Genomic DNA, 92667 nt, shown 5'->3' with positions numbered 1-92667 from the left:
TGCATGTGTTAGGCCTGCCGCCAGCGTTCAATCTGAGCCATGATCAAACTCTTCAGTTCAATACTGCTTGGGTTTTGAGAAAACCCTAAACTTGGCTCAGCAATCGCAAATAAACTCTCGAATTCACGAGTGTTACTTGTGATGCTGATAATCAGTCGACTATCAGTCTTACCTCACAAGCACCCACACGAATTGCTTGATTCAGTTGTTAAAGAACAGTTGGTTAAGCTTTTCGTCTCAACCGAGGCCGCGCATTCTACATCAGCCCTTCTATCTGTCAAGCTGTTTTTCGAATTTGTTTCCGGAGAAACTTCTTTCTACTCAACCACTTGCGCCTTCGATCTGAACTTCTTCTCTCCAGCGGGAGGCGCATTCTACAGCGTTCAAAACCGCTGTCAACACCTCTTTTCTACCGCTTTCGATCCATTCGACCGAACCACCAACAGGACTAAACCACCGCCCTGTCGACCGGTGTGCATTCTACACGCCAGATCCAGCTTTGCAAGCCCTTCATTCAACTTAACTTATTGATTAACAAGAAGTTTTTGAAGCGCTTCATCGCTGAAGTGGCGCGCATTCTACATGAGCACGACGAGCTGTAAACCCCTGACGTGCAAATAATTACGTAAATCGAATCAACTACTCAGCCGACTATATATAGAGGCTCAGAGAATCCCTGCCTCGCGTAACTCGGCAATCTGCGCTTCACTCATTCCGAGTAAACTCTGCAGCAGGCTATCGGTGTGCTGGCCCAGCAGTGGCGGAGCCGAACGATAGGCCACTGGCGTAGCGGATAGGCGCAGCGGACTGGCGACCTGCGGAGTAGAACTCCCCAGCGCATTGGGCAGATCGAGACGCAACCCTCGCGCCTGAACCTGAGGGTCGGCGAACACCTGCTGCAGATCATTGATCGGCCCACAGGGTACGCCGGCCTTTTCCAGCAGCTCGATCCACTGCGCCGTGGTCTTGAATACCGTGGTCTGGCGCAACAACGGGATCAACTCGGCACGATGGGCAACCCGGGCCCTGTTAGTGACAAAGCGCGGGTCATCGGCAAGGTTCGCAATACCCGCCACTTCGCAGAACTTACGGAACTGACCATCGTTACCCACCGCAAGGATGAAGTTGCCATCGGCACTGGGGAAATCCTGGTAAGGCACGATGTTGGGATGGGCGTTGCCCAGACGCTTCGGTGATACACCTGTCGTCAGGTAGTTCATGGCTTGGTTGGCCAGACAGGCGACCTGCACATCCAGCAACGCCACATCTATATGCTGACCTATACCCGATTGCTCACGTTGATTGAGCGCGGCCAGCACACCCACAGTCGCGTAGAGACCGGTGAGGATATCGGTCAGCGCCACGCCGACCTTCATCGGTCCGGCACCCTCTTCATCTTCCGGCCGCCCGGTCAGACTCATCAGACCACCAAGCCCCTGGATCATGAAGTCATAACCCGCGCGCTTGGCATAGGGCCCGGTCTGGCCGAAGCCGGTGATGGAGCAGTAGATCAGCCTTGGGTTGATCGCCTTCAGCGACTCGTAGTCGAGCCCATAAGCCGCCAGGCCGCCGACCTTGAAATTCTCCAGCAGCACATCGCACTGCGCGACCAGCTCACGCACCAGGCGCTGACCTTCGGGCTGAGTGAAATCGAGAGTCAGCGACTGTTTGTTGCGATTGGCACTTTGAAAGTAGGCCGCCTCACGCGAATCGTTACCCTCGGCATCCTTTATATAGGGAGGCCCCCAATGCCGGGTGTCATCACCCGAGCCTGGTCGCTCGACCTTTATCACCTCGGCCCCCAGGTCACCCAGGATCTGCCCGCACCAAGGGCCGGCCAGTACGCGGGACAGATCAAGCACGCGGATATGGGAAAGGGCGCCAGACATGGAGATTCTCCGCAGGGTGCGCCACGCGCACCATGGATCGTAAGAAAGGCGTGCCCCCTTAGAAGAAGGCCTGGATGCCGGTCTGAGCGCGACCGAGGATCAGTGCATGCACATCGTGCGTGCCTTCATAGGTGTTAACCACTTCCAGGTTAACCAGGTGGCGGGCGATGCCGAACTCGTCGCTGATGCCGTTACCACCGAGCATATCGCGCGCCATGCGGGCGATGTCCAGCGCCTTGCCGCAGCTGTTGCGCTTCATGATCGAGGTGATTTCCACCGCAGCAGTGCCTTCGTCCTTCATTCGTCCGAGGCGCAGGCAGCCTTGTAGAGCCAAGGTGATTTCGGTCTGCATGTCGGCCAGCTTCTTCTGGATCAGCTGATTAGCCGCCAGCGGGCGACCGAACTGATTGCGATCGAGCACGTACTGGCGCGCGGTGTGCCAGCAGAATTCGGCAGCGCCCAGCGCGCCCCAACTGATGCCATAGCGCGCAGAGTTCAGGCAGGTGAACGGGCCGCGCAGGCCTCGCACATCCGGAAAGGCGTTCTCTTCAGGGCAGAACACGTTGTCCATGACGATCTCGCCAGTGATCGAGGCGCGCAGGCCGACCTTGCCGTGAATCGCCGGAGCGGAGAGGCCTTCCCAGCCTTTTTCCAAGACGAAGCCGCGAATCTCATCAGCATCATCCTTGGCCCAAACCACGAAGACATCGGCGATCGGGCTATTGGTGATCCACATCTTGCTGCCAGTCAGGCGGTAGCCGCCGTCGACCTTCTTGGCGCGGGTCACCATGGAGCCCGGATCGGAACCATGGTTCGGCTCGGTCAGACCGAAGCAACCGATGTATTCGCCACTGGCCAGCTTGGGCAGGTACTTCTGCTTGGTCGCCTCGCTACCGAACTCATTGATCGGCACCATCACCAGCGACGACTGCACACTCATCATCGAGCGGTAACCAGAGTCGATGCGCTCCACTTCTCGCGCGATCAGGCCGTAGCACACGTAATTCAGGCCACTGCCGCCGTAGGCTTCGGGGATGGTCGCTCCCAGCAAGCCGGTTTCGCCCATCTCACGGAAAATCTTCGGATCGGTCTGCTCATGACGGAAGGCTTCCAGCACACGGGGCGCCAACTTGTCATCGGCGAACTGCTGGGCGCTGTCGCGCACCATGCGCTCTTCTTCGGTCAATTGCTGATCCAGCAGCAGCGGGTCGATCCAGTTGAAGCTTGCCTTGGCCATTACGAGAAACCTCGAAGCAGGGTGTGAGCGGTCGATCCAGCCGACCCGGAATGTCATTGATCCTAGGCCGGCTTCAGGCAATGGACAAACGCAGATTTTGCACAGACCTGTGCTTTTTCCTCACTTCGAGCTAGCTTAACAAGCCATAAATACCGCTCATGAGTGAGGCTTTTGCATCAATGCGTCGCAAGATCCCCAGCACCGCCGCCCTGGTCGCCTTCGAGTCGGCCGCTCGTCACCAGAGCTTCACCAAGGCGGCCGATGAGCTCAACCTCACGCAGAGTGCGATTTGCCGGCAAATCGGCGGACTGGAGAGCTTTCTCAGTGTGGAACTGTTCCGTCGCTCGCGACGCGGTGTGGTCCTGACCGAAGCGGGCGTCGCCTACAGCCGCAAGGTGGCAGCGCAGCTCGATGCCGTGGAGCGCGACACCCTGGCGCTGATGGGCAACCAGGGCACGACCAGCATCGAGCTGGCGGTGGTGCCGACCTTTGGCACCCAGTGGCTGCTCCCGCGCCTGCGTACCTTTCAGCGCTTGCACCCGGAAGTGACAGTACACCTGACCAACCGTACCCGGCCCTTCCTGTTCGCCGACACCCACTTCGATGCAGCCATCTATTACGGTGATGCCGAGTGGTCAGGTACCGAGGCCCACTTTCTGATGCACGAACACCTGCTGCCGGTTTGCAGCCCCGCATTGCTGAGCGATACCCCAGCGACAGTCGAACGCATCGCCGCGCTACCCCTGCTGCAGCAGACCACCCGCCCCTATGCGTGGCGCCAGTGGTTCGCCGCCCAAGGCATCAGCGTGGCTCGCGACATGACCGGCCCAAGACTGGAACTGTTCTCCATGCTGGCGCAGGCCGCTCAGCATGAAATGGGTATTGCACTGATCCCACCCTTCCTGATCCAGCGCGAACTGGAAGAGGGTAGTCTGGTGATTGCCTTCGACCGCGCCGTACCAAACAACGACCGCGCCTATTACCTGATGGTGCCAGAGCGCAAGGCCGAGTCTGCTGCACTGAAGGCCTTTCGAGACTGGCTTCTGGCCCAGGCCGCCGCCTATCGAGACGCATGATCATCGCCAGAGCACGATCTCTTTAAGCTCAAGGTAAATAGATACGCCCAAAATCAGAACACGTAGCAAGAAAACAGTCACGCTACAAAAATTTTCCAGGAAAAGTGCATAAAAACCACTACTTTCGGGCTATAGCACTATTTTGAACAGATCGTTCGTTACTCTCCACACGCCTCCCGATTCGACCAGCGGTCATCCTGTGCGTGACTGCCTATATCGCCCTACAAGCTGCGCGGAACCTGCTGCCAGCCTTAACCTACGCGGGCTGCGGACAGTATAAAAATCCCTCATAGACCCATTACTTGTAGTAATGCATTTTTTTTACTCCATAACTTCTTGTAAGGGTTTGCGTTCGATTGCACAATCGCCGCGCTCGCCACTTACGGCGGGTTATGTGCTGATCCCCAATCGCCGGCGCGCCAGCGCAGTGCCCCGGTTCACAAAAAAGATCACGCAGGAGATTAGAAGTGCACATCGGTGTTCCTCTCGAAACCCATGCCGGGGAGACGCGGGTTGCCGCGACCCCAGAGACCATCAAGAAGCTGGTCGGCCAAGGTCATCAGGTGACCGTCCAGGCCGGCGCGGGCATCAGCGCCAGCATTCCAGACAGCGCTTACGAGGCTGCTGGCGGGACCATTGGCAACGACTCTGCCGCGTTTGGCGCAGACCTCGTGCTGAAGGTGGTCGCACCAACCGACGCCGAGCTTGCTCATATGAGAGCCGGTGCAGTGTTGGTTGGCATGCTCAACCCGTTCTGCAACGAGACCATCGCACGCATGAACGCTCGCGGCGTCACCGCCTTCGCCCTGGAGGCCGCACCGCGCACCTCTCGTGCGCAAAGCCTGGACGTACTGAGTTCGCAGGCCAATATCGCCGGCTACAAGGCCGTGCTGCTGGCAGCCCATCACTATCCACGCTTCATGCCGATGCTGATGACTGCTGCCGGTACCGTTAAGGCCGCGCGTATTTTGATTCTCGGTGCCGGTGTTGCCGGTCTGCAGGCCATCGCCACGGCCAAGCGCCTGGGCGCGGTGATCGAGGCCTCCGACGTGCGCCCGGCAGTCAAAGAGCAGATCGAATCGCTCGGCGCCAAGTTCGTCGACGTCCCCTTCGAGACCGACGAGGAACGTGAGTGCGCGCAAGGCGTGGGCGGCTATGCCCGGCCGATGCCGCAGTCCTGGATGGAGCGTCAGGCCAAGGCCGTGCACGAACGCGCCAAGCAGGCCGATATCGTCATTACCACTGCACTGATTCCGGGCCGCAAAGCGCCGACGCTACTCCATGAGAGCACAGTGGCCGAAATGAAGCCCGGCTCCGTGGTCATCGACCTGGCCGCCGTACAGGGCGGCAACTGCCCGCTGACCGAAGCCGACAAGGTGGTGGTCAAGCATGGCGTGACCCTCGTCGGCCACACCAACCTGGCTGCACTGGTGCCGGCAGACGCCTCCGCCCTGTACGCACGCAACCTGCTGGACTTCCTCAAGCTCGTGATCGACAAGGAAGGCCAGTTCCAGCTCAACCTCGAAGACGACATCGTCGCGGCCTGCCTGATGTGCAATGCCGGCGAAGTCGTGCGCAAGAACGGCTAAGGAGTAGGGACATGGATCTGATTTCCGACGGCATCTACAACCTGATCATCTTCGTGCTGGCCATCTATGTCGGCTACCACGTGGTGTGGAACGTCACCCCGGCCCTGCACACCCCGCTGATGGCCGTGACCAACGCCATTTCCGCCATCGTGATCGTCGGCGCCATGCTGGCCGCCGCACTCACCGTCACCCCACTGGGCAAGACCATGGGCACCCTGGCCGTGGCACTGGCCGCAGTCAACGTATTTGGCGGCTTCCTGGTCACCCGACGCATGCTGGAAATGTTCAAGAAGAAAGCGCCCAAGGCGCCTGTGGAGAAACACTGACCATGAGCATGAACCTGATCACTGTTCTCTACCTCGTCGCCTCGGTGTGCTTCATCCAGGCGCTCAAGGGCCTATCGCACCCGACCACGTCGCGGCGCGGCAACCTGTTCGGCATGATCGGCATGGCCATCGCCGTGCTGACCACCGTCGGCCTGATCTACAAACTCGGCAGCGAGCTGGCCGTTCAGGGCCTGGGCTTCGTCATCGTCGGCCTGCTGGTCGGCGGCAGTGTCGGCACCATCATGGCCAAGCGCGTCGAGATGACCAAGATGCCGGAACTGGTCGCCTTCATGCACAGCATGATCGGCCTGGCGGCTGTGTTCATCGCCATTGCCGCTGTCGTCGAGCCTCAGTCGTTGGGCATCGTCGCCGCGCTGGGTGATGCGATTCCATCCGGTAACCGCCTGGAGCTGTTCCTCGGCGCCGCCATCGGTGCCATCACCTTCTCCGGTTCGGTGATCGCCTTCGGCAAGCTGTCTGGCAAGTACAAGTTCCGCCTGTTCCAGGGCGCGCCTGTCGTGTTCAAGGGGCAACACCTGGTCAACCTGGTGATCGGCCTGGCGATTCTCGGCCTGGGCCTGTATTACACCTTCACCGGCGACATCACCGCCTTCGCTGTGCTGGTGGCCCTTGCCTTCGTTATTGGCGTGCTGATCATCATCCCGATCGGCGGCGCCGACATGCCGGTGGTGGTGTCGATGCTCAACTCGTACTCGGGTTGGGCGGCTGCCGGTATCGGCTTCTCGCTGAACAACTCGATGCTGATCGTCGCAGGGTCCCTGGTCGGTTCTTCGGGCGCCATCCTCTCGTACATCATGTGCAAGGCGATGAACCGTTCGTTCTTCAACGTCATCCTCGGTGGCTTCGGTGCCGATGCTGATGCCGGTGCTGCTGGCGGCAGCCAGGAACAGCGCAGCGTCAAATCGGGCTCTTCCGACGACGCCGCCTTCCTGCTGACCAACGCCGACACCGTGGTCATCGTGCCCGGCTACGGCCTGGCCGTGGCCCGCGCCCAGCACGCACTGATGGAACTGGCCGAGAAACTGACCCACCGTGGCGTGACTGTTAAGTACGCGATCCACCCGGTCGCCGGCCGTATGCCGGGCCACATGAACGTGCTGCTGGCCGAAGCCGAAGTACCGTACGAACAGGTGTTCGAGATGGAGGACATCAACTCCGAGTTCGGCCAGACCGACGTGGTGCTGGTGCTCGGCGCCAACGACGTGGTCAACCCGGCCGCGAAGAACGATCCGAAGTCGCCGATCGCCGGCATGCCGATCCTCGAGGCTTACAAAGCCAAGACCGTGATCGTCAACAAGCGCTCGATGGCCAGCGGCTACGCCGGCCTGGATAACGAACTGTTCTACATGGACAAGACCATGATGGTCTTCGGCGATGCCAAGAAGGTCATCGAAGACATGGTCAAGGCCGTCGAATAAGCCCTGACCAGTCAGACAGGAAACCCGGCCATGTGCCGGGTTTCTCATTTCCGGCGCCAGGAAAAAATTGATATTCAGGTCAACAAGCACAACAGACCAATTGGAAACTGTACTGCTTGAAAGACCAGCATTAATGGGTTGCACCCAGTTGAAAATCTCGCAAATCAAGGTTGCACCCAGTCTTTTCACTTATGACCAATACAGTTTCATCGATTCCTGACCGAACAGTTACAAAGCAACCTATCTAATAGCACAACAATTTCATCCAGCTGTGACTATTGGGCCCCGACTGCGCTCGGGATAATTTGCCCATCGATAGCACACATACCCCGCCACAAGCGGAAGGATGACCACCATGGAACGTACCCTCAGTTCCGCCCAGCTTCAGACTCACAGCGTTGCCAGCGACAAATCGGCCTGGCCGCTCCGCGTGATCGCCACCCTCAGCCTGTGGCAGCGCCGCATCGTCAGTCGTCGTCAACTGGCTCGACTGGATGCCCGCCTGCTGGCCGACGCCGGTATCACCGAGAATCAGCGTTACGTCGAACTGCAGAAGCCGTTCTGGCGCTGACACCCTGCTTTGCTCCATCCCCAAGTTGGGATCTTCTGAGAGCTCCACCGTCTCTGCTGCGGTGGGGCTTTCGTTTTTTCTGCAACAGTCATCACCCGTAAGAGCGGTACAGTTGCCATAAGGCCTTCACTGCTCCCGCACAATTACCTTCGTTTGTATCTGCTCGCCTGAGCACGCGTGCGAGATCATGAGCTGCCCCCTTGTCTCCCGACAGGAGAACGCCATGGATCGCATTCACCGCCCCCTTTCGCAGCCTGAGCACAGTACCGCCCCGCACTGGCTGAGCCTCTATTCGCGGCTACGTCACTGGCAACGCAACCGACGCACCCGCCAACAGCTCGCCCTGCTCAACGATCAGCAATTGGCCGACGCCGGCATCAGCAGCGTTCAGCGCGAAGAAGAACTGGCCAAACCCTTCTGGCGCTGAGCCAGCAATGGAGCCACAGGGGCCATTGGGCTAAGATTTGCGGGTGCGCAGAACAGCGACCCACCTATCGGAGTTATCCCAATGCACCTGAAGCAATCTCTCATTGCCGCCCTGCTCTCGGTCGGCCTGGCAGGCAGCGCCTGCGCCAGCAGCCTGGTCGCGACCACCGACACTCTGGGCGGCGCCCTGGCCGGCACCGTCGAGGTCACCTCGGACGCGACCAGCTCGTTGCGCGACATGAAACAGCTGCGCGCGGCCCGCGACGATGCCGCCAGCTTCGTTGCCAGCGACGGCGCCATTCGCAGCGCCCGACTCGAAGCGGCCCTGCTGCAGATTCGCAGTCACGCCGTGGAATTGGCGGCGGCTGACGACCTGACCCTGGCCCAGGCCATTCTCAGCCTGTGAAAACTTTGCACACGTCTGGCCAATGACGCGTAGCTGACCGTCAGCGCTGCGCCCCGTAAACTTCGCCCACCTGCCCGGCAGCGGGGAACCGCGCCGGCCTGCCTACGTCAAATCGTCCGTTCTGCCGTTCTCGGAGTGTCTTACCCATGCGTCGTTCATTCGTCATAGCCGTCACCGCCTGCGCCCTGTTCAGCGGTATCGCCCAGGCGCAAACCGTGGTTGCCACCAGCAACATCGTGGTGCGTTCCCTGGATCGCAGCATCAACTTTACCTCCGACACCACCACCTCGATTCGCGACATGAAAGCCGTGGTACAGGCCCGTGACGACGCCGCCAGCTTCGTCGCCAGCGCCGGTGAAATTCGCGGCGCACAATTGGAAGCTGCGCTGCAGACCATTCGCCAGCAACTGCCCGAAGCACAGAGCGCCAGCGACCTGCAACTGGCCGAAGCCATTCTCGCCCTGTGACCCATCTGCTCGCCTGGTGTTGTGGCGCGCTGCTGGCATGCGCCGCAGGCGTCGCCCAGGCGCAGTTGCGCCTGGCGCTGGACGACAGCGCCCTCGACGCTGAGCAACGCCAGGCCAGCCAGTCACTGCTGGATGAAGCAATGGCTGCCTTGCCGCCACGCTTCATCGAGCAACTGGACCGTGAAGTCAGGGTCAGCTGGCGTGCCGGACTGCCCTCGGAGGTCTACGGCCAGGTCGGGCGCTTCAGCGGTATCGAGCTTAACGCCGAGCTGCTGCCGAAACTGGTCGATGGCTCGGCGGCACGTAACCAGACCGGTCGCCCGCACGGCACCCAGCGCCAGGAACTGCTGGCCACTTTGCTGCATGAACTGACCCACCTCTACGACCGTGCACGCCTGTGGCCTGCGGCCGAGCGCCGCCACATCAACCGCTGCCGCCAGCAGGCCCGCTCGCTGGGCCTGGTCGGGCTGCCGGAGGATTGCCGTGGCCAGAGCGAACGGCGCTTCACTCTCAGCGATGATCCACGCCTGCTCGACCTGGCCGGCTGGCAGCAACGAGTCGGCCAGCGTGGCGCGCGCGACCTGGACAACGGTCAGGTCGCCCGCAGCCCGGACAGCTACGAGCTGACCAACGCGCTGGAGTTCGTCGCGGTCAACCTCGAATACTTTCTGCTCGACCCCAGCTACGCCTGTCGCCGCCCCTCGCTGGCGCGCCATTTCCGCGAGCACTTCGACTGGGCGCCGCCCAGCGAACACTGCAGCAACGACTATGCCTACCTCAATGCCGGGCGCGACTTTGCCCTGCAGCCGCTGGGCCGGCTCGACCCCAAGCGCGTATACGAGGTCGACTACCTGCTCGCCGAGGCCAACGATGCCTGGATGAGCCGCTGGGGTCACAGCATGCTGCGCCTGGTGGTCTGCGCACCAGGCCGACCGCGCGGGCCGGACTGCCGTCTGGATCTCGACCATCACCTGGTGCTGTCCTATCGCGCCTTCGTCGGCGATGTGCAGCTCTCGAGCTGGGATGGCCTGACCGGCGTCTACCCCTCACGTCTGTTCGTCCTGCCGCTGGAACAGGTGATCGATGAATACACCAAGGTCGAGCTGCGCAGCCTGGCCTCGGTGCCGCTGCGCCTGTCGCGCGATGAGCTCGAACAGTTGGTAGTCCGCGCCGCCGAACAGCACTGGAGCTATGACGGCGACTACTACTTCGTCTCCAACAACTGCGCGGTGGAAACCCTCAAGCTGCTGCGCAGCGGTACCGGCAACCCGCGCCTGCATGCACTGGACAGCATCCTGCCCAACGGCCTGCTGGAGCTGATGAATGCTCGCGGCCTGGCCGACACCAGCGTGCTCGACGACCCGCGTGAAGCACTGCGCCTGGGCTATCGCTTCGACTCCTTCCGCGAACGTTACCAGGCCATGTTCGCCGTGCTGCGCCAGCGCCTGCCGATCCAGCACGACAGCGTCGAGGCCTGGCTGGAACAGCCTGCAGCGGCGCGCAGCCAATGGTTCGCTAAGGCCGACCTGCGCGCCAGCGCCGCCCTCTTGCTGCTGGAGCAAGCCGCGCTGCGCCGGCAACTGCTGCTGGCCCAGGACGAACTCAAACGCCGCTACCTCACCGGCCGTGCTGCTGGTGACCCGAGCCTGAACAAGGCCGGTGCCGCGCTTGAACAGATCCTGGCCAACAGCGGCTTTCTCAGCCGTCCGGCGGAGCTGCTCGAAGGCGGCTACGGCTTGCCGCAGCAGCAGGAATGGGAGCGTCTCGAGGCCAGCAGCCGTGAGCGTCAGCAGCAACTGCGCCAGCTCAGCGACGAGCTCGATGGCGAAGTGCGCAACCTGCTGCAACCCGAGCGCATGGCTGAACTGGAGGCTAATGAGGCCAATCTGGTTGCCCTCGGAGAGCATCTGCGGGTCTTGCACAAGGCCAGTGGCGGGCTGGAGCTGCCGTAAGGCACATCCTGGCGCAGACCGGAATTGACCGTAGCGCGAGGGTGAGCAGGCATGTCGCAATACAAGCCTGGCCTCGCTCTGCCTTTGCGCCCGCCCTGGTTCTTAGCGCTTGCAGTGTGCTGGCGGCAGCACGTCCTGCGCTGCCTGATTGGTCATGATCTGCAGCTCATTGACGTTGCGCGCGGTGAACACCTTGCCCCCGGTCGCCGCCGCCAGGCAATTCCCGGCACCGGTGCCGAGAATATCGACCACGTTGATCTTCAAGTGCGGTTTGCTGCGCGCCAAGGCCTGGGCTATCGCACAGGGATCCTGGTTGCAACTCTCCTCGCCATCGGACACCACCAGCATCACCGACTCGCGGTTGACCCCATCGAGCATCTGTCCGGCCTTGGCGATGCCATCGGCCAGAGGCGTGCCTTGTACCGGTGTCACGGTGCGCAGGCGTGACAGCAGATCTGCTCGTTGGCCAGGACCGAAGTAGCCGACGCTGCGGGCGCCCGGACAGCTCTCCACCAGCACCAGTCCGGCGTTGGCATCACTGGGCAACTGTTGCACCACGCCAATAGTCGCCTCGCGCGCCGTGGTGATGCGCTTGGGTTCACGGAATACATGGCCCATCGTGTTCGGGGCATTGGTTCCAAGCAGCAGCTGCGTGGCGATATTGGCAACCCCTTGCACCATCGTTGCCTGTTCGATTTCCTTGGGTGTGGCCAGCATGCTGATATCCATGGAACCGGAAGCATCAAAGACAATGACCATCTCCGGCGCCAACTCCTTCGGACGCTCATCGGGGCAAAGGTTCTTGGCATTAGTGATCAACTGCTCCTTGCAGTTCTTCGCCAAGTTCTGCTCGACCTGCTCGCGCAGGGCGGCGTTGTCCTTGAGCAACGGCTCTTCGCGCTGCATCTTCTGCAGGGCCGAACAGTCTCGGGCGATGCCATCGATACGTTTTTTCAGCAGCTCGGCAGGATCCGGCTTGGGCTCGGGTTTTGGTTCAGGCTTGGGCTCGGGAATCGGCGGTGGCAGCGGAATTTCCGGCTCGGGTTCGAGCTCCTCGACCACCGGATCCTCTTCCACTGGCTCCTGCTCGGATGGAACCTCCTCAGGCACGGCCGGCTCTTCGGCCACCGGAGACTCGACCGGCACAGGCGGGGTTTCCGGCTCACGACAGAACAGCCACCACCAGAGCGCCGCCAGTAGGGCCAGCAACAGCAGGGCAAGCAGCAGCCACAACCACCAGCGCCGCTTGCGTGGCACCTCGCTGACCAAGGCTGCTGCACCTGGCGGTAACGCACCAGCTTGCGCGGTAACAGGCGTGATCGGTGGCGCTGGGGGTTGGCCACCGCCCCAGAAGGTCACCAGCGGCTGGCCATTGAGCGAATACAGGGTCGAGGTGTCGGGATAACGGGCCGCTTCACGCAACAGAGCCGCCTGGCGTACACCATCGCCACCCTGCGCATCGAGCTGGCTGGCCAGTTGTTCGATAGAAGCCAGTCGCTCGTCGAGCAGGTGGCGCACCTGCGCCGCCTCCTTCTCATCCAACTGGCTGAACGGTACCGGCTGGCCGCCAAGATCCGAATACCATTCGACGATATCACCCTCGGCCTGCTTCGGCTTGGCGTACAGGGTCGCCGTGCTCGGCGGCAGGTGCCGGCGCAGGATCTGCGTGAGTTCGCCATGACCGGCCAGGGCATCTGCCGCGCTACGGGTTTGGGAGGACAGGCGGGAGATTCGCTTCATGGCGGTCAGCTTCCTGCTTAGGTAGTCAGGGAAAAGCCTGCTGGCGGAACGACCGGCATGCAGGTGTAACGGCAATGATCAACGCAGGCCAAGATCGCTTTCCAGGCTGGAAACCTTGCTACGCAGCTTCTGCAGCTCAACCTGTTTCTGCAGCACGGCCGGATTCTCCTGCTGGTTGATATTTTTCAGGTCGTTCTCCAGCGCAGCAATTTCTGCCTCGATGCGCCGGTTGCCCTTGGCCTTATTCTTGAGTTCACCAAGCAGGGCGTTCAGCGACTTGTTCAAGGAGGCGTACTGCGCCTGCTGGGTCGCCAGATCCTTGCCGACCGACGCTTTCTCCTGCTCGATAGCGGCATAGACATCACGGAACAACTGGTTGGTTTTCTGCTCGTCGAGCAGGATCTTTTCCTTCTCCTCGACACGCTGGGCGTAGACGCCCTGGGTCTTGCAACCGAATTTGGTGGCGAACCCGGCATCGGCATTACGTGGGTCGCATTCCTGCGAACTGACGGCACAACCGGCGAGCATGGCGACGCCAGCCAGTAGGACAAAAGAACGAAGTGGATGCATGGACGTATTCCTTGGAGCCTGATTAGGCTGTCGCTACAGAGTGTGCCGCGCACACCGAAAAGATCGGTAAAGGTGCGCATAGCGCACCCTACCTGTCATGTTGACCGAGAGTTTCCCGGAGTCTGTTCAGGTCGCGAACAGACTCTTAACCGAGCCGGATCGAAGAACGCTGCTGGTACAGCTGGTCGATTTCCGACTCCAGTTGCGCGATCTGCTTCTGCATCTTGCCGATCTCCGCATCCAAGGTATCGGTACGGGCACCATTGTTGCGCTCGGCGGCGGCAACCTTGGTCCACTCCTGCTGCTTGGAGCGTACGTCGGCTAGGGATTTCTTCAGGTAGGCGGTGTTGGCATCGATCTCGGCGATCTGCTTCTGCGCCTGGGCGCTCTGCACCTTGTTGGCGGCGATGTCTTGCTTGATCTGCTCGATCTTGCGCTTGTCATCGGCGATCACGCTACGCGCGGTATCGCTGAGCATCTGCAGCTCCTGGTTGTCCTTGCGCACGTCGGCGATGGTCGCATCCAGACGGTCTTCCGCGTTGGCATACTGGCTGCGCTGGTTATCCAGATAGTAGTTGGCGCCCATGCCCACGCCACAGCCAGCCAGACCGGCAGCGACCATGCACTGAGCCTTCTTGCTCGGGTTACCCAGCTGGCAGGCGAGCATGCCGACCACCGCGCCACCGGCACAGGCTTGCCAACCCGACTTGCTGAAGAACTGCGCCGAACTGCTGTTGGCCAGCCGTGGGTCGACCGGCGCCTGATTGGCAGCCGGCGTCGTGCCGGTGGTCTGACAGCCAGTCAATACGAGAGCGAGACCCAGAACGACCCATTTCATCCGCTGATCCAACAACGCTACTGCTTTCATGTCCATGCCCTTCGCTTAAATGGATTTACAGGATTCCAGCCACTGACTGCGCGCCACTTTGCCGCTTTTCATGTAGCTATTCAGATTCTTCCAGTGGGTGTCGAGGTAACTGCGCAGGTTGCTTTTGCTGCGCGCCGCCATTTGTTGAGCCACCACACTGACTTGCGGCTCGACGGTGGCCGAGGTGTAGTTGAGCGCACCACTGACCACCGTGTCGGCATAGTAGTTGAGCATGAAGTCGAGCACCTTGCGATGACCTTCGAGCTGCTCTTTGCGTGCATCGCAGCGGCTCATCTGGTCATCTTCACCTGCTCCACAACTACGCTTGTAGTTGCCTTCCAGAGTATCGAGGAACATGCCGTCGTCCTTGAGCTTGGTGCAGAGGAAAGCACCCAATTGCAGTTCGGAGCGGATCGCCTGGTCGCGTTGCTCGTCACGTGCCTGGGTGTTGGCACGCAGATCGCCACGCAGCTTTTCCAGTTGCTGCTTGAGCGCGTCATCCTGCACGCCGCTGGCGATGCTGGCGATTTCCGCGACCGGATCCTTGTTGTCCTTGCTGCCTGTGGCCTTGCTCGCTGCCGGAGTACCGAGTTTCTTCCAGTCCTGCTCGACCTGCTTGATGCGCTCGCGCGAGGTCAACACCGGCGCCACCAGGGCCAGGCGCACACCGCCGGTCTTGAGCTTGTTCTGCTCGCCAGCGCTGGCGTAGTAAGGCTGTTCCTGACGCAATGCGGTGCGCAGCTCAGCCTGCGGCGTCAGGTAGTTACCGCCACGCACGATATAGCCGCCAGCCTGGCCGTGCTGGCGATCGAGCTTGTTCAGGCGGAAGGGTTCGAAGAGCATCTCATCGACGTTGCCCAGAACATCATGCAGGCCCAGCGGATTTGGCTTGAGCAAACCGGTCAGTTGCAGCTTGCCATTGGCCGACTGCGCACCAGCGAACCACGCATAAGCACCGAGCCCACCATCCGGCGTGGGGAAACGAATATCGCGAAACTCGGACTGGGAAACGGCCATGCCGCCACGTGCGGCAAACTCCCACTCGGCCTCGGTCGGCAGGCGCAGGAAGCCCGCTGCGCCATCCTCCTTGGGCAGCTTGGCAGCGGCATTCTTACGTAGCCACAGGCTGTATTTGTCGGCAAAGGCAGTGGCGTCGAACCAGCTGACGCCGACCTGCGGCAGGCGCAGCTTGGTCGAAGGCGTCGGGCAGGTATCGTTCATCACGGCCTGGTATTGCAGCTCGCTCAACTCGTACTTGGCCAGCAGGTAATAGCGCCCCGGTTCCGGTTTCTGCACCGTGAAACTACCGGCGATATAGCTGGGGCGGGCCTGCTCGATGTAGCCCCACTCGTCGCTGTCCTGACCGAGGGTCACGCCATAGTCACCCATCGGGCTGGCGACTGGAACCTGTACCTTACGCAGCACCAACGAACCCTCGCACGGCATCGGCAGGATCACGTCATCGGCCAGCGGTTTGGGGTTGTAGTACTTCTCCTCCCAAGCAGCCTGGGCCGGCAGACTGCCCAGCGCCAGCAACGTCGCCGCTGCCAGCAAGGCCTGCTCAGAGGTCACGCAGGCTTTCAGCCGGTTGAATATGGATCGCACGAAACCCTCCTACAGCCGCCACGACGATGGCGATCAGCAATGCACTGGCGAAGGCCAGCAAAATATGAATGTTTTCCAACTTGCAGACGAAGCCGTCGTCGGCCAGGTTGGCGCCCAGCGCCGTATTGAATACATGGCTGCCGACCAGGTAGGCAGCGTAGCCCAAAGCAAAAGCCAAACAGGTGAGCAGCGCCGCCTGAACCATCACGTAGGCGCCAGCAGCCGAACGCTGAAAACCAAGCAGACGCAACAGCGCCAGATCCTTGCGCTTGCGGTCGATATTGGCGAGAAAGGCCCCGGCCAGCGAGGCCACGCAACCGATCACCGCGGTCCAGGCGATCACCGCGAAAATCAGGCCGAGCACATGGCTGATGGCCTTGACCGACTCGATCTCACGCGCCCGCGTGCTGCTCTCTATGCGCTCGCCATCAAGCCAACTGGCAATGCTGGCCACATCATCCAGGCCCCGGGCGTAGATGCGCGCACGGGCATAGCGCTCGCGCACCGGCGCCACCTCGCCGGTGAGGAAGCCGAACATCGGCACGGCATAACCATCGCGAAAATTTTCCATCGCCACCAGCAGATCAAGGTGCACCAGCACCGCCGGCCGGGTAAAGGCGCTGTTCTCCAGCACCCCACCCACGGTCACCGTCAGTTCGCCACGCTCGTTACTGCCATCGAGCTTGCGCAGCACCAGCAGACGCAACGTATCGCCGACCTGCACGCCGAGTCGGCTCGCCGCACTGGCGCTGAGCAGTACCTGCTCCAACGTCGCGGGCGACGGCAAAGCGGCGATCAACGGATCGCCACTGGCTGTCGGGATGACTTCGGCATTAGCGACAAAATGCTGACTGTCGCGCTGCAGGTCGGCCTGGGTGTTCAGCGAACGGGTCAGCGGGATGACGAAGCCTACGCCGGGCTGGGCACGCAAACGCTCGAACCAGCCGCCGGCCAAGTCATAGTTGCCGAGCATGCGCACTTCGAGGTTGCGCGGGTCGCTGAGCAGCTCATCATTGAGCTGCGAGACCACGCCATGCTTGAGGCCAAACAACAGCAGCAGGGGCGCGATCACCGCCACCAGCGAGGCGACGATGCACAGCGACACCTTGCGGTCGTGCCACAGGTCACGCGCTGCCAATTCGATCAGCAAACGCAGACGGGGGCGAGTCTCAGGCCGCGTCATGGAACACCGTGCCGTCGGCGCTGGCATCGACGGCGCTACCCTGCAGCGTGCCGACGATGTTGCGGATCGCACAATCGCGCACCAGATCCCAGTCGTGGGTAACCAACAACGCGGCGATCTGGAAACGCTGGACGATTTCGATGATCAGCTCGAACAAGCGTTGCGCCTGCAGAGGATCGAGCGCTGCGGTCGGCTCGTCGGCCAGCAGCAGGTCGGGCTCATGGGCGATCGCGCGGACGAAAGATACGCGCTGGCGCTCGCCGATCGACAGTTGCGCCGGCAGCTTGCCCAGCAAGGGTTGCAGGCACAGACGAGAGATGGCCTCGTCGACCAACTCGCTCTTGCCAGGTAGACCGAGCATGCGCCGGGGCAACTCGATATTCTGCCGCACACTGAGAAACGGCAGCAGACCGCCACTCTGCAACACGAAGCCCAAACGCTGAGCGCGAATATCAGCCAATTGCGCCTGGCGGTCATCGCGCAGCAGCGCGGCAACATCCAGCCCATCGGCATCTCCCAGACGGAACTGGCCGAGCCCATCGGGACGCAGGATCAGACCAATCATTTCCAGCAGCGTGCTCTTGCCACAACCGCTGGCGCCGGTGATTGCCGCCACCTCGCCACGGCCAAGAATCAGGCGCGGCAAGACGATCTGGTAGTCGCTACCCCGGCGAATGCGCATGTCCTCGATATGCAACATGACCCAAGTCCTAAGGCAAAGCCTCCAGCGGCACCGGGTAAACGTGCTCGCGTGGGTCACTGCCCGGCGCCAGGGATACCCAGCGGTCGGCATCGGCGTTGTAGCGTTGGTAGTACTTGAGCTTGGTGTTCAGGCGCCGAATGAATTTCTCCTGCTCAAGCCCTTCCATGCCTTTCCAGGTTTCCTCGTCGAGGCTGAGCACCTCGCTGAGATAAGGCAGGCCATCAAGGTATTCAGCCATCAGGCCCATGTCGGCGACCTTGATGGTCTTGTCCTTGAGCTGGTTGGGATCCTTGCCCATGGTCGCGGCCACCGAACGCAGGCGCTCGAACATGTCGCTGGGCGAGATCAGGCCTTCGTTAGCAGCATCGGCGATCTGCTTGACCACATCGCTAAGGTCGCTGAGCTGACTCTTGGTCATCAGCACACGCACGTCGGTAGTGGGTACATCCTGACGCACGAAGTCACGGTCACTGATCCACGCCTGAAACACCGGCGGCGCACTGGCACCGGTCTTTTCGCCGAGGTAGGCCAGGCGCATGGCGTGTCCGAGCAGCTCGGCATCCTCGGCCAGGGCGGTATCGCCACCTTTGCCGGATTTCGCCTTGGCGTACTCCGCATCGGCCCCCAGCGCGCTACCGGCCGCCATGTCGCCGCGATAGGCCGCCTTGACCTGTGCAGTGATGGCATCGCCAAGGCTGTCGACCATCTTGCCGAAGCTCTCGACGTTGCCGGCATCCACCGGGTAGTACAGCGGCTTATTGAGGAAAGCGTTGGTCGACAAATCCGTGTACTGCGCCTCGGCCGAGGCATGGTTCTTCGAACCGCTCGGGGTCTTCAGGTGCAGGCTGTAGATCGCCACGCCACGGTACTTGGCCTCCAGGCGCACCTGCTCGGCGTTGAGGCCAGTGGACGACAGCTTGCTGTCACCATCGACTGCGCCCGCATCGGTAACCAGTACGATGTAGCGTGCACCGAACTCATTCCACTTGACCTGATCCAGCGCCTGCATCACGCCGGCGTAGGTGTCTTCGTCGTAACTGCTGCTGGACGCAGTAGCCGGTTTGAGCTCGGCGACCTTGGCCAGGAAGTCTTTACCGTCCTTGACCGTGCTCGGGTCGACGTACATCTTGCTGACGTATTCAAGCTTGGGCACTTCCTTGGTGCTGGAGCGGTAGGCGACTAAACCGAACTTGACCTGATCCAGCAGGTTTTCCTGCTCGACGTGGTCGTAGATACGCTTTACCGCCTCACGGGTACGGTCGATGTACGGCCCCATGGAAATGGTCGAGTCGATGACGAACACCACGGCGGCGCTGAACCCCTTGAGCGTATTGGCATCGGCCTTGGCGTTTTTGTCCGCGCTCTGCTTGTCGGCCGACTCCGCCTCACTCACCGAAGCGACGTTGAGCAGGCGCACCTGGAAACCCTTCTCGGTGAAGGTTTCCTCTGCTTCCAGCACCGGCAACAGATAGAAGTTCTTCGCCAGATCCACCGCGTAATCCGGCTCGCGGGCAACCACAGCCGGATCACGGCCCTTGGCCTTCATGTTGGCCAGAATCGGCTTGAGCAGTGGCGCCGGGTCGTCCTTGGCGAAGAGCTGTTCGAGGCTGTCCTTGTCACGGAAGAACAGCAGCGGATCACGACCAGCCGGGTTGGTCAGGGCCAGGGTCATCTGCATCTTCCACGGTACGGCGCAGTCGCCCTTGATCCAGCCGACGGTCTTGCCATAGCTGTCAGGGCCGACCTTCAGCCACTCGGCGTTGCCGGCCTGCTCACGCTGGTATACGTAAAAGCGGGTGAATGCTGGCTGCATCTTACCGCCACTAGCGCCAGCACTATCGCCAAGCTGGCAGGTCGGCGTGGTCAGCACGCGCTGGTAGAGGGTCTTCTTGCCTTCCTGCAGCAGCGGTTTGTCTGCCGCCATCAGTGGCGCTGCTGCGCTCAGCAGCAGGCCGGCAAACAACAGCTTGGCGCCTGGGGCGGTGAGCATGGTCATTTCTTCAGCTCCTCCAGCCGCTGGCTGGCATCCTGATTGTCCGGATCGTTGTTCACAGCAATCTCGTACCAATACATCGCGGTTTCAGCGTCAGCCGCCTCGATGCAACCACCGCTGGAGTAATGCGCCGGGTCGTACTCGCGGGCATAGGCATAGGCAATGGCGGCATCGCCCGACTGCGCCTTGTGCGCATACAGACGCTGCACCACGCCACAGCGCTTGGCATCCTTGGCAACGGCAATCACCTCCAGCACCTGTTCGCTGGATGGATTGGACTTCAGGCAGGCCTGGATGAAAGATAAATCCTCCCTGGCATCAGACAGGGCTTGCGCACTGCACCCGGCCATCGCCCCTACCACTGGAGCCGGCGTGTCGCTTGGGGTGATATCGGTCGACGGCGCACGCAGCAGGAACCACCAGGCCGCAACTGCCAGGGCCAGGATGAGCAGTACGGTGACCAAGATCAGTGGCAGCTTGCTGCCTTTCTTTGCCACCGGGATCTGAGGTGGTGGAGCAGACGGCGCTTCGACAACCAAGGGCTCGGACACGGGTGCTGAAATCACCTCAGACGCAGGCGCAGGTGGCTCGGGCAGTACTTCTGGAACAACCGGTACGATGTCCTGCTCGGGCTCGGCCTTGCGCTCAACCTTCTTCTCGTCATGCGTCGAGTTGCCCGCGGCCTTGGAGGACAGAATGGTGCCAAGGATGCGCAGCACCCCTTTGTCGCTGCCGTCCTCGTTACGCAGTTGCAGCATGTAGGCCATCTGAGGATCAAGCATCAGTGGGTCGATCAGCCAGGGGCCGACCTCGCCACTGAGTTTTTCATCGACCAGATGCAAGCCACCGAGCGCGTGCCAGGATGGGCTCGTATCCCATTCGCCGTTTTCACCGAGGTAGCGGCCATCCTGATTGCGCTGCACGGTCAGTTCGAGGGCGTCACTCCCCTCCTGCCAACCATGTACGGTCAGCTCTCCATGACCCGGTTGGCCGCTCTGCGCAGCCTTCAGTTCGATTCTCAGCATGACTTATTCCGTCCGATCCGCATGCAGAGTGGCGAGCACCTTGCCCAGCGCCTCGTTCTGCTCCGGTGTGATTTCTCGGCCGGCACTGTGACCGGCATTGTCTTCAGCGATCTTGGCCAACGCCACCAGCCAGTCGCCGACATAGTTGCGCGTGTGTTCCAGGGGTTGCGCCGGCAGTTCCGGCAACTTGCCGGGGAAGATAACCGGCGGCGCCTGGAATAGCTTGGCGCCACGCTCGATGCGGCTGTCGGGACGCTGCTCCTGCGGTGACTCGATGAACCCTAGCCAGCCGATGAAATCGCCCAGCACGGTTTTCGCGGTGAGTACCTGGCGTCCGGCCAGTTGCTCGCGCTTGGTACCAATCTGCTCGGTACTGACGATGGCCTGCAGCAGGCGTGTTTGCAGGTCGAGGCGACTGGCGCCGGTGATGAGCTCATCAACCAGAGCCTCGACCGCAGGTTTGGAGAACCCCAGATAGGTCATCAGGCGCATGTCTTCAGGCAGGTGGCGCAGGTGGCTTATCCACTCACGCAGTACGGCCTGGGCGAAACGTGCATCGCTACCACTGGAGCGCAGCGGTAAGGCATTGCTCGACGAGAGAGGTGCCGACTCATTGTCGCCGAACAGATCAAAACCATCGTCGTGACCCAGGTCATCCCCCAGGTTGAGCGCCCCCCCGCTGACAACACCGCTGCCTCCACTATCGCTCACCAAAGCAGTAGCTTCTTCATCATCGGCGCGCAGGTATAGACCCCGAACCAGATCGTCTGGCAATTGCATTCTCTGCAACAGTTCACCCAGCAGAATGCGCCGCGGCCAGACCGCGTCGAAGATCTGCTTGGCGATCTTGCGCTTCTTCTCCAGCTCGCCAGCGCCTTCTGCCTGATACCAATGGCCAAGCCGGTTTTCCAGCAGATGTAATACATCATCGAGCTGTTCACGAATACGCCCCAGCTTGACCTCGCACAGCGCCACGCCACGCAGGTACTGGCTGATACGGCCCATGCCGCCATCGTTCAGCTCCAGCATCGCGTCCCAGGCCAGCTGCGGCTGGTTGATGTGTCGCTGTACAGTTTCGTCCTCGACAAAGGTGCTGCGCATCAGCCCCAGCGAATCCTGGGCAGCGGCGTTGATACCGATCTCTTCACCCGCCTGCACGTCGAGGAAGGTCACCTTCATGCGCGGTTTGCGCACCAGGAAGGTGTTAGCGAAGGGCTGACCGGCCGTCCACTCCTGCAGCCAGGTGTACTGGCCGAAGCGTTCGAGCATGGTCATCTTCATCATGCCGCCGCTACCCCAACCGAGGCGCAGCAGGTCTTCGCCCTTGTCCAAGTCGCTACCAATGCGCATGTCGAACATGGTGATGGCCCACAGCAGGCCCGGCTTACGCAGAGCACGCTCTTCGGGCTTGGCGCCCTGGGTCTTGTCGATCCAGCGGGTCAGTACCGGACCGACAGCGGTGACGTCGGACTGCTTGTTCGATGGCGTACAGACGATCAGCACGTTCATTTCCTGGCTGTCGGTGTAGCGCTCGAACAAATAGGCAACCTTGCCGCGCAGGATCAGTTGCGCCACCGGGCTGGCTTCGTCGCTGCTCACCGCGCGACGCACGTCATCCAACGACTCGACCGACAAGCGGCCGCGATAGCCGGGAAAATCGAGCAGGTCGACCTGCTCGAACAGCGGCTCGCTAGTAGGCTCAACCAACGGGAACACCAACTCGACGGTGAGTGCCGCTAGTTGCGCCAGGGACAGCTCGACCGACGCACGCAGCTCGCCGTCGATGAATGGGCGCACGCCGATGCGCTTGTCGCTGTCCTTGCCCAAGCGCTCGAGCATGTCGACGTTCATGATGCTGTCGGCCTGCGACAGGCCCTTGTCGGTCTGCCGCACCAGGGCATCGAGCGGAGCGAATACGCGATCGGCGTTACCCAAGCTGCCCAGGGTTCTGGCGAAGCTCTGGTAGGCCTCGCTCAACTCGTTGATCTCACCCCAGAAGATCGAGAACAGCCGGGTGCGATCCTCCACCGCCAGCCAGGGCGCCAGCTCCACGGCCACGGGCCAGTAGTACCCAGCCAGACCACTCAGCGACGCCGGGAAACTGCCTTGCAGGTAGTCCCACAGGGCCACCACGTCGTCCTCGCTGACTCCGGGCACCGGCTTGAGCTGGCGGCGCTGGCCGAGTTCCTTGAGCAGTTGGCGGATGGCCGCTTCGTCGAAGCGATAGGACACCTTCTCGGTGTTGAAATCGTTGAAAAAGGAGTTGGCCAGCACCTTGGCCACTTCCACTTCGCCGAACAGCTTCAGCTCCAGCGGGAAATCGTCCGGGCCGGGGCGCGCAGTACGGCTGAAACGGGTGACCAGGCCGGTGGCCTCTTTGCCTCCACCCGGCGGATTGACATGGGTGAGGAAGTCCAGACGACTGCCACCGAAATCAGTCTCCAGCTTGCCGTTGGCACCGGCAGCCAGGGTCGAGATCAGGTACGACTTGCCGGCCTGGGACAGACCGAAGAAACCCACGGTCATCGGCAGGCCGGAAACGCCGCCCAGGCGTCGGGCGGTATTGCGCACGCGACGCAGGCTGAGGATCAGGTCGTCCGCTTCGTTATCCAGGCGTGGCGCGCTGCGGCGCACGTCGCCGATCCAGCGGATCGCCTCGCCGGCACCGGTATGAATGGCGGCCCAGTGTCGGGTCAGTTGCTCAGGCGAGTTACTCATTTGCGAAACACACTCCCGCTGTCGAGCCAATATTGGGATTCACCCAGCCCGGCGTCGGACAGGGTGTTGAGGCGCAGGCGAATGTGCGAGCGGCTGACCGAACCACTGTTGGATTCGGCACCAAGAAATTCGAAGCTCTCGCTGCCTTCAGCCGGATTGCGCGAAGGCTTGATGCCCAGGCGCACCTTGAGCACCAGCCCCTGGGAAGCGACCTGCTCGCGCAGCTTCTGGTTCTCGATGCTGAGGATGTACAGCGGCGCTGCCGACCAGCGTTCGTTGGCCAGTTGGCGGAAGCCCAGGCGCATGGTGCCGCGCATATCGAAGGTCAACTCGGGCAGCTCGTACTCGGGGTCGTCGAGATCGATATCGCGGAAGTAGACGTTACCGTCCTTGATCACGTTGTTATTGTCGATCAGACCGAGGAACTTCAACGTCGAGTAGGGTTTGAACGCCGCCGAACGGAAGAAGAAGTTGGGCAGCCGCAGGCTGCGGCTGAGCAGACAGAGCATGGCGCCGACTGCAGCCGTGGTCTTCGGGTCCTCGATACGGTCGAGCTTGTTGAACGGGTACCAGCCACCGGTGCGGTACTGGTTGAGCGGCAGGATGCGTCCCGGCGGCAACGGCAGCAGCTTGCGAAACAGCGCCTGCACACCGGGCAGACGCGACGGACGCCCAGTGAGCAGGAGCACATCGCAGGGGTAGCTGTGGACAACTTCGCACAGCGCCTGAATGGTCTTGCCGATGTTCATGCGATCGCCGATGAACGCCTCGTGAATGCGCCGCAGACTGACGTTGAGCGTTGTCGCCAGCAAATCGAACGGCTCGCTGCCGTTACCCAGTTGGCGGCGTACGGCACTGCTGAAATAGTCAAGCACATCGTCGGTGGGGCGCTCGTCGCCAAGCAGTTCGCCGAAAGTGCCTCTGACCAGGGTGCCGGCATCCAGCGGGTCATATTGTTCGTAGGCCTTGAGCAAGCGCAGACCGATAGGGCTGAACAACTGCAGAGTCAGTTGCTGGCGCAGCACGGCGTCCTGCACGGCCAGCGGCTCGCTGCCAATCAGCTTGGACAGCAGCGCATCAGGGTTGTCGACACCCGCATCACGCAGCGCCGAGCCCAATGCCGGTAGGACGAACTGGCGGATCACGTCGAGCAGGATGTCGTCACCGGCGACCTTGAAACCATCGCGAAAACGCTGCGAGGGGGTGATATAGACGTTGCTACCCACGCCATCATCGAGCCGATATTCGGTGATCACCAGGTCGGTGGTGCCACCACCGATATCGATCGAAGCGATGGTCAGACGATCCTTGTGCGGCTGATCCGGACGCGCCATGGTGGCAAAGAACTCCTCCGGACGACCGGCGAAGTTATTCTGCGTTTCGTTGAACAGGTAGACGACCTGGCCGCAGGTGGCCTCGTCCCACTGCACATGCACTTCCGGTAGGAATGGCCAAGCGGTCTCGCGGCTCTTGGCGTCCTTGATATTGATCGGATCGTCCTCAGGGTGCCAGCCAAGGCTCTTCCACACCAGGCCGATGGCCTGCTCCATGCACTTGGCGAAGATTTCGCGCTCGGGCTTGGGCATCGACGGCGGCACGGTGAGGATGATCGAGCGCAAGTGGCGCGGCACGCGCGAATGGCTCATGCGCAGACGCTGCGACGGGCTGTTTATCTGCATCAATGCCTGGCCGAGCACTTCGCAGAGCATGAAGGTCATCAACGAGCTGCGCGAATAGTGCGGGTGGAACACCGGCATGCGTTCGTCGAAGGGCAGGCTGTAGAGCGCCTGACCTTTCTCGTTGATCAACCCGGCGACTGGCGCAGCAGTGGCGTGCGGCTCGCTTTCGGATTTGACGTAGGCGCAGTTGAAGCGCCAGCCCGGCTCATAGTTGTCCTCGTCCCACAGGTAACGCTTCGGGCTGGACAGGCCGGTCGAGCCTTCGGTTCCACGCCGACGACTGGCCAGACGTCCGGCCTCGCGACCAATGCGGGCGATGGTCGGCCACTGGAAGGCCTCGCGACGGCCACTTTGCACCGAAAAGTGATCCTTGCCGAATACCGCCTGAGCGAACTCGATACGGCTTTCGAAAGGTTCTGGATAAACGTGCTCGGGCTGGGTCAGGTCACGCAGTTCCAGCTCATAGCGCTTGCTCAGGCCATCGTTCTCCTGCGGGTGATCCTCGATCAGGATGCCGCAGGTGCGCGAGTTGCCGACATCGAGCACCATGTCCACCGGAATCGCCTTGTGCAGGTCGCTATCGCGGTTGGACACCACCTTGAGCTCCGGCACCGGCAACGCCGTACCGAGCAGGTGCAGCACGTTGAGGTAGTGCGCCTGGTGATAGAGCTCCTGACACTCGTGCTCGATGTCATCGAACTGCATGCGTATCGGCGGCAGTTGCGCCTGCTCGGTGAACACTTCGCGTAGCCAGCCATCGACCCAGGCCAGGTCGAGGAACCAGCCCATCTCGTCGGCCTGATGTGCCAGGGCAAATGCCGCGCCGGCTCGCACATCATCACTGGTCGGCGCCAGATAGGCGGTATCGCTGCGGCTGGCGAATACTTTGGTATCGAAGGCCAGGGTCACCCGGTGAGTATGACCATCTGGATCCTCACCCTCCTTGAGCTCGATGATACGCATACGCGCCCAGTTCGACGGGCCATCGTCGAAACGCCGAGGTGGGCTGAAGCGAAAGAATGGCAAGGGTAGCCAGAGCCCTTTGAGCAGACGCACCGACTGGTCGACCGCTACGCTGTAGGCCGGGCTCACAGGACTGCCCGGGGCTGCCGGATGGAAAAAGCTGTTGCTGCGTTCATCGAACATCAGCCGCGCCAACGGGCCATCGTTGCGCTGGCGCACGAACTCGCCAGGTAGTTCGCGGCGCAGTTCAAGGGTCACGGCGAAATCCAGGAACTGGACACCGCTGCCCATGATCAGGGTGATCTTATCTTCGTAGTCGGTCTTTTCTGGAAACATGATGCGTTTTTCCGCCCTGTTCTCGGGTCGTGGCAGGCCGTTGGAACTGCCTGGAATTTCAAGGGCCTGTTACTCGACGCCCTGCCTCATGGACATGGGGAATTGCTTGTTCTCATAACTACCCGTGCAGTCAGCAGCGCTACGGCTATCCGGGCTGCACACGACTTCCGGCAGCTTGTAGCTGCTGCCATCGTTGCAGGCAGCCTGCCCCTGGTTGTTGATCGCCAGCTTGCCGCCCTGCATCGCGGCATTCACCGCACCCGAGCACTCGACACCATCACCACGTCGCACCTTGACCTGCCCCTTGCCATCCTTGAAGTCATAGTCGAGTTGCATGGGCTTGCCGGTCTGCGCATCCTGAATACCGGCACCCGCTTTCCAGTTACCGTTGAGGAACTCAGTGGAGCCGGTTTCCAGTGCCTGCGGGGGAATGCTCAGGTCTTGTGGTACGTCCCGACCCGGCGGTTGCTTGCGAGGTTCCTGCTGCTCCTGTGGCGGGTCGGCTGGTGGCTCCTCAGCGGCTGCATCTTCAGGCGCGGACGGCGGCGGTTCTTCGCCCGGTGCATCGAGCTCGTCGTGTGCAGCAGCGCCCTCCTCCTGCTCGGCAGCGGGAGACTCTTGTCCGTCCGGCAGTTGACCATCGATAGCAGCACCCGACCCGGCGCCATCGACCGACCCACCACGACCGAACACGCCGATATCACGCTCATACACCGGCAATCCCGGCAGATCGATGCGATCGAGGCCGAGTGGCAACTCGACCGTTGGCGCACAGGCGCGCAGCAAGAACAACAGCAACAGCAGGAGCAGTGGCAGGAGCAACAGCCACAGCCAGCGCCACCAACGCGACTTCTTCACCACCTCAACCGGCACGGCGGCGGCCAGCGGGGGCGGCGCGAGCGGTGCTACTGGCGCAGCGCTGGGCACAGGCGGACGCAGACACAACAGCGGGTCGTGATCATAGGTTCCCGCGTGATCGGTGAACCCCCAGAAGGTGATGACGGGCTTGCCATCGACCAGGTAGACATGGTCGCTGTCGGGAAAGTGAATGGTTTTTTCCAGCAGGCGACCGAATATCTGCTTTTCCCGGTTCTGCGCGTCAGCACGCATGCTTTCGCTGGTAGCACCCAGTTTGGCGTGCATCACCTCAAGCTGAGCATAGGCATTCGCGCGCTCCTCAACCGTGGCCGCCGACCAGGGGATCACGTCGCCCTCTGCAGGCGCGTACCAATCGATGCGGTCACCGGTTTCGTTGGGCTGCGGAATGGCTAGGCAACTGGAGGCTTCGCGCCCCATCTTCAGGCGAATGGCCTCGCGCAGTTGCAGCGCGGCGCTGTACACCGGCTGACCATCGACACCCAGCGCCTTGAATTCCTGAAGGTTACCCGTGCGGAGCAATGCGCCTGACATGTGCGGTCATCCTTTCCCTGGCCATCTGAAAATAGAAATTACGGCACAATCATTCCAAATGACGTTGGAAGATCGCGTCAGTCAGCAAGGCTAAAAAGCCTTTTGTATTCAAACGTTAGCTGTACTTAATTTTTCGAAATGTGACATAGACATCGCTTCATGGGAATGCTTTTCGGCGCAAAAATCAATCTGCGATTAACTCTGAATCGATCCCTTATGCGTTTATGTTGAGCTACCTAATCTATCTCTTCTTGCCACTCTTCCGGCAATTGCGGATCGACCGTCAACCAGGACAGCCGGCTGCTCACCCAGATATGCCGATCCGCCGGGGCTTGCTCCGGCTTGTCCAGCGTGGCGACGGTTACATCCAGCGTATCCGGGCTGAGCGAAGTGAGCAGCGCCAGATGTGCACCGCAGTCCGCACAGAAATAGCGTGTACAGCTGGCTGATGAGGCGAACGCCTTCGGCGTGCCGCGCAGCCAGTGAAATGCCTGGCGCGGTACCGTGGCCCAGGTAGTGAGAATGCCGCCACTGCTGCGCCGGCAGACCGAGCAATGGCAGTGCGCGATATCCGTCAGCGGCGCATTGATCCGATAGCGCAGTGCACCACACTGGCAGCCGCCCTGATGTTCGACCTTCATCTTGCCTCCGCCTTGCATTGCCCCGCGCCGCTGACCAAGATGGGCGCTCACCACCACCGGGGGTTCCCGTGATAGACCTGTTGCTGGCCTTGTGGCCGCTGTTCGCCATGATAGTCGCCGGCTACTGGCTGCGCCTGCGCGAGTTCCCCAGCGAGGCTTTCTGGCCGGGTGCCGAGCGCCTCAATTACTTCATTCTGTTCCCTGCCCTGCTGTTCTCCAGCCTGGCCCGTGCGCCGCTGAACAATCCGGCCTTGCCGCGTCTGGCATTGGCGGTGCTGCTCGGCCTGGGCATCGCCTGGCTGGCGCTGCTGCTGGTGCGGCGCCTGCGTGGCTGGCCGGCGGGGCGTTTTGGCGCCTTCACTCAGGGCATCCTGCGCTTCAACACCTACCTGGGCCTGGCCGCGGTCGGCAGCCTGTTCGGTCAGGAGGGGCTGACCCTCGCCGCACTGATGCTGGCCCTGATGGTGCCGACGGTGAACGTGCTGTCGGTGTGGTCGCTGACCGCCGAACGTGGCGTCAGCGCGCGCAGCCTGCTGCTGCCGATCATCAAGAACCCACTGATCCTCGCCTGCGTCGGCGGAGCGCTGTTCAACCTCACGGGTATCGGCCTGCCGGGTGGCAGCGACCGTCTACTCAACCTGCTGGCTGCTGCTAGCCTGCCGCTGGGCCTGCTCTGTGTGGGTGCCGCACTCAAGCCAGAGCAACTGGGCGGAGAAATCCCGGCGTTGACCTGGAACAGCGCCCTGCGCCTGCTGGCGATGCCGCTGCTGGCCTGGTGCGTGGCCTGGGCACTGGCCCTGCCGGCCATGGAGAGCGCAGTGCTGGTGCTGTTCTTTGCTCTGCCCACCGCCCCCACGGCCTATGTGCTGACTCGCCAACTTGGCGGCGACAGCCAGTTGATGGCCGGCATAATCACCCTGCAGACGTTGCTGGCAGCAGGAAGTCTGGTGGCGATCATGATGATGCTGGCGTGAACGGCTACTGCGCGTAACTCTCGATCAGCCGCTGATACTCTCCGCGTACCTTGAGCGCCTCGAGCCCACGATTGAAGCGCTCGATCAACTCGGTAGCACGCGGGTGCTGCCGCGAGACGATGAAGTGCAGCGTACTGCTCTGAAACGGCACCCGTGACCGGTGAAACTGCGCCAGTTCAGCGCCAGCACTGTGCAAAGCACTGCCCCCCAGGTTACGGTCGGCAATGAACAGGTCGTCACGTTCGAGCAGCAGCAGCCGTGCGCATTCCTGCAGACCCAGTGGAGAATGACGGCGCAGCACACCCTGCTCGACCATTTGCTGGATCGCCGCCGGTGGCTGCCAGCCCAGCGGATAGCAGAGTCGCCGGCCGATCATGGCGGGCAGATCATCGAGCTCGATGTGATCACCGGCCCGGCTGAAGATGTATGGTTCGGCCACATAAATGGGCGCCGAGTAGAGAAACTCCGCCTCGCGCTCGGCAGAACGGATGTAGGGAAAGGTGGCGTTGTACTCAACGCGCTTGGCTTTCAGGTAACCGCGGTTCCAGGGCAGCCAGTCGAGCGTGATCGCCGTGCCCTGCTCGGCCAATGCCGCACGCACCACCTGGGTAAGCATGCCTTGGCCGGGCAATGCCTTACCGGTGAACGGTGCGTAGTCGTCGCCGGTAGCCAGGTGCAGCACCTCCGCTCGCACCGATGCGCACAACAGCAGGCCCAGCAGAGCCGCCCCCCAGAATCCCACCATCAATCTCCAATAACTGGCGTGCATGCGCCTTACTAACCCTGATCATTGACTCTCGCTGTCGCAAGCCAGGCTGTCCAGTGCAACCCGGTTATAGGGCGACAATTCATCAGGTTCTCTTGATACGGAACAAGAGGCATTGCAAGACTACGACTATCCTTGCTGCACCACGAACCGACTGCGACACGCCGATGAATGACACCAGCGCCAACGACCAGCCCGATGTTTTCCCCTACCTGCAGCTGATGCATCAACATGCCGGCTCAGACCTGTTCTTCAGCGTCGGCGCGCCGCCGCACATGAAGGTCGAAGGGCATAGCCAGCCCGTCGGCCAGCGCATCATGAAGGCCGGTGAGGTGCAGCAGCTGGCCTATCAACTGATGACGCAGAAGCAGATCGCCGAGTTCGAACGCGACCTGGAGATGAACCTGGCCGTCGGCCTGCAGGGCGCCGGGCGTTATCGGGTCAACGTCTATTACCAGCGCGGCGAAGTGGCCATGGTGGTGCGCCTGATCAAGAGCGAGATCCCCAGCTTCGAGGCACTTGGCCTGCCCAGGCTGCTGGAGAAACTGGCCATGCAGGACCGCGGGCTGATCCTGGTCACCGGCGCGGCCGGCTCGGGCAAGTCCACCACGCTGGCGGCGATGCTGGATTTCCGCAATCGCCACAAGAGCGGGCATATCGTCTGCATCGAAGACCCTATCGAGTTTCTCCACAGCCATCAGCGCTCGATCATCGACCAGCGTGAAGTCGGCCTCGACACCCACAGTTTCGACGACGCGCTGCGCAACGTGCTGCGTGAGGCGCCGGACGTGATCATGCTTGGCGAAATCCGCGACGCCGCCACCATGCAGCATGCCCTGCACTACGCCGAAACCGGCCACCTGTGCGTCGCCACGCTGCACGCCACCAGCAGCAGCCACGCCATCGAACGTATCGCCCGCTTCTTCCCCGACGACGCTCGCAAGCAGGTACTGGCCGACGTCGCGCACAACCTGCTCGCGGTGGTCGGCCAGCGCCTGGTGCCCGGCATCGAACAGAAGCGCGTGGCGGCGGTGGAGCTGATGTTGGGCACGCCCTATATCCGCGACCTGATCCAGCGAGATGAACTGGAGGAGCTGCGCGAGGCCACTGCGCGGGCTTCCGAACAGGGCCTGCAGACCTTCGATCAACACCTGTTCGCCCTGCTCGAAGCCGGACGCATCACCCTGGCCGAAGCGCTCAAGTTCGCCGACTCGCGTACCGACCTCAGCCTCAAGTTCAAACTCGAGCGCGGTTTCTCCGCCGACGATGCCGAACTCAAGGTGCTGCGCGACGGTTGACTGGCTTTCTGAATGATTTCGGCCGATGCTCATCTATACAGGCCGAAACCATAACGTCTAATCGGCCGTCTTTCAGGGGGCCGATTTATGCTGACCCTGCTGCATTTGCTGTCAGCCATTGCCCTGTTGGTCTGGGGCACACACATCGTACGTACCGGCATACTGCGCGTGTTTGGTTCACAACTGCGCAAGGTGCTCAGCCACAACATCAGTCGTCGGCCGCTGGCGTTCGTCGCCGGCATCGGCGTCACGGCGCTGGTGCAGAGCAGTAACGCCACCGCGCTGCTGGTCACCTCCTTCGTCGCTCAGGGCCTGATGGCACTTGCACCGGGGCTGGCGATCATGCTCGGTGCCGACGTCGGCACCGCGCTGATGGCTCGCGTGCTGACCCTCGACCTGAGCTGGCTCAGCCCGCTGCTGATCTTCCTCGGGGTGATCTTCTTTCTCTCGCGACGGCAGACCCGAGCAGGACAACTCGGCCGCGTGGCCATAGGCCTCGGGCTGATGCTGCTGGCGTTGGAGTTGATCGTTGCCGCCGCCACGCCGATCACCGAGGCACGTGGCATTCGCGTGCTGTTCGCCTCGTTGACCGGCGATCTGCTGCTCGATGCTCTGGTCGGCGCGATGTTCGCCCTGCTCACCTATTCCAGCCTGGCAGCGGTGCTGCTCACCGCGACCCTGGCTGGCGCCGGGCTGATCAGCCTGCCGGTGGCCATTGGGCTGGTGATTGGCGCCAATATCGGCAGCGGCCTGCTGGCCTTTCTTACCAGTAGCCTGCAGAACCCGGCCGGGCGCCGCGTGGCGCTGGGCAGCCTGATCTACAAGCTGATCGGGCTGTTGCTGGTACTGCCCGTGCTGCAACCACTGGCCGATTGGCTGGACAGCCTGAACTGGCGCCCGGCGGAGCTGGTGATCTTTTTCCACCTGCTCTACAACAGCCTGCGCGCGGTGCTGATGTTGCCCAGCGTCGGGCTGATGGCGCGCTTCTGCAACTGGCTGCTGCCGGACCGAGCCGACGATAGCGGCATCGCCCGACCACGCCACCTCGACCCAACGGCGTTGGCCACGCCGAGCCTGGCGCTGGCCAATGCCGTACGTGAAACCCTGCGCGTGGGCGACAAGATCGAAGCCATGCTCAGCCGCCTGCTACCGGTGCTGGAGCAGAACCAGCCAGCACTGAACAAGGAGCTGCGCAGCCTCAATGACGATGTCGCCATTCTGTGCCGGGCGATCAAGCTGTACCTCGCACAAATCCCCCGTGAGGACCTAAGCGAGTACGAAAGCCGGCGCTGGGCAGAGATTCTCGAGCTGGCAGTCAACCTCGAGCAGGCTGGCGATCTGATCGAGCGCATGCTCGGCAAGATCCAGAACGAGAAGACCGCGCAACGCCGGGCCTTCTCCCCAAAGGGGCTGGAGGAGCTCACCAGCCTGCACGGACAACTGATGGCCAACCTGCGCCTGGGCCTGAACGTGTTCCTCAGCGCCGACCACGCCAGCGCCAGCCAGCTGCTGCGCGAGAAGCGCCGCTTCCGCGCGCAGGAGCGACGCCTGGCCCACGCCCATATCGGCCGTCTGCAACGCCAGGTGGTGCAGAGCATCGAAACCAGCTCCCTGCACCTGGAGCTGATCGCCGACATGAAGCGGCTCAACTCGCTGTTCTGCGCCAGCGCCTACGTGGTGCTCGAGGGCGGCGAAACCGGCGCCCTCAAGCTCGAAGGCGGCGAGTGACTCAGTCGGCGCCGGTCACACGCTCGGGCTCGGCCGGCTCGACGCCGCGCCAGGCGTACCAGGCGAAGAACAGCGCCATCAGCAGGTAGCCGTGAACGAAGTCTGGCGCGGCGTACCAAGCCAGCTTCGGCGCGTGCATCAGGCCAACGAAGGCCATGGCCGCCGCCACCAGGGCGAAGGTGGTGGCCTGGCGGAACTGGCGATCGATCACCGCTACGCACATCGCGCCCAGCAGGATGGCGCTGAACATGGCGCCCTGCCCCAGCGCGCCGATGGCGCTGGAAATGCCCTCGACCACTTCGGGTGCGCCACGGTTGAAGCGCGTCGCCAGGTAGTTGGCGAAGTAAGGCAGCATTGCCAGCGCCACTGCCGGGTAGTAACGGGCGTGGTTGCTGTTGAACGCGGTGGCGATCATCGACATGCCGACGAACACCAGGATCGGCGCCACCACCGATACCGGAATCAGCGCGGCGATGAAGGCGATCAGACCGAACATGGTCGCCAAGCCGTACACCGCGCCATTGAGCAGGCTGTAACCACGCCCGGCGCCCATCCACTTCGAACCCACTGTGGCGATGTACACGGTGGTCGGGAACACGCCGCCGAACAGCGCTCCGAGCGAGGTGCCGAGTCCGTCTACCGCCTGACACTCGCGCACGCTGTAGCTGTCACCGGCGGCGCTCATGGCCTCGACGTTGTTCATGGTCTCGATGGCGTTGTACAGGGTGATCGGCAAAATTACCGTCATCAGCGCCAGCAGAGTGGTGAACAGCAGGCCCAGGCCTTCGTACCAGGCCAGGTTGGGCAGCAGCGGGTAGAAACCCAGGTGGGTGAAGGCATCGCTGAACTTGCCGCCGTCAGCCGCGCCGATCAGGTAGGCCAGCGCGGTGCCGACGACGATGGCGAACAGCGAGGCAGGGAGGCGGAACGGCATGCTCACCCGCGCCACCAGGCCGACGATGGTGATGGCCAGCACCAGCAGGCCGATCACCGGAATTTCCAGAGTCTTGAACAGCATTTCCCCGGCGATGAAGGTCAGTGCCACCCCGGCCACCGCGCCGAGCATGGCCGCACGCGGCAGATGACGCTGCACCCAGTTGCCGATCAGGCTGATGGCGGCCTCGATCAGGCCACTGATGAAGCACGCGGCCACGGCCACCTTCCAGGCCAGCTCGGCATCGCCGGTGAGGTTCTTCGCCGGCAACAGCACGCCGAACAGGAAGACGAACATCACCGGCGTGCTGATGCCATAGGACAGCGCCGTCACGTCGGCACGGTTCTCCTTGCGCGCCAGTCGCGCGGCACTAAAGGCGTAGTAGAAGTTGCCGGCCATCACCGCCACCGCCGCGCCCGGCAACACCTGACCGAACACGATCTCGGCGGGAAAGCCCATGCCCAGCATGCTGATGGCGATGATCACGAAGTTGGCAATGTTGTTCTGGAATAGGGCGAAAAAGGCGTCGGTGTCTTCCTTCTTGTACCAGGGATAGTGCACGCGTGGCGTCGACATGACTGGCTGAGTCCTTGTTGTCTGAATGGTCAGGTCGGCGAGTCTAGCAACCCGTCGCCAGGGCATAAACGAACAAGGCAGCCGAAGCTGCCTTGTTTCGATCTCAGCCGCGCTCTACGCGGGCTTGGCGACCATACGGCGGCGCTGCAGCAGCACCACCAGGCCGAACAGCAGGAAGCCCGGAATCCACATCAGTTCCTTGATCCAGCGGTCGGTCGGTGCCCGCACGCTGAGGATCTGCTGATCGAACTCGAGGCCTGCATCGGCTGCGATGCTGCCGAAGGTGACGCTGTCCACCAGCACTTTGTCGCCCTCCTCGTAGAGGTTCAGGCCGAGCTTCTCCAGGCGCGCCTGGCCCGAAGCACCGTCCGGCACCGGCAGCAGCACGGTGAACTCACGCGAGTCGCCCACGGCGTTCTCGCCGAGAATGCGCAGGCGCAGCGAGCTACCGTCCTCCACCCCATCGAGCGCTTGCGCCAGCTCAGCCGGCGGCACTTCCTGATAAGGATCGTGCAGCATGTCCATCCAGAAGCCGGGGCGGAACAGGGTGAACGCCACCAGCAGCAGCAACACGCTCTCGTATAGGCGGCTGCGCACCAGGAAGAAACCCTGGGTGCCGGCAGCGAATATCAGCATGGCGATGGTCGCCACGATGAAGATGATCACGCCATGCCAGAAGTCGACATCGATCAGCAGCAGGTCGGTGTTGAAGATGAACAGGAACGGCAGCGCAGCGGTACGCAGGCTGTAGAAGAACGCCACGATACCGGTCTTGATCGGGTCGCCCTTGGACACCGCAGCGGCAGCGAACGAGGCCAACCCCACCGGCGGAGTCACGTCGGCCATGATGCCGAAGTAGAAGACGAACAGGTGCACCGCGATCAGCGGCACGATCAAGCCGTTCTGCTGCCCCAGCGCCACCACCACCGGCGCCAGCAGGCTGGACACCACGATGTAGTTGGCGGTGGTCGGCAGGCCCATGCCGAGGATCAGGCTGAACACCGCAACCAGGACCAGCATCAGCAGCAGGTTGCCCATCGACAGCAGCTCGACCAGATCGGCCAACACCAGGCCAACACCCGTCTGCGAAACCGCACCGACGATGACACCGGCCGCCGCGGTGGCGATACCGATGCCGATCATGTTGCGGGCGCCGGCGATCAGGCCTTCACGCAGGTCGATCACGCCATCGATGAAACGGCCATGGTCATGACTGCCATCGCGACGCATCCAGCTCAGCAGCGGGCGCTGGGTGAGCAGGATGATGATCAGCATCACGCTGCCCCAGAAGGCCGACAGGCCGGGGGACAGGCGCTCGATCATCAGGCACCAGACCAGCACCACCACCGGCAGCAGGAAGTGCAGGCCCGAGAGCAGCACGGCGCGGGTCTGCGGCAGCTCTTCCAGCGGTGCGTTGGGGTCTTCCGGCGGCAGTACCGGCACACTGGCGGCGACTTTCAGCAGCGCCAGGTAGACCACCGCGAGCAGAACGCCGATCACCGGCAGGGCATATTCGCCGAGCGCCGGCTTGAGCCAGCCGAGGCCGTAGTAGACCGCCAGCGAAAGGCCACTGATCAGCGCTGCACCGAAGGCGAAGCCGGTCAGGCGACGCAGCCAGGGCTTGGGCTGATGGCCGCCAATGGGTTGCAGGCCGAGCTTGAGCGCCTCGAGGTGGACGATGTAGAGCAGCGCGATGTAGGAAATCGCGGCAGGCAGGAAGGCATGCTTGATGATCTCGACATAGGGCATGCCGATGTATTCGACCATCAGGAAGGCCGCAGCCCCCATTACCGGCGGCATGATCTGGCCGTTGACCGAGGAGGCCACTTCGACCGCGCCGGCCTTCTCCGAGGAGAAGCCGGTGCGCTTCATCATCGGAATGGTGAAGGTGCCGGTGGTCACCACGTTGGCAATCGACGAGCCGGAGATCATCCCGGTCAGGCCGGAAGCCAGCACCGCTGCCTTGGCCGGGCCACCACGGAAGTGGCCGAGCAGGCTGAACGCCAGCTGGATGAAGTAATGGCCAGCGCCGGCTCGCTCAAGCAACGCGCCGAACAATACGAAGAGGAACACGAAGCTGGTGGATACGCCCAGGGCTATACCGAACACGCCCTCGGTGGTAATCCACTGGTGGTTGGCCAGCGCGTTGAAGCTGACCCCGCGATGCGCCAGCAGGCCAGGCATATAGGGGCCGGCCAGACTGTAGACGAGAAACACCAGGGCGATGATCGCCAGGGGTGGGCCAAGCGCACGGCGCGTGGCTTCCAGCAGCAGTGGGATACCGATGCAGGCAGTGACCAGGTCGCCCGTGGTCAGGCTGCCAGGGCGCATCGCCAGCTGCTGGTAGAAGATAAACAGATAGGCGGCACTGGCAGCGGCGACCAGGCCAAGGGCGATATCCAGCAGCGGCACGCGATCACGTGGCGACCTCTTGAATGCCGGATAGGCGAGGAAAGCCAGCAGCAAGGCGAACGCCAGGTGAATGGCGCGGGTCTGGGTATCGTTGAGTACACCAACGCCGAAGATGAACGGCAGTGGCGAGGCGATCCACAACTGGAACAGCGACCAGAGCAGGGCCAGGCCGGCGATCACCTTGGCCATCAGGCCTGCGGGCGAACGCGCGCCGACATCCTGGGCGATCAGTTCCTCGGTGGAAAGTTGCTTGTCATGCATGGGGCGAACCTGCATTTGAGTAATCGAAAACGGCAAAACCCGCAGACCGGAGTCTACGGGTTTGCTTGACACTAGAAGCGAATCGGGCGACGCGCATGCTGCGCATCAACCACGGGCTCCGGCGGATCGACCGGCAGAGCTCGAGGCTTACAGCCAGCCGCGCTCTTTGTAGTAGCGCTCGGCGCCTTCGTGCAGCGGAGCAGTCAGGCCGACCTTGATCATGTCCTCTTCCTTCAGGTCAGCGAAGGCCGGGTGCAGACGCTTGAAGCGATCGATGTTGTCGAACACCGACTTGACCAGCTGGTAGACCACTTCCGGGTCAGCCTTGGCGCTGGTGGACAGCACGGCCTTGCCGCCGATGGACGGAGTCGGCTGATCGTTGCCCTTGTACAGACCGCCAGGGATGTCGGCCTTGGTGTAGTAGGTCTTCTCGGCCAGCAGCTTGTCGATCTCGGCGCCGGTCACCGGAACCAGAACGGCGTCGGTGGTGGTGGTGGCTTCCTGGATCGCGCCGTTGGGATGACCGACGAAGTAGGTCATGGCGTCGATGTTGTTGTCGCCCAGAGCACTGGCCTGTTCAGCCGGCTTCAGCTCGGCAGCCAGGGCAAAGGCGGAGCGATCCCAGCCTTTGACAGCCATGATCTCTTCCAGGGTGTCACGCTGACCGGAACCCGGGTTGCCGACGTTGACGCGCTTGCCTTTAAGATCATCGAAGCTGGCGATGTTGGCGCTACGACGGGCGAGGACGGTGAACACTTCGCTCTGCAGCGAGAACACCGCGCGGATGTCGCTCATTGCACCTTCGGCTTCGAACGGCGCAGCGCCGTTAAGGGCCTTGAACTGGTGGTCAGACTGCATGATGCCGAAGTTGAATTCGCCGCTGCGAATGCCATTGACGTTGGCCACACCGCCGCCACTGGCTGGCGCGTTGCACTTAATACCGTGCTCAGCCGAGCCACGGTTGAGGAAGCGGCAGATGGACTGGCCGGCAACGTAATAGACGCCTGTCTGGCCGCCGGTGCCGATGGTGACGAATTTCTCTTCGGCCTGTGCCATGCCACTCAGGGCAGTACCCGCGAGCGCGGCGGACAGGACCCATGCCAAGGATTTGCCTTTCATGGGATATCTCCTTTTTTCTGTTGTTTTGAGCGAGCGTGCCTTGTGAGCGACGTCCGGGTGGGAAGTCTAACCGCTTGCGGCGAATATGCACGCCTTGTTGGTCAATCGGTCGTAACCGCTTATGTGAGGCGCGGGCTATCGCCCTGCCCCGCGCGCTGTGCCAGAAGCCCCTGATCCAGGCCAACCTGCCGCTGCAGCAACTGCTGCGTCAGCATGCCGAAACGCTGCTCGCCCGCTTGCCGAGCGCAAGCCTAAGCGCGCGGGTTATCGGCCAAATCGGCGAGCAACTCGCGCATGGTGAGCCCGATCATGCCGAACTGGCCCGTACGCTAAACCTGAGCGAACGCACCCTGCAGCGAAGGTTGGCCGAAGAGGGCTGTAGCTACCAGCAACTGCTGGCCGACACACGCCGCCAACTGGCCGAGCAACACCTGCGCGACGGCCGCCTGCCAGCGACGGAAATCGCCTTGCTGCTGGGCTACCCCGAGCCCAGTGTGTTCTTCCGTGCCTTCCGCCAATGGACCGGCCTGACGCCTGGCGAGTACCGCACCCAGCACGCCGCTGGCTGAGTCGCAGGCTCGTTCGCCAACACGGCTATCCGCGGGCCATATGGCTCCATCATGGCCAGGCCGTCCGCGCCGCGAACAGCCTGCCACGGTATCAGCACATCACCTGCGTCGATGATGACTATGCCTGCGCCTGGCGTGCGCAGCCTGAACCGGAGAGGTTAGAGTAGCTGGCCACGCAACGAGGAGACTCCCTATGAGCCGACTGGCCTCCATCAAGCTCTCCACCCTCGACTTGGCACCGATTCGCGACGATGGTGATGCCGCTCAAGCCCTGCACAATTCGCTGGCGCTGGCCCGCCATGTCGAGAGTCTCGGCTTCGAAAGATTCTGGGTGGCCGAACACCACAACATGGACGGCATCGCCAGCTCCGCTACCTCCGTGCTGCTCGGCTACCTGGCCGCCGGCACCTCGAAGATCCGTCTTGGTTCCGGCGGGGTGATGCTGCCCAACCATGCGCCGCTGGTGATCGCCGAACAGTTCGGCACCCTGGCCACGCTCTACCCTGGGCGGATCGAGCTGGGCCTGGGCCGCGCGCCCGGCGCCGATCAGTACACCGCCCATGCCCTGCGCCGTAGCCGTGATGGCAGCGCCGACGACTTCCCCAATGACGTCGAAGAACTACAGGCCTACCTCGGCCCACGCCAGGAAGGACAGCGGGTGATCGCCATGCCTGGTGCAGGGACCAATGTGCCGATCTGGTTGCTCGGTTCCAGCCTGTTCAGCGCTCAATTGGCCGGCATGAAAGGCTTGCCTTACGCCTTCGCCTCGCACTTCGCACCGCGCTACATGCATGAGGCAGTGCGCACCTACCGTAACCACTTCCGCCCTTCGGCAGTGCTGGACAAGCCTTACGTGATGCTCGGCGTGCCGCTGCTGGCAGCCGATAGCGACGAGCAGGCACAGTACCTGGCCACCTCCGCGTTCCAGCGCATCCTTGCGCTGATCCGTGGCCAGAGCATGGTGCAGCGCAAGCCGGTGCCAAACATGGACGGCCTATGGCTGCCGCACGAGCGCCAGGCCGTCGGTGAGTTCTTCGGCCTGGCCGCCATCGGCGGGCCGCAGACCGTCCGCCAACGCCTGGAACAGTTGCTGGAGCAAACCGAAGCGGACGAACTGATCTTCACCTGCGACATGTACGACTTCGCCGACCGCCTGCACGCCTTCGATATCCTCGCCGAGCTGCAGAACAGTTGAGGGCGAACTTTGTGTGCGTTACCGCCCTCTGAATCAGAACAGGCCGCCAGACCGGTGGCCCCGTTCATACGATGGGAGACGCACATGAAGAAGACAGCTTCAGCCCACTGGCAAGGTGGTATCAAGGACGGCAAAGGCACCATCTCCACTGAAAGTGGTGCCCTCAAGGAATCGCCTTATGGCTTCAACACCCGCTTCGAGGACAAGCCAGGCACCAATCCCGAAGAGCTGATCGGCGCCGCTCATGCAGGCTGCTTTTCCATGGCACTGTCCAAAGAGCTGGGTGACGCTGGCATGACTGCCGAGAGCATCGACACCAAGGCGCAAGTGACCCTGGAGAAGGGGGAAGGCGGCTTCGAAATCAGTACCGTGCACCTGACGCTGCGCGCGAAAATTCCAGGTGCAGATCGCGCTGCCTTCGAGAAAGCGGTGGAAGCGGCCAAGACCGGCTGCCCAGTCTCCAAGGTACTGAAGGCCACGATCACCCTAGAAGGCATACTCGAAGCCTGACCTCGCAGCGGCGGCGCACCCGATCATCAGCGGCGTGCGCCGTGCGCAACAGCCCTGGCCTAGATGGCTGTCCCACAACGCATGACCTCACCCCGCGCCAGTACATTGCGCTGCTCGTCATACAGCCAGGCCTGCGCCTTCATCAGCTGTTGGCGTGCCTCGACGCGGTAGCGCTGGCCGGCCGCAAAGTCGTCGTAACGCAGGCGAATCTCGCAGGTCATGCGCAATGGCTCGCTCTGCATACCTATCGAGCCACCGCTACGCACCTCGAACTGAAAGCGCGTTTCCAGCTCATGCTTGCCGGGCGTCACCTGGAAGTAGCGGCCATCCGGCCAGCGCTTGCCGTCCAGGCGGTCGGCCATCAGCAAGGTATCGGCGCTGGAATACAGTTCGACCCAGGCCTGCTGCGGGTCCGGTTTGGGCAGCGGAGAAGCACAGGCCCCGAGCATCATCATGGCGGGAGCGAGAAACAGGGCGCGCATGGCGACCTCCACGGTAGGGTTCAAGCACCAGCCTACATCGGAAGGCAGGCAAAACCGAGGCGAAACGGACGTATTCGAACCAGTGGGGCTGGAGACAACCCCTGCGATCAGCTAGCGTGACGACATGCCCAACGCCTTCCCTAAAGACCTGCTGCGCCGCTACGCGGTTCCCCTGCTCGCCCTGCTGCTGGGCGGCTGCTCGACCCTCGATTACTACGCCCATCTTGGCCAGGGCCAATGGCACTTGCTGCAGGCGCGCCAGCCAGTCGAACGGCTGCTAAGCAACCCTGCGACAGACCCCGACCTGGCCAGGCGCCTGACGCTGAGCCAGCAGGCGCGGGACTTTGCCAGCGCGCAGCTGCAACTGCCCGAGAACCGCAGCTATCGCCTGTACGCCAACCTAGAGCGTCCCTTCGTGGTGTGGAATGTCTTCGCCACGCCGGAGTTTTCCCTCGACCCCGAGCTGCATTGCTTCCCCATCGCCGGTTGCGTCGCCTACCGCGGCTACTACCAGCAGGGTCGCGCCCGCGGTGCTGCCGCGCTACTGCGCCAAGAGGGCCTGGACACCTACATAGGCGGCGTCGAGGCCTACTCCACCCTGGGCTGGTTCGATGACCCACTGCTCAACACCATGCTGCGCTGGAGCGACGAACGCTTCATCGCGGTGATATTCCACGAGTTGGCGCACCAGCAGTACTACCTGCCGGGCGATACGGCCTTCAACGAGTCCTTCGCCACCTTCGTCGAGCGCGAAGGGCTGCGTCAGTGGCACGCCAGCCGCGGGGAGACGCCGGCCGCCACTGACGACCGTCAGCGCCAGCAGTTCATCGAGCTGGTGCTGGTCAGCCGCGAACGCCTGCAACAGCTCTACGCCAGCGACCTGCCGGAGTCAGACATGCGCATCGCCAAACAGGCCGAGTTCGAGCGCCTGCGCCGCGACTACCGCGCATTGCGCCAGCGCGAATGGGGCGGCCAGGGTCGCTATGACACCTGGATAGAAAGCCCGTTGAACAACGCCAAGCTGCTGCCCTTTGGCCTCTACGATCAATGGGTGCCGGCTTTCGCGACACTGTTCGCCCAGGAAGACCGAGACTGGCGCGCGTTTTATGCCGCAGTGGCAGCACTCGGTCGGTTGCCGCAGGCAGATCGTCGGGCCGCGTTGCAGAGCCTGATGCATGACGACTAGAACTGATTGGCACATTGCCAGTCCAACCTACTCAGGTTTTCGCCCAACACCGGAGGTACAAGCGATGCAACGACTGATTCCCGCCCTGGCCCTGATGCTCCTTACTGGCGGTGCGCTGGCCGCGCCCAAGCCCTGCGAAGAACTCAAGCAGGAAATCGAAGTGAAGATTCAGGCCAACAACGTGCCCAGCTACACCCTGGAAATCGTGCCCAACGCCGAAGTTCAGGATCAGAGCATGGTCGTCGGCAGCTGCGACGGCGGCACCAAGAAGATCGTCTATCAGCGCAACGGCTGATACACCCCTGTAGGAGCGAGCTTGCTCGCGCAGCTTTCGCTTTCATTCGCGAGCAGAGCTCGCTCCTACAGTTTCAGCAGATGAAGGCCTGGCGCATTTCTTCCAGCGTCTCGAAGTGAAAGTCCGGCGCCTCGCCGAGCAACTCCTCACGACTACCGAATCCGTAACCGACCGCCACCGCCTGCAAGCCATTGCTGCGCGCGCCGATCAGGTCATGCTTGCGGTCGCCGATCATCAGCGTCGAGCCGGGCGCCAGTCGTTCCGACTCCAACAGATGTGCCAGCAGCTCCACCTTGTTGGTGCGGGTGCCATCCAGCTCACTGCCATAGATGCGCGTGAAGTAGCGATCGAAGCCGAAGTGCCGGGCTATTTCCTCGGCGAACACCGTCGGTTTGCTGGTCGCGATATACAGCGTGCGGCCCTGCGCCACCAGAGCCTCGAGCAGCGTCTCTACGCCATCGAACACACGATTCTCGTACAGCCCGGTCACCCGGAAGCGCTCGCGGTAGTGATTGACCGCCTGCCAGCCGGTGGCCTCATCCAGCGCGTAGGTGGCCATGAAGCACTGCAACAAGGGCGGGCCGATGAAATGCTCCAGCGCGGTCAGGTCCGGCTCGTCGATACCCAGCTTGGCCAACGCGTACTGCACCGAACGGGTGATGCCCTCACGCGGGTCGGTCAGGGTGCCGTCGAGGTCGAAGAGAATGGTGGAGTGATGCATGGCGGGCGCCTATTCGCAGCTGGAACGGTGGCGAAGGATACCCGCCTTCAGCGCCCACTTCACGCTCAGGCATGCACCCGATAACCCCAGCGCAGCCCCAGCCGAGTGAACGGCCAGAGCAGCGCCAGCTGCAGCAAAGCGAACAGCCCCAGCAACACGAGGCTACCCGCGAAACCGAACCAAAGCGCTGCCAGCACCAGGATCATGCCCAGCATCCCGCTGCAGAACCACAAGGCAAAGGTAATCAGACAGGCCAGCGCCAGCCGACCACCCTTGAACCCCAGCATCTGCGACGGCAACACCGAACGTGCGGCGAAGAAGGCGACCAGCAGGGACAAGCCGGCGCTGACCAGCCCGCTCAACCCCGCCCAGCCGTCGAGCACCTCATTTGCCATACCGCCCATCGACAGGCGTGTCACCAGTGCATTCAACTGTAGGTTGACCACCACCATGCCCAACGCAAAACACCAGGCCAGCGTGGTCGCCGACACCGGCAAGGCAGCCTCTGCCGGCCTGGCCTGGTGGCGAAACAGATGCAGCACCAGCCACAACGTCAACAACGCCTCCACGGTAAAACGCAACAGACCGACCAGCCACCACAACCCAACACTGAGCAGGCCGCCAGCGCCGTAATGATCGAAATGCTCGTAAAGCCCCATGTGCAGGTAGCTCAGGACATACCCCAGCGCCCAGGACACCAGGAACCAGGCCACGCCATAGGCCAACATAAGCGACGCGGATTGCGGGTAGTCCGCCAGGCCGTTGCGCTCCAGATAGGCCAACGTCAACCAGTAAGCGGCCAACGCCGACAGCAGCAGGTGACTCAGCCAGAACGACACCGATTGACGCAACAAACTGACGTAGTCGACCTCATCGATCCGCCCCCAAGTAATCAATGTGATGACAATGCCGATCACCCCGACCGCCAAGGCAACGCAAGCCACGTGGCGCGGCAATGCCGGCCACTCGCCCGGACTGGAATTCACTGCCGCAGCCGGCAAAGGTTCGAAGGGATTAGCTTGGCTCATGAGGTACTCCCTGTCGAGGTCTGAATCCATCGAAACGCGAGAGTACCGCCCCTCCCAGCAGGACAATAGCTCGAGATGGCAGAACTGTGCGGTATGGCCAGACAACGGTCAGCACCTACAAGGCATGCCCATACCCATTTTTCTACGACGGACAAATCGTCTTTTAAAAATCAATGAGTTGCCGGATGACGAAAAAAAGGGTCAAGCACCACCGAATCCCGCCATACCTTGAGCGATGCAAGTTTGCCGGCTATCGTGCCTACCTCACTGCCGAATAGGCAGCTCCCGGCGGGCTGTTCGCTTCGCTCCTGAACCCGCCCTACCGTTCGTGTCGATGTTTGGCGTCAGGCCTGTAGCCTGGGTGGAGCGAAGCGATCCCCGCGGCAGCGTTTCCCGAGTTTTGCGGTGCTTAACCCAGGCTACTCATCCGGGCGGCTGCAAAGCGCTCAGTCCAGCAAACTACGAAACATCACATGGCAATCCACCAACCCATGCCGGGCGTGGCGGTAGGCCTTGGGCAAGGTGCCGACTATCGCGAAGCCATGTTTCTGCCACAGCGCCACCGCGACCTCGTTGGTGGCCACCACGCTGTTGAACTGCATGGCGCTGAAACCCAGCTCACGTGCCACGTCCAGCGAATGAGCGCAGAGCCGGCTGGCGATGCCGCGGCCACGGGCGGCCGGGGCGGTCATATAGCCGCAGTTGCATACGTGGTCACCCGGCCCAGCTGCATTAGCCTTGATGTAGTAGGTACCGAGAACCTGCCCGCCCTGCTCGGCAACGAAGGTCGCGCGGGGCAGTTCAACCCAAGTTTTCCAGGCTGTTTCGCGATCCATGTTCGGGTCGAAGGCGTAGGTTTCCTGCGCCTGCACCACGTCACGGATGATCGCCCAGACCTGGTCGAAATCGGCTGCCTCGATGGGCCGGATGATCAGTTCATCGCTCACTGGTCGTAGCCTTCAGCCAGGTGCAGATCCTTGAGTTTCACGTAGTTGCCGGCCGTGTAGCTGAAGAAGTTGCGTTCCTTGTCAGTCAGCGGGCGGGCCTGTTTCACCGGGCTGCCGACGTAGAGATAGCCGCTTTCCAGGCGTTTGCCCGGCGGCACCACTGAGCCTGCGCCGATGATCACTTCGTCCTCGACAACCGCGCCATCCATGACGATGCTGCCCATGCCGACCAGAATCCGGTTGCCTAGGGTGCAGCCATGCAGGGTGACCTTGTGCCCGACGGTCACTTCGTCACCGATGATCAGCGGGTAACCATCGGGGTTGAACGTCCCGGCGTGGGTGATGTGCAGCACGCTGCCGTCCTGCACGCTGGTGCGCGCGCCTATGCGGATGCGGTGCATGTCGCCACGGATCACGGTCATCGGCCAGACCGAGCTGTCCTCACCCAGTTCGACGTCACCGATGACCACGGCGCTGGCATCGACGAAAGCCCGTTCGCCAAGCTGTGGAGTGGCTTGTTGGTAAGTACGAATCGCCACGATAGAAATCTCCTGGGCTGCGGGAAAGCTTGATTCTAATTAAGATCACCCCCATGTCGGTTGTAATCGCGCCAGAAAAATTGCCGCTCTGCGCCGCAACCCCACATTCATTCGCCACAGGTGCCTCGTCGTGACCGCGAACAATCCCCTGCTGCAAGACTTCGACCTGCCGCCCTACTCGCAGATCAAACCGGAGCACGTCGAGCCCGCCGTCGACCAGATCCTGGCCGACAGCCGCACGGCCATCACCAAGCTGCTTGAACAGCAGCAGACCAATCCGAGCTGGGATGGCCTAGTGCTGGCGCTGGACGAGCTGGGCGCGCGCCTGGGCCGCGCCTGGAGCCCGGTGAGCCACCTCAACGCGGTTTGCAACAGCCCTGAACTGCGCGCGGCCTATGAGGCCTGCCTGCCAAAACTGTCGGAATACTGGACGGAAATGGGCCAGAACAAGCCGCTGTTCGAGGCCTATGACGCACTGGCCAAGAGCCCGGCTGCGGCCAATTTCGACGTGGCGCAGAAGACCATCCTCGAACACGCGCTGCGTGACTTCCGCTTGAGCGGCATAGACCTGCCGGCCGAGCAGCAAAAGCGCTACGGCGAAATCCAGATGCGCCTGTCCGAGCTGACTAGCAAATTCTCCAACCAGCTGCTCGACGCCACCCAGGCCTGGACCAAGCACATTACTGACGAAGCGCGCCTGAACGGCCTGACCGACTCGGCCAAGGCGCAGATGAAGCAGGCCGCCGAGGCCAAGGGCCTGGACGGCTGGCTGATCACCCTGGAGTTCCCCAGCTACTACGCAGTGATGACCTACGCCGACGACCGCGCGCTTCGCGAAGAGGTGTACGCCGCCTACTGCACCCGCGCCTCCGACCAGGGCCCGAATGCCGGGCAGAACGATAACGGCCCGCTGATGGCCGAGATTCTCGACCTGCGTCAGGAGCTGGCGCGCCTGCTCGGTTTCGCCAATTACAGCGAGCTGAGCCTGGCCAGCAAAATGGCCGAAACCACCGAGCAGGTGCTGAGCTTCCTGCGCGACCTGGCTGTACGCAGCAAGCCCTTCGCCGAGCAGGATCTCGCCGAGCTCAAGGCCTTCGCCACCGAGCAAGGCCTGGATGACCTGCAAAGCTGGGACGTCGGCTACTACAGCGAGCGCCTGCGCCAGCAGCGCTACAGCATCTCCCAGGAAGAAGTGCGCGCCTGGTTCCCGGTGGACAAGGTGCTCACCGGCCTGTTCGCCATCGTGCAGAAGCTCTACGGTATCGAGATTCGTGAACTGAAAGATTTCGACACCTGGCATCCGGACGTGCGCCTGTTCGAGATCACCGAAAACGGCCAGCACGTCGGGCGCTTCTTCTTCGACCTCTACGCTCGCGCCAACAAGCGCGGCGGTGCCTGGATGGATGGCGCCCGCGACAAGCGCCGCGACGCCCAGGGCAAGCTGATCGCCCCGGTGGCCAACCTGGTGTGCAACTTCACCCCGCCGGTCGGCGGCAAGCCGGCGCTGCTGACCCACGACGAGGTCACCACCCTGTTCCACGAGTTCGGCCACGGCCTGCATCACCTGCTGACCCGCGTCGAGCACGCCGGCGCCTCGGGCATCAACGGCGTGGCCTGGGACGCGGTCGAGCTGCCGAGCCAGTTCATGGAGAACTGGTGCTGGGAACCGGAAGGCCTGGCGCTGATCTCCGGCCACTATGAAACCGGCGAGGCGCTGCCACAGGCCATGCTGGACAAGATGCTGGCGGCGAAGAACTTCCAGTCCGGGCTGATGATGGTGCGCCAGCTGGAGTTCTCCCTATTCGACTTCGAACTGCACGCCACCCACGGCGACGGCCGCAGCGTGCTCGACGTGCTCGAAGGGGTGCGCGCCGAGGTCTCGGTACTGCGCCCGCCAGCCTACAACCGCTTCGCCAACGGCTTTGCGCATATCTTCGCCGGTGGCTATGCGGCCGGTTACTACAGCTACAAGTGGGCCGAAGTGCTCAGCGCCGATGCCTTCTCGAAGTTCGAGGAAGAAGGCGTGTTCAACGCCGATACCGGCCGCGCCTTCCGCGAAGCTATCCTCGCCCGTGGCGGCTCGCAGGCGCCGATGGTGCTGTTCGTCGACTTCCGCGGTCGTGAACCGAGCATCGACGCCCTGCTACGTCACCTCGGCCTGAGCCAGGAGGCCGCATGAGCGAAGCCCCGGTGAACAGCACGCCAAAACGCTTCATCGCCGGCGCCGTGTGCCCGGCGTGCAGCGAGACCGACAGCATCAAGATGTGGAGCGTCGACGGCGTGCCGCACCGCGAATGCGTCAAGTGCGGCTATGCCGACACCCTCGACGCACGCGGCAACTCGGTGCCCGAGGAGATTCCCACGCGGGTCAACGTCAGCGGCCTGAAGCCCAAGGCTGCCGACCCCAACGTGCAGGCGGTGCAGTTCTTTCCCAATCCGAAGCTGAAGAAGCCGAGCGAGCCCACCTAGTCCGGGCATTCTCGGGTGGGTTAGCGGTGCCGAGCGCCGATGCTGCAGGCGAGTTGCACCCGCATGACTTTACTCGCGGAAAAACTCCCCAGGCGTCGCACCGAACTGGCGGCGAAAGGCAGCGATAAACGCCGATAACGAGTCGTAGCCACAGGCCAGCGCCACATCAGTGACACGCTCGCCCTGCTCCAGCGGGGTGAGCGCATCGAGCAGGCGCTGGCGCTGGCGCCACACGCGAAAGCTCAGGCCCGTCTCACGCAGGAACAGCCGGCTCAGGGTCTTTTCCGACACCCCCAGGCGCTCGCCCCATTCGCCCAGCCCCAGCTGACGCAGCGTCGCATCCTCCAGCCCCTGACACACCTCGCGCAGCCGCGCGTCTTGCGGCAACGGCAGCATCAGCGCCACGTCCGGTGCAGCGCGCAATTCGTCCAGCAACACCGCAGCCAGCCTGCCTGGTGCACCCTGCTCGTCATACTCGGCCGGTAACGCACTGAAGCCGCGAATCAGCTCGCGCAGTAGCGGGCTGACCGCCAGCACTCGGCATTCGGCCGGCCCCCAAGGCACCGCGCTGCCGTCGATGTACAGACTGCGCATCTCGGTACGCGGCGAGCTGAACACCTGGTGCTCGACACCTGCCGGCACCCACACCGCGCGCTGCGGCGGGGCGACGAAACGGGCGCCAAGAGTCTGCACCTCGAGTACACCGGAGATGGCGTAGGACAGTTGCACCCAAGGGTGCGTATGGCGAAAGGTCAGGGCGCGGTTGGTCAGCGATTCGGTGCGGCCATACAGCGGCCGAGGCAGGTTCATCAGCTCGGGCAGGCTGCGATGCAGGGTGGCGGACTGTCTGTTTGTCGACACTTGCTGGCTCTTTAGCGTTAGCCGGAAATTTTCGATGACGATAGTCTGGCGCCCTCCTGTATCGCAAGTCCGAGATTCGCCATGTTCCTGCGCCGCCTGCTGCCCGATAATTTCACCCTGACCCTGCTCGCCGTGGTACTCGCCGCCACGTTGCTGCCTGCCAGCGGCCAGATCGCCACGATCTTCGAGTGGATTACCAACCTGGCCATCGCCCTGCTGTTCTTCATGCACGGCGCCAAGCTGTCGCGCCAGGCGATTCTTGCTGGCGCCGGGCACTGGCGTCTGCACCTGCTAGTGTTCGCCTGCACCTTCATCCTCTTCCCGCTGCTCGGCCTGGCACTCAAGCCAGCACTAGAGCCGCTGCTGGGCAAAGAGCTGTACCTGGGCATGCTCTACCTGTGCGCCCTGCCGGCCACCGTGCAATCGGCCATCGCCTTCACCTCGCTGGCGCGCGGCAACATTCCAGCGGCGATCTGCAGCGCTGCAGCCTCCAGCCTGCTGGGTATCTTCCTCACCCCGCTGCTGGTGGCCTTGCTGATGGGCGTGCACGGCGACAACGGCTCGACCCTCGACGCCATTGGCAAGATCAGCCTGCAGTTGCTGCTGCCGTTCGTTCTCGGCCAGATCGCTCAGCGCTGGATCGGCGGTTGGGTCAACCAGAACAAGAGCTGGCTGAAATACGTCGACCAGAGCTCGATCCTGCTGGTGGTCTACACCGCCTTCAGCGCCGCGGTGATCGGCGGCCTGTGGCAGCAGGTACCGCTGGCCACTCTGCTGCTGGTGATTGCCGCCTGCTGCGTGTTGTTGGCGCTGGCCCTGGTGTTGACCCACCTGCTGGGCAAATGGATGGGCTTCAGCCTGGAAGACCGCATCACCATCCTCTTCTGTGGCTCGAAAAAGAGCCTGGCCACCGGCGTGCCGATGGCACAGGTGCTGTTCGCCGGCAGCGCCATCGGCGTGCTGATCCTGCCGCTGATGCTGTTCCACCAGATCCAGTTGATGGTCTGCGCGGTGCTGGCACAGCGTTACGCCAAACGCGAGGAGGCACCGCAGACCGCGGCCGTCTGATCGACACCGCGATAGAAGGACTTGCTCGGGCGCCAAATAACTGTATTTTTATACAGTATATTTTGGAGTCCGAGCATGTCCGTCAGCCTGCCGCCACGTGGCCGTGGCACCGCCAGCAATCCGCATAACCGCTATGCGCCAACCCGCTCGCAGCACGAAGAAGACGGCTGGTATCAGGACGAAACACCGCCAAGTCGCGCCACCGAAGTGCGCAAGGAGCAGGCGAAGACGGCGATCACCCGCAACAACTCGCCGGACGTCGGCTTCGACCGCTCGGTGAATCCCTACCGCGGCTGCGAGCACGTTATCGTTGACAAAGAAATGTATGGCCAGAGTGTCTAGCTATCCTTGATATTGCTGGCTATAGACCCATCCAAATGGACATCAGATGCCACGCAAGCCTTTCTCCAAGTCTGCACTTGAGTCGCGAGAACGACCGACCCTCCAGCGAAAGCTCCCAGAAAACACCCCCCAAGCGATTCAAGAAAGAAGCACTGCTAGGGGACAAGTCGATGTTTCAGCTCAAGGGTTGCTTGTCCGAAACAAGACTACTGGCACAAGGGAATACGTCCGTGACTTCACAGATCTTGTCACTGAGTATCCGCACCATAAATTAATTGTCCAGCAGTTACTTATAGGTGCGCAGCTCCATTCCGCAAAGAGATTGATCACATATCAATCCCATCAAGACATCTATTACTCAATTCAAGAGTTTGTGCTGTTTCTTAATAGCGCTGAGCCGATCAATAAATCAGTCAAAGGTGTTGCTGATGTCGATGGGCAGGTATGCGTGAATTTTAGGTCATTTCTAATTCGTTCGTATCCAGGTCGCACCGTAAATAGAAAAAGATACGGCGCATTAAAAAATATCTTCCTTTCGTTGAAGAATAAATATAAAGGGCAGAGCTGGGTCGGCAAAGGGTTTGAATGGCCGACTGGACCGGGGATGAACGAGCAAGTAACAGAAGGATACAGCAGGGAGATTCATAATAAGCTTGTGGAGGGATGCCTGATCGATATTAAGTTTATTATGAAGTGGATGGAGAGTTACAACGGTGTAGTGGAAGGCGGGAAGCCAATTCTGGCATACGATCTTTCATTAGAAAACCTGATGTTTGATCTGGTTGTAAAAGAGCAAACTAAAAGATCCAACGGGTCAATCAAGGCGACACACATTAAAGGGTTTGAGTGGGTTATACGCTCCACTGGAGATGTTAAAGAATACATACGGGCAAATGGAATAAGTATAGAGAAGTTTCTGGGCATTTACCGAGCCCGCGCCCATGAACTGGCGGCTAAAGGTCGCCCTGTAGTTGGTACTGAGGTCAGTGAACGGGGAATGGTGTATGGCTGTGATCGAGAAGAATCTGGGCGAATTGCAACTGCAAATGTAGGAAGACTTTATCCAGATTGGCCTATGCAAGTGAGCTTCGAGGAAGCTGGACATCTCTTTTCCACAGAGTGGAGTAAAAACACCGCTCACGGAACAAACAAAAAATATTCTACGCTGGAAAAAAAATTACGGTCGGCCTTGATGTATATGAGGGTTGGGCCAGAGCACCTACCCTATGAAGTAGGTCAAATGGCATACATCAGCAGAGTAGCCTTCACAATGGGAACTATATTCCCATTCTTTCTCTTCGTGATGTTGCAGACGGGCTGGAACTTTGAGGTTGTGGTATCGATAAGCGATAACCTAGACGACCATATTGAGGAGGACCTTTTGGATGATGACTATGTGATTATTTATGGGTACAAGGGACGGTCAGACAAAAGCCAAATGCATAGATCAAACAAGCGAGATAAGTTTGGCACGTATCAGATCTTGCGCTTTGTTGCCGCTGAAGTAACCAAGCATTTGTCGTCGCCTCATTATTTAAAGGGTAAATTATTTCAGTGTGTCATTTCGAAGAATCTGTGGAATAAGTTTGGTCGCTTATGCACGCCGGTGACCACTACGAATTTTGGGCACGCATCAACGGAGTTTCTACATCGCCACCGCATAAAATTGGATACGGATACCAAATCCCCCAGAATTGAAACGAAACGTCTTCGAACTACTTACGAAACTCGACGGAGAGAACAGGGTTTAGATATAGACGAAGTTTCGGCAATGATGGGGCATTCGGATATCGATACCACAGTGAATCATTATGATAGTGACTGGGGGTCGGCAGAAATATTAAATGAGCGTCTAAGGAAGATTCAGAGAAAGCATGAAGAAGATTTTAGGCGTTACTCAGCAAATCTTCTTACAGATGTGTCTTTGGTTGAGCTGCGTGAAGCCACTCTACGCTGCGGTAGTAAAGAAGAACTACGATCAGTTGTTGCACCATTAGTCGGTAGGCTGAATTCTTCTGAAGATTCGGTAATACAGTTGCTTTCTCCGGAAGGTCAGACATTCATTGCAAGTTGTCTAAATTCAAGACGACCAGATTGGCCAGGCGCTGAAAGTTTTCTTAGAACGGATACGCCTTGCAACTACTTCAATCGTTGCCCGTTATGCTCACAGTGTGTGATCTTCAAAGAAGCATTACCTTTTATTGCAAGAAGAATTTCCGACCTTGACGGTCTGAGGGAGCGGTTAAATCCCTTAGAATGGGAGAAAAGCTATCGCGCTGAGTATTTAGCGTGGAAGGGGGTTCTAGAGGGCTGGGGGGATCCGATTGAGGTTGCTGAGGCAATAGATCGATCGGAACATAACGGTTTTGCACTGCCATTGACAATGATAGGGCTCTCATGACAACTCCAACACGTGACCAAATAAAAGCCGTTTTAGAAGAAATAAGGAATGGACTGGGTTGTCACGAGGAAGAGTCAGAGCCTATCGCTACTGAAGAAGATGATGAGGTTCTGAGTGGCGACTCTTCACTTGGGATCATTTGCGATAGTGTAAATTTACTCAATCTTTCCAGAATTGATAAGAACGAGTGGAGTTATATTAGGGTAAGTCCTAGAAGCTCTTTCGGCGATCCGGTTTGGGATTTTGGGGATTACCCCTCCCCTTATAGGTCTCCCATACGTATCAATTTTGACTATGTGAATATGTATGGCGTGAATGTTTGTGGAGTAGGACACGAACATTGGGTGAATATTGCTAGGGCGCTACTATTTTACCGTGTACCGCATTTCGGAATTCGTGGTCGTATTAATGCTTATACATCTCTTGAGACAGATAAAACAAAAGTATTAAGACTCGTAGGGTTGTTTCATGCCGAAGGTCTATATTTAGGTTCAGAAAATTCACCAGATTTTAGGACGGTGAATGATTTGGCCAAGTCGAGTGTGGAGCACTATATAGAGTCGCTGCCCACATCTGGGATTAAGTGGGAATTCTGTTACTTAATGTCCTTCTGGCAGGGCGTGTCATCGATGGGTATGCTTCCGCCAGAGTACTCACTATACGATTCATACGTAACTAAAGAGCTTGTCGCCAAATATAGAAGAGAATACGACGAGTCCTGTCGACCTTTCGAACCCATTCCGCTCGATGACTATGCAGAAATATTTAGATACTGTGTGGGGTTTGTTGAAAACTATAGCGATGACGTCCTTTGGCTGTATAAAAATTTTGCGCCAACCATAGTAGGCGCTTTTGAGAACCCCGAAAAGCTTGCCGCGATAAATTTTGGCGTGTCAACGGCGTCCGTTGAGGGAGTTAAAAGATTTAGGGATTATAAACCTAAGTTACTAGATAGCGGTATTCCCTGGTGGGGAATAGAAATCAAGGAAAGAACGCATGAGAATGATGAGGGGGAGTATATAAATCAAACTGCTGTGATTAGCGTTGTTGTCTCTCTGATCGATGCGTGTATCGTGCTTCTTCTATGCCTTACTGGGATGCGCCGATCAGAGGTCATTGGACTTAAGGTGGATTGTCTTTCGTTTAAGTCTGAGGGTTATTGGCTTACTTATACTGTTTTCAAAACTTCGATTTCGTCACAGGGCGACATTAAGACAATACCTATCCCAAAAATTGCTGCTGACGCAATTGAAGTAATAATTGAAATAGGGCGTGATGCTCGTGCTTACGGTAATCACGACTATCTGTTTGTCAAGATACCAAAGTTTAGTTTTGGAAACACTCCGCAGTCCATTGTGGTAGAGCGAGCTTGCAATCGAGTGGCAAACAACCTGGGTATTGATTATAGAGTACACCCACATCGTTTTCGGAAGTCACTTGCCCTTTATATAATTCATCAAGATTCGCGGAATCTTGAAATTATTAAATGCCTCTTTTCTCACCGCAGTTTAAAAATGACGTTAAGGTACATCCTTTCTTTACCTGGCGTGAACGATGAAGTCAAAGCTACGTTGATTGATGAAAATACGGAAATTCTCGTCGAGGTTTTGCAAGGTGTAATTTCTGGTCAAATTGGGGGCATTGGCGGCAAAAGGTTGGCCAAGACTGCTAATTCTTCTCCAATACTCAGGGCTAAATTGCAAAACGCGGGAAAAGAGAGTTTAAGTCAGTATGTCGCCTCTTTGCTTGATGAAGGTGTGAAGCTTCTGCATAGAACGAATCTTGCAATCTGTATGCGAACGCCGGGTCTTACCAGCGAGTCACCTTGTGATGCTAAGAATGATAGCCCTGGGTCGAGGCTTCATCCAAACTTGTTTGCGTGTGACCCATATAATTGTAGATATGCTGCATTTGTCGAGGCCAATGTTCCATCATTAAAAAATGAGATAATTTTCCACGATAATATGATTAAGCATAGGTACTGTGGAGCGACTCAGAAGGAGTATTCGCAGAGGCGTATCGCTGAAGCCTTTAAGCGACTTCACGAGGTTGTAGGGGATGAAGCACATAATTTCCTAAAGCAGGTGGCGCATGGCTAAGCAGGATCTCCTCAATCGGGTGTATGCGACTATTTCAGCGCTCCAAAGCGACGGCCGAAAAAAGTTATCAGTGATGGAAGTTTCTAAATTATCCGGTGTCGGTCGTGCAACAATCAATCAAAAGCATGATCCTGACTGGGTGAAGGTCAGAGAAGTCATAAAAGGAACAACTCATTCTGGGGTTTATACAAAGGATTCAAGTGAGGGTGTCAAAAAGCCACTCAAAAATACTCAAGAAATACATCATCGACTGAAAGAGTTGGAGGGGCAGTTAGCCCTACTAAGGGAGCGCGCTAGCACCACATATAATCAGTTGATCGACAGGGTACAATATTACTTTGCGTTGGCTAGTGAAAAGCCTGCTAAGCAAGTTGAGAAGGCTAAGCTCCTTCAAGAGCTAACTCATCAGAAGAATCAGAACGCAATCCTACGTGCAGATCTCAAGGCGGCTCTTGCTGAATCATTAACTCCTGCGGTATCAGGAATTATCACTTCAAAGATTATTTTGGAAGTGCCTAATGCAGTCTCTGATTCTGAGGCTATTCTGAGTTTTTTGGAGAAACTGGATTCGTTATCTAGTCAGAATCGATCTTCACTTGTTACCGCAGTCTACATAATGTGTGGTCTTCCAATGTGCGGCAAGTCATCTTGGATTGATAATCACAAGCCACCTACTCCAGGTGTATCCTTATATGTCAGTGGAGCAAGTGATACAGTTTCAACTCGGAATTTGTTAGTTTCTAGGGTTAGGAAAGAATTTAACGCGCCCGTGCACTGTGTTAGATTTAGTCTAGGCGTTGATGCCTGTATCTCTAGGGCCGAAAAACAGTTCAATGGTGCGGCTCTTGAATTGAATATTTCATCCATCAAAGTTGTGGCTGCGCGGTTCGAAGAAATACAATTCAGCGAAAATTTCGACTCAATCATCTTGGCTTGAAATCAGTGAATGGTCTAAAGCGTTTCCAATCGTTTGTTGAAGAGCGACGTCTCTTGGGAGACTGGGCTGATTTCGTTTCAGCAGATATGACTAGGCTTTCAAGAGTAAAGCTGGTTGAAGCGTGTGGGATTCAGCGAAGCATAATTTATCAAAACTCACAGGTAGTAACTCTGCTTCGTGATCTTGAGTCCGAATTAAGAGCACATGGTGTTCTTTATGGGCGCAGTGCGGATACCAATTGTGCTCACCAAAATTGTTTAACTCATGATGAAGAATTAGAGCAGCGGTTAGGCGATTTGTCTGCTTCGCTTTGTAAGTTTAATGACTATTTAAATGAAGTATCTAATTCGCTTGTGGTGTACCCCTTATCGAGGCCAAAATAGTTATGTGTATCCTTCATTTTGGAAACGGTTTGGCCAGCCACTCTGGCTATATGCGAGAGCGCGTAGGGATTTATTTTGATGATAATCATAACGTTCTTGAAGCACCGACCATGTGGGCGATGGCTGTCTCGAAGATACGTTCAAGGAGTGATGAAACGACAAGAAACTATGCGAATATCCTGAGAAGGTTTTTGCAGTGGTTGGACGATAGCCCAATCGAAGGGGCTGAAGTTGTATTTGGCGCGCAGAACTGGCAGTTGGTGGATGAGGATGTTTTTGATGCCTTCCTTGTTCATATAGCATCTCCAACGGATGCGCTTCCTGATGGTCCGTCTCACAAAACCATGTATCACATTGCGGCAAGGGTCTGGAGCTTCTATCAGTGGGCCGAAAGGCAGGGCTATAAACACTATTTGGATATCAGTAGGACTGATATCCGATACATGCTGAAAGACCAGAAACTCCTGGCCCATATCAACCCAGGGGTTAAAGTTACTACCCTGGGATTTAATCTGCCCAGTGGTAGACCAGCAATGCATCAACGAGAAATGCAGAAATTTGTAAGGCAAACTGATTATGAAATAGCTCTCAGTGTGATGAATGATCCTGTTTATCAAATTATCGCAGCGATCATACGTATTACCGGGCTTAGACCGATTGATCTTTTTCAATTGCCTTACCGAGGGAGAAATGAAAATCATGGATTCATTCCTTATGATGAGGGTGAGTACCCAGAAGGGTTAGATAATGGCGCTATCTATTATTATTTTAGGTCCAAGGGAAAATGGCGCTCCATAGACTTTCCAGGGAAGCTGTGGAGAGTTATTTGCGAGTATTATTTACCCTTAAGGCGGCAACGAGCGAAGCTATATGAGGCTAAGCATGGCATTCCACCAAGGAATAGCGACTTGTTTCTTTCCGCTCGTGGTGATGTTGTTACTCATGGAATGCTTGGTTATAACTTTAGCAAGGTGGTTTCTGCAGCGAAGAACTCCGAGAGCGCTACTGATTTTAAAGCCATACGATTCAATGCACGAATGCTCAGGCACACCTGTGCGACATATTTTGTTTATGAGGCGTTGAAAGCCCAGAATAGACTTGGAAGGAGTTTTGTTTACGATGCAGCGCTCGACGAAGATCTCAGGAAAATGCTGGGCCACACTGATGTTAGAACTACACTTGAATACTATGTTCATTTAGTCAACCGATATGTGCACGACAATCTTCTGACTGATCTTCATCGTTCGCGCGTTGATGCTGGTTTGTCCGCTATTTTAGACCGACATAATTACTCTGAGATTGTCGTATAGAACAGGCACTAGAGATGCTGCCTTCTTGGTGAGCAGCTCTGGACACGTCGATATGGGAGTGCATACGGTCAGGACAAATCGGGAAGGTGCCGCCGGCTGACTTGCCTCTGTAGATAGGTCTGGACGCATCAGCGCTTTAAACGCCAACGGCTTTGGGTTCGAAGTGATTTCGCCTGCCCCTCTTCAGTTACACTCGGCGCTTTGCACGCCTTTCAAGGAGCAGTTGCGTGAACACGGAAAACCACTCCCAGACTGCCGCCTTTCTCTGGTCGATTGCCGACCTGCTGCGCGGTGACTTCAAGCAGTCGCAGTACGGCCGCATCATCCTGCCGTTCACCCTGCTGCGGCGGATGGAGTGTGTACTGGAGCCGACCAAGGAGGCAGTGATCCGTGAGTCCTACGCGCAGGAAGGTCGGCCGGATCTGGTGCGTGAGCGGTTGTTGCTGCGCGCGGCCGGGCAGCAGTTCTTCAATGCCTCCAAGCTGACCCTCGGCACGCTGTCCGATACCCAGACCGCTGCCGACCTGATGAGCTATGTGCAGTCCTTCAGCAAGGACGCCCGCGAGATCTTCGAGCACTTCCACTTTGAAGACTTCGTGCAGCAGCTCTCTGCCGCCAATCTGCTGTATCAGGTGGTGCAGCGCTTTGCCGCCACCGACCTGAGCCCCGAGCGCATCAGTAACTTCGGCATGGGCATCATCTTCGAAGAGCTGATCCGCAAGTTCGCGGAAAGCTCCAACGAAACCGCCGGGGAGCACTTCACCCCGCGCGATATCGTGCACCTGACCACATCCTTGGTGATCACCGGGCAGGACGACAAGCTCAAGCCCAACAGCATTGTCACCATTTACGACCCGACTGCCGGCACCGGCGGCTTCCTCTCCGAAGGCGACGAGTACATCCAGTCCATCAGCCAGCAGGTCACCGTGTCGCTGCACGGCCAGGAGCTGAACCCCGAGTCCTACGCCATCTGCAAGGCGGACATGCTGATCAAGGGCCAGGACGTCACCAGCATCAAGCTGGGCAACACCCTGTCCGACGACCAACTGGCCGAAAGCCGCTTCGACTTCATGCTCAGTAACCCGCCGTTCGGCGTGGAATGGAAGAAGGTGCAGAAGCAGATCACCGACGAGCACACCGACAAGGGCTTCAACGGCCGCTTCGGCCCGGGCCTGCCGCGTGTGTCCGATGGCTCGCTGCTGTTCCTGCTGCACCTGGTCAGCAAGATGCGTGACCCGCGTGAAGGTGGCTCGCGTATCGGCATCATCCTCAACGGCTCGCCGCTGTTTACCGGCGGCGCCGGTTCGGGCGAGTCGGAGATTCGCCGCTACCTGCTGCAGAACGATCTGGTCGAAGCCATCGTCGCCCTGCCCACCGACATGTTCTACAACACCGGCATCGCCACCTATGTGTGGGTGCTGAGCAACCACAAGGCCGCCGCGCGCCAGGGCAAGGTGCAGTTGATCGATGGCAGCCAGCACTTTGCCAAGATGCGCAAATCGCTGGGCAGCAAGCGCCAGTACCTCACCGAGGAGCAGATCGACGAGCTGGTGCGCCTGTATGGTCGCTTCGAGGAAACCGCGCAGAGCAAGATCTTCCCCGTCGAAGCCTTCGGCTACCGGCGCATCACCGTCGAGCGTCCGCTGCGTCTGAACTTCCAGGTAAGCCCGGAGCGCATCGACAAAGTGCTGGAAGAAAAAGCCATCGAGAAGATGGATGCCCCAGCCCGCCAGCGCCTGATCGAAGCCCTGCAGGCGATGGACGAAAGCCAGCTGCACCGCAACCGCGAGCAGTTCAGCAAGCTGCTGAAGAAGGCACTCAGTGCCCACGATGTATCCCCCAGTACGCCTGAGCTGAAGGCCATCCTCAATGCCCTGAGCGAGCGTGACCCCGAGGCGGATATCTGCATGGTCAAAGGCCAGCCGGAAGCCGATGCCGGCCTGCGCGACAACGAGAACGTACCGTTGGGTGAGTCGGTGTATGACTACTTCGAGCGCGAAGTAAAACCCCATGTGCCGGATGCCTGGATCGACGAGAGCAAGACGGATGCGCAGGATGGTGAAGTCGGCGTGGTTGGCTTCGAGATTCCCTTCAACCGCAACTTCTACGTGTTCCAACCGCCGCGTCCGCTGGAAGAAATCGACCGCGACCTGAAAGCCTGCACCGACCGTATCAAGCAGATGATCGAGGGGCTGTCGGCATGACAAATATGTCGGGAGCAAATTTGCACAACGGCACAGCCGTTGGCCCGCAGGGCGAGGGCAGTGACAGCCCGAGTAGGTTTTCGACGTATCCGGCGTACAAGGATTCTGGGGTGGAGTGGTTGGGGAGTGTGCCGGCGCATTGGGTTCTTACTCCCATAAAGCACCTCGCATTACTCAATCCAAGGAAGTCAGGCTTCGCTGGTGATGTGGAGCAGCTATGTAGCTTCGTACCTATGGAAAAGCTAAAAACTGGCGTCGTGCAGTTGGATGAAGAGCGCCCAATCGATGAGGTTATTGGTGGATACACCTACTTCGAAGACGGTGATGTGCTGCAAGCTAAGGTCACGCCCTGCTTCGAAAATAAGAACGTTGCGATTGCCAAGGGGCTGACCAATAGAATTGGCTTCGGCTCCAGCGAAATAAACGTGCTCAGAGCCTATCAAGGCGTTAATGCTGATTACCTTTATTACCGCGTGCAGGAAGACAGTTATATGAGCGTCTGCACGTCCAGCATGATCGGTGCTGGCGGACTGAAGCGGGTGCCCACTGATGTGATCAATAACTTCAAGATCGCAGCGCCAACACTATGCGAGCAAACCCAAATCGCCCGCTTCCTCGACCAAGAAACCGCCCGCATCGACGCGCTGATCGAAGAGCAGCAGCGCCTGATCGATCTGCTCAAGGAAAAGCGCCAGGCCGTAATCTCCCAAGCCGTCACCAAAGGCCTCGACCCGACGGTGCCGATGAAAGACTCCGGTGTGGAGTGGCTGGGCGAGGTGCCGGCACACTGGGGTATTACCAACATCAAACGGGTTGGGTCTATACGCTATGGAATTGGTGAGCCTCCGCAATATTATCCGGAGGGGATGCCTCTCATTAGAGCTACAAATGTCCATGCCGGAAAGCTGTTTTCTGAAGGCTTGGTTTTTGTTGATCCAGCTGAGATACCTGCAAGGCGAATTGTCTGGTTAGAGCCCGGTGACATAGTTGTCGTACGAAGCGGGGCGTACACGGGCGACTCGGCGATTATTCCATATGACTATGGGCAGTGCATTGCAGGTTTCGATATGGTTTTGAGATGCCATTCAGCTCAGCCTGAATTCGTTCAATTTGCGTTGCTCAGTAAATATTTAAAGGAAGGCCAACTTGATCTTGAAAAAATGAGAGCTGCTCAACCTCATTTGAATGCTGAGGAACTTGGGGCTTGTATTTTGGTGCTCCCACCCAAGGAAGAGCAAATTAAGATCGTTGAGCTCTTACAGATACGTTGCAGCGAATTCGACATTCTTACGACGGAGGCGGAGCGAGCTAGAAGCCTCCTTCAAGAACGCCGCTCCGCCCTGATCTCCGCCGCTGTCACCGGCAAGATCGATGTACGTGGCTGGCAGCCACCGGCCAGCACTCCAGCCCCCGAATTAGCCGTAGCAGAGGCCCACTAAATGGCGGACAGCAAGGAAGCCCAGTTCCAGCAGGACATCATCACTGCCATGGTCGCCCATGGCTGGCTCACCGGCCCCGCCAGCGGCTATGACCGGCGCACGGCGCTGTATACCGAGGACTTTCTCGGTTACTTCAAGGACGCCTGGCCGGAGCGCTGGGACAAGTTCGCCAAGGCCAACCCGAACAACCCGGAAGCGGTGCTGGTGCAGAAGCTGGTGCGCGAGCTGGAGCAGGACTGCACCCTGGATGTGCTGCGTCATGGCTTCAAGCTGCCGGGCGTGAAGATCGAGACGTGCAGCTTCAAGCCCGACCACGGCATGAACCCTGATACCCTCAAGCGTTACCAGTGCAATCGCCTGCGCGTGGTGCCGGAGGTGTCTTATTCCCCTCATTTCCGAGAAGGGGAATACAACCCGCGTCTGGATCTGGTGCTGTTCGTCAACGGCATCCCGGTCGCTACGCTGGAGCTTAAAAGCGAGTTCAAGCAGAGCGTGGAAAACGCCAAGCGGCAGTACCGCTACGACCGCCCGGTAAAAGACCCGCTGACGAGAAAGCCCGAGCCGCTGCTGACCTTCAAGCGTGGCGCACTGGTGCATTTTGCCGTGAGTCAGGATGAGGTGGCGATGACCACCAAGCTCGCCGGCAAGGACACCTTCTTCCTGCCGTTCAACCTCGGCAGCCTTGACGGCGGCGCCGGTAACCCGCCCGCGCCGGATGACAGCCAGTACGCCACTGGCTACCTGTGGCAGCGCCTGTTCCAGCCCGATGCCTGGCTCAAGGTGCTGGGCCGCTTCCTGCACCTGCAGAAGAGCGTGAAGGAAGATGCAGATGGCAAGCGCGTCACCAAGGAAACCCTGATCTTCCCCCGCTACCACCAGTGGGAAGTGGTCAATACTCTGATCGAGACCACCCGTGCTGAAGGGCCGGGCAAGCGTTACCTGATCCAGCACAGTGCAGGGTCCGGCAAGTCCAACTCGATTGCCTGGTCGGCGCATCAACTGGCCTCGCTCTACGATGCCGAGGGCGAGCGCCTGTTCAATTCGGTGATCGTGATTACCGACCGCACCGTGCTGGACAAGCAGCTGCAGGACACCATCTACCAGTTCGAGCACGCCCAGGGTGTGGTCAAGTGCATCACCCGCGATATCGGCAGCCAGAGCAAGTCCGAGCAGCTGGCCGAGGCGCTGGCCGAGCAGACGCGCATCATCATCGTCACCATCCAGACCTTCCCGGCGCTGTTCGATGCCCTGGACAAGTACCCCAAGCTAGCCAGCGGGCGCTATGCGGTGATCGCCGACGAGGCGCATTCCTCGCAGACAGGCTCATCGGCCAGCAAGCTGAAGCAGATTTTGGGCAGCGATATCCCTGATGGGGAAGAGGCCAGTTCCGAAGACTTACAGAATGCCGCTGTTGCCGCCCGTCCGCCCAACGAGCGCATCAGCTACTACGCCTTTACCGCCACGCCCAAGGCAAAGACCCTGGAGCTGTTCGGTCGCCCGGCCAATCCGGCGTTGCCGGCAAGCGGCGACAACAAGCCCGAAGCGTTCCACCTGTATTCCATGCGCCAGGCCATCGAGGAAGGTTTCATTCTCGATGTGCTGCAGAACTACACCACCTACAGCACCGCCTGGAAGATCGCCCACCCGGACGGCGACGACGAGGAGGTGGACTCGAAGAAGGCGCGCATGAAGCTGGCGCGCTGGGTGCGCCTGCATCCTTACAACATCAGCCAGAAGGTGGAGGTGATCGTCGAGCACTTCCGCGCCAACATCCGCCACCTGCTGGGCGGCCAGGCCAAGGCCATGGTGGTCACCAGCAGCCGGCAGGAGGCGGTGCGCTACCAGTTGGCGGTGCAGGCTTATGTGAAGCAGATGGGCTACAGCGATGTGCATCCGCTGGTGGCCTTCTCCGGCAGTGTGCTGCCGGATGGGGTGATCCCCGAAGAGGTGACGGAAAGCAGCAGCCTGCTCAACCCCGGCCTGAACGGGCGCGACCTGGCGGAAGCCTTCGACACCCAGGACTTCAACGTGATGATCGCCGCCAACAAGTACCAGACCGGCTTCGATCAGCCCAAGCTGTGCGCGATGTACGTGGACAAGAAGCTGCAGGGGGTGGACTGCGTGCAAACCCTGTCGCGCCTCAACCGCACCTTCGGCGACAGCAAGCCGACCTTCATCCTCGACTTCTTCAATGATCCTCAGGACATCCTCGACGCCTTCCTGCCGTACTACACCAAGGCCGAGCTGACCGACGTGACCGACCCGCAGCTCATCTATGACCTGCAGAAGAAGCTGGACGCCGAGGGTATTTACCACTGGGAGGAAGTGGCGGCGTTCGCGCTGGCTTTCTTCGACCCCAAGGCCGCCGCCAGCAAGCTCAGCTACTACTGCGCACCGGCCAAGGAACGCTTTGCCAAGCGCTACAAACTGGCCCAGGAGTCACGCCAGCACGCGCTGGAGTTCAGGCGTACCGCCGAGCAGAACGGCGACAGCGCCGGCCTGAAAAAGGCCGAGGCGGCACTCAAGGAAGCCGGCGAGCAGGTGGATCAGCTCGACCTGTTCAAGAAGAACCTGCAGAGCTTTGTGCGCCTGTACGAGTTCCTCTCGCAGATCATTCCCTATGAGGATCGCGAGCTGGAGCAGCTGTGCGTGTACGCCAAGCACCTGCACCCGCTGCTGCGTGTGGATCGCCTCGATCAGGAAGACGTGGACGTGGGCGAACTGCAACTGACCCACTACCGCCTGACCAAGCGCGCCGAGCACCAGCTGCGCTTGAGCGAGGAACAAGGCGACTACGGCCTCAAACCGCCTACAGGACTGGGCAGCGGCAAGCCCCACGACCCGGAGAAGAAGCGGCTATCGGAAATCATCGAAGCGCTGAACGATATCTTCGGCGCCGAGGTGAGCGATGAGGATCAGCTGCAGTTCCTCACCGGCATCGCCAATCGCATCAGCCGGCAGGAGGATGTGATGGCCCAGGTCAACAACCATTCGGTCGAACAGGTGATGCACGGGCTATTCCCGAAACGCGTGGTGGATACCGTGCTGGATGCCATGACCGATAACGAAAAAATGTCGCTGGAAGTGCTGGATAACGAGACCAAGAGCCGGGCGTTTGCGTTGGTGATTTTGAAGATGCTGACGGCAGCTGGCGGCTTGGGACAAAGTAACAACGGCGCTCCTGTCTGACCTTTTTGCGCGCTGGTATTACGTGCTCGGGTTAGATTTCAGACGGCTGTGGCAGAAGGCTTGAAGGGTCGCAGGCGAGTTCGCCTGCGATGCGGTAGAGCTTCTCGACGGTGATGTTGACCTCGCCACGCTCGATCCGGCCTACATAGCTGCGGTCGAGACTGCACGCCAGCGCCAGTGCGTCCTGGGAAATCCGGCAGGCCTTCCTCTGCATTCGGATGCGTTCCCCTAACGCCTTCGCCAGCTTATCCATGACCGTCTCAATTCAACTTGAGGCGGCAATATCGTGCGTTTGCGGACGTATAGGCCACGGATTATAATCCGCATTTTCGCGCTATTTCTTCTGGTGCCCTCAATGAAATCGGCCTCGTTTATCTTCGACAGGCGTCTGTATGAGCTGCTTCAGGAGCCAGGGCGTACTTCGTTTACGACCCGCGAACTGCGCGATGCCTATGCCGCTCGCTTGAGTGGCACACAATTCCGTATCGCCGATGTACGCCGCTATGTGTATGAGCAGATTCGCCGATTAGTGCGAACGGGTTGGGTTTTACCGGACGAGGATCGTCGTGTTCGAGGACAGGTCTACCACCTGCAGCCGATTCCGGTACATCTGCAACTGGAACTTATCGACAACGGTTTTGAGAACAGCCTTATGGCTGCCGGAGTGCCCGAACCAGACACGGCAGTGCGCGACGTGGAAGCTTTGCCGCTTAAGTCATCAGCCAATACGGATTTGCAGTTGGAGGCGCTCCACAAGGAAATCCGCTTGGACTTTCTCACTTCAATGGGCGAGGCGGAGCGATTCAAGCTGCTTCTGGACGAGATGCCACATTTGCGGGACAAGGTTGAAGGCGATTACCTGGAGGCTAGGGATCGCAGTTCTCGCCTTCTGGGCCATCTACGCGCCATCGAAAAGACCCTCAAAACGCTCGCCTCCGCACGATGACCATATCGCTGCGAGACTGGCAACGCCGCTGCATCGACACGGCGCTGGAGCACTTTTCTTCCACGCCGCACTTCTTCTGTCAGGCAACGCCGGGTGCCGGCAAGACGCGCATGGCGGCAGAGCTGGCCAGCAAACTGCTCGAGCAGGACAGGATCGATCTGGTGCTGTGCTTCGCGCCATCCTGCCAGGTTGTCGAGGGCTTTCGCTCGACCTTTGCTATGGTGCTTGGCAGGCGTCTGGACGGCCAAATCGGTGCAGTGGGGGCGGCGTTCACCTACCAGGCCATGGAATACCGTGATGAGGGTTTCTGGCAGCTTCTTGATGACTACCGCGTACTCGTGGTCTTCGATGAAATTCACCACTGCGCCGGCCATGATCCACTTCTAAGCAACGCCTGGGGGCAGCAGATACTGCATCGGATACAAGATCGCGCCGCCTACACCTTGGCTCTCTCCGGCACACCATGGCGTTCGGACGACAGGGCCATTGCCCTGGCCCGCTACTCGACACCCGAGGGACGCCTGATCTGCGACTACCGCTACGGCCTGAAAGAGGCCATTGCCGACGGCGTGTGCCGCTCCCCTCGTATTGTCCTGCTCGACAACCAGAAGGTAAAACTTACCGAGGAGCTAGACACTGAGAGCACTGTCAGGCTGTTTCCCAGCATCGCCAAACTATTGGGGGAATCCCCTGTCACCTACGAAGAGCTGCTGCGCCATGACGAGGTGATCGATCAACTGCTCGGTCTTGGGTGCGCTAAGCTGGATGAGCTTCGCCTGATCAAGCCTGATGCGGCTGGCTTGGTGGTTGCCACCGACATCGAGCACGCCCAGCAAGTTGCCCTGGCCCTGGAAGCCAGGGGTGAAGGTTGCCGCATCGTGACTAACAAAACCCCGGATGCGCAGCAGGTGATCAACGCGTTCAGGCACAGCGCCTGCCGTTGGATTATCGCGGTTGGAATGATTAGCGAAGGCACGGACATCCCCCGCCTCCAGGTGTGCTGCTACCTCAGCCGCATCCGCACCGAGCTGCATTACCGGCAAGTGCTGGGGCGAGTGCTTCGGCGCACAGGCGGGCCCGATGATCAGGCTTGGCTGTTCATGATGGCAGAGTCGACGTTGCAGCGCTTGGCAGAGCGAATTGCAGATGATCTGCCAGATGACCTGGCTGTGCTGAACGAGGTAGAGATGCCAGCCTCAACCTCAGGTTCAGTATCTGGCTGGATTGGGGCTGCCGGCAATATAGATAGCGTGGATGACAGTATTGGGAGTGGCATCGAGCAGGTTATTGGGGCAGGCGCAACATCCACCATATCCTTGGGGGGCTCTGCCGCCGAGCCAAGCCATCAGGTCAGCTTTTCCAAGCACTACCGGCAACAGTTGCTAGCTTGCTTTTGATGCTTGTATGGAGGTCAAAATTCAAGCGTCGGCAGACGTGGTTGACTGAATCAGGAGATAACCGCATTGACCCTTCCCTGCGAAAGAACCCGCAGCGTCATCAAGGCCGAAGAATTCCTGCGAGAGCTCTCTCGCGACACTGAACTGCCCCAGGATATCCGCAGCTATGCGAAAAGCCTGCTTAGGCACTATCCGTCGGCCGACCAAATCCTTTCGTTGGGGCGCCTTGAAGAGTGCCTGGTGAGCGATGCACCAGATGATGAATATCGACGGCGGGTGATCGCTTTCCATCAGCCGCTGTTCAGCTCGTCATTGGACTTCACGCGATAGAAATGAGAGCCGCAATGTCCAGCACTGATTTTGCTCTGCCGGTATCCACCCGCATTGCGCAACGGGTCAAACGCTTACCCAAAGGGCAACCCTTCTGCATCAGCCGCTTTGCGGAGCTTGGAGCGCGTGGCGCCATATCCAAGGCAGTAGCTCGGCTGGTCAGCCAAGGCGAACTTGAACGGGTGCATCGAGGAATTTACATGCGCCCGAAATCCAGTCGATACGTTGCACGGGTTCGCCCAAATGTATGGGAAGTAGTGAGCTTGATCGCTAGGCAGAACCGCCATGTTCTACAGATTCATGGCGCTCATGCGGTCAGGTTGTTTGGACTGAGCACCCAGATGCCGCTCATTCCGATCTATTACACCAGCGGACCCAGCCGATCATTTTTTATGGGGAAGGCTGAGGTCCGGTTGGTACATGCGGCACCAATGGTCATGCAGCGTGCCGGGACCGAGGTAGGGACGGCTATCAGCGCACTATTTTATCTCGGTAAAGACGGCTCGACCCCGGAGTGCATTGCCGCGATCAAAAAAGCGCTCAGAGCTGAAGATCTAAATATATTGATGGCCTGCAAAATGCCGAAATGGATGCGTAAAGCGTTGGAGCTGACATGACCTGTTGCCGCCGGTGCATTTCCACCCACATGCCGGAATTTCATTGACCCAGTTTCTAGCACCAAACGAGTTGTAGAATTTCGCTTTCAGACTGCTGGGTTGGGTCAGAATAGCGTCGGCATCTGGGTCAAAAATGCATTGGCGGTAACATTTGATGTTTGCGGCAGTACTGCCTCCCGTTCCGGATTGGCACAGCAAAAGACTTGATTCGAATTCGGAGGAAACATGGGTATTTCGTATTACCTTGCATGTTTGGAGACCCGGCAATATGTCTGGGTTGGCAGGCTTGACCCACAGGGGGAGGTGCCGGTGGCGGATGTCGAAGGCTCCATCGCCATGTTCGCGCTGGTGAATCGGAACAAACCGTTGATCGTCGTGAGCGAAAGCCATCCGATCCTCGAAGAGGGAATGGAGTGGTCGCCGCCGGCAACGCAAGAAACGTGCAGCGGACAACCATGACGAACCAACGCCAACCGCATCTCCGGACACTCGTCGCGTTACGAGTCATGGCACAGGTCGTCGTTGGACAGCTTTAAGTGTTGGCGCTGATGGAAAATTGTCCCAGTCGGATTGCGGATTTCTGCATCAGCAGCTGTTGATAAGCATATCAGCGCAGCTGCTTTTGAATCCTCCTTTGGATAGCCCAGTTCAGTTGTCGAAGACCTGCCATATCCACCGCTGGCATGGCGCACCAGACCATGCTTGAGCTAACGCAGCGGGGCTGGAGAATTGGCAAAAGGCGCTCCGTTGCGCAGTGCCCTCGGTTACCCTCTTTAATACGAACACGAGGACTGCCCGGTGACAGAGACCGATAAAGACACCATTTGCGATGTATGCGCTACCAGTACGAGGGTGCCGGGATACGGCGAGCAGTTCGGGACGCTCCAGGCGCTCTGGGGCTATGGCGCAGGGCATGATGGCGAACGCTATCGAGTCAATCTATGCGAGAGGTGTTTTTTCGCGGCACTAGCGTTTTTGAAGCAGGAGCGCCGCACGCAGAATCTGTTCAGCGATGAGCAGCCCTGCGAGGAATGCCCATTCGGACTAGTCGCCCGTGATGACTACTTTGGCGATTCGTAGCCATATCGCAGAGATGAGGTTGTTGGCTCGCCAGCATCGAACTCAGGCCATGTCAGCACGACTCCTCGCTACAATGGCGTCACCCGCAATCGTCTAGGGAACTAGCTTGACTGACACAAAACTCACTGAAGTTGAGATGCGGCGCGCACTCGGTCTTGACCCCGCTCCTTCGAAATCGAAGCAGCCAATACCCAAACAGCACTCCACCTTCACACTCGTTGAATTGAGCGTGCGCAAGAACGGTGGCTCGCCGTTCCGCTTCGAGCACCGCTCCCGCTCCATCAGTACACTCACTGCCCAACTTGAGGCCGAGAAAGCGGCTCGGGAGAAAGGGTATGAGGTCTGGGTCGTGTTGGATATCAGGCAGGTTTCATCATAGAGCCGCAACCGCCTCCATTCAGTCCAGCCTCGCTGATTGCTCTGGGGCAACGAACGCCTGAACCAACTAGAGCGAATCAGTTCGCACTCAGGCTGCCTTTGGAGGGCAAGTGTCTCTTCCAGGGTAGGCCGCCTCAGCGTCTTAGGTTACCCGCCATAACTGATCAAGCCGCGTCGTATAGCTCGGGCTCATCATCTCCCGACGCATGTCCCAGTCCGGATTCGCCGGCACTCCTGCAGGCCGCATGGTTCCACGCCCCCATCGTGCATTGATCGCATCCATCGCCCCCATCACCCGCTCGGCAGCCACCGGCGGTGTCGCGACGAACAAGTCATCGGTGAACTCGCCACGCTGGCGCGGATCGAGCAACAGGATCTCCGCCTTACTGAATGCAAAACCGGCCCGGAAGATCAGTTCCAGCCCCGCGGAGGCGGTCTTGGTAACAGGAGCTGTTCAATGTGCCTCAACACACCCTGAATCTACTGCACCAGCTACGCCTGGACGGCATGGCTAGCGCCCTGGAGGAGCAATGGACGCTGCCGGCCAGCCACAGCCTGAGCTTCGATGAGCGCCTCGGCCTGTTGCTCGACCGTGAACTGGCCTGGCGTGACAACCAGCGCCTGGTGCGGCTGCGCAAGAAAGCCAAGCTCAAGTACAGCAACGCCTGCCTCGAAGATCTCGACCGCAGCCCCGACCGCGCCCTGGACGAGCGCCTGATCGCCGGCCTGGCCAGCGGCGACTGGATCCGCCAGCAGCACAACCTGCTGCTGACCGGCCCGACCGGTGCCGGCAAAACCTGGCAGGCCTGCGCCCTGGGCAACCAGGCCTGCCGCCAGGGCTAAAGCACCCTGTATCTGCGCACCCCGCGCCTGCTGGCGCAACTGCGCATCGCCCACGGCGACGGCAGCTTCGGTCGCACCCTGCAACAGCTGGCCAAAGTCGATGTCCTGCTGCTGGACGACAGGGCGCTGGCCCCGCTGGAGGAAGGGGCTCGGCATGACCTGCAGGAGGTGATCGACGACCGCGCCGGCAACCGCTCCACCATCCTGACCAGCCAACTGCCCCTCGAACACTGGCATAGCTGGATCAACGACCCGACCCTGGCCGACGCCATCCTCGACCGCCTGGTGCACAACGCTTACCGACTGACGATGAAGGGCGAGCCACTGCGCCGGGAAAAAGCCGAGGAACAAACTGCATCGTGACCGATGCGATTACAATCCAGAACCCGCGCAACCGGGGTGGAAGCACCGGTCACGTATTAGTGAAACGCTCGGTCACGTTCACCGAAATTCGCAGGTGGGCGGTCATCTGCCGACCGATGCCCCAGACCTCGCTGACATCAATTACCTGCAGTAGCCTGTCGCGCTTTTCGGGCTGACGGATGTCCACGACCCCACCGGTCTGCCGCTGCCATAGCTTCGCCGCACGATTGGCCAGCTTGGCCAAGGTCTTTGTCTGGGCAATGCCCACCCCCACCGGGATGCCAGTGCAGCGCAGCACCCGTGCACGCATCTCCCGCCCCAGCCTCTCCAAGCTGCCATGCATACCGGTCAGGTCGGCGAACGCTTCATCAATGTAAAGGAAAGAAGAAAAGGTATGGACATGGCCCAACGCCTTATAGGCTGGTTAGGTTATCAACTTCACCCATGTCCATAGGGAAACCCTATTTCAAGCAATATGGGCCACAGCATGTCCATAGCACACCGATGTTGGTTCTAATTACAAGAATCATAAGCCGCCTTGAGCCTAAGCAGGCCACTCCAGTTCCTGTATCTTGTTAAACAGATCGACAAGATGCTCAATTGACATATCAATCAATGGCTCATACATAAATGAGTTTAAATGAATGTTTTCTGGCGTCATTAACGTAACTTGACCAAGTGTTTTGCGTAATGGATCAAACTCAGCCCGCCCCAACTGCTCCCGCACAACCCTATCGTACAGCTTTCCTGTTTGGCATCCATTAATACGAGTTTTATCTGCCACATGCGCCCACATAAATTCCTCAGCCTTCAGGCGTATAGCAATGGATAATGCAACTTTCCTTTCGAGAGAAATGGAATCTTCTAATCCATCACCTCCATCACCTCCAGCGAGGTCAGTTGCAGTTCTGTAAATTAGATCTATGACCAACTCTTTCTTATTAAAACTTTCACTTAAGTCTTTACGGGGCACAACGCTAGAGATGATATTCTCTAAGTCCTCCAGCGTCTGATTTCGAGTTTTATAATCCGACTCAATATGATCTTCCTTAATATGAAGCATTGAGGTCAGCTTTTTATAACTTTCTGATGCTGTGCCGTCTCGATACTCTATTAAGTTTCTAACGAAAGGTATCATTGAGATTAGAATTTCTGGACTTTTATTGTATTGGCCTTTCCAAAGTTCAAACGGACTGGAGACATCCTTATTTCCACCCTTCATAAGCCTTATCTGTCCATCGCTCTTCTGAGCAATAAAAGAATTCTCCCACTTGGCCTTATCCAAAATACGACTCTGAACCGTCCTGTAGAAATCAAAGTTATGCGTAAGGATTATCAGACGAAATAGATCTTCGTCTGCCAGCTCCTTTAGATACTCGACAATAGCGTATTTGTTTCTATAGTCAAAGGAGTCTGCAATGTCATCAATTATTATCACAGAGCGCTGCCCGGAATTCAGCCGAGCCTTGAACTCAAATATGACATAAAGAAGATACATTGCCCGTCTTTCACCGACTGACAGACAGTCAAGAGAGTCCAACTGCCCTCGATTCAATGAAATGAGCTTCCCGTCCTCATTTGGAAATGTAAATACCATGTTTGGGGCAACTGTGCCTAGAATAGCGTTTCTATGATCTTCAATATTTACGCTAAATGGGACGTAAAATCGCCTTTTAAAAACATCCTGTGCATCGTGCCACAAAGTGTTTTCTATATTCGCCTGCTGTTCTATAGAGGTCAGCTCATCTCTTTTGCTGTGAAATAATTCTAGCAAGTGGTCTAGGGCGCCTTGATCAGTAAGATAATAAGAATGCCAAAGCATCTTCTTGAGGTTAGCTATATCACTCAAGTAGGCTGAAACAATCGGGGAGGCCTCGAGCACCTCTTGAAATGTCTTAATGGGCGCAACCCCGGAAATTATCTTTTTTGAGATTTCCTGCAGCTGACCATCGCCAAGAATGGACTCGCTTTCCTTCTGAAGGAGCTCGTCAAGCGAGTCATCATCGCAAATCGGGGCGTCCTGACCTTTCATCAATAATCTATGCTCTGCCTCAAAGAACTTTTCTTTCTTTAAGGTTTTGGATACCGATGCCGCGTTAACAGGATTAAATTTGCCTTTTGAGAAGAGCGGCGACTGACTGATTAAGTCGTTATATCGATTGCTGTAGTCGTGAATATTATCCTTTATTGCCGGATCTGCTAGCAGCTCAATAACTTTTGGATCTAGTACTTTTGCATAGGGGACCTTATAGAGCTCTGGGTCACCACCGTCAAAAGTTTTAATTTTTTCGATCGCCTCAAAAATATTGTCGACCTCAAAATCCTCTACTATCTGGCCTTCTACCTTCTCGGCAAGAATTTTGGATAGCTTGTTTAGCTTTTTCGAGATCTGGGTTCTGGTCTCAAGTATTTCCTTATATATCGAATCATAAATATTTTTTTGACTGCTATTAACCAGCAGGGCAGAGAGATTTTTGGATTCGAAATCCGCATCAAACGGTTTGACAACAAGTATTTCTTCCGGCTTTATGTCCTGCCCGTCAATCTTTATGCTGTATTCTGCTGGACGATTGTAGAGAACATCTCTTGGCTCTTCTCTACTCTGCTGAATACATTGGAAGGTTTTTGCAAGGGAGGTTTTCATCACTCCGTTGGGGGCATAGATAAGCTGCACCTTTGATTTTTCAAATGAGAATTCTTCGGAGAAGGCTTGGATTCCAAAGCAGTTTTTTAGATTGAGCGATAACTTTTCCATGTATTCCTCAACTGGCCTATCTGGCTTGCTACGCAGTTGGACGTTGCTCGAACGATAAGCTCGCCGAGCAAATTAAATTCTAAGCTTTTTGTGACCTCGCGGATCAATTGTTAGAGCATTTTTTGCTGGCAGTTGCCGCTCCAATTCGGCAACGCGATCATATAGTTCAAGAATGGTGGCGTCGGCTTCACTTAGCAGGTTAGCAAGGTGATCCCGCTGTTGGGTGATTTCATCGATCCGCTCACGAAGGCCACGATTTTCTCGGCGGGCTAATAGGCTGACTTGGCGCACAGACGGTGGACGTTGCTCATCATGGCTTCCACATATTCTTGGATGTCGGCGATGAGGAGGGGAAAGCGCGCTTTTTCAACGCAGAGGGATCGCTGCCGGCCTCTTTGGCAACATTATTCTGGCTCACCGGCGTGCCTTTCGGCAGTCGTTCTGGTTTGTTGTTCTTCAGGCGCTCGAACGCTGCGCGGTACAAATCGCCTGCGCTCATACGCTTGGCTGGATCAGCGGATTGGCCAAAAGCAGTCAGTCATAAGAACGTTCGCGACAGAAAATTTTCTGGCTAACAAACAGGTACCCAGCACTCAAGCCACCCTGAGACTGGCGCACGGCCTAGTGGGCTGCTATAACCTTGAACCAACATCTAGGCGGGTTGCGACTCAACGGCGTCCAGGTATTTGGCGACTCTGCGACAGCCCCATTTTAGGCACAGACCGTGCGGGTATTCCTGGAGCGATGATCAGGATGATGGGGACAGGTTCATGTGTGAGCCGCTGCACGGTAGGCCATGTGTTTTCCCCAGCCGAAGGGGTATCATCACGCCACCATTGCTTTTACACCATGGACGAATCGGACAGAATGGCGTTGAAATTGGCGTTTGAGACGGAGGAACTCCGGGACCTTTGCACCAGCGAAGTGATTGCCCTCCGGGAATTGCCGCCAGTACTAGCACAAAACCTCTTCAGAAGGCTCGCGGACATTCGTGCAGCGTCGAACATCCTATACCTACCCGTCGGAAAACCTGCCGAACTTGATGCCGCCCCCCCAGGACTGGTGGTAGTGAAGCTCTATCAAAATCATCACCTTCTGTTCAGTGCCGCTCATCAACAAGTCCCTATCTTATCCTCGGGCAATGTAAACTGGGGCTCTGTAACGTCTGTAAAATTGTTAAAGATTGGACAGGATAATGATGAGTAACCCTCTGTTTCAACCAACCTGGGTCTCACCACCGGGCGAAACAATCTTGGATATTCTTTCTGATCGTGAGATCAGTCCGGAATGTTTGGCAAGGGACATAGGTTACGATTTGAATGGAATCAACGCCCTCTTCAACGGCAGCCAGGAAATAAGCGAGCATTTAGCTCATAAACTAGCTGACGCCATTGGCCCCGATGCCGATTTTTGGCTGACCCGAGAACAGCAATACCGCGAAGACGTGTCTCGTGTATACAGACACACTAGCAAAAAGGAAGATAGCTGGCTTGCTGAACTGCCGATCAAAAGCATGCAAGCGTTTGGATGGATTTCAAACTCGGACAGCAAATCGAAAAAAGTTATTGATTGCCTTGATTATTTCGGAATACCTGACATTAGTGCATGGAAAGACGTCAGCGCGGAGTTTACCAAGGAGGCACGTTTCAGAACGAGCCAGACGTTTGATCAGGAAGTAGGTGCCACGGCGGCATGGGTGAGATTTGGAGAAACAAAAGTTTCAAAATTTTCATGCAAACCTTGGGATAAAAACAAACTTCTAAGCAATCTTGATACAATCAGGGCCCTCACGCACATTTCCGATCCAGCACTATTCATCCCTGAGCTTCAGGCCATCTTAAACGATTGCGGCGTTGTATTAGTTATCTCTAAAACTCCAGAGGGTTGCCCAGCGAGTGGAATGGCGAAATTTGTTTCAGAAGACAGAGCACTCATAATGTTGAGTTTTCGCTACCTGTCTGATGATCATTTTTGGTTTTCATTATTTCACGAAATTGGGCACCTAGTCCTTCACGGACGAAAGGCTACCTTTGTGGAGGGTGAAGGATTTGAGTGTACGGAAGAAGAGAAAGAAGCCAATGAGTTTTCAGCTCTCGTGCTAATCCCAGCGGTTTTTCGGAAAAACATGAGAGCTCATGCCGCCGACTACAAAAGCATAATAAAATTTGCCAAATCTATTGGTATTGCGCCCGGTATTGTGGTGGGGCAAATGCAGTATGAAAAGATACTAAAGCCAGCGCATATGAATAAGTTAAAAGTTCGATATTCATGGCCCTCCATCTGATCAGCCTCTAAATCGCACGAAGCGGCCCGGCGATTTTTGCCAGTTGCATAGGGCGTCTTCGAGGACCTGCATTCCGACACCTAGGACACTTTCCAGCTCCTGAATCTTTTGCTCCAGCACTACGGCAGACAGATTAGCTAAGGTTGTACCGCCAAAGAGTAAGCGCGCCCCTTTGATCGGGCCAGTTGCCTCCGCCATGTACGTCGAATCTGCCACGATGGGGGAAATTCCCACCTTCGCAACCATGGTGAGGTAGTCAAATTTTCCGGTTCGACCAAACCGCTTTACCGCTCCCATGGATCGATAGAGCATGCCGAACGCAGCTCTGGGGTCACCTCCAGATTGCATCAGCGCGTGAGAGAACAGACCCGTGTGGGAACCATGTTGCATCACCCAATTCACATAGCTCTCAATAATCTCCCCTGTTGAGTTGGACTTTGCCGGGTCGAGAGACTCGTATTTACGATGATTCCCAAATTTTCGGCCACCGCTCCTCAGTACTGCCTGATTACTGGCAATCCATTGGCTCATGGCCACGGGATTGGTACTGACCAAAGGCCATGTCCAGTTGTACCCCGCGCCAAGAGCACCATACACGTCTTTTGTTAAGAGCCAACCTGTCCGGCTGGCCTTGCCAAAATGTGTTGCCAAGAAGACCAGCCAACTGGACTCCTCTACGTCTCCGGCTTGCGCCTTCAAGACCGCAGCACGGATCGGATCGAAGTAGTCACTGCCTGGATCAGAACGATTAACACTGATGGGCCGGGAAGCAACCGCAGCCACATAGTCGACTCGCCGAATGCTTTCTACCAACTGATCCAGAAGTGTAGCCTTGTTCTCTACCGCAACGATCCCCGGGAGCTGCAAGCCATCGTTAACGACCCGGTCGAGCTTAGCGCTCAATGACTGCTTGAGGGCTTGTCTATGCTGTATCAAGTTAAGATCTCCTTGGCCTTTTGCGAGATCCACTCTTGAATGGACGTACGCACTGAAGAGGTCACTCCGTAACTACTCTGAATGTTATGATTATATCCTAATATGTAAACATCCCTCCCGATATCTATATCTGCCATCCGCGAAATTTTTCCTTCATAGCTAAACCCTTTAATATTTATTCCATTCTTTCTCGGCAAGCACCAAGCCTCCATGAGCGCTTTGCGGAAAGATACGTCAGTTGCTCGTTCGAAATTCTCCACCACGGCTTTTCCATTCAACACTAGCATCTTTATGGGTGAATGCTTTAAAATTTGGCCTAAGAAGCTGGCGGATATGCTCAGTAGGAACTCACGTTGGCAGGGCTTCAAAAAAGCCCATTTTATGCCTGTCGCATAAGGTATAAGATCCAAATGGCAGGCATGAAACATAGAGCTATAGAATGATTCATTGGTTCCGCTTAATAGAAGATCCAAGGGCTTGAACCACGCATCATAAGGGTTTCTGGAAAAATACTCCGTGCAGGAAGTGTGTATGGACTCCAGTTGTGCGGGCGTCAGCTCATGCCAGCTAGTTAACTCAAGGGATGTCAGTGTGTGGAACCGCCTCACTGAGCCTGTGAGCTCTGCTCCCGCTGCCGATACGAACTCCCTATCACTGGGATTCAAACCGACGGTGGCGATAGTTGCTTTGCAGGGGTCTCCAAAATACGGAATTGGAGCGGCCCAGTTAATGACATCCAATGTATGCAGCAATTGATCAGAAATGAGATTGATCATTTTCTGTAATATGATCAATTGAGCATCGGAAGTCGAGTCAATATGGCTGGACGTTCGCAACTTACACTCCATTGCCTTGAGATAATTTTAATTTTCTCGCGGCTAAATTTCTTAGCTCGATGTCATTTATCGACTGTTCGATTTGGTTCAGTCGTGCGAAATCCTTGGATTTCACAATATTAAACACCTCAAGAAGAATGGATAAATCTCTCCAGTAGACATCGACATGCACATTAGACACTCTTTTATTCAGTAGTCTCAGCTCTCTTTCATGCTTAAGTAGCCGGAGAACATTGTTAGTCTGATCACCATCAGGCATTGAGGGCATGTATACCTTTTCCTGCCAACCCTCATTCTGAAAACCCCCAATTTTATCTAGGTCATCCATGTAGATATGCAAGCTAGTGACATAATGCCCATATTCTCCCATCGGAATTCCTAGTTTGCGGGCAGTCAATTCTTGGAGCATTGTGAACGCAAAAATGTCGTGGGGGAGCCCCTTGAAAGCATCGTTGGAGCGCATGGCCGTGTAGAGACTGAGCTTGCCTTCTCTGACTAAAAACTGAAGCGTACAGGTGCAAGGGATGTCTTTATGAGGTGCTTTGATGTCCGAACTGGAAAACAGCTGGACGACTGCTTTCCTGGTTGAGCCTCGCTCCTGTAAAGCCCGGATGACTGATGGAATTTGACCATCGGCACCGAATAGCTTTGGTCCGTACGCACCGAAGATCGTTTTGCCATCATCCGAATATTGATGGTAATGCTGAATGTAATATTGGATTTGATCCAGCTGATTCGAGCCAGACAGGTACCAGAGGAGTTCGCCTAAGCAACTGAAGATTGTCCCTTTACCTTCGGTGCGGCTTAATCTTCCCAGTGGATTAGTTAACTTAAGCAGCACACCTGATAGCTCTTTGGTTTTCCCTTTGGTGGGTTCAACATCTGTGCCATTGTCAAGGATCTCTTTAAAAACCTTCTTTAAAAGATCATCAACAGTATCGCCCTTGATAAACACTGGCCGCTCCGGATGGAAGTTCGTGCTTAAAACAGAAGGTTCAGCTGCGGCGCTGCGTCAGTCGTGAGCATCTGATATTCCAGCTTTAATTTTTTGGCGCACTCTATTATCTGCCTTCTTGTGCCTGGCACCGCTCCGAGCTGAATCGCTCTCGTACGAACTGCTAATTTAATATCGTAGTGCGGATAGGACGCGGAGCTTTGGAACCACTGGCGCCGAAGACCTATTTGTGAAGCGAAGCTATGCAATTCGTCCAATGTATCTGCGACCAAATGGCACCACTCGCTGCCCGCCCATTTCACTTTTACGTTATCAACATAGATAGTCATGAACCGGGCATCCAGAAAGAGAGCACGACAGAGTTTTGTGGCAGTGAGTGGCGCATATTGCTGTCCGTGGTGAGAGGCTCTGGCATGACTGTAGCATGGACGAGTAGTGGGCGGAACAGTCGAAAGGGTTTATGCCGAGATGGTCAACCGAGCTCCATACCAACGACAAAAAGAGCGGGAACAAAAGGCGGCGCTCAGATACAAAACTACTCTAGGCACGCGCGCTATAGGGAAGGTATATCAGCGCCAACAAATTTGGCCTTATCTCCGAGGTGGCTACCCGATATGGTATGGACATAGATGAACCATACCGGATGAAAATGACTTCTTTCTATGGACAACTAGACGCGGGATTGAATAACGATGTGGCAAAGCTGAGGTCTTGGGGAGCCACGAAACCGATACAGCATGGCTCCCATGCCCCAGCGGTGCTCTTGTTTGGCGCTAGGCCGATTGATGGGTGAATCGCTAAGTAAAGTGTATCCCTAGGTCACGCCGCGAATGCGATTCCGTTAGAGCCGGTATTTCTACCTCCCCCCCTGGTGATACCTTCACACATCGGTGTCTAGGGGTTGACTTAATGGATAAGCACGGGCTGCATCTACTGCTTCGCCAGGCCAAGCCACGCCTACTGGGACATGTCGCCCGGCCTCGACTTCGAAACCCGCCTGATCGCCAAGACCAACCTGGCCGAGCGCCTCGAAGAGCAACTGCAGAAACCCGGCTACGTGCCGCAACCGATTGCCCTTGGCATGAATACCGACGCCTATCAGCCCATCGAGCGTGAACAGCGCCTGACCCGCCAGACCCTGGAAATCCTGCTGCGCTACAAGCACCCGCTGCACCTGATCACCAAGGGCTCGCTGATCCTGCGCGACCTTGACCTGCTCAGCGAGCTGGCCCACCACAACCTGGTCAGCGTGGCCTTCAGCCTGACCACCCTGGATGACGAACTGAAGCGCATCATGGAGCCGCGTACCGCAGCCCCAGCGGCGCGCCTGCGTGCCATGCGCACGCTGCACGAGGCAGGTGTTCCGGTGAGCGTGATGTGCGCGCCGATGATTCCACAGATCAACGACATGGAGCTGGAGGCGTTACTCGAAGCCGCCCGTGATGCCGGTGCTCGCTCGGCCGGCTACGTGCTGCTGCGCCTGCCGCTGGAGATCGCCGGGTTGTTCGAGGAGTGGCTGCAGGTGCACTTTCCGGATCGCGCCGCACACGTGATGAGCCTGATTCGCCAGAGCCGCGGCGGCAAGAATTACGACAGCCGCTTCGGCAGTCGCATGCGGGGCGAGGGCCTGTTCGCTGACCTGCTGGAACAGCGTTTTCGTCTGGCGCGGCGCAAGCTCGGCCTGGATCGGCGCGGCAGCGTGATGCTGGACTGTTCGCAGTTCTGCCCGCCGGGCGCGCAGTTGAACCTGCTCTGAACGCACGCCCCGCTCTGCCCTCTAAAAGCAGATAACCCGGCCACTGACGCTGCGCATCAATTGCAAAGATCTGCCAGTTGTCGCTCGGCTTGCCGAAGGCGACACTTGCGTGTGACTCGCACCCCGCTGCCGCTGTCGTTTTAGCAGCGTATTTTCGATAACAAAGAGGTTCAGGGCATGCCTTACAAACACCAGGTGATTCCGCTTCAGACCCATGAGGGCAACGAAACCGCCGATCAGGCGCTGCACAGCATCGTTGACGGCTTCAAACGCTTTCGCAACGAGGTCTTCCCGCAGCAGGAAGAGCTGTTCAAGAAGCTCGCCACTGCCCAGAACCCCCGCGCCATGTTCATCACCTGCGCCGACTCGCGCGTAGTGCCGGAGTTGATCACCCAGAGCTCGCCAGGCGACCTGTTCGTCAACCGCAACGTCGGTAACGTGGTGCCGGCCTACGGGCAGATGATGGGCGGCGTTTCCACCGCCATCGAATACGCGGTGATGGCCCTGGGCGTGCAGCACATCGTCGTCTGCGGCCACTCCGACTGCGGCGCGATGAAGGCCGTGCTCAACCCGCAATCGCTGGAAACCATGCCCACGGTCAAGGCCTGGTTGCGCCATGCCGAGGTCGCACGCAGCGTGGTGGCAGAGAACTGCAACTGCAGCGACGACAAGGAAACCCTGGCGGTGCTCACCGAAGAAAACGTCGTGGCGCAGCTTAACCACCTGTGCACCCACCCATCGGTGGCAGCCAAGCTGGCGCGCGGGCAGTTGTTCATCCATGGCTGGGTGTACGACATCGAAACCAGCCAGATCAAGGCCTATGACGCCGAGCTGGGCAGCTTCCTGCCGCTCGATGGCGACAAGATCCCGATGGCCACGCCGCGCTCGCGCTTCCCACAGGCCTGAAACGCGCCGGCCGGAGTCAAGGCTCCGGCCGGCTGAAGGGAAAAGGCCATGCCCCGCGCAAGCGGTGCTGATCGCCCGCGCTGTGCTTGCGCACCTGGGGCATGACCAGAGAACTGCAGTAAAAAAAGGAGCCTTGCGGCTCCTGGGTCTCAAACCCTGGGCGCCCCGTCAGGGACGGACGCCAACGAATAAAAAAGGAGCCCGGGTTATACGCCCCGTCAAACTTGCCCATCCAACAGGCCGGGCTCCATAGAGGTTAACCTTCGATTTCCACCAGTACTTCGCCCGGATTGACACGGTCGCCCTTGGCCACGTGAACGGCCTTGACGGTGCCGGCAATCGGCGCCTGCACTTCGGTTTCCATCTTCATCGCTTCGGTGATCAGGACCGCCTGACCCGCCTTGACCGTGTCACCTTCCTTGACCAGTACATCGACGATGTTGCCTGGCATGGTGGTGGATACATCGCCCGGTGCAGCGGCCTGCTTGCGCTTGCCACCTGCGCCTGCAACGAAATCGTTGAGCGGCTCGAACACTACCTCTTCCGGCATGCCGTCGATGGACAGGTAGAAGTGGCGTTTGCCATCACCCTTGACGCCGACACCGGTGATGTCCACACGGTAGCTTTCACCATGTACGTCGACCACGAACTCGGTCGGCACGCCTTCACCGCCCACCGGCGCCGCCTTGCCCTGGCCGTTCGGCATGGGTAGCAGCTCTTCCGGTTTGAGGGTGCCGGCCGCGCGCTCTTCGAGGAACTTGCGGCCGATATCGGGAAACATGGCGAAGGTCAGCACGTCTTCTTCGGACTTGGCCAGGCTGCCGATCTCTTCACGCAGGCGTGCCAGCTCGGGCTTGAGCAGGTCGGCCGGGCGCACGTCGATCACTTCCTCGCTACCGATGGCCTGCTTGCGCAGTTGCTCGTCGACCTTGCCCGGCGCCTTGCCGTAGCGGCCCTGCAAGTACAGCTTCACTTCGTTGGTGATGGTCTTGTAGCGCTCGCCGGCCAGCACGTTGAAGAACGCCTGGGTACCGACGATCTGCGAGGTCGGCGTCACCAGCGGCGGGAAGCCGAGGTCGGCGCGCACGCGCGGAATCTCTTCCAGCACTTCGTTCATGCGGTTCAGCGCACCCTGCTCCTTGAGCTGGTTGGCCAGGTTGGAAATCATCCCGCCCGGCACCTGGTTGACCTGCACGCGGGTATCCACGCCGGTGAACTCGCTCTCGAACTGGTGGTACTTCTTGCGTACGGCATGGAAATACATGCCGATTTCCTGGATCAGCTCCAGATCCAGGCCGGTGTCGTATTCGCTACCCTTGAGCGCGGCGACCATCGACTCGGTGCCCGGATGGCTGGTGCCCCAGGCCAGGCTGGAGATGGCGGTGTCGATATGGTCGGCGCCCGCTTCAATGGCCTTGAGCTGGCACATGGCGCCTAGGCCGGCGGTGTCATGGCTGTGGATGAACACCGGCAGGTCGACTTCGCTCTTCAGCGCCTTGACCAGTTCGAAGGTGGCATACGGCGTGAGCAGGCCGGCCATGTCCTTGATGGCGATGGAGTCGATGCCCATCGCCTGCATGGCCTTGGCCTGGGCGACGAAGGCCTCGTTGGTGTGCACCGGGCTGGTGGTATAGGCGATGGTGCCCTGGGCGTGCTTGCCGGCGGCCTTGACCGCCTCGATGGCCACGCGCAGGTTACGCACGTCGTTCATCGCATCGAAGATGCGGAACACGTCGATGCCATTGACCGCCGCCTTGGCCACGAACGCCTTGACAACGTCATCGCTGTAGTGGCGATAGCCGAGCAGGTTCTGCCCGCGCAGGAGCATCTGCAGACGGGTATTGGGCAGCGCCGCCTTGAGCTGACGCAGACGTTCCCACGGGTCTTCCTTGAGGAAGCGCACGCACGCGTCGAAGGTGGCGCCACCCCAGACTTCCAGCGACCAGTAGCCGACGCGGTCGAGCTTGTCGCAGATCGGCAACATGTCTTCGGTGCGCATGCGCGTGGCCAGCAGCGACTGGTGGGCATCGCGCAGGACGGTATCGGTAACGGTGATCTTCTTGCTCATGATGTCCCCTACAGGCCCGCGTGGGCAGCGATGGCGGTGGCGATGGCGATGGCCAGGTGCGACGGGTTGCGCTTGATCGAGTATTGGGTCAGTTCCGGGTGGCTTTCGACGAAGCTGGTATTGAACTGGCCGCTACGGAATTCCGGGTTACGCAAAATTTCCTGGTAATAGGGGGCGGTGGTGCGCACGCCCTGCACGCGCATGTCGTCCAGTGCGCGCAGGCCACGATCCATCGCCTCTTCCCAGGTCAGCGCCCAGACGATCAGCTTCAGGCACATCGAGTCGTAATAGGGCGGAATGGTGTAGCCGGTGTAGATCGCCGTGTCGGTGCGCACGCCAGGGCCGCCGGGCGCGTAGTAGCGGGTGATCTTGCCGAACGAGGGCAGGAAGTTGTTCTTCGGGTCCTCGGCGTTGATACGGAACTGCAGGGCATAACCGCGATGGATGATGTCTTCCTGCTTGACCGACAGCGGCAGGCCGCTGGCGATGCGAATCTGCTCACGAACGATATCGATGCCGGTGATTTCCTCGGTGATGGTGTGTTCCACCTGCACCCGGGTATTCATCTCCATGAAGTACACCTCGCCTTCGGCGAGCAGGAACTCCACGGTGCCGGCGTTCTCGTAGCCCACGGCCTGCGCCGCACGCACGGCCAGGTCACCGATGTAGGCGCGCTGCTCGGGGGTGAGCTGCGGGCTGGGGGCGATTTCGATCAGCTTCTGGTTGCGGCGCTGGATCGAGCAATCGCGCTCGTACAGGTGCACGGTGTTGCCGAAGCTGTCGGCGAGGATCTGCGCCTCGATGTGCTTCGGATTGACGATGCATTTTTCCAGGAAGACTTCCGCGCTGCCGAAGGCCTTGGTCGCCTCGGAAATGACGCGCGGGTAGGCCTGCTCCAGTTCCTCGCGGCTGTTACAGCGACGAATGCCGCGTCCACCGCCACCGGAGGTGGCCTTGAGCATCACCGGGTAGCCGATACGCTCGCCTTCGCGCAGCGCCTCGGCCAGATCAGCAACGTTGCCTTCGGTGCCCGGGGTGCAGGGCACGCCAGCGGCCATCATGCTGCGGCGCGCTTCGGTCTTGTCGCCCATGCGACGGATCACTTCCGCGCTCGGGCCGATGAACTTGATCCCACGCTCGGCGCAGATTTCCGCCAGTTCGGCGTTCTCGGACAGGAAGCCGTAGCCAGGGTGCAGTGCATCGCAGCCGGTCTCTACCGCCAGGTTGACCAGCTTGCGCGGGTTCAGATAGCCGGCCAGCGGGTCTTCGCCAATGCTGTGCGCTTCGTCAGCGCGCTTGACGTGCAATGCATGACGGTCCGCTTCGGAATAGATCGCCACCGAGCGAATGCCCATCTCGGCGCAGGCCCGCACGATGCGGACGGCAATCTCACCACGGTTGGCGATCAGTATTTTTCTTATCACGATCCAATCCTCAGCGCAGAGCTGCAAGGGCCGCTGCAACAGTTGGTTGCAAAACGTGGTGAAACCCTATCCGGCTATACGAATTAACAAAAATGAATAATTATTTGATCGCGCATAAGTAATTACTTATGGATTGATCGAGTGAGGGCGAAAACGTGCGTAAAACCCTGCTGCGCATGACGCTGCGCCAGCTTCAGGTGTTTCGGGCGGTGTGCGAGCACGGCTCGTACAGCCGCGCAGCCGAAGAGATGGCGCTGACCCAGCCGGCGGTGAGCCTGCAGATTCGTCAGCTTGAGGACCTGGTCGGCCAGCCGCTATTCGAGTACGTCGGCAAGAAGCTCTACCTCACCGCGGCCGCCGAAGCACTACGTCGCGCCAGTAGCGATATTTTCGGCCGACTGGAAAGCCTGGACATGCAGTTGTCGGACTTGCAGGGCTCGCTGCAGGGGCAGCTCAACCTGTGCGTGGAATCCAGCGCAAAGTATTTCATTCCCCACTTGTTCGCCGATTTTCGCCGCCATTACCCGGAAGTCGTACTCAACCTCACGGTGGTCAACCACGCCCTGGTGGTGCGCCGCCTGACCCAGAGCCGCGATGACCTGATGATCATGAGCCAGGTGCCGCAGGACCTGGCGCTGGACTTCATGCCTTTCCTCAACAACCCGATCATCGCCGTGGCACCGCCCGACCACCCGCTTTGCGAGGCGGACAGCCTGCAGTTGCAGGACCTGACTGCCTACCCTTTGCTGACTCGCGAAAGCGGCTCGGGCACCCGCCGCGCCTGCGAGGAGTACTGCCATCAGAAACGTGCACACTTCCCGCACACGCTGGAGGTCGGCTCGCTGGAATCGCAGCGCGAGGCTGTGCTGGCCGGGCTCGGCATCGCGCTGCTACCGCGCCATGCCGTACGCCTGGAGTTGCAGTACGGCCTGCTGCGCGAGCTGCCAGTGGCCGAACTGCCACTGCAGCGCAGCTGGTGCGTGGTGAATATCCGTGGCCGACGCCTGTCCCCGGTGGCACAGGCGTTCGTCGACTTCATCCGCACCGAGCGCGCGCATATCGGCAAACTGGCCGAACGCTTTCAGGCAGGCAGCGCAGGATCGGGCAAGAATCTCGCAGGATCGGCATAACCCTTCTTCACTGAGATACGGGACATTGCCACCCTGGGGTCGCTTCAAAAAATCTGCCTGGGAGAAACCTATGCTGTCGGGAATCAGCGCTCTGCTCGATGCCGTCCGCACGCTCGAATGCGACGATGGCCAGGCCGTGCTCGCTACAGTGGTCAAGGTCGAGGGTTCGGCATACCGCCGTCCAGGCGCGCGCATGCTGATCCCACTCTACGGCGGCACCGTGGGCACCATCAGCGGTGGTTGCCTGGAATCCGAAGTGGCGAAGAAGGCCTGGTGGCTGACCGATAGTGGCGAAGCCGTGATCCGCCGTTACAGCACCGCCACCCAGGACGACGACGACGATCAGGACGCCGCACTGACCTTCGGCCTCGGCTGCAACGGCACCGTGCACGTATTGCTCGAACGCCATAGCGCGGAAAAGCCGCTGGCAGTGCTTGGGCTATTGCGCCAGGTGCGCGAAAGCGGCCAGGCCGGGGCGGTCGCCACGGTAATAGGTAGCTATCGCAACGCCCGCGTACGCGTGGGCGAGCGTCTGTACCTGCATCCATCGCTCAGCGGCAACGGCCGCCTGCTCGATTCCGCAATCGACGCCGAGGTTCGCGCCGATCTGCAACGAACCCTGACCGACGGCCGCTCCTCACTGCGCAACTACCGTGATGCGCGTGGCGAGATCGAGGTCTTCTGCGAATACCTGGCACCGCAGCGACGCCTGGTGATCTTCGGCGCCGGGCATGACGCCCAGCCGCTGACGCACATGGCAAAGCTGCTGGACTGGCACGTCACCGTGGTCGATGGCCGCGCCCATTTCGCCCGCGCCGAACGCTTCCCCGACGCCGACGCCGTGCTGCAGGTCGATGCACAGCCGCCCTATGACCTGCATACGCTGACCAACGACGCCATGGTGGCGATCATGAGCCACAGTTACAGCCAGGATCGCCACTGGCTGGGCAGCGTTCTGCAGGGCGCGCCTGCCTATATCGGCCAACTGGGACCGCGTGACCGCACCGAACGTCTGCTGGACGAGATTCGCCAGCACAGCCCGCAGTTGCCGGCCCTGGAGCGCCTGCACTACCCCATCGGCCTGGATATCGGCGGTGATACGCCGGAGAGCGTCGCCACGGCGATCCTCGCCGAGATGACGGCCGCCATTAACCAGCGCACAGGCGGCATGCTCAAGCATCGCCAGGCGGCGATCCATACACCAACGCCGCAGGGCGCAAGCGAGCTGGAAGCAGCACCCCGTTTGACCGCCCTCTGAGCGCACCCGACACGAGTCCGTAGGAGCGGCTTCAGCCGCGATCCACCGCAAAGCTCGCCGCTGAAGCGCCTCCCACAGCGCCTTCACAAACCAAAACGCCCGAGCAATTGCCCGGGCGTTTGTTTACCGCGTCTTCGGTCAGGCCTTGATCTGCGCCGGGAACGGCAGCTTGCGCAAGCGCACGCCGGTCGCTGCGAACAGCGCGTTGGCCAGCGCCGGAGCCAGCGGCGGCACACCGGGCTCACCGACGCCGGTCGGGTTCTCCGCGGACGGCACGATATGCACCTCGACCTTGGGCATCTCGTTCATGCGCAGCACCTGGAAGTCGTGGAAGTTCGATTGCTCGACCCGCCCTTCCTTCAAGGTGATCGCACTGTGCCGGGCAGCCGCCAGGGCGAAGCCGATGCCGCCTTCCATCTGCGCCTTGATCACATCCGGGTTGATCGCGATGCCGCAGTCCACCGCGCATACCACGCGGTCCAGACGATAGCTGCCATCGGCCTTCACCGTGACCTCGGCGACCTGCGCCACGAACGAGCCGAACGACTCGTGCACGGCAATGCCACGCCCGCGCTTCTCGCCCTCGGCACCCGCCGCCAGCGGTTTGTCCCAGCCGGCCTGCTTGGCGGCCAGCTCCAGCGCACCGCGGTGACGCGGATGACTTTCCAGCAGCGCATGACGGAAGGCGTAAGGGTCCTGCCCTGCAGCGACGGCGGCCTCATCGATCATGGTTTCGGCGACGTAACCGGTGTGGGTATGACCGACCGAACGCCACCACAGCACCGGCACCTTGATATTGGTCGGCGTGCTCAGCTCCACCTGCAGGTTGGGCACGGCGTAGGAGAGATTGGAGAGACCCTCGACCGAGGTATGGTCGATGCCTTCCTTGATCATGAAGGGCTCCATCGAGGTACCGGTCATGATCGACTGCCCAACGATACGGTTGTGCCAGGCCTGCAGCTTGCCGGCCTCATCCAGGCCGATGCGCACGCGGTGCAGATACAGCGGCCGGAAATAACCGCCACGGGTATCGTCCTCACGCGTCCAGACCATTTTCACCGGCGCATCCACGCCCTTGTCGCGCGCGGCCTTGGTAATCGCCACCGCCTCCAGTAGATAATCCGACACCGAGCTGGCGCGACGGCCGAAACTGCCGCCGGCGTATAGCTGGGTCAGCGAGACCTGTTCGGGCTTGAGGCCCAGATAGCTGCTGATGATGGCCTGATCGACGGTCTGGAACTGCTCGCCGTTCCAGATTTCGCAGCGGTCGCTGGAGAGTTTCACCAGGCAGTTCAACGGCTCCATCGCCGCGTGCGCCAGATAAGGAAACTCGTAGTCGGCCTCGACGGTTTTCGCCGCCTGGGCCAACGCCGCATCGGTATCGCCCTTGCTCGTGGCCGGCAGGCCTGGCTTGCCCGCATCGTCGCGGTATTGCGCGAGAATTTCCTCGCTGCCCAGGGTGAAAGCCTGGCTCTCGTCCCAGTCGATCACCAGCGCATCGCGGCCCTGGCGCGCCGCCCAGGTGTTCTTCGCCAGCACGGCGACGCCCGAACGGCCATGGGGCAGATCGCGAAACTCCACCACCTCGACCACATCACGCACGGCCTTGGCCTTGCTGCTGTCGACCGAGCGCGGCACGCCGCCGAAACGCGGCGGATAGGCGACCATGGCCACCAGCATGCCGGGCAGCTTGAAGTCCTGGGTGAAGATGGCGCTGCCATCTGTCTTGCCCGGGCTGTCCTTGCGGCGCAGCTCGCGTTTGCCGATCAGCTTGAAGTCCTTCGGGGCCTTGAGCTGCACCTGTTCCGGCACCGGTAGCGAGGCTGCCGCCTCGACCAGCTCACCGAAGCCGGCACTGCGACCTGAGCCGGCGTGACTGACCACGCCCTTGTCGACGCTGATTTCACTCACCGGCACGCTCCAACGCTGCGCGGCAGCCGCCACCAGCATGGCCTTGGCGGTCGCACCGGCATTGCGCATCTGCTCCCAGGAGTTGGCCATGGCGGTGCTGCCGCCGGTACCCTGCATCGGGCCAAAGGCGAGGTTGTTGTAACGCTTCACATCGGCCGGCGCGCCTTCGACGCGCACCTTGTCCCAGTCGGCATCCAGTTCTTCGGCAAGCAAGGTGGCCAGGCCGGTGTAGCTGCCCTGGCCCATTTCCAGGTGTTTGGCCAGGACTGTCACCGTGCCATCGAGGTCGATGCGCACGAAGGCGTTCGGCTCCAGCGGGCCGCCTGCTGCGGCCAGCGCATCCATACCGCGCAGCAGCGGCGCGAAGAAAATGCCCAGCGCCAGGCCACCGCCACCCTTGAGCAGGGTGCGACGGCTGACATTGAGGATGCCGCGAGTGGCGCTATCGGGAGTTTCGATCTTGCCCATGTCTATGCGCCTCCTCAGGCCAGTTTGTCGGCAGCTTCGTGAATCGCGGCGCGAATCCGCACGTAGGTCGCGCAGCGGCAGATATTGCCGCTCATGGCCGCATCGATATCGGCATCGCTTGGCGCCTTGTTGCTACTCAGCAAGGCCGTCGCCGCCATGATCTGCCCGGACTGGCAGTAACCGCACTGCACCACGTCGAGTTGCCGCCAAGCCTGCTGGACCACCTTGCCCACGGCGTCCTCGCCGACCGCCTCGATGGTATTGATGCGCTTGCCGGCTACCGCCGACACTGGCGTGATACAGGAGCGGGTCGGCTGACCTTCGACGTTCACCGTGCAGGCGCCACACAGCGCCATGCCACAGCCGTACTTGGTGCCGGTGAGATTGGCAACGTCGCGCAAGGCCCAGAGCAGCGGCATGTCGTCGGCCACGTCAAGCTCGTGGTCCTGGCCATTGAGATTCAGGGTAATCATGGTCTGCCCACCTTGTTCTGATGGTGTCTAATGGTTCCGGCATGGCTTGCCGGTGGTCACGGTCAACCCCGCACACAGGGGGCCAGATCATCACTGTAGTGGGCACAAAAGCACCTGTCGCCGCCGACCACAGAGATCGGCAGAACCGGGCAATAAGTTCGTAGAATCGGGCAAGCCGATGGATGGCACCTGCGTTTCGCTCATGAAATTTCGTATAAAGTATATTAAGCAACCATCAGAGTAGTCCGCCTTGCCTCTTGCCCGCTTCAACGCCCCCAACCTCGGCCTTACACCAACTGCCTCGGAGGTCATAGCCAAACACCTGCGTGACGCAATCGTTGCGGGCGATATCGCTGAGGGCGAGCCAATCAGGCAGGACGACGTGGCGAGCCTGTTCAACGTCAGCAAGATTCCCGTACGTGAAGCGCTCAAGCGTTTGGAGGCCGAAGGCCTGGTCATGTTCCAACGTAACAAGGGAGCTGTCGTAACACGCATCTCCGAGCCGGAACTGGCGCAGATGTTCGAAGTGCGCATCCTGCTTGAAGACAAAGTGCTGCGCCTGGCCATCCCCAATATGACCGAAGAGACCTTCGCTCACGCCGAAAGCATTTGTGAGGAGTTCGTTGGCGAAGTCGATGTGGGTCACTGGGCCGAACTTAACTGGAAGCTGCACGCCTGCCTCTACGAACCAGCCCAGCGACCTTTTCTGGTCAGCCTCATCCGCTCGATCCACGACAAACTGGAACGCTATTTGCGCATGCAGATGAGCCTGTCCGAAGGTAAGGATCGTGCTGATCACGAACATCGTGCAATCATCGATGCCTGCCGTGCAGGCAATGTAGATCATGCAGCTGCACTGCTCGACGAACATATAACCGGTGTCTGCAGCAGCCTCTTCGCACATCTGCCGGGCCATCGCTGATCCTCCGTCGAAAGCAGCGCCAGCTCGGCAGTCTGCCCCAGGCAGCCCTGGCGCAATCTGCCGATCAGTGGCAGATCTGCCTGCATACCGCATCGAGCAAAACGTTGTAGCCAGATGAGCGACACAGCAGCTTCCACATCAACCGGTAGCAGAAGGTCGAGCTTGTGACTGTGCTAATTTCATCATCCGATTGACACAAATCCTTCAAGCCGGAGCGGCCGCCTCGCGTCACTCTGTAGCCACCCAAATGGCACACAGGCATGGTCACATGAAACGCATCGAGGTAATCGACTCCCACACCGGCGGTGAACCGACCCGTCTGGTCACCCGCGGTTTTCCTGACCTGGGCAACGGCAGCATGGCCGAGCGCAAGCAGTTGCTGGCCAGCCAGCACGATCAATGGCGTGCAGCCAGCGTGCTCGAGCCGCGCGGCAGCGACGTGCTGGTCGGTGCCCTGTTATGCGAGCCTGTCGATCCCAGCGCCTGTGCCGGAGTCATCTTCTTCAACAACACCGGCTACCTCGGCATGTGCGGCCACGGCACCATCGGCCTGGTGGTTTCCCTGGCGCATATGGGCCGCATCGGGCCAGGCGTGCACAAGATCGAAACCCCGGTCGGCACCGTCGAGGCGACCCTGCACGACGACCGTTCGGTGAGCGTGCGCAACGTACCTGCCTACCGTTACCGCAAGGCGGTAACACTGGATGTGCCAGGCCACGGTAACGTAACCGGCGACATCGCCTGGGGCGGCAACTGGTTCTTTTTGATCAGCGAGCACGGCCAACGCATCGCTGGCGATAACGTCGAAGCACTTACCGCTTACACCTATGCGGTGCAGAAAGCGCTGGAAGAGCAAGGAATTCGTGGTGAGGATGGCGGCCTGATCGACCATATCGAGCTGTTCGCCGATGACGCCGAAGCCGATAGCCGTAACTTCGTGCTCTGCCCCGGCAAGGCCTACGACCGCTCGCCCTGTGGCACCGGTACCAGCGCCAAGCTGGCCTGCCTGGCCGCCGACGGCAAGCTGCTGCCCGGCTCGATCTGGCGCCAGGCCAGCGTGATCGGTAGCCAGTTCGAAGGCAGCTACGAGCAGGCCGAAAACGGCCGCATCATCCCCACCATTCGTGGCCGGGCCAATATCAGCGCCGAGGCCACCCTGCTCATCGAAGAAGATGATCCGTTCGCCTGGGGCATCGTTCCGTGAGTGACGGCGCCGACTTCATCGTCATCGGCGCCGGTATCGTCGGCGCCGCCTGCGCCCATGAACTGGCCAGCCGTGGCCAACGCGTGCTGGTGCTCGACGCGGGCCTGCGTGCGGCGACGGCTGCCGGCATGGGCCACCTGATCGTGCTCGACGACAACCCGGCCGAACTGGCGCTCAGCCAGTATTCGGTGCAGCGCTGGCGCGACTGGTCACGGGACATGCCGGACGACTGCGCCTATCGGCAGAACGGCACCCTGTGGCTGGCCGCCAATGCCGAGGAAATGGCCGTGGCCGAGGCCAAGTATCAGGTACTGCGCGAGCATGGCCTGGACTGCGAGCTGCTCGGCGCGCAAGCCCTGCGCAATGCCGAACC

General features: G+C 59.3%; 76 protein-coding genes and 6 pseudogenes (1 of these 82 only partly in view). 45 read left to right on the top strand and 37 right to left on the bottom strand.

Annotation, left to right across the window (positions count from 1 at the left end; translation table 11 throughout):
* Positions 1-665 precede the first annotated feature (665 nt).
* Both ACNFCJ_RS03545 and ACNFCJ_RS03540 read right to left on the bottom strand, forming a co-directional pair.
* Positions 666-1889 (bottom strand): CaiB/BaiF CoA transferase family protein, encoded by a 1224-nt coding sequence (locus tag ACNFCJ_RS03545; RefSeq protein WP_416769820.1) that lies wholly within the window; start codon positions 1887-1889, stop codon positions 666-668.
* A gap of 58 nt (positions 1890-1947) precedes the next feature.
* The gene (locus ACNFCJ_RS03540; RefSeq protein WP_416769818.1) at positions 1948-3126 is read right to left on the bottom strand and encodes an acyl-CoA dehydrogenase; all 1179 of its coding nucleotides are present in this window, start codon (positions 3124-3126) and stop codon (positions 1948-1950) included.
* 179 nt (positions 3127-3305) lie between these two features.
* Between ACNFCJ_RS03540 and ACNFCJ_RS03535 the strand changes: the two genes are divergently transcribed.
* The 9 genes from ACNFCJ_RS03535 (at position 3306) to ACNFCJ_RS03495 (ending at position 11378) form a co-directional block, all read left to right on the top strand.
* The gene (locus ACNFCJ_RS03535) at positions 3306-4202 is read left to right on the top strand and encodes a LysR family transcriptional regulator (RefSeq protein ID WP_416769816.1); all 897 of its coding nucleotides are present in this window, start codon (positions 3306-3308) and stop codon (positions 4200-4202) included.
* Positions 4203-4669: 467 nt separating this feature from the next.
* Complete coding sequence (locus tag ACNFCJ_RS03530) at positions 4670-5791, top strand: Re/Si-specific NAD(P)(+) transhydrogenase subunit alpha (protein WP_416769815.1); 1122 nt, start codon at positions 4670-4672, stop codon at positions 5789-5791.
* 11 nt (positions 5792-5802) lie between these two features.
* Positions 5803-6117, top strand: a complete 315-nt coding sequence (locus tag ACNFCJ_RS03525; protein WP_058171402.1) for an NAD(P) transhydrogenase subunit alpha — start codon at positions 5803-5805, stop codon at positions 6115-6117.
* 2 nt (positions 6118-6119) lie between these two features.
* Complete coding sequence (locus ACNFCJ_RS03520; RefSeq protein WP_106734207.1) at positions 6120-7556, top strand: NAD(P)(+) transhydrogenase (Re/Si-specific) subunit beta; 1437 nt, start codon at positions 6120-6122, stop codon at positions 7554-7556.
* A gap of 355 nt (positions 7557-7911) precedes the next feature.
* On the top strand, positions 7912-8127 hold the full coding sequence (locus tag ACNFCJ_RS03515) for a DUF1127 domain-containing protein (RefSeq protein WP_092378774.1): 216 nt from the start codon (positions 7912-7914) through the stop codon (positions 8125-8127).
* Positions 8128-8350: 223 nt separating this feature from the next.
* A complete protein-coding gene (locus ACNFCJ_RS03510; RefSeq protein WP_092378777.1) occupies positions 8351-8554 on the top strand; it encodes a DUF1127 domain-containing protein in 204 nt (67 codons plus the stop codon).
* A gap of 81 nt (positions 8555-8635) precedes the next feature.
* Positions 8636-8959 carry a DUF2388 domain-containing protein gene (locus ACNFCJ_RS03505; RefSeq protein WP_092378780.1) on the top strand — a complete coding sequence of 108 codons (324 nt, stop codon included), beginning with the start codon at positions 8636-8638 and terminating at the stop codon, positions 8957-8959.
* Positions 8960-9105: 146 nt separating this feature from the next.
* Complete coding sequence (locus tag ACNFCJ_RS03500; RefSeq protein WP_092378782.1) at positions 9106-9426, top strand: DUF2388 domain-containing protein; 321 nt, start codon at positions 9106-9108, stop codon at positions 9424-9426.
* The gene (locus ACNFCJ_RS03495; RefSeq protein WP_092378785.1) at positions 9423-11378 is read left to right on the top strand and encodes a DUF4105 domain-containing protein; all 1956 of its coding nucleotides are present in this window, start codon (positions 9423-9425) and stop codon (positions 11376-11378) included. The genes ACNFCJ_RS03500 and ACNFCJ_RS03495 overlap by 4 nt, the downstream gene beginning before the upstream one ends.
* Before the next feature lie 102 nt (positions 11379-11480).
* Here ACNFCJ_RS03495 and ACNFCJ_RS03490 read toward each other — a convergent pair whose 3' ends face one another.
* From ACNFCJ_RS03490 to ACNFCJ_RS03435, 12 genes are all read right to left on the bottom strand, one after another.
* A complete protein-coding gene (locus tag ACNFCJ_RS03490; protein WP_004425282.1) occupies positions 11481-13118 on the bottom strand; it encodes a VWA domain-containing protein in 1638 nt (545 codons plus the stop codon).
* A gap of 78 nt (positions 13119-13196) precedes the next feature.
* Positions 13197-13688: a hypothetical protein gene (locus ACNFCJ_RS03485; protein WP_004425286.1), complete on the bottom strand. Its 492-nt coding sequence runs from the start codon at positions 13686-13688 to the stop codon at positions 13197-13199.
* A 145-nt stretch (positions 13689-13833) separates the two neighbouring features.
* A complete protein-coding gene (locus ACNFCJ_RS03480; RefSeq protein WP_416769813.1) occupies positions 13834-14526 on the bottom strand; it encodes a hypothetical protein in 693 nt (230 codons plus the stop codon).
* Positions 14527-14571: 45 nt separating this feature from the next.
* A complete protein-coding gene (locus ACNFCJ_RS03475; RefSeq protein WP_017676116.1) occupies positions 14572-16128 on the bottom strand; it encodes a formylglycine-generating enzyme family protein in 1557 nt (518 codons plus the stop codon).
* A complete protein-coding gene (locus ACNFCJ_RS03470) occupies positions 16118-17344 on the bottom strand; it encodes an ABC transporter permease (RefSeq protein ID WP_039965414.1) in 1227 nt (408 codons plus the stop codon). The genes ACNFCJ_RS03475 and ACNFCJ_RS03470 overlap by 11 nt, the downstream gene beginning before the upstream one ends.
* The gene (locus tag ACNFCJ_RS03465; protein WP_075750776.1) at positions 17331-18044 is read right to left on the bottom strand and encodes an ABC transporter ATP-binding protein; all 714 of its coding nucleotides are present in this window, start codon (positions 18042-18044) and stop codon (positions 17331-17333) included. Before ACNFCJ_RS03465 ends, ACNFCJ_RS03470 begins: the two co-directional genes overlap by 14 nt.
* A gap of 10 nt (positions 18045-18054) precedes the next feature.
* Positions 18055-20043 carry a vWA domain-containing protein gene (locus tag ACNFCJ_RS03460; RefSeq protein ID WP_416769811.1) on the bottom strand — a complete coding sequence of 663 codons (1989 nt, stop codon included), beginning with the start codon at positions 20041-20043 and terminating at the stop codon, positions 18055-18057.
* Entirely contained in the window at positions 20040-21065 is a 1026-nt protein-coding gene (locus ACNFCJ_RS03455) for a hypothetical protein (RefSeq protein WP_092378791.1), read from the bottom strand. Before ACNFCJ_RS03455 ends, ACNFCJ_RS03460 begins: the two co-directional genes overlap by 4 nt.
* Positions 21066-21068: 3 nt before the next feature.
* Positions 21069-23783, bottom strand: a complete 2715-nt coding sequence (locus ACNFCJ_RS03450; RefSeq protein ID WP_147810116.1) for a putative virulence factor — start codon at positions 23781-23783, stop codon at positions 21069-21071.
* Entirely contained in the window at positions 23780-26761 is a 2982-nt protein-coding gene (locus tag ACNFCJ_RS03445) for a virulence factor SrfB (protein WP_416769809.1), read from the bottom strand. The genes ACNFCJ_RS03450 and ACNFCJ_RS03445 overlap by 4 nt, the downstream gene beginning before the upstream one ends.
* Before the next feature lie 69 nt (positions 26762-26830).
* Complete coding sequence (locus ACNFCJ_RS03440; RefSeq protein ID WP_279531599.1) at positions 26831-28171, bottom strand: SrfA family protein; 1341 nt, start codon at positions 28169-28171, stop codon at positions 26831-26833.
* A gap of 236 nt (positions 28172-28407) precedes the next feature.
* Positions 28408-28812, bottom strand: a complete 405-nt coding sequence (locus ACNFCJ_RS03435) for a GFA family protein (protein WP_004425315.1) — start codon at positions 28810-28812, stop codon at positions 28408-28410.
* 107 nt (positions 28813-28919) lie between these two features.
* Between ACNFCJ_RS03435 and ACNFCJ_RS03430 the strand changes: the two genes are divergently transcribed.
* On the top strand, positions 28920-29786 hold the full coding sequence (locus ACNFCJ_RS03430) for an AEC family transporter (protein ID WP_231976619.1): 867 nt from the start codon (positions 28920-28922) through the stop codon (positions 29784-29786).
* Positions 29787-29790: 4 nt separating this feature from the next.
* Here ACNFCJ_RS03430 and ACNFCJ_RS03425 read toward each other — a convergent pair whose 3' ends face one another.
* Complete coding sequence (locus tag ACNFCJ_RS03425; protein WP_279531600.1) at positions 29791-30531, bottom strand: substrate-binding periplasmic protein; 741 nt, start codon at positions 30529-30531, stop codon at positions 29791-29793.
* Between the two features lie 188 nt (positions 30532-30719).
* On the opposite strand from ACNFCJ_RS03425, the gene ACNFCJ_RS03420 reads away from it, so the two are divergent.
* Positions 30720-31850, top strand: a complete 1131-nt coding sequence (locus ACNFCJ_RS03420; protein WP_416769807.1) for a PilT/PilU family type 4a pilus ATPase — start codon at positions 30720-30722, stop codon at positions 31848-31850.
* Positions 31851-31937: 87 nt separating this feature from the next.
* Positions 31938-33578, top strand: coding sequence for a Na/Pi cotransporter family protein (locus ACNFCJ_RS03415; protein WP_416769806.1), 1641 nt, complete (start codon positions 31938-31940; stop codon positions 33576-33578).
* A gap of 1 nt (position 33579) precedes the next feature.
* On the opposite strand, the gene ACNFCJ_RS03410 is transcribed toward ACNFCJ_RS03415, so the two are convergent.
* The 3 genes from ACNFCJ_RS03410 to ACNFCJ_RS03400 form a co-directional block, all read right to left on the bottom strand.
* A complete protein-coding gene (locus tag ACNFCJ_RS03410; RefSeq protein ID WP_179543576.1) occupies positions 33580-35088 on the bottom strand; it encodes an NCS2 family permease in 1509 nt (502 codons plus the stop codon).
* Between the two features lie 114 nt (positions 35089-35202).
* Positions 35203-37761, bottom strand: coding sequence for a TRAP transporter permease (locus ACNFCJ_RS03405; RefSeq protein ID WP_416769805.1), 2559 nt, complete (start codon positions 37759-37761; stop codon positions 35203-35205).
* Positions 37762-37908: 147 nt separating this feature from the next.
* Complete coding sequence (locus ACNFCJ_RS03400; RefSeq protein WP_017676131.1) at positions 37909-38880, bottom strand: TAXI family TRAP transporter solute-binding subunit; 972 nt, start codon at positions 38878-38880, stop codon at positions 37909-37911.
* Between the two features lie 134 nt (positions 38881-39014).
* Here ACNFCJ_RS03400 and ACNFCJ_RS03395 point away from each other — a divergent pair.
* The 3 genes and pseudogenes from ACNFCJ_RS03395 to ACNFCJ_RS03385 form a co-directional block, all read left to right on the top strand.
* A pseudogene (locus ACNFCJ_RS03395) lies at positions 39015-39449 on the top strand (helix-turn-helix transcriptional regulator); the annotation flags it as partial.
* A 193-nt stretch (positions 39450-39642) separates the two neighbouring features.
* Positions 39643-40644 carry an LLM class flavin-dependent oxidoreductase gene (locus tag ACNFCJ_RS03390; protein ID WP_416769803.1) on the top strand — a complete coding sequence of 334 codons (1002 nt, stop codon included), beginning with the start codon at positions 39643-39645 and terminating at the stop codon, positions 40642-40644.
* 84 nt (positions 40645-40728) lie between these two features.
* The gene (locus tag ACNFCJ_RS03385; RefSeq protein ID WP_416769801.1) at positions 40729-41154 is read left to right on the top strand and encodes an OsmC family protein; all 426 of its coding nucleotides are present in this window, start codon (positions 40729-40731) and stop codon (positions 41152-41154) included.
* Between the two features lie 59 nt (positions 41155-41213).
* Here ACNFCJ_RS03385 and ACNFCJ_RS03380 read toward each other — a convergent pair whose 3' ends face one another.
* Positions 41214-41636: a hypothetical protein gene (locus ACNFCJ_RS03380; RefSeq protein WP_416769800.1), complete on the bottom strand. Its 423-nt coding sequence runs from the start codon at positions 41634-41636 to the stop codon at positions 41214-41216.
* A 124-nt stretch (positions 41637-41760) separates the two neighbouring features.
* Here ACNFCJ_RS03380 and ACNFCJ_RS03375 point away from each other — a divergent pair, with 124 nt between their 5' ends.
* Positions 41761-42822 carry an aminopeptidase gene (locus ACNFCJ_RS03375; protein ID WP_416769799.1) on the top strand — a complete coding sequence of 354 codons (1062 nt, stop codon included), beginning with the start codon at positions 41761-41763 and terminating at the stop codon, positions 42820-42822.
* Between the two features lie 64 nt (positions 42823-42886).
* Positions 42887-43117, top strand: coding sequence for a DUF1161 domain-containing protein (locus ACNFCJ_RS03370; RefSeq protein ID WP_416769798.1), 231 nt, complete (start codon positions 42887-42889; stop codon positions 43115-43117).
* A gap of 73 nt (positions 43118-43190) precedes the next feature.
* On the opposite strand, the gene ACNFCJ_RS03365 is transcribed toward ACNFCJ_RS03370, so the two are convergent.
* From ACNFCJ_RS03365 to ACNFCJ_RS03350, 4 genes are all read right to left on the bottom strand, one after another.
* Positions 43191-43838 carry an HAD family hydrolase gene (locus ACNFCJ_RS03365; RefSeq protein ID WP_416769796.1) on the bottom strand — a complete coding sequence of 216 codons (648 nt, stop codon included), beginning with the start codon at positions 43836-43838 and terminating at the stop codon, positions 43191-43193.
* Positions 43839-43903: 65 nt separating this feature from the next.
* Positions 43904-44866: a hypothetical protein gene (locus tag ACNFCJ_RS03360; RefSeq protein ID WP_416769795.1), complete on the bottom strand. Its 963-nt coding sequence runs from the start codon at positions 44864-44866 to the stop codon at positions 43904-43906.
* 446 nt (positions 44867-45312) lie between these two features.
* The gene (locus tag ACNFCJ_RS03355) at positions 45313-45813 is read right to left on the bottom strand and encodes a GNAT family N-acetyltransferase (RefSeq protein WP_416769794.1); all 501 of its coding nucleotides are present in this window, start codon (positions 45811-45813) and stop codon (positions 45313-45315) included.
* Positions 45810-46352 carry a gamma carbonic anhydrase family protein gene (locus tag ACNFCJ_RS03350; protein ID WP_416769793.1) on the bottom strand — a complete coding sequence of 181 codons (543 nt, stop codon included), beginning with the start codon at positions 46350-46352 and terminating at the stop codon, positions 45810-45812. Before ACNFCJ_RS03350 ends, ACNFCJ_RS03355 begins: the two co-directional genes overlap by 4 nt.
* 130 nt (positions 46353-46482) lie before the next feature.
* On the opposite strand from ACNFCJ_RS03350, the gene prlC reads away from it, so the two are divergent.
* Together prlC and ACNFCJ_RS03340 are read left to right on the top strand one after the other, a co-directional pair.
* The gene (gene prlC / locus ACNFCJ_RS03345) at positions 46483-48531 is read left to right on the top strand and encodes an oligopeptidase A (RefSeq protein ID WP_416769791.1); all 2049 of its coding nucleotides are present in this window, start codon (positions 46483-46485) and stop codon (positions 48529-48531) included.
* Positions 48528-48821 (top strand): YheV family putative zinc ribbon protein, encoded by a 294-nt coding sequence (locus tag ACNFCJ_RS03340; protein WP_416769790.1) that lies wholly within the window; start codon positions 48528-48530, stop codon positions 48819-48821. The genes prlC and ACNFCJ_RS03340 overlap by 4 nt, the downstream gene beginning before the upstream one ends.
* 69 nt (positions 48822-48890) lie before the next feature.
* On the opposite strand, the gene ACNFCJ_RS03335 is transcribed toward ACNFCJ_RS03340, so the two are convergent.
* Complete coding sequence (locus ACNFCJ_RS03335) at positions 48891-49631, bottom strand: AraC family transcriptional regulator (protein WP_416769828.1); 741 nt, start codon at positions 49629-49631, stop codon at positions 48891-48893.
* A gap of 132 nt (positions 49632-49763) precedes the next feature.
* On the opposite strand from ACNFCJ_RS03335, the gene ACNFCJ_RS03330 reads away from it, so the two are divergent.
* From ACNFCJ_RS03330 to ACNFCJ_RS03290, 9 genes and pseudogenes are all read left to right on the top strand, one after another.
* On the top strand, positions 49764-50750 hold the full coding sequence (locus ACNFCJ_RS03330; RefSeq protein ID WP_416769788.1) for a bile acid:sodium symporter family protein: 987 nt from the start codon (positions 49764-49766) through the stop codon (positions 50748-50750).
* Positions 50751-50825: 75 nt separating this feature from the next.
* A pseudogene (locus ACNFCJ_RS03325) lies at positions 50826-51053 on the top strand (radical SAM protein); the annotation flags it as partial.
* Between the two features lie 85 nt (positions 51054-51138).
* A complete protein-coding gene (locus ACNFCJ_RS03320; RefSeq protein WP_125836415.1) occupies positions 51139-53493 on the top strand; it encodes a site-specific integrase in 2355 nt (784 codons plus the stop codon).
* Positions 53490-55592, top strand: a complete 2103-nt coding sequence (locus ACNFCJ_RS03315) for a tyrosine-type recombinase/integrase (RefSeq protein ID WP_416769786.1) — start codon at positions 53490-53492, stop codon at positions 55590-55592. Before ACNFCJ_RS03320 ends, ACNFCJ_RS03315 begins: the two co-directional genes overlap by 4 nt.
* The gene (locus ACNFCJ_RS03310; RefSeq protein WP_416769785.1) at positions 55585-56529 is read left to right on the top strand and encodes a hypothetical protein; all 945 of its coding nucleotides are present in this window, start codon (positions 55585-55587) and stop codon (positions 56527-56529) included. Before ACNFCJ_RS03315 ends, ACNFCJ_RS03310 begins: the two co-directional genes overlap by 8 nt.
* A 385-nt stretch (positions 56530-56914) precedes the next feature.
* On the top strand, positions 56915-58222 hold the full coding sequence (locus ACNFCJ_RS03305) for a hypothetical protein (RefSeq protein WP_416769783.1): 1308 nt from the start codon (positions 56915-56917) through the stop codon (positions 58220-58222).
* Between the two features lie 227 nt (positions 58223-58449).
* A complete protein-coding gene (locus ACNFCJ_RS03300) occupies positions 58450-60426 on the top strand; it encodes a type I restriction-modification system subunit M (protein ID WP_125834070.1) in 1977 nt (658 codons plus the stop codon).
* A complete protein-coding gene (locus ACNFCJ_RS03295; protein WP_125834071.1) occupies positions 60423-61865 on the top strand; it encodes a restriction endonuclease subunit S in 1443 nt (480 codons plus the stop codon). Before ACNFCJ_RS03300 ends, ACNFCJ_RS03295 begins: the two co-directional genes overlap by 4 nt.
* A complete protein-coding gene (locus tag ACNFCJ_RS03290) occupies positions 61866-65054 on the top strand; it encodes a type I restriction endonuclease subunit R (protein WP_125834072.1) in 3189 nt (1062 codons plus the stop codon).
* Between the two features lie 31 nt (positions 65055-65085).
* Here ACNFCJ_RS03290 and ACNFCJ_RS03285 read toward each other — a convergent pair whose 3' ends face one another.
* Positions 65086-65307 carry a helix-turn-helix domain-containing protein gene (locus tag ACNFCJ_RS03285; RefSeq protein WP_003105872.1) on the bottom strand — a complete coding sequence of 74 codons (222 nt, stop codon included), beginning with the start codon at positions 65305-65307 and terminating at the stop codon, positions 65086-65088.
* Between the two features lie 102 nt (positions 65308-65409).
* Here ACNFCJ_RS03285 and ACNFCJ_RS03280 point away from each other — a divergent pair, with 102 nt between their 5' ends.
* The 7 genes from ACNFCJ_RS03280 to ACNFCJ_RS03250 all read left to right on the top strand — a co-directional run bounded on the left by ACNFCJ_RS03280 (position 65410) and on the right by ACNFCJ_RS03250 (position 69803).
* Positions 65410-66000: a hypothetical protein gene (locus ACNFCJ_RS03280; protein WP_125834073.1), complete on the top strand. Its 591-nt coding sequence runs from the start codon at positions 65410-65412 to the stop codon at positions 65998-66000.
* Positions 65997-67397 (top strand): DEAD/DEAH box helicase, encoded by a 1401-nt coding sequence (locus ACNFCJ_RS03275; protein WP_125834074.1) that lies wholly within the window; start codon positions 65997-65999, stop codon positions 67395-67397. Before ACNFCJ_RS03280 ends, ACNFCJ_RS03275 begins: the two co-directional genes overlap by 4 nt.
* Before the next feature lie 66 nt (positions 67398-67463).
* Positions 67464-67727: a BPSL0761 family protein gene (locus ACNFCJ_RS03270; protein WP_125834075.1), complete on the top strand. Its 264-nt coding sequence runs from the start codon at positions 67464-67466 to the stop codon at positions 67725-67727.
* Between the two features lie 14 nt (positions 67728-67741).
* On the top strand, positions 67742-68344 hold the full coding sequence (locus ACNFCJ_RS03265; RefSeq protein WP_125834076.1) for an AbiEi antitoxin N-terminal domain-containing protein: 603 nt from the start codon (positions 67742-67744) through the stop codon (positions 68342-68344).
* A gap of 225 nt (positions 68345-68569) precedes the next feature.
* Entirely contained in the window at positions 68570-68803 is a 234-nt protein-coding gene (locus ACNFCJ_RS03260) for a hypothetical protein (RefSeq protein ID WP_121369338.1), read from the top strand.
* Positions 68804-69142: 339 nt separating this feature from the next.
* Positions 69143-69424 carry a hypothetical protein gene (locus ACNFCJ_RS03255; protein ID WP_125834077.1) on the top strand — a complete coding sequence of 94 codons (282 nt, stop codon included), beginning with the start codon at positions 69143-69145 and terminating at the stop codon, positions 69422-69424.
* A gap of 106 nt (positions 69425-69530) precedes the next feature.
* Entirely contained in the window at positions 69531-69803 is a 273-nt protein-coding gene (locus ACNFCJ_RS03250; RefSeq protein ID WP_235598564.1) for a hypothetical protein, read from the top strand.
* A 141-nt stretch (positions 69804-69944) separates the two neighbouring features.
* On the opposite strand, the pseudogene ACNFCJ_RS03245 reads toward ACNFCJ_RS03250, so the two are convergent.
* Positions 69945-70235: pseudogene (locus ACNFCJ_RS03245) on the bottom strand (DUF4113 domain-containing protein); the annotation flags it as partial.
* A 74-nt stretch (positions 70236-70309) separates the two neighbouring features.
* Here ACNFCJ_RS03245 and istB point away from each other — a divergent pair.
* Positions 70310-71008 (top strand): annotated as a pseudogene (gene istB, locus ACNFCJ_RS03240) (IS21-like element helper ATPase IstB).
* 91 nt (positions 71009-71099) lie between these two features.
* Here istB and ACNFCJ_RS03235 read toward each other — a convergent pair.
* The 3 genes and pseudogenes from ACNFCJ_RS03235 to ACNFCJ_RS03225 form a co-directional block, all read right to left on the bottom strand.
* A pseudogene (locus ACNFCJ_RS03235) lies at positions 71100-71381 on the bottom strand (DNA polymerase V subunit UmuC); the annotation flags it as partial.
* A gap of 171 nt (positions 71382-71552) precedes the next feature.
* Positions 71553-73763, bottom strand: a complete 2211-nt coding sequence (locus ACNFCJ_RS03230; RefSeq protein WP_125834078.1) for an AAA family ATPase — start codon at positions 73761-73763, stop codon at positions 71553-71555.
* A gap of 310 nt (positions 73764-74073) precedes the next feature.
* Complete coding sequence (locus ACNFCJ_RS03225) at positions 74074-74262, bottom strand: hypothetical protein (protein ID WP_256672301.1); 189 nt, start codon at positions 74260-74262, stop codon at positions 74074-74076.
* Between the two features lie 350 nt (positions 74263-74612).
* On the opposite strand from ACNFCJ_RS03225, the gene ACNFCJ_RS03220 reads away from it, so the two are divergent.
* Together ACNFCJ_RS03220 and ACNFCJ_RS03215 are read left to right on the top strand one after the other, a co-directional pair.
* Positions 74613-74969 (top strand): hypothetical protein, encoded by a 357-nt coding sequence (locus ACNFCJ_RS03220; protein WP_125834079.1) that lies wholly within the window; start codon positions 74613-74615, stop codon positions 74967-74969.
* Positions 74962-76047, top strand: coding sequence for an ImmA/IrrE family metallo-endopeptidase (locus tag ACNFCJ_RS03215; RefSeq protein ID WP_158620893.1), 1086 nt, complete (start codon positions 74962-74964; stop codon positions 76045-76047). The genes ACNFCJ_RS03220 and ACNFCJ_RS03215 overlap by 8 nt, the downstream gene beginning before the upstream one ends.
* On the opposite strand, the gene ACNFCJ_RS03210 is transcribed toward ACNFCJ_RS03215, so the two are convergent.
* Genes ACNFCJ_RS03210 through ACNFCJ_RS03195 form a run of 4 tightly spaced genes read right to left on the bottom strand, consistent with a single transcriptional unit; the run spans position 76048 to position 79103 of the window.
* Complete coding sequence (locus ACNFCJ_RS03210; protein WP_148100087.1) at positions 76048-76950, bottom strand: hypothetical protein; 903 nt, start codon at positions 76948-76950, stop codon at positions 76048-76050.
* A gap of 29 nt (positions 76951-76979) precedes the next feature.
* Positions 76980-77819, bottom strand: a complete 840-nt coding sequence (locus ACNFCJ_RS03205) for a hypothetical protein (protein WP_125834082.1) — start codon at positions 77817-77819, stop codon at positions 76980-76982.
* 1 nt (position 77820) lies between these two features.
* Positions 77821-78774 carry a thymidylate synthase gene (locus ACNFCJ_RS03200; protein WP_416769778.1) on the bottom strand — a complete coding sequence of 318 codons (954 nt, stop codon included), beginning with the start codon at positions 78772-78774 and terminating at the stop codon, positions 77821-77823.
* 26 nt (positions 78775-78800) lie between these two features.
* Complete coding sequence (locus tag ACNFCJ_RS03195; RefSeq protein ID WP_125834084.1) at positions 78801-79103, bottom strand: DUF4031 domain-containing protein; 303 nt, start codon at positions 79101-79103, stop codon at positions 78801-78803.
* Positions 79104-79696: 593 nt separating this feature from the next.
* On the opposite strand from ACNFCJ_RS03195, the pseudogene ACNFCJ_RS03190 reads away from it, so the two are divergent.
* Positions 79697-80530: pseudogene (locus tag ACNFCJ_RS03190) on the top strand (PA0069 family radical SAM protein); the annotation flags it as partial.
* Between the two features lie 177 nt (positions 80531-80707).
* A complete protein-coding gene (locus ACNFCJ_RS03185; RefSeq protein ID WP_041975426.1) occupies positions 80708-81436 on the top strand; it encodes a carbonic anhydrase in 729 nt (242 codons plus the stop codon).
* 256 nt (positions 81437-81692) lie between these two features.
* On the opposite strand, the gene oadA is transcribed toward ACNFCJ_RS03185, so the two are convergent.
* Together oadA and ACNFCJ_RS03175 are read right to left on the bottom strand one after the other, a co-directional pair.
* A complete protein-coding gene (oadA, locus tag ACNFCJ_RS03180) occupies positions 81693-83504 on the bottom strand; it encodes a sodium-extruding oxaloacetate decarboxylase subunit alpha (RefSeq protein ID WP_017363442.1) in 1812 nt (603 codons plus the stop codon).
* 8 nt (positions 83505-83512) lie between these two features.
* Positions 83513-84928, bottom strand: a complete 1416-nt coding sequence (locus ACNFCJ_RS03175; protein WP_017363443.1) for an acetyl-CoA carboxylase biotin carboxylase subunit — start codon at positions 84926-84928, stop codon at positions 83513-83515.
* Between the two features lie 155 nt (positions 84929-85083).
* On the opposite strand from ACNFCJ_RS03175, the gene ACNFCJ_RS03170 reads away from it, so the two are divergent.
* Positions 85084-86058 carry a LysR family transcriptional regulator gene (locus tag ACNFCJ_RS03170; RefSeq protein ID WP_013717861.1) on the top strand — a complete coding sequence of 325 codons (975 nt, stop codon included), beginning with the start codon at positions 85084-85086 and terminating at the stop codon, positions 86056-86058.
* Positions 86059-86128: 70 nt separating this feature from the next.
* Positions 86129-87316: an XdhC family protein gene (locus ACNFCJ_RS03165; protein ID WP_416769774.1), complete on the top strand. Its 1188-nt coding sequence runs from the start codon at positions 86129-86131 to the stop codon at positions 87314-87316.
* A gap of 138 nt (positions 87317-87454) precedes the next feature.
* Here the strand turns inward: ACNFCJ_RS03165 and ACNFCJ_RS03160 are convergent, their stop codons facing one another.
* Both ACNFCJ_RS03160 and ACNFCJ_RS03155 read right to left on the bottom strand, forming a co-directional pair.
* The gene (locus tag ACNFCJ_RS03160; RefSeq protein WP_416769773.1) at positions 87455-89695 is read right to left on the bottom strand and encodes a molybdopterin cofactor-binding domain-containing protein; all 2241 of its coding nucleotides are present in this window, start codon (positions 89693-89695) and stop codon (positions 87455-87457) included.
* Positions 89696-89709: 14 nt separating this feature from the next.
* A complete protein-coding gene (locus tag ACNFCJ_RS03155) occupies positions 89710-90168 on the bottom strand; it encodes a (2Fe-2S)-binding protein (RefSeq protein ID WP_416769771.1) in 459 nt (152 codons plus the stop codon).
* A 250-nt stretch (positions 90169-90418) separates the two neighbouring features.
* On the opposite strand from ACNFCJ_RS03155, the gene ACNFCJ_RS03150 reads away from it, so the two are divergent.
* The 3 genes from ACNFCJ_RS03150 to ACNFCJ_RS03140 form a co-directional block, all read left to right on the top strand.
* On the top strand, positions 90419-91090 hold the full coding sequence (locus ACNFCJ_RS03150) for a GntR family transcriptional regulator (protein ID WP_125874525.1): 672 nt from the start codon (positions 90419-90421) through the stop codon (positions 91088-91090).
* Positions 91091-91358: 268 nt separating this feature from the next.
* Positions 91359-92294: a 4-hydroxyproline epimerase gene (locus tag ACNFCJ_RS03145; RefSeq protein WP_416769770.1), complete on the top strand. Its 936-nt coding sequence runs from the start codon at positions 91359-91361 to the stop codon at positions 92292-92294.
* A protein-coding gene (locus ACNFCJ_RS03140; protein WP_416769769.1) for an NAD(P)/FAD-dependent oxidoreductase crosses the window boundary here: on the top strand, positions 92291-92667 show its 5' portion. 733 nt of this gene lie beyond the right edge of the window; 377 of the gene's 1110 nt are visible here — the first part of the coding sequence; it begins with the start codon at positions 92291-92293; the stop codon falls past the right edge of the window. Before ACNFCJ_RS03145 ends, ACNFCJ_RS03140 begins: the two co-directional genes overlap by 4 nt.

The organism is Pseudomonas sp. NY15364 (assembly GCF_048068235.1).
GTDB lineage: Bacteria > Pseudomonadota > Gammaproteobacteria > Pseudomonadales > Pseudomonadaceae > Aquipseudomonas > Aquipseudomonas mendocina_D.
This window is presented reverse-complemented; position numbering and strand designations above follow the sequence as displayed.

Bases quoted from the DNA above. Each gene is read 5' to 3' on its own strand.
- ACNFCJ_RS03545 (WP_416769820.1), bottom strand. From the start codon at position 1,889: ATGTCTGGCGCCCTTTCCCATATCCGCGTGCTTGATCTGTCCCGCGTA.
- ACNFCJ_RS03540 (WP_416769818.1), bottom strand. From the start codon at position 3,126: ATGGCCAAGGCAAGCTTCAACTGGATCGACCCGCTGCTGCTGGATCAG.
- ACNFCJ_RS03535 (WP_416769816.1), top strand. From the start codon at position 3,306: ATGCGTCGCAAGATCCCCAGCACCGCCGCCCTGGTCGCCTTCGAGTCG.
- ACNFCJ_RS03525 (WP_058171402.1), top strand. From the start codon at position 5,803: ATGGATCTGATTTCCGACGGCATCTACAACCTGATCATCTTCGTGCTG.
- ACNFCJ_RS03520 (WP_106734207.1), top strand. From the start codon at position 6,120: ATGAGCATGAACCTGATCACTGTTCTCTACCTCGTCGCCTCGGTGTGC.
- ACNFCJ_RS03515 (WP_092378774.1), top strand. From the start codon at position 7,912: ATGGAACGTACCCTCAGTTCCGCCCAGCTTCAGACTCACAGCGTTGCC.
- ACNFCJ_RS03510 (WP_092378777.1), top strand. From the start codon at position 8,351: ATGGATCGCATTCACCGCCCCCTTTCGCAGCCTGAGCACAGTACCGCC.
- ACNFCJ_RS03505 (WP_092378780.1), top strand. From the start codon at position 8,636: ATGCACCTGAAGCAATCTCTCATTGCCGCCCTGCTCTCGGTCGGCCTG.
- ACNFCJ_RS03500 (WP_092378782.1), top strand. From the start codon at position 9,106: ATGCGTCGTTCATTCGTCATAGCCGTCACCGCCTGCGCCCTGTTCAGC.
- ACNFCJ_RS03490 (WP_004425282.1), bottom strand. From the start codon at position 13,118: ATGAAGCGAATCTCCCGCCTGTCCTCCCAAACCCGTAGCGCGGCAGAT.
- ACNFCJ_RS03485 (WP_004425286.1), bottom strand. From the start codon at position 13,688: ATGCATCCACTTCGTTCTTTTGTCCTACTGGCTGGCGTCGCCATGCTC.
- ACNFCJ_RS03480 (WP_416769813.1), bottom strand. From the start codon at position 14,526: ATGAAATGGGTCGTTCTGGGTCTCGCTCTCGTATTGACTGGCTGTCAG.
- ACNFCJ_RS03470 (WP_039965414.1), bottom strand. From the start codon at position 17,344: ATGACGCGGCCTGAGACTCGCCCCCGTCTGCGTTTGCTGATCGAATTG.
- ACNFCJ_RS03465 (WP_075750776.1), bottom strand. From the start codon at position 18,044: ATGTTGCATATCGAGGACATGCGCATTCGCCGGGGTAGCGACTACCAG.
- ACNFCJ_RS03460 (WP_416769811.1), bottom strand. From the start codon at position 20,043: ATGACCATGCTCACCGCCCCAGGCGCCAAGCTGTTGTTTGCCGGCCTG.
- ACNFCJ_RS03455 (WP_092378791.1), bottom strand. From the start codon at position 21,065: ATGCTGAGAATCGAACTGAAGGCTGCGCAGAGCGGCCAACCGGGTCAT.
- ACNFCJ_RS03450 (WP_147810116.1), bottom strand. From the start codon at position 23,783: ATGAGTAACTCGCCTGAGCAACTGACCCGACACTGGGCCGCCATTCAT.
- ACNFCJ_RS03445 (WP_416769809.1), bottom strand. From the start codon at position 26,761: ATGTTTCCAGAAAAGACCGACTACGAAGATAAGATCACCCTGATCATG.
- ACNFCJ_RS03440 (WP_279531599.1), bottom strand. From the start codon at position 28,171: ATGTCAGGCGCATTGCTCCGCACGGGTAACCTTCAGGAATTCAAGGCG.
- ACNFCJ_RS03435 (WP_004425315.1), bottom strand. From the start codon at position 28,812: ATGAAGGTCGAACATCAGGGCGGCTGCCAGTGTGGTGCACTGCGCTAT.
- ACNFCJ_RS03430 (WP_231976619.1), top strand. From the start codon at position 28,920: ATGATAGTCGCCGGCTACTGGCTGCGCCTGCGCGAGTTCCCCAGCGAG.
- ACNFCJ_RS03425 (WP_279531600.1), bottom strand. From the start codon at position 30,531: ATGGTGGGATTCTGGGGGGCGGCTCTGCTGGGCCTGCTGTTGTGCGCA.
- ACNFCJ_RS03420 (WP_416769807.1), top strand. From the start codon at position 30,720: ATGAATGACACCAGCGCCAACGACCAGCCCGATGTTTTCCCCTACCTG.
- ACNFCJ_RS03415 (WP_416769806.1), top strand. From the start codon at position 31,938: ATGCTGACCCTGCTGCATTTGCTGTCAGCCATTGCCCTGTTGGTCTGG.
- ACNFCJ_RS03410 (WP_179543576.1), bottom strand. From the start codon at position 35,088: ATGTCGACGCCACGCGTGCACTATCCCTGGTACAAGAAGGAAGACACC.
- ACNFCJ_RS03405 (WP_416769805.1), bottom strand. From the start codon at position 37,761: ATGCATGACAAGCAACTTTCCACCGAGGAACTGATCGCCCAGGATGTC.
- ACNFCJ_RS03400 (WP_017676131.1), bottom strand. From the start codon at position 38,880: ATGAAAGGCAAATCCTTGGCATGGGTCCTGTCCGCCGCGCTCGCGGGT.
- ACNFCJ_RS03390 (WP_416769803.1), top strand. From the start codon at position 39,643: ATGAGCCGACTGGCCTCCATCAAGCTCTCCACCCTCGACTTGGCACCG.
- ACNFCJ_RS03385 (WP_416769801.1), top strand. From the start codon at position 40,729: ATGAAGAAGACAGCTTCAGCCCACTGGCAAGGTGGTATCAAGGACGGC.
- ACNFCJ_RS03380 (WP_416769800.1), bottom strand. From the start codon at position 41,636: ATGCGCGCCCTGTTTCTCGCTCCCGCCATGATGATGCTCGGGGCCTGT.
- ACNFCJ_RS03375 (WP_416769799.1), top strand. From the start codon at position 41,761: ATGCCCAACGCCTTCCCTAAAGACCTGCTGCGCCGCTACGCGGTTCCC.
- ACNFCJ_RS03370 (WP_416769798.1), top strand. From the start codon at position 42,887: ATGCAACGACTGATTCCCGCCCTGGCCCTGATGCTCCTTACTGGCGGT.
- ACNFCJ_RS03365 (WP_416769796.1), bottom strand. From the start codon at position 43,838: ATGCATCACTCCACCATTCTCTTCGACCTCGACGGCACCCTGACCGAC.
- ACNFCJ_RS03360 (WP_416769795.1), bottom strand. From the start codon at position 44,866: ATGAGCCAAGCTAATCCCTTCGAACCTTTGCCGGCTGCGGCAGTGAAT.
- ACNFCJ_RS03340 (WP_416769790.1), top strand. From the start codon at position 48,528: ATGAGCGAAGCCCCGGTGAACAGCACGCCAAAACGCTTCATCGCCGGC.
- ACNFCJ_RS03335 (WP_416769828.1), bottom strand. From the start codon at position 49,631: ATGAACCTGCCTCGGCCGCTGTATGGCCGCACCGAATCGCTGACCAAC.
- ACNFCJ_RS03330 (WP_416769788.1), top strand. From the start codon at position 49,764: ATGTTCCTGCGCCGCCTGCTGCCCGATAATTTCACCCTGACCCTGCTC.
- ACNFCJ_RS03320 (WP_125836415.1), top strand. From the start codon at position 51,139: ATGCCACGCAAGCCTTTCTCCAAGTCTGCACTTGAGTCGCGAGAACGA.
- ACNFCJ_RS03315 (WP_416769786.1), top strand. From the start codon at position 53,490: ATGACAACTCCAACACGTGACCAAATAAAAGCCGTTTTAGAAGAAATA.
- ACNFCJ_RS03310 (WP_416769785.1), top strand. From the start codon at position 55,585: ATGGCTAAGCAGGATCTCCTCAATCGGGTGTATGCGACTATTTCAGCG.
- ACNFCJ_RS03305 (WP_416769783.1), top strand. From the start codon at position 56,915: ATGTGTATCCTTCATTTTGGAAACGGTTTGGCCAGCCACTCTGGCTAT.
- ACNFCJ_RS03295 (WP_125834071.1), top strand. From the start codon at position 60,423: ATGACAAATATGTCGGGAGCAAATTTGCACAACGGCACAGCCGTTGGC.
- ACNFCJ_RS03290 (WP_125834072.1), top strand. From the start codon at position 61,866: ATGGCGGACAGCAAGGAAGCCCAGTTCCAGCAGGACATCATCACTGCC.
- ACNFCJ_RS03285 (WP_003105872.1), bottom strand. From the start codon at position 65,307: ATGGATAAGCTGGCGAAGGCGTTAGGGGAACGCATCCGAATGCAGAGG.
- ACNFCJ_RS03280 (WP_125834073.1), top strand. From the start codon at position 65,410: ATGAAATCGGCCTCGTTTATCTTCGACAGGCGTCTGTATGAGCTGCTT.
- ACNFCJ_RS03275 (WP_125834074.1), top strand. From the start codon at position 65,997: ATGACCATATCGCTGCGAGACTGGCAACGCCGCTGCATCGACACGGCG.
- ACNFCJ_RS03265 (WP_125834076.1), top strand. From the start codon at position 67,742: ATGTCCAGCACTGATTTTGCTCTGCCGGTATCCACCCGCATTGCGCAA.
- ACNFCJ_RS03260 (WP_121369338.1), top strand. From the start codon at position 68,570: ATGGGTATTTCGTATTACCTTGCATGTTTGGAGACCCGGCAATATGTC.
- ACNFCJ_RS03230 (WP_125834078.1), bottom strand. From the start codon at position 73,763: ATGGAAAAGTTATCGCTCAATCTAAAAAACTGCTTTGGAATCCAAGCC.
- ACNFCJ_RS03225 (WP_256672301.1), bottom strand. From the start codon at position 74,262: ATGAGCGCAGGCGATTTGTACCGCGCAGCGTTCGAGCGCCTGAAGAAC.
- ACNFCJ_RS03220 (WP_125834079.1), top strand. From the start codon at position 74,613: ATGGACGAATCGGACAGAATGGCGTTGAAATTGGCGTTTGAGACGGAG.
- ACNFCJ_RS03215 (WP_158620893.1), top strand. From the start codon at position 74,962: ATGAGTAACCCTCTGTTTCAACCAACCTGGGTCTCACCACCGGGCGAA.
- ACNFCJ_RS03195 (WP_125834084.1), bottom strand. From the start codon at position 79,103: ATGACTATCTATGTTGATAACGTAAAAGTGAAATGGGCGGGCAGCGAG.
- ACNFCJ_RS03185 (WP_041975426.1), top strand. From the start codon at position 80,708: ATGCCTTACAAACACCAGGTGATTCCGCTTCAGACCCATGAGGGCAAC.
- oadA (WP_017363442.1), bottom strand. From the start codon at position 83,504: ATGAGCAAGAAGATCACCGTTACCGATACCGTCCTGCGCGATGCCCAC.
- ACNFCJ_RS03165 (WP_416769774.1), top strand. From the start codon at position 86,129: ATGCTGTCGGGAATCAGCGCTCTGCTCGATGCCGTCCGCACGCTCGAA.
- ACNFCJ_RS03160 (WP_416769773.1), bottom strand. From the start codon at position 89,695: ATGGGCAAGATCGAAACTCCCGATAGCGCCACTCGCGGCATCCTCAAT.
- ACNFCJ_RS03155 (WP_416769771.1), bottom strand. From the start codon at position 90,168: ATGATTACCCTGAATCTCAATGGCCAGGACCACGAGCTTGACGTGGCC.
- ACNFCJ_RS03145 (WP_416769770.1), top strand. From the start codon at position 91,359: ATGAAACGCATCGAGGTAATCGACTCCCACACCGGCGGTGAACCGACC.